105 protein-coding genes and 3 pseudogenes are annotated in these 102,102 nt (G+C 61.9%); 39 read left to right on the top strand and 69 right to left on the bottom strand.

Annotated elements, in window-relative coordinates:
- Positions 1-88: 88 nt before the first annotated feature.
- The 7 genes from BMI86_RS20490 to BMI86_RS20460 form a co-directional block, all read right to left on the bottom strand.
- Positions 89-715 (bottom strand): ABC-type transport auxiliary lipoprotein family protein, encoded by a 627-nt coding sequence (locus tag BMI86_RS20490; protein WP_078542938.1) that lies wholly within the window; start codon positions 713-715, stop codon positions 89-91.
- A gap of 15 nt (positions 716-730) precedes the next feature.
- Positions 731-2,512, bottom strand: coding sequence for an MlaD family protein (locus BMI86_RS20485; protein WP_246831782.1), 1,782 nt, complete (start codon positions 2,510-2,512; stop codon positions 731-733).
- Positions 2,457-3,254 (bottom strand): ABC transporter ATP-binding protein, encoded by a 798-nt coding sequence (locus tag BMI86_RS20480; protein WP_078542935.1) that lies wholly within the window; start codon positions 3,252-3,254, stop codon positions 2,457-2,459. The genes BMI86_RS20485 and BMI86_RS20480 overlap by 56 nt, the downstream gene beginning before the upstream one ends.
- Positions 3,251-4,453: an MlaE family lipid ABC transporter permease subunit gene (locus BMI86_RS20475; RefSeq protein WP_281480124.1), complete on the bottom strand. Its 1,203-nt coding sequence runs from the start codon at positions 4,451-4,453 to the stop codon at positions 3,251-3,253. The genes BMI86_RS20480 and BMI86_RS20475 overlap by 4 nt, the downstream gene beginning before the upstream one ends.
- Positions 4,454-4,720: 267 nt before the next feature.
- Positions 4,721-6,076 (bottom strand): IS1380-like element ISPme1 family transposase, encoded by a 1,356-nt coding sequence (locus BMI86_RS20470; protein ID WP_012112698.1) that lies wholly within the window; start codon positions 6,074-6,076, stop codon positions 4,721-4,723.
- 189 nt (positions 6,077-6,265) lie between these two features.
- Positions 6,266-8,494 (bottom strand): glycosyltransferase, encoded by a 2,229-nt coding sequence (locus BMI86_RS20465; protein WP_078542933.1) that lies wholly within the window; start codon positions 8,492-8,494, stop codon positions 6,266-6,268.
- Positions 8,491-9,555 (bottom strand): lysylphosphatidylglycerol synthase transmembrane domain-containing protein, encoded by a 1,065-nt coding sequence (locus BMI86_RS20460; protein WP_143594893.1) that lies wholly within the window; start codon positions 9,553-9,555, stop codon positions 8,491-8,493. Before BMI86_RS20460 ends, BMI86_RS20465 begins: the two co-directional genes overlap by 4 nt.
- Before the next feature lie 110 nt (positions 9,556-9,665).
- Between BMI86_RS20460 and BMI86_RS21120 the strand changes: the two genes are divergently transcribed.
- Positions 9,666-9,857: a hypothetical protein gene (locus tag BMI86_RS21120; RefSeq protein WP_143594892.1), complete on the top strand. Its 192-nt coding sequence runs from the start codon at positions 9,666-9,668 to the stop codon at positions 9,855-9,857.
- On the opposite strand, the gene BMI86_RS20455 is transcribed toward BMI86_RS21120, so the two are convergent.
- Complete coding sequence (locus BMI86_RS20455) at positions 9,854-10,438, bottom strand: exopolysaccharide biosynthesis protein (RefSeq protein ID WP_246831781.1); 585 nt, start codon at positions 10,436-10,438, stop codon at positions 9,854-9,856. The two genes, BMI86_RS21120 and BMI86_RS20455, sit on opposite strands and share 4 nt — an antisense overlap.
- Positions 10,439-10,682: 244 nt before the next feature.
- On the opposite strand from BMI86_RS20455, the gene BMI86_RS20450 reads away from it, so the two are divergent.
- Positions 10,683-11,648, top strand: a complete 966-nt coding sequence (locus BMI86_RS20450; protein WP_078542930.1) for a calcium/sodium antiporter — start codon at positions 10,683-10,685, stop codon at positions 11,646-11,648.
- A gap of 24 nt (positions 11,649-11,672) precedes the next feature.
- Here the strand turns inward: BMI86_RS20450 and BMI86_RS20445 are convergent, their stop codons facing one another.
- Positions 11,673-11,864: a hypothetical protein gene (locus BMI86_RS20445; protein WP_143594891.1), complete on the bottom strand. Its 192-nt coding sequence runs from the start codon at positions 11,862-11,864 to the stop codon at positions 11,673-11,675.
- A 303-nt stretch (positions 11,865-12,167) separates the two neighbouring features.
- Between BMI86_RS20445 and BMI86_RS20440 the strand changes: the two genes are divergently transcribed.
- Positions 12,168-13,601: an alkaline phosphatase D family protein gene (locus BMI86_RS20440; RefSeq protein WP_078542928.1), complete on the top strand. Its 1,434-nt coding sequence runs from the start codon at positions 12,168-12,170 to the stop codon at positions 13,599-13,601.
- Between the two features lie 82 nt (positions 13,602-13,683).
- On the opposite strand, the gene BMI86_RS20435 is transcribed toward BMI86_RS20440, so the two are convergent.
- Both BMI86_RS20435 and BMI86_RS20430 read right to left on the bottom strand, forming a co-directional pair.
- Complete coding sequence (locus tag BMI86_RS20435) at positions 13,684-14,526, bottom strand: hypothetical protein (protein WP_047998199.1); 843 nt, start codon at positions 14,524-14,526, stop codon at positions 13,684-13,686.
- A 236-nt stretch (positions 14,527-14,762) separates the two neighbouring features.
- Positions 14,763-15,191 (bottom strand): hypothetical protein, encoded by a 429-nt coding sequence (locus BMI86_RS20430; protein WP_078542927.1) that lies wholly within the window; start codon positions 15,189-15,191, stop codon positions 14,763-14,765.
- A 697-nt stretch (positions 15,192-15,888) separates the two neighbouring features.
- Between BMI86_RS20430 and BMI86_RS20425 the strand changes: the two genes are divergently transcribed.
- Both BMI86_RS20425 and BMI86_RS20420 read left to right on the top strand, forming a co-directional pair.
- Positions 15,889-16,131, top strand: coding sequence for a type II toxin-antitoxin system ParD family antitoxin (locus tag BMI86_RS20425; RefSeq protein WP_078542926.1), 243 nt, complete (start codon positions 15,889-15,891; stop codon positions 16,129-16,131).
- Between the two features lie 5 nt (positions 16,132-16,136).
- Complete coding sequence (locus BMI86_RS20420) at positions 16,137-16,457, top strand: type II toxin-antitoxin system RelE/ParE family toxin (RefSeq protein ID WP_078542925.1); 321 nt, start codon at positions 16,137-16,139, stop codon at positions 16,455-16,457.
- A 14-nt stretch (positions 16,458-16,471) separates the two neighbouring features.
- Here the strand turns inward: BMI86_RS20420 and BMI86_RS20415 are convergent, their stop codons facing one another.
- The gene (locus BMI86_RS20415; protein ID WP_066819060.1) at positions 16,472-16,699 is read right to left on the bottom strand and encodes a hypothetical protein; all 228 of its coding nucleotides are present in this window, start codon (positions 16,697-16,699) and stop codon (positions 16,472-16,474) included.
- 245 nt (positions 16,700-16,944) lie between these two features.
- Between BMI86_RS20415 and BMI86_RS20410 the strand changes: the two genes are divergently transcribed.
- The 14 genes from BMI86_RS20410 to BMI86_RS20345 are packed head-to-tail and all read left to right on the top strand — an operon-like array spanning position 16,945 to position 28,252.
- A complete protein-coding gene (locus BMI86_RS20410) occupies positions 16,945-17,271 on the top strand; it encodes a hypothetical protein (protein ID WP_010138156.1) in 327 nt (108 codons plus the stop codon).
- Positions 17,228-17,911 carry a lytic transglycosylase domain-containing protein gene (locus tag BMI86_RS20405; protein WP_078542924.1) on the top strand — a complete coding sequence of 228 codons (684 nt, stop codon included), beginning with the start codon at positions 17,228-17,230 and terminating at the stop codon, positions 17,909-17,911. Before BMI86_RS20410 ends, BMI86_RS20405 begins: the two co-directional genes overlap by 44 nt.
- Positions 17,908-18,222 carry a TrbC/VirB2 family protein gene (locus BMI86_RS20400; RefSeq protein ID WP_078542923.1) on the top strand — a complete coding sequence of 105 codons (315 nt, stop codon included), beginning with the start codon at positions 17,908-17,910 and terminating at the stop codon, positions 18,220-18,222. Before BMI86_RS20405 ends, BMI86_RS20400 begins: the two co-directional genes overlap by 4 nt.
- A gap of 21 nt (positions 18,223-18,243) precedes the next feature.
- The gene (locus tag BMI86_RS20395) at positions 18,244-18,522 is read left to right on the top strand and encodes a VirB3 family type IV secretion system protein (RefSeq protein ID WP_009574151.1); all 279 of its coding nucleotides are present in this window, start codon (positions 18,244-18,246) and stop codon (positions 18,520-18,522) included.
- Positions 18,512-20,896 carry a type IV secretion system protein B4 gene (locus BMI86_RS20390; RefSeq protein WP_078542922.1) on the top strand — a complete coding sequence of 795 codons (2,385 nt, stop codon included), beginning with the start codon at positions 18,512-18,514 and terminating at the stop codon, positions 20,894-20,896. Before BMI86_RS20395 ends, BMI86_RS20390 begins: the two co-directional genes overlap by 11 nt.
- Positions 20,893-21,108 (top strand): hypothetical protein, encoded by a 216-nt coding sequence (locus BMI86_RS20385; protein ID WP_078542921.1) that lies wholly within the window; start codon positions 20,893-20,895, stop codon positions 21,106-21,108. The genes BMI86_RS20390 and BMI86_RS20385 overlap by 4 nt, the downstream gene beginning before the upstream one ends.
- 4 nt (positions 21,109-21,112) lie before the next feature.
- The gene (locus BMI86_RS20380; protein ID WP_078542920.1) at positions 21,113-22,279 is read left to right on the top strand and encodes a lytic transglycosylase domain-containing protein; all 1,167 of its coding nucleotides are present in this window, start codon (positions 21,113-21,115) and stop codon (positions 22,277-22,279) included.
- On the top strand, positions 22,276-23,073 hold the full coding sequence (locus BMI86_RS20375; protein ID WP_066819054.1) for a type IV secretion system protein: 798 nt from the start codon (positions 22,276-22,278) through the stop codon (positions 23,071-23,073). Before BMI86_RS20380 ends, BMI86_RS20375 begins: the two co-directional genes overlap by 4 nt.
- Positions 23,074-23,087: 14 nt before the next feature.
- Positions 23,088-23,735 carry a type IV secretion system protein gene (locus BMI86_RS20370; protein WP_078542919.1) on the top strand — a complete coding sequence of 216 codons (648 nt, stop codon included), beginning with the start codon at positions 23,088-23,090 and terminating at the stop codon, positions 23,733-23,735.
- The gene (locus BMI86_RS20365) at positions 23,732-24,433 is read left to right on the top strand and encodes a TrbG/VirB9 family P-type conjugative transfer protein (protein ID WP_168173899.1); all 702 of its coding nucleotides are present in this window, start codon (positions 23,732-23,734) and stop codon (positions 24,431-24,433) included. Before BMI86_RS20370 ends, BMI86_RS20365 begins: the two co-directional genes overlap by 4 nt.
- The gene (locus BMI86_RS20360) at positions 24,430-25,755 is read left to right on the top strand and encodes a TrbI/VirB10 family protein (RefSeq protein WP_078542918.1); all 1,326 of its coding nucleotides are present in this window, start codon (positions 24,430-24,432) and stop codon (positions 25,753-25,755) included. The genes BMI86_RS20365 and BMI86_RS20360 overlap by 4 nt, the downstream gene beginning before the upstream one ends.
- A gap of 1 nt (position 25,756) precedes the next feature.
- On the top strand, positions 25,757-26,791 hold the full coding sequence (locus tag BMI86_RS20355; RefSeq protein WP_078542917.1) for an ATPase, T2SS/T4P/T4SS family: 1,035 nt from the start codon (positions 25,757-25,759) through the stop codon (positions 26,789-26,791).
- A gap of 16 nt (positions 26,792-26,807) precedes the next feature.
- Positions 26,808-27,227: a hypothetical protein gene (locus tag BMI86_RS20350; protein WP_078542916.1), complete on the top strand. Its 420-nt coding sequence runs from the start codon at positions 26,808-26,810 to the stop codon at positions 27,225-27,227.
- Positions 27,227-28,252 carry a type IV secretion system protein gene (locus tag BMI86_RS20345; protein ID WP_078542915.1) on the top strand — a complete coding sequence of 342 codons (1,026 nt, stop codon included), beginning with the start codon at positions 27,227-27,229 and terminating at the stop codon, positions 28,250-28,252. Before BMI86_RS20350 ends, BMI86_RS20345 begins: the two co-directional genes overlap by 1 nt.
- A gap of 35 nt (positions 28,253-28,287) precedes the next feature.
- Here BMI86_RS20345 and BMI86_RS20340 read toward each other — a convergent pair whose 3' ends face one another.
- The 8 genes and pseudogenes from BMI86_RS20340 to BMI86_RS20310 form a co-directional block, all read right to left on the bottom strand.
- Positions 28,288-28,773: a DUF411 domain-containing protein gene (locus BMI86_RS20340; protein WP_036745186.1), complete on the bottom strand. Its 486-nt coding sequence runs from the start codon at positions 28,771-28,773 to the stop codon at positions 28,288-28,290.
- 31 nt (positions 28,774-28,804) lie between these two features.
- Positions 28,805-31,137 (bottom strand): annotated as a pseudogene (locus BMI86_RS20335) (heavy metal translocating P-type ATPase).
- 49 nt (positions 31,138-31,186) lie between these two features.
- A complete protein-coding gene (locus BMI86_RS20330) occupies positions 31,187-32,539 on the bottom strand; it encodes an APC family permease (RefSeq protein ID WP_010139851.1) in 1,353 nt (450 codons plus the stop codon).
- Positions 32,539-33,210 carry a VTT domain-containing protein gene (locus tag BMI86_RS20325; RefSeq protein WP_078542914.1) on the bottom strand — a complete coding sequence of 224 codons (672 nt, stop codon included), beginning with the start codon at positions 33,208-33,210 and terminating at the stop codon, positions 32,539-32,541. The genes BMI86_RS20330 and BMI86_RS20325 overlap by 1 nt, the downstream gene beginning before the upstream one ends.
- 1 nt (position 33,211) lies before the next feature.
- The gene (locus BMI86_RS20320; RefSeq protein ID WP_018001746.1) at positions 33,212-33,598 is read right to left on the bottom strand and encodes a DUF302 domain-containing protein; all 387 of its coding nucleotides are present in this window, start codon (positions 33,596-33,598) and stop codon (positions 33,212-33,214) included.
- 16 nt (positions 33,599-33,614) lie between these two features.
- Positions 33,615-33,743, bottom strand: coding sequence for a hypothetical protein (locus BMI86_RS21585; RefSeq protein WP_018001747.1), 129 nt, complete (start codon positions 33,741-33,743; stop codon positions 33,615-33,617).
- 121 nt (positions 33,744-33,864) lie between these two features.
- Complete coding sequence (locus tag BMI86_RS20315) at positions 33,865-35,409, bottom strand: multicopper oxidase domain-containing protein (protein WP_026155642.1); 1,545 nt, start codon at positions 35,407-35,409, stop codon at positions 33,865-33,867.
- 74 nt (positions 35,410-35,483) lie between these two features.
- Entirely contained in the window at positions 35,484-35,843 is a 360-nt protein-coding gene (locus BMI86_RS20310; protein WP_018001749.1) for a hypothetical protein, read from the bottom strand.
- A gap of 190 nt (positions 35,844-36,033) precedes the next feature.
- Between BMI86_RS20310 and BMI86_RS20305 the strand changes: the two genes are divergently transcribed.
- Positions 36,034-36,408 carry a cytochrome c gene (locus BMI86_RS20305; RefSeq protein WP_232419510.1) on the top strand — a complete coding sequence of 125 codons (375 nt, stop codon included), beginning with the start codon at positions 36,034-36,036 and terminating at the stop codon, positions 36,406-36,408.
- 276 nt (positions 36,409-36,684) lie between these two features.
- Here the strand turns inward: BMI86_RS20305 and BMI86_RS20300 are convergent, their stop codons facing one another.
- The 3 genes from BMI86_RS20300 to mobC are packed head-to-tail and all read right to left on the bottom strand — an operon-like array spanning position 36,685 to position 41,555.
- Complete coding sequence (locus BMI86_RS20300) at positions 36,685-38,640, bottom strand: type IV secretory system conjugative DNA transfer family protein (RefSeq protein ID WP_078542913.1); 1,956 nt, start codon at positions 38,638-38,640, stop codon at positions 36,685-36,687.
- Positions 38,633-40,981: a relaxase/mobilization nuclease domain-containing protein gene (locus BMI86_RS20295; protein ID WP_078542912.1), complete on the bottom strand. Its 2,349-nt coding sequence runs from the start codon at positions 40,979-40,981 to the stop codon at positions 38,633-38,635. The genes BMI86_RS20300 and BMI86_RS20295 overlap by 8 nt, the downstream gene beginning before the upstream one ends.
- The gene (gene mobC / locus BMI86_RS20290; protein ID WP_078542911.1) at positions 40,968-41,555 is read right to left on the bottom strand and encodes a plasmid mobilization relaxosome protein MobC; all 588 of its coding nucleotides are present in this window, start codon (positions 41,553-41,555) and stop codon (positions 40,968-40,970) included. Before mobC ends, BMI86_RS20295 begins: the two co-directional genes overlap by 14 nt.
- Positions 41,556-42,107: 552 nt before the next feature.
- Here mobC and BMI86_RS20285 point away from each other — a divergent pair.
- The 4 genes from BMI86_RS20285 (at position 42,108) to BMI86_RS20270 (ending at position 45,103) form a co-directional block, all read left to right on the top strand.
- Entirely contained in the window at positions 42,108-42,827 is a 720-nt protein-coding gene (locus tag BMI86_RS20285) for a division plane positioning ATPase MipZ (protein WP_078542910.1), read from the top strand.
- A gap of 10 nt (positions 42,828-42,837) precedes the next feature.
- Positions 42,838-43,470 (top strand): hypothetical protein, encoded by a 633-nt coding sequence (locus tag BMI86_RS20280; RefSeq protein ID WP_076367303.1) that lies wholly within the window; start codon positions 42,838-42,840, stop codon positions 43,468-43,470.
- Between the two features lie 160 nt (positions 43,471-43,630).
- Positions 43,631-43,870 carry a hypothetical protein gene (locus tag BMI86_RS20275; RefSeq protein WP_076367301.1) on the top strand — a complete coding sequence of 80 codons (240 nt, stop codon included), beginning with the start codon at positions 43,631-43,633 and terminating at the stop codon, positions 43,868-43,870.
- Positions 43,871-43,990: 120 nt separating this feature from the next.
- Positions 43,991-45,103 carry a Fic family protein gene (locus BMI86_RS20270; protein WP_078542909.1) on the top strand — a complete coding sequence of 371 codons (1,113 nt, stop codon included), beginning with the start codon at positions 43,991-43,993 and terminating at the stop codon, positions 45,101-45,103.
- 140 nt (positions 45,104-45,243) lie between these two features.
- Here the strand turns inward: BMI86_RS20270 and BMI86_RS20265 are convergent, their stop codons facing one another.
- The 7 genes from BMI86_RS20265 to BMI86_RS20235 all read right to left on the bottom strand — a co-directional run bounded on the left by BMI86_RS20265 (position 45,244) and on the right by BMI86_RS20235 (position 54,610).
- Positions 45,244-45,792 carry an RES family NAD+ phosphorylase gene (locus tag BMI86_RS20265; RefSeq protein ID WP_038073761.1) on the bottom strand — a complete coding sequence of 183 codons (549 nt, stop codon included), beginning with the start codon at positions 45,790-45,792 and terminating at the stop codon, positions 45,244-45,246.
- A 9-nt stretch (positions 45,793-45,801) separates the two neighbouring features.
- A complete protein-coding gene (locus tag BMI86_RS20260) occupies positions 45,802-46,140 on the bottom strand; it encodes an antitoxin Xre/MbcA/ParS toxin-binding domain-containing protein (protein ID WP_038073762.1) in 339 nt (112 codons plus the stop codon).
- Between the two features lie 3 nt (positions 46,141-46,143).
- Positions 46,144-47,478, bottom strand: coding sequence for a hypothetical protein (locus BMI86_RS20255; RefSeq protein WP_038073763.1), 1,335 nt, complete (start codon positions 47,476-47,478; stop codon positions 46,144-46,146).
- A 55-nt stretch (positions 47,479-47,533) separates the two neighbouring features.
- Positions 47,534-47,818, bottom strand: coding sequence for a WGR domain-containing protein (locus BMI86_RS20250; RefSeq protein WP_038073764.1), 285 nt, complete (start codon positions 47,816-47,818; stop codon positions 47,534-47,536).
- A gap of 84 nt (positions 47,819-47,902) precedes the next feature.
- Positions 47,903-48,835: a DUF2493 domain-containing protein gene (locus BMI86_RS20245; protein WP_038073772.1), complete on the bottom strand. Its 933-nt coding sequence runs from the start codon at positions 48,833-48,835 to the stop codon at positions 47,903-47,905.
- A 363-nt stretch (positions 48,836-49,198) separates the two neighbouring features.
- Entirely contained in the window at positions 49,199-50,230 is a 1,032-nt protein-coding gene (locus tag BMI86_RS20240; RefSeq protein WP_038073782.1) for a toprim domain-containing protein, read from the bottom strand.
- 3 nt (positions 50,231-50,233) lie between these two features.
- Positions 50,234-54,610 (bottom strand): strawberry notch family protein, encoded by a 4,377-nt coding sequence (locus BMI86_RS20235; RefSeq protein WP_078542908.1) that lies wholly within the window; start codon positions 54,608-54,610, stop codon positions 50,234-50,236.
- A gap of 177 nt (positions 54,611-54,787) precedes the next feature.
- Here BMI86_RS20235 and BMI86_RS20230 point away from each other — a divergent pair, with 177 nt between their 5' ends.
- The 3 genes from BMI86_RS20230 (at position 54,788) to BMI86_RS20220 (ending at position 57,177) form a co-directional block, all read left to right on the top strand.
- Positions 54,788-55,084: a hypothetical protein gene (locus BMI86_RS20230; protein WP_078542907.1), complete on the top strand. Its 297-nt coding sequence runs from the start codon at positions 54,788-54,790 to the stop codon at positions 55,082-55,084.
- A gap of 373 nt (positions 55,085-55,457) precedes the next feature.
- The gene (locus BMI86_RS20225) at positions 55,458-56,270 is read left to right on the top strand and encodes a type IV toxin-antitoxin system AbiEi family antitoxin domain-containing protein (RefSeq protein WP_008336042.1); all 813 of its coding nucleotides are present in this window, start codon (positions 55,458-55,460) and stop codon (positions 56,268-56,270) included.
- The gene (locus BMI86_RS20220; protein WP_078542906.1) at positions 56,260-57,177 is read left to right on the top strand and encodes a nucleotidyl transferase AbiEii/AbiGii toxin family protein; all 918 of its coding nucleotides are present in this window, start codon (positions 56,260-56,262) and stop codon (positions 57,175-57,177) included. Before BMI86_RS20225 ends, BMI86_RS20220 begins: the two co-directional genes overlap by 11 nt.
- An 82-nt stretch (positions 57,178-57,259) precedes the next feature.
- Here BMI86_RS20220 and BMI86_RS21365 read toward each other — a convergent pair whose 3' ends face one another.
- From BMI86_RS21365 to BMI86_RS20170, 11 genes are all read right to left on the bottom strand, one after another.
- Positions 57,260-57,436, bottom strand: a complete 177-nt coding sequence (locus tag BMI86_RS21365) for a hypothetical protein (RefSeq protein ID WP_168173898.1) — start codon at positions 57,434-57,436, stop codon at positions 57,260-57,262.
- A 36-nt stretch (positions 57,437-57,472) separates the two neighbouring features.
- Entirely contained in the window at positions 57,473-58,174 is a 702-nt protein-coding gene (locus BMI86_RS20215; protein ID WP_078542905.1) for an RES family NAD+ phosphorylase, read from the bottom strand.
- The gene (locus BMI86_RS20210) at positions 58,171-58,572 is read right to left on the bottom strand and encodes an MbcA/ParS/Xre antitoxin family protein (RefSeq protein ID WP_028095451.1); all 402 of its coding nucleotides are present in this window, start codon (positions 58,570-58,572) and stop codon (positions 58,171-58,173) included. Before BMI86_RS20210 ends, BMI86_RS20215 begins: the two co-directional genes overlap by 4 nt.
- Positions 58,573-58,637: 65 nt before the next feature.
- The gene (locus BMI86_RS20205) at positions 58,638-59,282 is read right to left on the bottom strand and encodes a hypothetical protein (protein ID WP_043872315.1); all 645 of its coding nucleotides are present in this window, start codon (positions 59,280-59,282) and stop codon (positions 58,638-58,640) included.
- On the bottom strand, positions 59,275-59,694 hold the full coding sequence (locus BMI86_RS20200) for a hypothetical protein (RefSeq protein ID WP_074855011.1): 420 nt from the start codon (positions 59,692-59,694) through the stop codon (positions 59,275-59,277). The genes BMI86_RS20205 and BMI86_RS20200 overlap by 8 nt, the downstream gene beginning before the upstream one ends.
- A 75-nt stretch (positions 59,695-59,769) precedes the next feature.
- Complete coding sequence (locus tag BMI86_RS20195; protein WP_038070038.1) at positions 59,770-59,967, bottom strand: hypothetical protein; 198 nt, start codon at positions 59,965-59,967, stop codon at positions 59,770-59,772.
- Position 59,968: 1 nt separating this feature from the next.
- Entirely contained in the window at positions 59,969-60,346 is a 378-nt protein-coding gene (locus BMI86_RS20190) for a hypothetical protein (RefSeq protein ID WP_038070035.1), read from the bottom strand.
- Positions 60,347-60,356: 10 nt separating this feature from the next.
- A complete protein-coding gene (locus BMI86_RS20185; RefSeq protein WP_078542904.1) occupies positions 60,357-60,848 on the bottom strand; it encodes a DUF6878 family protein in 492 nt (163 codons plus the stop codon).
- 97 nt (positions 60,849-60,945) lie between these two features.
- Positions 60,946-61,464, bottom strand: a complete 519-nt coding sequence (locus tag BMI86_RS20180) for a hypothetical protein (RefSeq protein ID WP_038147455.1) — start codon at positions 61,462-61,464, stop codon at positions 60,946-60,948.
- Positions 61,465-61,560: 96 nt separating this feature from the next.
- The gene (locus BMI86_RS20175) at positions 61,561-62,061 is read right to left on the bottom strand and encodes a hypothetical protein (RefSeq protein ID WP_038147453.1); all 501 of its coding nucleotides are present in this window, start codon (positions 62,059-62,061) and stop codon (positions 61,561-61,563) included.
- Positions 62,062-62,154: 93 nt separating this feature from the next.
- Positions 62,155-63,354 carry a hypothetical protein gene (locus BMI86_RS20170; protein ID WP_038147531.1) on the bottom strand — a complete coding sequence of 400 codons (1,200 nt, stop codon included), beginning with the start codon at positions 63,352-63,354 and terminating at the stop codon, positions 62,155-62,157.
- 303 nt (positions 63,355-63,657) lie between these two features.
- Between BMI86_RS20170 and BMI86_RS20165 the strand changes: the two genes are divergently transcribed.
- Entirely contained in the window at positions 63,658-64,797 is a 1,140-nt protein-coding gene (locus tag BMI86_RS20165; RefSeq protein ID WP_246831779.1) for a hypothetical protein, read from the top strand.
- Positions 64,798-64,936: 139 nt separating this feature from the next.
- Here the strand turns inward: BMI86_RS20165 and BMI86_RS20160 are convergent, their stop codons facing one another.
- The 9 genes and pseudogenes from BMI86_RS20160 to BMI86_RS20115 form a co-directional block, all read right to left on the bottom strand.
- Positions 64,937-65,341, bottom strand: coding sequence for a single-stranded DNA-binding protein (locus BMI86_RS20160; RefSeq protein ID WP_008335991.1), 405 nt, complete (start codon positions 65,339-65,341; stop codon positions 64,937-64,939).
- A 578-nt stretch (positions 65,342-65,919) separates the two neighbouring features.
- Positions 65,920-66,621 (bottom strand): VIT family protein, encoded by a 702-nt coding sequence (locus BMI86_RS20150; RefSeq protein WP_038070015.1) that lies wholly within the window; start codon positions 66,619-66,621, stop codon positions 65,920-65,922.
- Positions 66,618-68,525, bottom strand: a complete 1,908-nt coding sequence (locus BMI86_RS20145) for a heavy metal translocating P-type ATPase (RefSeq protein WP_038147445.1) — start codon at positions 68,523-68,525, stop codon at positions 66,618-66,620. Before BMI86_RS20145 ends, BMI86_RS20150 begins: the two co-directional genes overlap by 4 nt.
- A gap of 5 nt (positions 68,526-68,530) precedes the next feature.
- Positions 68,531-69,511 (bottom strand): FAD:protein FMN transferase, encoded by a 981-nt coding sequence (locus BMI86_RS20140; RefSeq protein WP_038147442.1) that lies wholly within the window; start codon positions 69,509-69,511, stop codon positions 68,531-68,533.
- A pseudogene (locus BMI86_RS20135) lies at positions 69,492-71,698 on the bottom strand (PepSY domain-containing protein). Before BMI86_RS20135 ends, BMI86_RS20140 begins: the two are co-directional and overlap by 20 nt.
- 11 nt (positions 71,699-71,709) lie before the next feature.
- Positions 71,710-72,180, bottom strand: coding sequence for a DUF2271 domain-containing protein (locus BMI86_RS20130; protein ID WP_038147438.1), 471 nt, complete (start codon positions 72,178-72,180; stop codon positions 71,710-71,712).
- 38 nt (positions 72,181-72,218) lie between these two features.
- A complete protein-coding gene (locus BMI86_RS20125) occupies positions 72,219-72,575 on the bottom strand; it encodes a hypothetical protein (protein ID WP_038147435.1) in 357 nt (118 codons plus the stop codon).
- 183 nt (positions 72,576-72,758) lie between these two features.
- Complete coding sequence (locus BMI86_RS20120) at positions 72,759-74,144, bottom strand: ferredoxin reductase family protein (RefSeq protein WP_038147432.1); 1,386 nt, start codon at positions 74,142-74,144, stop codon at positions 72,759-72,761.
- Complete coding sequence (locus BMI86_RS20115; RefSeq protein WP_038068680.1) at positions 74,101-74,418, bottom strand: PepSY domain-containing protein; 318 nt, start codon at positions 74,416-74,418, stop codon at positions 74,101-74,103. The genes BMI86_RS20120 and BMI86_RS20115 overlap by 44 nt, the downstream gene beginning before the upstream one ends.
- A gap of 145 nt (positions 74,419-74,563) precedes the next feature.
- On the opposite strand from BMI86_RS20115, the gene BMI86_RS20110 reads away from it, so the two are divergent.
- Together BMI86_RS20110 and BMI86_RS20105 are read left to right on the top strand one after the other, a co-directional pair.
- Positions 74,564-75,223, top strand: coding sequence for a response regulator transcription factor (locus tag BMI86_RS20110; RefSeq protein ID WP_078542903.1), 660 nt, complete (start codon positions 74,564-74,566; stop codon positions 75,221-75,223).
- Entirely contained in the window at positions 75,220-76,557 is a 1,338-nt protein-coding gene (locus tag BMI86_RS20105; RefSeq protein WP_054540795.1) for an ATP-binding protein, read from the top strand. The genes BMI86_RS20110 and BMI86_RS20105 overlap by 4 nt, the downstream gene beginning before the upstream one ends.
- A 366-nt stretch (positions 76,558-76,923) precedes the next feature.
- On the opposite strand, the gene BMI86_RS21360 is transcribed toward BMI86_RS20105, so the two are convergent.
- From BMI86_RS21360 to BMI86_RS20075, 7 genes are all read right to left on the bottom strand, one after another.
- Complete coding sequence (locus BMI86_RS21360; protein ID WP_007803240.1) at positions 76,924-77,088, bottom strand: hypothetical protein; 165 nt, start codon at positions 77,086-77,088, stop codon at positions 76,924-76,926.
- Positions 77,089-77,473: 385 nt separating this feature from the next.
- Positions 77,474-77,947 carry a hypothetical protein gene (locus tag BMI86_RS20100; RefSeq protein ID WP_078542902.1) on the bottom strand — a complete coding sequence of 158 codons (474 nt, stop codon included), beginning with the start codon at positions 77,945-77,947 and terminating at the stop codon, positions 77,474-77,476.
- A 99-nt stretch (positions 77,948-78,046) separates the two neighbouring features.
- Positions 78,047-80,215 carry a ParB/RepB/Spo0J family partition protein gene (locus tag BMI86_RS20095; protein ID WP_078542901.1) on the bottom strand — a complete coding sequence of 723 codons (2,169 nt, stop codon included), beginning with the start codon at positions 80,213-80,215 and terminating at the stop codon, positions 78,047-78,049.
- A 180-nt stretch (positions 80,216-80,395) separates the two neighbouring features.
- Positions 80,396-81,607, bottom strand: coding sequence for a plasmid replication protein RepC (gene repC, locus BMI86_RS20090; RefSeq protein WP_038147420.1), 1,212 nt, complete (start codon positions 81,605-81,607; stop codon positions 80,396-80,398).
- 214 nt (positions 81,608-81,821) lie between these two features.
- On the bottom strand, positions 81,822-82,751 hold the full coding sequence (repB, locus tag BMI86_RS20085) for a plasmid partitioning protein RepB (RefSeq protein WP_078542900.1): 930 nt from the start codon (positions 82,749-82,751) through the stop codon (positions 81,822-81,824).
- Entirely contained in the window at positions 82,735-83,928 is a 1,194-nt protein-coding gene (gene repA / locus BMI86_RS20080; RefSeq protein WP_038147418.1) for a plasmid partitioning protein RepA, read from the bottom strand. Before repA ends, repB begins: the two co-directional genes overlap by 17 nt.
- Positions 83,929-84,062: 134 nt before the next feature.
- Positions 84,063-84,944 carry a recombinase family protein gene (locus tag BMI86_RS20075; RefSeq protein WP_038147529.1) on the bottom strand — a complete coding sequence of 294 codons (882 nt, stop codon included), beginning with the start codon at positions 84,942-84,944 and terminating at the stop codon, positions 84,063-84,065.
- Between the two features lie 226 nt (positions 84,945-85,170).
- Here BMI86_RS20075 and BMI86_RS20070 point away from each other — a divergent pair, with 226 nt between their 5' ends.
- Positions 85,171-86,241 (top strand): hypothetical protein, encoded by a 1,071-nt coding sequence (locus BMI86_RS20070; RefSeq protein ID WP_038068700.1) that lies wholly within the window; start codon positions 85,171-85,173, stop codon positions 86,239-86,241.
- Between the two features lie 175 nt (positions 86,242-86,416).
- Here the strand turns inward: BMI86_RS20070 and BMI86_RS21525 are convergent.
- Positions 86,417-86,524: pseudogene (locus BMI86_RS21525) on the bottom strand (IS5/IS1182 family transposase); the annotation flags it as partial.
- A gap of 248 nt (positions 86,525-86,772) precedes the next feature.
- On the opposite strand from BMI86_RS21525, the gene BMI86_RS20065 reads away from it, so the two are divergent.
- Positions 86,773-87,438 (top strand): L,D-transpeptidase, encoded by a 666-nt coding sequence (locus BMI86_RS20065; protein WP_026155629.1) that lies wholly within the window; start codon positions 86,773-86,775, stop codon positions 87,436-87,438.
- 25 nt (positions 87,439-87,463) lie between these two features.
- Here BMI86_RS20065 and BMI86_RS20060 read toward each other — a convergent pair whose 3' ends face one another.
- Complete coding sequence (locus BMI86_RS20060; protein ID WP_038068706.1) at positions 87,464-87,748, bottom strand: hypothetical protein; 285 nt, start codon at positions 87,746-87,748, stop codon at positions 87,464-87,466.
- A gap of 182 nt (positions 87,749-87,930) precedes the next feature.
- On the opposite strand from BMI86_RS20060, the gene BMI86_RS20055 reads away from it, so the two are divergent.
- Together BMI86_RS20055 and BMI86_RS20050 are read left to right on the top strand one after the other, a co-directional pair.
- On the top strand, positions 87,931-90,285 hold the full coding sequence (locus BMI86_RS20055) for a cation-translocating P-type ATPase (protein ID WP_018001712.1): 2,355 nt from the start codon (positions 87,931-87,933) through the stop codon (positions 90,283-90,285).
- 63 nt (positions 90,286-90,348) lie between these two features.
- Positions 90,349-90,861, top strand: coding sequence for a L,D-transpeptidase family protein (locus BMI86_RS20050; protein WP_018001713.1), 513 nt, complete (start codon positions 90,349-90,351; stop codon positions 90,859-90,861).
- Between the two features lie 9 nt (positions 90,862-90,870).
- On the opposite strand, the gene lnt is transcribed toward BMI86_RS20050, so the two are convergent.
- Genes lnt through BMI86_RS20000 form a run of 10 tightly spaced genes read right to left on the bottom strand, consistent with a single transcriptional unit; the run spans position 90,871 to position 98,293 of the window.
- A complete protein-coding gene (gene lnt, locus BMI86_RS20045) occupies positions 90,871-92,448 on the bottom strand; it encodes an apolipoprotein N-acyltransferase (RefSeq protein WP_018001714.1) in 1,578 nt (525 codons plus the stop codon).
- Complete coding sequence (gene lspA / locus BMI86_RS20040) at positions 92,415-92,873, bottom strand: signal peptidase II (protein ID WP_018001715.1); 459 nt, start codon at positions 92,871-92,873, stop codon at positions 92,415-92,417. Before lspA ends, lnt begins: the two co-directional genes overlap by 34 nt.
- Positions 92,874-92,901: 28 nt before the next feature.
- Positions 92,902-93,684 (bottom strand): ZIP family metal transporter, encoded by a 783-nt coding sequence (locus BMI86_RS20035; protein WP_026155630.1) that lies wholly within the window; start codon positions 93,682-93,684, stop codon positions 92,902-92,904.
- Positions 93,685-93,696: 12 nt separating this feature from the next.
- Positions 93,697-94,152 carry a DUF411 domain-containing protein gene (locus BMI86_RS20030; protein WP_018001717.1) on the bottom strand — a complete coding sequence of 152 codons (456 nt, stop codon included), beginning with the start codon at positions 94,150-94,152 and terminating at the stop codon, positions 93,697-93,699.
- Positions 94,153-94,155: 3 nt separating this feature from the next.
- On the bottom strand, positions 94,156-95,529 hold the full coding sequence (locus BMI86_RS20025; RefSeq protein ID WP_026155631.1) for a M23 family metallopeptidase: 1,374 nt from the start codon (positions 95,527-95,529) through the stop codon (positions 94,156-94,158).
- Positions 95,526-96,152 carry an SCO family protein gene (locus tag BMI86_RS20020; protein WP_026155632.1) on the bottom strand — a complete coding sequence of 209 codons (627 nt, stop codon included), beginning with the start codon at positions 96,150-96,152 and terminating at the stop codon, positions 95,526-95,528. The genes BMI86_RS20025 and BMI86_RS20020 overlap by 4 nt, the downstream gene beginning before the upstream one ends.
- Positions 96,152-96,619: a copper chaperone PCu(A)C gene (locus BMI86_RS20015; protein ID WP_018001720.1), complete on the bottom strand. Its 468-nt coding sequence runs from the start codon at positions 96,617-96,619 to the stop codon at positions 96,152-96,154. The genes BMI86_RS20020 and BMI86_RS20015 overlap by 1 nt, the downstream gene beginning before the upstream one ends.
- Before the next feature lie 23 nt (positions 96,620-96,642).
- Positions 96,643-97,302, bottom strand: a complete 660-nt coding sequence (locus BMI86_RS20010; protein WP_018001721.1) for a thioredoxin domain-containing protein — start codon at positions 97,300-97,302, stop codon at positions 96,643-96,645.
- A complete protein-coding gene (locus BMI86_RS20005; protein WP_018001722.1) occupies positions 97,299-97,721 on the bottom strand; it encodes a disulfide bond formation protein B in 423 nt (140 codons plus the stop codon). Before BMI86_RS20005 ends, BMI86_RS20010 begins: the two co-directional genes overlap by 4 nt.
- Before the next feature lie 5 nt (positions 97,722-97,726).
- The gene (locus BMI86_RS20000) at positions 97,727-98,293 is read right to left on the bottom strand and encodes an SCO family protein (protein WP_026155633.1); all 567 of its coding nucleotides are present in this window, start codon (positions 98,291-98,293) and stop codon (positions 97,727-97,729) included.
- A 207-nt stretch (positions 98,294-98,500) separates the two neighbouring features.
- Here BMI86_RS20000 and BMI86_RS19995 point away from each other — a divergent pair, with 207 nt between their 5' ends.
- The 5 genes from BMI86_RS19995 to BMI86_RS19975 all read left to right on the top strand — a co-directional run bounded on the left by BMI86_RS19995 (position 98,501) and on the right by BMI86_RS19975 (position 101,751).
- Entirely contained in the window at positions 98,501-98,929 is a 429-nt protein-coding gene (locus BMI86_RS19995) for a helix-turn-helix domain-containing protein (protein ID WP_013959865.1), read from the top strand.
- A gap of 103 nt (positions 98,930-99,032) precedes the next feature.
- Positions 99,033-99,611, top strand: a complete 579-nt coding sequence (locus tag BMI86_RS19990; RefSeq protein WP_009573601.1) for a cation transporter — start codon at positions 99,033-99,035, stop codon at positions 99,609-99,611.
- 95 nt (positions 99,612-99,706) lie between these two features.
- Positions 99,707-100,462 (top strand): transglutaminase family protein, encoded by a 756-nt coding sequence (locus tag BMI86_RS19985; protein ID WP_026155634.1) that lies wholly within the window; start codon positions 99,707-99,709, stop codon positions 100,460-100,462.
- Positions 100,452-101,417, top strand: coding sequence for a cation diffusion facilitator family transporter (locus tag BMI86_RS19980; RefSeq protein ID WP_010138164.1), 966 nt, complete (start codon positions 100,452-100,454; stop codon positions 101,415-101,417). The genes BMI86_RS19985 and BMI86_RS19980 overlap by 11 nt, the downstream gene beginning before the upstream one ends.
- A 55-nt stretch (positions 101,418-101,472) precedes the next feature.
- Positions 101,473-101,751, top strand: a complete 279-nt coding sequence (locus BMI86_RS19975) for an STAS/SEC14 domain-containing protein (RefSeq protein WP_234988885.1) — start codon at positions 101,473-101,475, stop codon at positions 101,749-101,751.
- Positions 101,752-102,102: the final 351 nt, after the last annotated feature.

Genomic DNA, 102,102 nt, shown 5'->3' with positions numbered 1-102,102 from the left:
GCCGCTCTTTTAGCGCGCTGTATGACCCCAGGCAGTCGAACGGCCCCACGCGACGGCATCCAACCTTACCGTCCTGTCTTTCGGCAGATCAACGCGCCTTGACGCCCAGAGATGCAAGAACCCAACCGGACAGGTCCTTCAGCATCACTTGCGTGGCACTGTTGAAGCCTTCAACCACATCGATCGTATCTGTCGTGTCAACCGGGAACGCAGCATTGAATGTGCGAACGGAAATCACGGATGCATCGCTTTCCTGAACAAGCCTTGCCGTCAGGCGCACACGGATAGTGGCCCCTTTGCCGTCTGGTGCAGCTTCGGCCTGAAAGTCGGTCAGTTCGGAAATCAGCGCATAGTCGCCAGAGCCACCAAGCGGCCGCCGCCCGACGTAGCGAAAGGCATTGCTGTCCTCGATCGTGCGGACGATCAGGGTCTGGATCATCAAGGGCGTTTCCGAGGCCCATTGCCCGTCGGTCAGGTATTGCGCCTGAAGGGGGCGCGGACGGATCATGATCCGATCCGTCATCAGGGTGCCGGGGGCAGATGGAACCTCGATCACAAGCTGCCGTGTCAGACTGCTGCGCGCGACTGGCGCTTCGGGCGGTGCTTGCAGGTCATAGCTCTCCAGCGGCGTCGCCGAGCTGTTCAGCGCAGAAATCGCAGAGCAGCCAGAGAGGAAGGCAGATGCAAGCAGGACGGTCAAGGTCAGGCGGGGCATGGCAGTGCTCTTTCGTTACTGGCGGAAGGCGGGCGTATTGGTTCCGCCGATAAAGAACCGGGCTGGATCGCGCCTGATCTGGTTGGTCAACTGATCGAGGTTATTGATCAGGTCACGCATTTCCCCTGCAAGACGGGTGTATTGCGGAAGTGCGCTCGTGGTGAATTCGGTGATCGGCGCGCCAGATGCTGTCGCGGTGCGGGCCACTTCGTCAAAGGCCAGCCGCGCTGCCTCGCTTGCCGCCTTGAGATCGGCCGTCACGCCGGGGATATCGGCCGAGACCTGCGCTATGGCCTGATCAAGATTGGCAATCGTCTGGCGAAGATCAGCGGTGATGGCGGCCACTTCGGTATTGATGACCTTGTCCGCACCGTCAAATGTGCGCTCGGCGGCAGAAAGTGTGCGCTCGCCCACCTCGAGTGCCGAATTGATCGAGGTCAGTGTATCATTTGCGCGCGTGAATGTATCGGTCACCGCGGTCACGGCCAGACTGGCGTCGTCCATCAGCCCATCGACCTTGCCACTGGCATCGGTCAGGCTTTGGCTGACGTCGGCAATCGTCTGGTTGGCCGTTTCCATGGCCGACCGGATATCAGCCATCAGTGCCGGAAGGTCGGCATTGGCGGCTTCGGAAATTGGCTTCAGTGCCGTCCGGGCCTCGGCTACCAGCGCGGCGCCGTCGATGGTCACCAGAGAGTCAAAATTGACTGCGGCCTTGTTGATCGTCTCCAGCGTCGCCGTAAGGTCGGCGATCATCGCATCGGTGACCTTGATGGTGGCTTCGGCTTCGGTCAGTCGCGCGGTGGCGGCTTCGCCGGTTTTGCGGAACTCGGCGACAAGACCGCGCGCTTCGGTCCCGATCTGTTCGACCTGCACCCGCAGTTCGGCGATGCCAAGACGCACCTCGTCTGTCGTTCGGAGCAGCTCATCATTCATGTAACGTTCAGCCGAAGAAAGGGTGCTCGTAGCCTGGTCCAATGCAGCGGTTCCGCTGGCAAGCGTCGTCCCCGAATCCGCGATCAGGACATCGACGTTCTTCAGAGTGCCCTCAGCTGTCTCGAACAGGCTTTCGGCACGCCCGGTGAGGCCTTCCAGCATGCCGTTGAAGGCTGAAATGTCATCCGCAAAGGCTGCAACCGACTCCGTGACAACTGAAAAATCCTCAAGTGCCTTTGAAAGGCCTGCCGAGGCCGTTTCCGCGTTGGCCAGGATGTTATTGATGCGCTGAATGTTCTCAGCGCTGGCAAGGTTTGACAGATCCTGCATCACCCGTAGCGCTTCTTCGACCAGTTGCGGCGCATCCTCGGTCAGGCTTTGCAGCACTGAACGACCGGCTTCGATCTTGGGCACGTCGTCCGGGCTGACGTCCCGCAACAGGGGATCAGAAGGCTCTCCGGGGCTGATACCAACAAACGAGACGCCGGTCACGCCCTGCGACTCGATGGTCGCCACAGAGCTTGTGCGGATTGGAACATCGGCGGCGATTTCCAGCTGGACACGCACTGTCCCATCGCCGTTCGGCGACAGGCGGACATCAACGACCTGCCCGACAGGCAAGCCTGCAAATCGCACGTCCGAGGCCTGAGCAAGCCCGGCAACCGACGTGAATTCAACGTCATAATAGCTGAACTGACGATCAAGCTGGAACTGCGCAAACCAAAGGAAAAATCCAAGGATTCCCAAAATCCCAGCAAGCGTGAAGGCACCGATCAGAATATAGTTTGCCTTGGTTTCCACTCGCTCAATTGCCCTTCCGTTCGCTTTTTTCAGCCAGTGCCGCCCGGGCGCGTGGCCCATGGAAATAATCGTGAACCCATGGGTGATCGATATTCAGCATCTCGTCCATGGTCCCGGTTACCAGGACCTTCTTTTCCGCCAGCACCGCGATCCGGTCGCAGATTGCGTGGAGTGTGTCCAGATCATGCGTCACCAGAAAGACGGTCAAACCCATCGTATCGCTAAGTTGGCGGATAAGCGTATCGAAATCAGCCGCGCCAATCGGGTCCAACCCGGCGGTAGGTTCGTCCAGAAACACGATTTCGGGGTCCAATGCCAGGGCACGCGCCAATCCGGCCCGCTTTCGCATCCCGCCTGACAGTTCCGACGGGTATTTGTCTCCGGCCAGATAGGGCAGGCCCGACATCGATATCTTGAGGTCGGCCATGGCTTGGCGCAAGGCCGGATCCAGACCTTCGACCGAGCGCATCGGCACCTCGACATTTTCTCGAACATTGAGCGACGAAAAAAGGGCTCCATCCTGAAACATCACGCCCCAGCGCCGCTCCAGCGCGGCCCGCTCGGCCTCGGTCGCCGTGCGGACATTGGTTCCCAGCACCTCGATCTCACCGGCCGCTGGCCGTTGCAATCCGGCGATGGACCGCAAGAGCACCGACTTGCCGGTTCCAGACCCACCGACAACCCCCAGGATTTCGCCTCGGTAGACATCCAGATCCAGCCCGTCATGCACCACATGACTGCCGAACTGATTGCGGATCCCACGCAGGCGGATCACCGGCTCCCGGTCCGTGGGTACAGTCATATCCCCACCTCTGCGAAAAAGATGGAAAACAACGCGTCAATCACGATGACGGAGAAGATTGCCGTCACGACTGCGGCAGAGGTCTTCTGGCCGAGAGATTCCGCGTTGTTGCCGACCTGCATGCCGGCATGGCACCCCACGATGCCGATCACGATCGCAAAGAACGGGGCCTTGATCATGCCAACCATCAGGTGAGACACGTCGGTGCCTTCGATCAGCCTCGACTGGAACATGGCGGGCGATATGCCTAGCTCCACCCAGCTCATCAACCCGCCGCCCAACAGGCCCGCTGCATTGGCAATCATGCCAAGGATCGGCAGCATCAGCAGCAGCGCCAGCACACGCGGTACGATCAGCGCAGCAGCGGGATCGATTCCCAGCGTCCGCATCGCGTCGATCTCTTCGCGCATCTTCATCGACCCGATTGCTGCGGTGAAGGCCGAAGCGGTACGGCCAGCCACGATGATCGCGGTGAGAAGGATGCCAAGTTCGCGCAAGATCGAAACAGCGATGAGATCGACGACAAAGACCTCGGCCCCGAATTGCCTGAGCTGTGTCGAGCCCTGAAACGCAAGCACCACGCCGATCAGAAATGCCATCAGGGCGACGATCGGCACGGCCTTGACGCCGACTTCCTGGCAATGATGAACAAGCGCGGTCAGGCGGAATTCGGTCGGATGGAAAAGCGACCTGCCAAGTCTTGCGAGGAATAACCCGAGAAAGCCCAGAAGCTGGGTCAGAAACGTCCAGCCTGCGGCAACAGAGCGGCCGAAATCATCCAGCCAGGCGGCCAGCGAGAACTTCCGCCTTTTCGCGGATTCTACCTTCGGCAAGGCCTTGCGGACCGTTTCGACAAGCGCAGCGGCGTGCTCGGCGGCACCGGAAATCTGCAGGGTATGCCCGGCGGACTCCGCCACCTTTCCGGTTTCGGCAATCGCCCATGCGGCAGCAGTGTCAAGCCGCTCCACGCCGGAAAGATCAACGGTAAGCGGTCCTGCCGCGGCAGCCTGCATCAACGTGCCATGCAGAGAAGTCAGATCGACGAGGGAGAAATGCCCAGCAAGACGCACAAAGACCACTCCGTCGTCGCGATCTGTCGTGACCGATGCCGATCCGCTGTTCAATTCGAAGATCCCAAACAACACTTGCCGATTGTTCTTGATACTTGTCGCGCCCGCCAGAAGCCAGACGCTGGTCACATCTGCGCCCGTATTTCCGATCAAGTATGCCGCCATCGGCCTTCCGCCGACATTCCCCAAGTGGCCTGCCGCTTGACTTCAAGATCGCCTGATTTTGCTCGCTGGGCAAGCGTTTTTCGCCCCGAGCGGTGTCTGTCGTCGCGCAAACGGCCGAAGTCGGGTGGATCAAGCCTCGAACCCGCAGCATTCTGGCCCGGCAGAGCCGCTTTTCCGCGCGGCAGACGGACCTGTCCTGCCGCTTTCGTTCAGCTTGGGCATGGATCGTGGTCATGCGCATGACGGAGGCGTTCGAAGACGGCGGATGGCGGCAAGGACGGCCCGCACCATCGGGCCGGTGACGGCGACCTCGGCCAACTGGAAGGTAATGGCGCGGGCGTGGCGGACGACGCGGGCGCCGATCTTGATCAGCTTGAGTTGCAGGCTGGTCAACGACCAGTCCGCCATGGCCTCGGGCAGTTCGATGCAGCGCAGGAAGGTTGCCAGGTTGTAGGCCAGCGCGTGCAGTTGCAGCCGCACCTCGTTGTGCCGGAACTTCCGGCATGACAGCCGCGTCCAGCGAAAGGCATATTTGCCTTCCTTGATGTGCTGCTCTGCGGTGCCGCGCTGGTTGTAGAACCTCACCACCCAGTCTGGCTCCATCGGCAGGTTGGTGACGATGAAGCCGACTTTGGGGAACAGCTCGCCCGGATGCCATTCGATCTTGGCGATGACGCGGCGCGGCTTGTCCCAGGACGCCGCCTGATACTCGAAGTCCTCGAAGAACCGTTTGACCTTGGTCAGCGAAGGCCGTCCCACGGGCCGTGTCAGCCGATGCGCGATCTTCTCGCGCAAGACGGCGTTGGCGGGCAGACGGATGGCGTAGAAGAACCTGGCTTCTTCCAGCCGCATATAGATCGCGGGGATCGCGTAGGCAGCGTCGGCCCGGAAGAAGCGTCCACCAAGGTCGCGGCCAGCATATCGGGCAATGACGGGATCAAGGACATCCCGCCAGCCATCGGCGCTGTGGACATTGCCGTTACGCAGGGCGCAGCGCTCCAGCATGCCAAACTGGTTGAACAAGAAGATGGGGTGATAGCAGGTGCAGTCGAAATGCCCGTTCCAGGCAGCACCTTCCTGATCGCCGTGGGTGGGGCTGACCGAGCTGTCCATGTCCAGCACGATGTATTTCAACCCGTTGCGGTCATGAAACCGGTCGATCCATTGGCCGTTCAGATCGGCCAGCGCCGCCCGGTTCGCGGCCAGAGCCAGCGTCTCGGTCTCGAACCGTCCCATCTGCGATGCCGAAGCAGCTTGCGCCTCGACGGCCCTGCCGCCAACGACCTGACGCATCACGGGATCGAGGGCCAAGCGGTCGGCATCGTTCACATCCTCGTATCCGGCCAGTCGTCCGAACACCGATTGCCGGAACAATCCGTCAAGCCGATGGAGCGTGTTCTTCCCGGTGCGGCTGTCTCGCAGCGCCTCCGACGCCAGATTGGACAGGCCGAGCACGTCATCAAGCTCGCGCATCACCAGCAGGCCACCGTCTGAACTGATCTGCGCACCACGGAACTCCAGACGCACACGGCGGTCGAAATCAACCCGATCTCCCCGCGCCAAGCCCGCACCCTCCAGGTGATCCATGAAACGCGCCCCTCGCAGCCGTCAACGCCATGATTTATATGCGAAATATCACGATTACGACAGCGAAATCAGCGACTTACTTGGAGAATGTGGGCTGAATGCGATTGACTCCTTCGACGCTGCATCACTTGGTCGTGCAAGTGCCCCTCATTCGTTCCGGACCAGTTTCGCATCTCGAAAGGCTACAAATCATGTTGTGCGCCGAGATTTGATTTTACTGGCGCGCTCCTTTGCGCCGATCGCCGTGGCATAAATTCTCGCGATCTCGGATGAAAACTGCTCGACTGAATGGTATTGCGCCTCTTTGAGCGCCGCCCGTGCCAATTTCTCACGTTCGGACCGGTTTACGAGCAGGGCGTGGACAGCATCGGTCCAGGCGTCCAGATCTTCTTCCGTTAGGATCCCAGTCCGATGGTTCTGAACAAAGGCATCGACGCCGCTCGCATTCACCGCCACGACTGGAAGGCCTGCGGCCATGGCTTCCAGAACGACCATTCCCTGTGTTTCGGAAACAGAGGTGAAGACGAACAGCCGTGCCAAGCTTAGGTAGTCGGGAATATCTTGGAGCGGCACGCTTCCCACCAGTCTGACCTCGGAGGTCAACCCGGCGTCGCGAATGTTGCCAGTCAGACGCGCGCGCTCGTCGCCCTCACCGAGGATCAATAGCCGAAACGGCGGGGCGTGACGGTTCTTGAGTTCTCTCATCGCCGCGATCAGAAAATCGAGGTTCTTTTCCTTCGAGAGCCGCGAGATGGTGACCAGGATCATGCGCCCGTCCGGATTGTAGCGCGCAATGAGTTCTTCAAGGAGTGCCGGGTCTCTCTGGCGGAATTTTTCGACTTCGATGCCGGTCGGTTGAACGTGAACGGGCCCGTCAACGCCGATCAGGCGGACGTAATCTCGAGTGACCGGCGTCGGAACGATGATCTCGTTGCATTGGTTGGCAAAGCGCCGCACCAACCAATGCGCGATCACGTTCCTGAAGAGCGCACCCGGCAAGGGTATGGCGTGGGCGAACTGCTCGAGTCGAGTATGATAAGTAAAGACCGCAGGCACATGCAGTCTTCGTGCGATCCGAAGCCCGAGTGAGCCAAGCCAGTAGGGGTGGTGTAGATGAATAACGTCCGGCTGAAATTCTCGAACTGCCCGCCAAGTTTGATGGCGGAAAGGATTTGCCAGCCGAAAAGTCGCGCCCAGGCTGATCAGGATGGGAATGCGAAAAACGCCCTCTTCCGGGCTCTGGTCATCGTAGCTCGGTGCGCACAACAACACCTGGTGTCCCTGGCGTTCCAGACCCATCTTCAGCCTGTTGACCGAGATTGCCACGCCATTGATGGAGGGCAGATAGGTGTTGCTGAACATGACGATGCGAAGCGGGCGACTTGGATCGACAGGCATGCGAAATTCGTAATCCGGGTAGTACCGCCGTTCCCGAAACAGCCGATTGTAGAGATACATCGCCGTCAGCACGAAGGCCGAGAAGATCGCGAGGAAATTTAGCCAGCCAACGTAGAAGAGGGAGTAGACGAAAAACCAGAGCCCCTCGATTCGCTGTGCGAGCGGTGTCGGGGCGGTGTCGATGCGGATCAGGTCGGTCTGGATGCCGTCCCGATCCGCGGTCAGATCAAGGTAGTGATAGAAACTCGTCTCGTCGTTGACGACAAAGCCGCCAGCACCTCCGGTCACAATATGTCGGATCCCGTCCACGACCTGATCCGAGTAGGTGGTGGCACCCGCCGAGATCACCATGTCCACGCCAAGGCGGCCCAAGAGCGTAAGGAGCCTGTCCTGATCTTCCGGCTCGGACCATGCTCCGCGGTCGGGCTCGAAAAGGGTTTCATGTTCGGGTGCGACAAGAGGATGTCCCGCGAAGACGATCACGGGTCTTGCTTCTTCAGTCTCCAGAATGTCGCGAAGCCACCTTTCCTGCCAGTCGGTGGGTGTGCGCCCTGTCGCGTCGAGAAAAACGAGCCGCGCTTGCGGAAGCGTGATCGAGTAGAAGTGTGGACCAAACCGCTGGTAGAACCGCGTGCTTCCGAATTCCTCGAACTCGTTTTCGCCGAAGGTCAGGAGATAGGGAATATCCAGGTGGGAAAGGATCTGAAGGATGGAGCGGTATTTATCCTCTCCGCCGCCACTGACGATATTACCCGCAGAGACGACGAAATCCACGTCTGAGGAATTGATTCTCGGGATCACCTCTCGTTCCAGCATACCGATGGAATTGTTGCCCTCTCCGACAACGGCGAACCTCAGCGGTCCGCCCTCGGCTGCGACCGCCTCGATCTTGTCGATCTGCCGCACGAGCAGCGCGCTTGCATCCGGTGCCGCGGCATAGAGATAGACGCGGTAGACGGCGATCGTCAGGACGATGGCGAGATTAGCATAGAAGAAGAGGGAGAGAAGCGCGCGATTCATCTGGGTCTGGTCCTTGGATGCAGGGCGAAGACCGACACGACCAACCCGATGGCCATGCCCAGATAAATGACCAAGAACCGCCAGGCGAAGACGACGAGCAACAGGTCGGCCGGTGCCATCTGGCTTGCCATGAACCCGGCGAAGGCCAGTTCCGCCAGTCCCGCGCCGCCCGGAGTCGGCGTGAAATACATCAGGAAGGTCACGACCGACATCGTGCCGATCACCGTCATCCAGTCGACATCGTAGTCGAGCAGCTCGAGAAGAAGGGCTGGGAAAGCGAACAACGTCACGAGGAAGACGAGCGTCGAGATCACTGCAGCGGCGGCGTCGCGCCGTGATCCCCGGACAAACCTGGAAAAGCCGCTTGCGAACTCGGCGGTCTCCCGGCGGACCGTGCTGACCCACAGGTCTTTTCGTTCTTCACCGATGAGACGCAGGCGACAGGCAAGGCCGAGCAGGGTTCCAATCAGCGTCGCCATCCAGAACGGGCGGCGCAGGACCAGAATGAAACCGATGAGATAGAGCGCGCTGATACCCGATAGGGACTGCATCGTGATACGCGCAAACTCGCCGGTGGAGGCATCGGGATGAAGGAACTGAAACGCTGGCGCGGCGATGAAGATCATCAGCATCGCCAGAATGGTGCGGATCGACGTTGCGGCAGCCGAGGCACCGACCGACACGCCGTGCCTTTGCAAATACCAGACCTGTGCAAAACCGCCGCCGGTGGCCAGAGGTGTGATGTTCGAAAACAGGAAATTGATGAAGACAAGGGGGAAAATCTCGTGAATTTTCACCCTCGATCCAATTGTCCGGAGAACGAAATAGAGCCGAAGTCCGTCCGAGGCGAAATAGGCAACCAAGAAAAGCAAGATAAATGCCAGCGCCTGCGGCTGGACCAGTCTCGCGTCGAAGCGCGGCGGAGGCCCATCGAAAACCATGGAGAGAGCGGCAAATCCGGCGGCGGTCAGTCCCAGGAACAGCAGCGCATACAGAAGCCAGGCTCCCGGCGCACCGTGCATGCGCCTTGATCCGGCGGTCTGCCTGAACTCGTCTTGCACTGTATGAACCCTCGCTAAGTCGCTTGGGAGTTATTCCCTTCGCCGGCCGAAAACAATGCGGATCACCTGCGATGCCCTGATCCCACGTCATATTCAGGCAAGAGGGCGAATTGCGCGAAGCGTTCTTTGAAGACCGGAAATATGGCATAATCGCCGCTTCAGCCAATAACGCAGCAAAGCCGGGCGAACATGATGGCACGACTGCACCTGCGACACCAATCTTCTGGATCAACCTTTACACGTCCGACCGGGGCAAAGAGATAGATACTGGCGGTGCGCCGGATTCTCCCGAGCCCAGTTAACCAATCATGGCCTCTGCCCCGGCTGCTAAAGACATCAGGATCGATGCTGTCAGAATGACGGAGGCTCCGCCCAAGGCTAGACCCGCCGAAGCGATTAGCCCGTCTTGCTCGACCAGCCCGACGCCGAAGACGAAAAGTGAGATCGCCGGAAACCAGCCACTTAGGGGCACTGGCAGAAACAGCGCGAAGGCAATCATGAACAAGGCGAGGCCAAGTACGCGCTCGCTCCGGCGGGCAAAAACAAATCTGTAGCGCGGCCGTAGCACACGCTCCAATCTGCGAGTGACCGGTCTCAGGCGAAGAACAGTGTGCCGCAGCTTTGTTTGATCAAGCCGCAGTCGTTCAAGCGGTCCGGGCAACTTCACGTGCGGGTAACCAAGCATCATCTGACCGGTCGTCACAAGAAGTGGCAAGGCGGTTATCAGGGTTGATCCTGGCGGTAGCGGCAACAAGGTGAGCAACGAAAACACAACGATCGCCCAACCGAACGATGTCTCGCCGAGTGCCGTCAACAGGTTGCCGAGGGTCAGAGTGCCCGCCCTATGCTGGTTTCGGGATGTACGCAGGATGGGCAACGACAACGAAGGTCTTCGTCTCTGTCCCTCCCCTCGTTGCATCCGTTCCCCTTTCGCACTGTGTGCTGGTCGCACTGTGTGCTGGATATCGGATCGAAGGCTGAACTTTGCAATCGCAAGTCCAAGAAATCGGTTAAATCTTCTAAATTGCATTAAGTTCAGGGCCGGCTGTTCCTTTTCCGTCTGCATCACACTAGATCGTGAGAAACGCGCGAGCGTTCACTGCGGAAACTTTCGGACAAGAATTAAGATGCTTCATGATCTCTTACTCGTGGCCGCCGGCCTGGTTCTTCTTTTTGTTGGTGGTGAAGGACTCGTGCGCGGCTCGGTTGCGCTCGCAGAGCGTCTGGGGATCTCGAAGCTTCTCATCGGACTGGTCATCGTCGGGTTCGGCACGTCGACGCCGGAGCTGCTCGTCTCGGTCAATGCGGCGATCGGCGGTACGCCGGAGATTGCGCTCGGCAATGTCGTCGGATCCAACATCGCCAATGTCCTGTTGATCGTTGGTGTGGCGGCCGTCATCGCACCGATCTTCGGGTGGGAACGAACGGCGGTGCGCGAGGCGCTGGTGGCGACCCTCGTCTCGCTGGCGGCCTTTGCGCTTGTTCAGGGTGAGGTCATCACCCGCATCGAGGGCATCGCGATGCTCGTGGTCCTCGCCGGATACCTCTTCTCCAGCTACTGGCTGGAAAAGCGGGATCGCCAAGCGAAGACGTTTGAGCACGAGGCGGAGGAGTTCGAAGATATTCCCCTGCCTCGGCCGTGGCTTGCCCCGGTAATGGCCATTGGCGGCATCATTGCCCTCGTGTTCGGCGCTGACATGCTGGTCGAGGGTGCTGTGAACATCGCGCGCGATTTTGGTGTGCCGGACGCCGTAATCGGCCTGTCGCTTGTGGCCATCGGGACCTCGCTGCCCGAGCTTGCCACCGCCATCGTCGCTGCGGTCCGGCGGCATTCGGACGTGGTTCTGGGCAACATAATCGGCTCGAACATCTTCAACATCCTCGCGATCCTCGGCGTGACAGTGGTGATCCAGCCCATCGAGGTCAGCGCCCGGTTCCGCGAAATCGATACGCCCGTTATGCTCGGCGCGGCGCTGCTGCTGCTCGCACTACTCTTCGCTTCGAAGAGGATCGGGCGCGCCTGGGGCGCACTGATGCTCATCGCCTACGCTGCCTACATGGTGTTCCTGTTCTGGAACGGGATGGCCGCGTAACACACCCGTGGACCGAGCAGGTCCCTATGTCGACAGGCCGACGACCACCATACCGCCGATAAGGAGTGCAAGGCCGCCAAAATAAATAACGGCTGCCTGATTGAGTGTCAGGCCGCCAGATGCCTTGTCTTCCTCCGGGGCACTGCCATCCTCGTTCTGTCTCAAGCTCATGTTTTCGTCGGCTCGTTGGTTTCTTGCCAAGCGCTTCAACATCATTCTCTGTAGTGGCGCGACTGCGCGGCGCCTGTCATTTCTTCTCTTTGTCCTCTTCCCGTGCCTGCTTTCAGGACGAGATGCCTGTGTCGCATTGACCTAATAAGCTTCGGACCAACTTCCAAGGGTGTGTCCGGATCAACCACTGTGCTCCAAGGACCATGCTTCAGAAAGACAGACTTCGGGTTCGGTGTGGTGGTCACGAATGCGGTCATGGAAAGCTTATTTCTCCGGGCCAACGGAACTTCGGCACAAAGTTTCTCATTCCGAATTGCGCAACCAGACGTGCTGCAATAGCTGATCGCCATGCATGTAAAGTTGTACTCCACCATCGGTCCGATCCTGATCCTCGATGACGTCGAGGATGGTCAGATGCGCCTGTCCGCGCTCTTCATCGCCGCGAAGGAGGCGACTGTTCCGCCGCTTGAACTGCCACATGGCAAGGTCTTGCCGATCCCGCTCGCGGAGTATGACCACGCGACCGTCTGGCGGGCGCGCTTCACGCTACCGGCCGACCGCGCGTCCGAATACAGCTGGAATGGCACGTCCTGCACAGTCGCCGGTGACCTGATCGGCGATCTGCGACTGGCCTACGTGTCCTGCAACGGTGAGGAAGTGGGGGACATGGACCGCGAAGGGTCCGAGCGGAACGCCATGTGGGAAAGGCTCAGGAGCGAACACCAACGCCAGCCCTTCGCACTGATGCTGCACGGGGGCGACCAGGTCTACGCCGACGAGGTGACCGAGGGGCACGAGCTCAGCCAGGACTGGCCGGAACGGATCCCGCGCGACCCTTCGCGCGTGGCGCTCGACGATCTCCGGCATCATCTGCGCGAGCGGTTCCTAGAACGCTACGCAGCACTCTACGCCGCGCCGCAGTTCGCCTGGCTTGCCGCGCGGGTGCCGTCGCTCATGCAATGGGACGATCACGACATCTGCGACGGCTGGGGCTCTTTGCGGCGGTCGCGCACCTATTCCCCGGTGGGCCAAACTCTGTTCGCAGTCGCACGCGAAAACTTCCTCGTCTTTCAGCAGGCGACAATCGATGGCGACCTACCTGCCCGCTTCGCCGACTCCTCAGGACAGCACCTAGGTTGGGCCATTCACGGCTCCGACTTGCGCATCCTCGCCCCCGACCTGCGGTCTGAACGGACACGGCGGCAAATCATGGGTCAGGGTGGTTGGGCCATGATGGAGGCTGAGGCACAACGGGAGGTGCAGGGCCACACCCTTCTGATGTCGAGCGTCCCCTTGCTCGGACCCCGGCTGTCGCTCCTGGAAGCCCTCATGGTGCTGATCCCGCGCATGCAGAAATACGAGGACGACCTGCGCGACCAATGGCAAAGCCGCGCGCATCGCGACGAATGGCGCCGGATGCTGCGGCTAGTGCGCGATCTGGCGAAGCGCGACGGACACGACATCACCGCAGTTTCGGGCGAAATCCACCTGGCTACTCGTGCCGTCATGGACCTCGGGGGCGGGTTGCACCTAAACCAGCTGGTCGCATCCGGCATTGCCCACAGGGCACCGCCCAAAGCCTGGGCGCGATTTCTGGGGATCCTGTCATGGCTGGGTGAGGATCCTCTGCCGGAACATCCGATTCGCATTGCTCGCTTGCCGGGGCAGCGGAACCGATACGTCGCCGAGCGGAACTATTTGATCCTTGATCGCAAATTGGGGAATTGGACAGCCCGTTGGGATCTGGAAACGAGTGGAATGACAGAGTCTTTTGGGCTGTGACTTCTTCGATCGTGTGTCGATGTCGACTTTCAGGTTGTCGAACTAGGCTCTCTTGCCAGCTCTGAGCAGAAGCTTGCTGCATTCACCTAGAAATTTCCCCTGCCAACACCGCTCGTCCGTGCACCGCCAAAGTTGCTGAAAACCTCTGGCACCCAAACCTGCGGATTACATCGAGTACCCGCGCCTCGTAGGCAGCGTGTCCGATCAAGCGACACAAGTCGGACGCGTGGAACTGGCGGTTCGCAGTAGGTGCGGCTTGCATCTGTCTCAGCAATTCGCGCTCTTTGGGGTCCGTTATTGGTCTCGCGGGCGGCTTGACCGCGGGACGAGATTGAGTTCCCGACGAATTTCGCCACCGGCGCATGAAGCCAAGCAGGAAGCCGGCCGGCACCCTGCCGTTGCCTCGGGATCGGTTGAAGGCGAGGAAGCGATCCCAGATGACCTGGGTGTCGATGTTCCAGCAGGGCAACGTGGCCTTCGCCGCTTTGATGAGCTCTGCCCAACTGGTCTGGAAAACGTTCGAACTCGCGGTGATATCGATCAGCCCTGAGAAGATAGTTTTGTTATTAATATTTCTAGATAGTGATGTGTCGCCTTCACCTGACACGAGATCATGGGTTTCACTCTCTTCGTCGAAGGCGGAAAACCGAAAGATCCAGGGCGCGAACTTGCCATTCGGCTTCGCCCGCTCAAGCTGCAACTCCGACGTCTCAAGTTCGCTCAAAAGAACCGAAAGATATTGTCTTGAGACACCCATCTTCTCCGCTAGGGCAGAGAGGGTGAAGGCTGCCGTTCCGCGCGACAAACCGTTGTAGCCATCCTTCCAGGCGATGGCATCGAGGATGAGGGTGGCAAGCTTGTGCGCAGCAACAGAGAGATTTGTCTGCGTGATCCGTCTCAGGATCAGGCCGGTCGTAGGTTCCATGGTCGAGGTCTCCTTGGAGATCCGACGCCACGTCGTGAGACAACAACATTCTTGCCAGCAAAACAACTTTGCTGGTTGCAGGTGTTTTAGCGGTGCGCTAGGAAACTCTTGTTCACGGAGTTTTCTAGCACGGCGTCAGGCTTCACGGTCTGGCGTCGTCTCCTTTTCAGGGGTTTTGCACAGCCTCCCGTGCGGGGTTGTGAGGACGCGCGCGGCAAAACCGCGCGCAGATTTTGTCAGTAGCGAACTTCTTCAGAACCATAGTTCCCGGCGTGATCACACCAGTCGACGAAGACGGAGCGGTAGAAGTAGCTGCCGCATCCATTCGGGATGCTCAGGCCGGATGCGGTCGGCACTTGGCTCACGTCGGATCTTGTCCATCGGTAATCGCCTTGCACGCCGTAGGACCCCAATCGCGTGGAATCACTGCGATTGCAGTCACCATCTCGGTTTTCATGCTGGCGGTACTGGATGTGATAAACGCGAATGCTGCGCACGAAATCAAAGGCGTCGCCTGAGATGTCGATGTCGGCTTGTTCATCCGCTTGGACGCGGACAAGCGGTATCGGAGTCAATTCCTGCGGTTCGGGCGGATCGCGGAACGTGATCTCATAAAGGCGTTCCATGGGCGACATCGGGTTGGGATCGTTGAACGACACACCCATCGGACACCGCCAAATTTGCAAGGGCGGCTCGATTGGCCATGGTGTGATCCGCCGAATGAAGACCGCTCTAGCATGCGCGCAGGGCGCGGAGGCAGGCCAGCCCCCCGCAAGGCAGAGGAGGATTGCACAGTCCACCTGATAGGCCTGAGCCGGACCGGACGAGGCCATTAGTCCGGATATGCTTATTGCCGTGGCTGTTGCCACGCCGTGGATCACGTGCTTCATGATGCCGACTCCATCTATAATGGTGTAGCGATCCGAAACAACATTAATGATAGCAAGGAGATTTGATTGATGGTGACATGCGATTGTTCGCTTTTGTCGCTTACCGGCTTCCAAGATCTGACGCCGGTTTGGGCTCTTGTGGTGTCTTGAAAGCGGCCAAAATTGCGGCCTCCTTTCACGTCCATTGCCAAACAAACACTTGTTACTAAATGCAAATGAAGCGTTCCAATGCGGCCATGTAAGCGGTCACGGAAGAACAAACCGGATGAGCCCGTCAAACGGCGTGTCGCAGCGCCCATGGTCCCGGGAAGGGCAGTGTCGGAAAACTGTCGAGCCCGGTTCTCCGGCTGGACTCCGGGGCAGAAGGACGGAAGGGGGCAGCGAGCCTATTTTGGGGCCTAAGTGGGATCGAGCATGAGGTTGAATATTTATGTCAGTATCTGCTACGATTGAGCATGGATAGGAGAGTCTGATGCCAAACGTCCACCTGACTGAACCGATGCAGAAATATGTGCAGGCGCAGATCGAGTCTGGCGCCTACGCCAATCTGAGCGAAGTCGTGCGCGCCGGCGTAAGGATGCTGATGGAGAAGGATGGCGCGCGGCAGTTCTATGCCCTCAAGGCCGATCTCGAGATGGCAGCCACCTTGGCCGAAGATGGGGACTTCGCCGAGTTCGATGCCCGTGCCTTCGAACCGGATGCGTTTGATCGCTGACCCGCATGACGATTCGGCTTTCCGGACAGGCCAAGTCCGACCTCGAAGAGATACGCACCTACACCGTCGAGACCTGGGGCAGGGACCAATGGCTCGTCTATTACCGCCAGTTGGTCACCGCCTTCGAGCGGATCACTGGGGATCCCGACGCGGGCCGGGACAGGAGTCTCTTTGTCCCGGGGATGCGGTCCGTCAATTGCCAGCGTCACGTGATCTTCTACAAGCGGCTCGATGCGGCGGATGGCGCGGCAGTCATCCTGCGCATCGTGCATCAGCGCCGCAACATGCCCGCGCTCGTCTACTACGAGGAGCTCGACGGCGGTTAAGCCCATGCGTTTGCTCAGTCCAATAGCTCGACCAGTCTTCCATAGTCTTCACTGACCTCGCGCGCCTCCTGAAACGCGCGTTGGCGCTCGGCATCAAGACAGCGGAAGTATTCCTGAATGTCGGCAATGTAGCCCTCGAAATCAGAACGCAGCAGATCGGCATAGGCACGAATGTCTTCTCGCGACTGAGGCAAGAACGGTCGTTCGGGAGGCACGCAATCCGCAGCCGCGGCTACCGGCATGCTTCCAAGCAGGAGCGCGAACAGCAACGGTGCGTTGCGCGCAATAAACAAGCGCAGGGCAAAACTCCTTTGCCGCCTTTAAGATTATCCTTCTGTCGGCTATCACCGTTATCGGAGCAAGGCGAACTTCGTCAACACGTTATTATTGTCTTGCTATCATTAATGTTGTTTTGTATCGCTCACGGTGTTGCGACCCCGTGGGCCCGATACTGCACCCAGGCAGAACAAGGACCCAAGGGAAGGCCATGATAGAAGAAGCCCCGAATGTGGTTACAGAAGACGGACTGCGCGGCTTGCTCGCCGAGGGCTACCTCATTGAGGTGGTCTGCAAGGAGCGAGCGGAGAAGCGCCATAACAGCTGGTACGGCTCGTGGGTCATCCGCGCCGTCGCCACTGATGGGCGTGACGATAAGATGCTCGTCACCAGCCGAAGCGTCCTCAAGCTCCGCGACTTCAAAACCATCGTTGGCCTTGTCAGTTTCCTGGCCGACATGGGCTGTACGACCGCTAGCATCCCACTTGAAGAAGGTGGCCGCGAGCGCCACGCCGCGCCTCCGGTCAAAGGCAGCTGACCGCGCGACTGCGCTCGTCGTTGCTTTGGGTACAGGCGTTTGTTCAGCGCCCCCGGCCCTGGCCGACGGTTTCATCTTTTCGGTTGGCCCCGACGGCCAATTGATTTCCTCTTCTCAAGAGGCAAACAGGCGCCTTTTTCTCTTCGCAGAACCTCGCGTTCCCGACGCAACGAGCGAGACAGCGATCCCGGCCCGATCCGCCGCCCGCGCCACCCCAGAAATCCTCCATGCAATCGAGACCACGGCTCTGCGGTATGCCGGGCATGGTGCGCTGCGTCGCGCAGGGCTTTCAGTCACTGATTGGGCGCTCCTTTACCGGGCCAATATCGAAGTCGAGAGCGCATACAATCCGGCTGCACGTAGCCCTGTCGGTGCCATAGGCCTTGGCCAGCTTATGCCGGATACCGCCCGCGACCTCGGCGTGGACCCACATGACATTGCGCAGAACCTCGACGGATCAGCCCGCTACTTGCTGATGATGCTCGACCAGTTCGGCGAAGGCTCTCTGGCCCTTGCGGCCTACAACGCTGGCCCTGAGGCGGTCACACGCCACGGCGGCATCCCCCCTTTTCGAGAAACCCAAGGGCATGTGGCCCGTGTGACCGCCGTGTTTGAGCGGCTCAGAGGAGATCTTTTATGACATCGAGGAAACGTCCAAGCGTGCTCCGCACGCGGGCGATCGCCGCGTTCGGCGCGATGGCCCTTATCGTGCTGGCGGGTCCAGCGCTTGCACAGAGCATCGACCTCTCGCCGGTACAGACCCTGCTTCAAGGAATTGTCGATGCGATCACCGGCCCCTTGGGAATCGTGATCGGAACGCTTGCGCTGATCGGGGTGTTCCTTTCCTGGCTCTTTGGCATCCTCGACTTTCGTCAGGCTCTCTGGGTCGTGGTTGCAATCGCCGGCATCGCCGCAGCACCCACCATCGTCGCCGCCATCTGGACCACCTGAGCAATCCCGGAGTTCTTGGCCATGGCTGACCAGTCCCGCGTGTTCATCGGCCTTCTCAGGCCACCCAAGCTGATGGGCTTGCCGATCATGTACGCCATGGTCTGGCTCTTCGGCTCGACGCTTCTGTTCCTCTGGGTGCAGAGCTGGGTGGTGGCTGTGTTCGCGGGGCTGGCCTGGCCGGCGCTCTGGAAGGCCGCAGACTGGGATCCGAACTTCCTCGATGTCCTGGTGATCACCCTGCAGGAAACCCCGCCCACGACGAACCGCAAGCTGCACGGAGGCGACAGCTATGCCCCGTGATGGAATTGCCGATGAGGTTGAGAACGCCATCGATCCGCTGACCGCGCTACCCGCATGGGTCAAGGGCGAGAAGCGGCTCTCAATGATGCTGCCTTATGTGAGCCTCGTGAACGACCGAACGATCCGGACACGCGGCAACGAACTGATGCAGTGCATCCGCCTCGAAGGGGTGAACAGCACCACGAGCGAGGACGGGCATCTCGACCGGATCGGAGGGTTGCTGGCTGGCATCGTCGCGCAGGTCGGGACCGAGTTCTCATTCTACCTGCACAAGGTCTCGAAAGCGGTCGACGTGACCCTGCCGCCCATTCCGGGCGAGGGGTTTTCTGCCGCCATCGACAAACGATGGCACGCGCATCTCGGCCGCGCGGGCTTGCGCGACAAGACGCTGACCCTGACGGTGTTGAAGCGCCCGGAGACCGGCAGCCGCTTGCCCTTCGGTCTGGGCGCGTCCCGCGCCCGACATGCGGCGGACACAACCCGGCGCTTGCGAAAACTCGACGAGGTCGTGGGGTTTCTGCTGTCCTCCTTCGACGAGTTGAAGCCCCGCCTGCTGGCCGCCAGCAGCGGCGAGCTTCTGGGCTTCCTCGGTTCACTCAACACAGGCGAGGAGCACCCGCTCTTCCCCCGGTCGCGCCTCGGTGTGATCGCCGAGGACGTCGCAAATACCCGCGTCACCTTCCGCGGCACGACCATCGCACTCTCGGACGGTGCCGTCGGCGACAAGCTCGGGGCGATCTTTGCGGTGAAGAACTACCCCGCCAAGACCGATAGCCTGATGCTCGACGAGTTGAATCTGCCCGTCGACATGGTGGTCACGCACTCTTTTGTGCCGATCAACGCCAACATCATGGCGGGCCGGATCAAGCGGCAGCTGCGGCTAATGCAGGCCGCCAATGACGGAGCCGTCAGTCTCGCCCAGGAACTGGAACTCGCGCAGGACGATCTGGAATCCAAACGCCTGATCTTCGGCGAGCACCACATGACCGTGGCCGTCTATGCCCGCACCCAGACGGCGCTTGACGACATCGCGGCCGAGATCCGCAACATCTCCGCCACCTCCGGCATCAACCTGATCTCGGAAGCCTTCGGGGCACGGGCGCATTTCATGGCGCAGCATCCCGGGAACACAGGGGCGCGCAGCCGCAAGGCCGCAATCACGAACCACAACTTCGCCGATCTCGCTACCTTCCACCGCACCCCGCTCGGAAAGACAGGGCGGGAAGTCCCCTGGGGCGTGCCGATCACGCTCTTTCCGACACCCGAGCGCAGCGGTTTTCGCTTCAACTTCCACGAACAGGGCGCGCCAGATCGCGAGCCCACAGGTGGGCACACGCTGATCCTCGGCCGTCCCGGCTCCGGCAAATCCGTCCTGGCGGCTTTCCTGATGACCATGGCACGGCGGGCAGGTGCGCGGGTCTTCGTATTCGACTATCGCGCGGGGATGGAGATGGCCGTCCGCGCGCTCGGCGGCAGCTATTCGACCGTGCGGGCGGGGCGCCCCACCGGCCTCAATCCGCTCCAGACCGAGATCGACGTGCGGGGCCAGGCCTGGCTTGCCGACTGGCTTGCAAGCCTCCTCGAGCGCCGCGATCGGCCTCTGACCCCGGTGCAGACCAACCGACTGCAGGAGGTCGTACGCCAGAACGCGAGCGCAGGACATGCGGGCCTACGGAACTGGTCGGATTTCGCCTCGCTGCTGGTCTCGACCGATGACGAGGGCGATCTCTTCGAGCGTATGCAGGAATGGACGGCCGAGGGTCGCTACGGCTGGATCTTCGGGGCCAATGCCGAGGACAGTTTCAGCATCGATGGAGACGTCGCGGGCTTTGACCTCACCGGCATCCTCGATTCCGAGAGCGAGCGGGAACGCATGGCGGTCCTGTCCTACCTCTTCCGCCGGGTCGAGCGGGTGATCGAGGACCGCAAGCCCACCATCATCGTCATCGACGAGGCATGGAAAGCCCTCGACAACGCCTACTTTGCGGAGCGACTCAGCAACTGGCTGGTGACCGCCCGCAAGCAGAACGCCGTCGTCGTGATGATGACGCAATATGCCAGCCAGCTCGAGCGCACGCGCACCGGCAAGACCATCGTGGAAGCGGTGCCGACGCAGGTGCTCTTGCCCAATATTCGTGCTTCCGCCGCTGACTACGCGATGCTCGGCCTGACCGAGAAAGAGCTCGACGTGTTTCTGGGCGTCGGCTCGGCCTCGCGGCTCGCGCTTGTACGCGACGACCGTGGTTCCGTCGTGATCGATGCCGATCTCAGCGCGCTCGGCCCGCTCGTGACCATCCTTGGCGGAATGGAGAAGGGCGAAGCACTTGTCGGCGCTGATTATCGCGAACGTCCTGATTTCTGGAGAGTGACATGACCCGTTTCATCATTCGCAGCGTCGTGCTGCTCGGGCTCGGCCTGACCCTGACAGCCTGTGCACAGCATAACCCCCCGCAAGCCAACTGCTTCAATTTTCGCGAGGCTCCTGCGCATGCAGGAACCGCCACCGCCACGATCTCGACCATGGGGGCGGAGGTCACGCGCCGCGACACGGCCTGCGATTTCGTCCTCTTGGGGGCGAGCGGCTAAGCCCATGCGGAGCTGGCTTCCTCTCTCGATGATCGGTTTTGCGCTGGCAGGTCCCACGGCGGGGCCAGCGATCGCCCAGGGCGTGCCGACCTTCGACCTGCGCCTCTTCGCGGAGCGGCAGGCCATCCTTGAGCAGACCGATCGTGACCTGGCACTGCAGCAGGACCGGCTAAGCCGCGAGGAGGAACTGACCGAGATCGAGCGTCAGCAACTCGCCTCCCTCGAAGGGTTGATGGATGCCACGTCCCTCGGCTCCGGCGATGTGGCAAGCACCGTGGCCGGGCTCGAGGCGGGGCAGGGGGCGGTTGACGACGTCGAAAGCGCGGCCGCCAGTCTTTATGCGCCCGAGGACACCAATCCATCGGCCGCGCGAATGTTCGGCGATGCCCGGGAGGGGATCGAGGAGCTGATCATCCGCGCAGCACGCGACACCCATAGTCTGTCCGGGGTCGGCCGCGCAGGTCTTTCGCTCGTGCAATGGCGCTGTCTCTTGCAGGCGCTGATCTGGCAGGAAAGCCGTTTCCAGATCGGGGCACGCTCACCCGTGGGGGCCTTCGGACTTACCCAGATCATGCCCGGTACCGCGGGTGATCTCGGGATCTACCCGGCCTATTACGACGATCCCTATCTGCAGGTCACCGGCGGTGCGCGATACCTCGCACAAATGCTGAACATGTTCGATGGCAACATTATCCATGCGCTCGCCGCCTATAACGCCGGGCCGGGCAATGTGCAGGATTATGGCGGTGTGCCACCCTTCGCGGAAACCCAGCATTATGTCGTGGTGATCCCGCAGCAGTACAACAGCTACCTCGCGGCCGTAGGCGGCATCGACGCGCTCGGCACCATCGACCCTGTGCTCCTCGCCAACGCGAGTTTCAGCCTCTCGGCCCACGGCGCAGGCGTCTATGGCGACTATTCGCTGGTCTCGGTCCGTGCCGCCGCCCTGCGGGTTCAGGACATCATCACCCGCATTGGTGAGACCGAGGATCTGCACGAGGCCATCGCGCTCAACACCTATGCCCGGGCCGAACTGGCCCGGCTGGTCGCAATCCGGACCCGGATCAAGGCCGCCCGAACCGAGCCACTCAGCGCCGAGCAAATCGCCTTGGCGGCAGCGCAAGCTGCCGAGCGACAATTCATGGATTTCAGTCAGGAGGATTTGCGTTGAACCTGCGCCTGCCCCGTTCCCTTTTCGCCGGTAGCATCGCTCTCGCGCTTGCCCTCAATGTCACCGGACCTGTCGCGGCACAGGGTGTGCCCACGGTGGACACTCAGAACATTGCCCAGGAAATCCGTCAGCTTCAGCAGATGCTGCAGGATTTCGGGATCCAGACGGATCTTCTGGACAATGCGCTGGCGCAACTCGAGACGTTGCAAGGCCAGCTCGATCAGCTGAACGAGATGTATGCCTCGCTTACCGGGCCGCGCAGCATCCTCGGGCTTGCCATGGGCGGCGACCTCGACGACCTCCTGCAGGCCAATTTCGAAGACATCCCCGGCCTGATCCGAGGCATCCAGGCGGGCGATTGGAGCGCTCTCATCGGGCCCAATGCGGGGCCCATGCGCACGCAGATGGAACAGGCGCTGGCAAGCGCCGGGTTCGACGAGGATTCACTCCGCGAGATCGCCACCAGCGGCAATCCGGGCGCCGAAGGCGTGGCCACGCGGGCAACCACAGGTGCTGTGATGTCGGCGGCGGCGCAGAACAGCCACGCAGAGGCGGAACAGTCTCTCGAGCGGGTGGAACGTCTGGTAGAGATGATCCCGGACATGGAAGATCTCAAAGCCTCGATGGATCATAACACACGCGTCACGGCGGAACTTGCCATCGCCATGACCCGGATGTGGGAGCTGGAAGCGATCCAAACCCTAGGCGCAGGCAATGCAGGCGTGGTTGACGCTGCCACCGTCGCCGAAGAGCGCCGTTACATGGACTTCACCTTGCCGGACCTTGAGCCATGAGTAGGGCAGGGGTGATGACTGCGCGCGAACTCGTGGAAGAGGAACTTGTCTACGGTGCCCTGCGCCGGGAACAGCTTTGGCGGATGATCGGCATTTCTGGAGCAGGCTTTGGTGTATTCGGCTGTTTGACAGCTGCGGCTGTCGCGCTGATGGTCGAGACGCCGCCTCCCGTGGTTGTGCCCTACGATCCCGCGACCGGGATGGCGCTCCCCAATGCCACGGTTGAAACCGTGTCGCTCGCCGAACGCCCTGCCGTGATCGAAGCGCAAATCTACCGCTACATTCTCGACCGCGAAACCTACAACCAGCTCGACAACGATCTTCGTGTCCGCCGTGTCCTGGCACAGTCTTCCGGGTCGGCCGAGGCCAGCATGCGCGCGATATGGACATCGGGTCAGGAGAACTATCCGCCGACGCGATACGGGGCTGCGGCCGAGATGGCCGTTGAGATCGCATCGATCACCCTTATTGGCGAGAACCGCGCCCAGGTGCGGCTCAGAAAGCGCCTGACAAGCCCGCAAGGGGTACAGGATGGATCGTTCACTGCCACGTTGATGTTCGAATTCCGGCCCGAGCGGACCCGCGCGATCGACGATGTCTGGCAAAACCCTTTCGGTTTCACCGTCACCCAATATGCCATCCGATCGGACCGTTCCGAATGACTAGCACTCCAATCTTTACCTTGTTGGCCGCCAGTTTTCTCACGTTCGCGGGATCGACTGCCTTGGCCGAGACCACGCCCCGCCCAGGTTCTCATGACAACCGCGTGCGCGTCGCGACCTGGACTGAAGGCCAGGTTTACCGTGTCGTCACGACTCTGACCCGCGTCACCACAGTCGAATTCGGTGAGGGTGAAACCATCCGTTCGATCATCGCCGGCGATACGGTCGGATTTCAATTCGACGGTGTCCCGGGTGGCCGTGCCTTCGCCATCAAGCCAACAGCATCTGGCGTCGCCACCAACATCACCGTCTACACCAACCGCCGCTCCTACTACTTCCACGTCGTCGAAGCCCGGGAGACGCCGCATTATGTCGTGCAGTTCCGCTATCCTGAAAACCGCGTGCAACCCACCAGGGCGGTTGCGGCCGATGCGCCGAACGCGAACTATGCGGTCAGTGCCCGAGAAGAGTTCACGCCGACGGCCATCTGGGATGATGGTACCTTTACGTATTTCCGGTTTTCACGGAACGCGCCGGTGCCCGCCATCTTCCGATATTCGAACGGCAGGGAACGCGCGGTCAACAGCCAGGCCTTGAGTGACGGCGTCATTCGCGTGTCCGGCGTCAACCGACAATGGGTCCTTCGCCTTGGCGAAGAGGTGGTTTGCGTCCAGGACGCAGGACAGGCCACATCATGACCGAAGGTACGGAAGACCTCGCCGCGCGCCTCGCGGCTCTCGAAGGCTCGACTGGCAAAGCGAAGGCCAACAAGCGGCCTGCGCCGCTTGCCGCGATCCTTGGGGTCGTCGGCATCGCGGCAGCAGGTGGTCTGGCGTGGGCTGCGCTACAGCCGTCGGCAGAAGCACCAATGGCGACCGCCGCGCCGGAAGAGTTTCAGAGCAACGGCCCCGGATTCGGAGATCTGGCGCCGATTTCTACCCCGGAGCCCAGCCAAGCCCCCCCTGCGGACACAGGTCCGAGCGAGTCTGAACTCGCGCTGATGGAAAGTCTTGCGACATTGAGAGCGGAACTCGAGGAACTGCGCGCAAGACCGGCCGAGGCCGCAGATAGCGGGGCGGAGCAGGCTATTGCGGACCTGACGGCGCAAATTGCCACCTTACAGGAAGCATCCGCCGAGGCTCAGCGTGCCCTCGAGCGGCAGCTGACCGAGCGGGACCGCGAATTGGATCAGCTCCGCATGGACTTGGAACTTGCACGGCTTGCACCACCAGAGCCGACCTCATTGGGACCAAGTGAAGAAGAATTGCGGCTGGCCGAACTCGAAAGGCGGCGCGCTGCTGAAGCTGAGGCCCGCGCAGAGCGTATCGCGTCTCCTATGATCGCGTTCTCCGGGATGGGCGCGGGTGCGGATAGGGAGAACACGCTGGAAGCCGCACGTTTGAATGCAGATGAAGCCTTTGTTCGTTCGGGCGCACAACCTGCGCAGGTGACACGTGCCGAAGTGATCGCGAACCCATCGAACATGGTTGTTCAGGGCACCATGATTCAGGCTGTGACAGAGACGGCTCTCGACAGCACACTGCCCGGCGCGATCCGCGCCATCGTCTCGGAAGACGTCCATTCTTTCGATGGAACCCGTATCCTGATCCCGCGCGGCGCGCGGCTGATCGGGCGCTACCGCTCCGATGTCGCACTCGCCCAATCGCGCGTCATGGTGGCATGGGACCGGATCATCTTACCCGACAATCAGACCGTGCAGATCAGCGCCTTCGGTGGAGACGAACTCGGCCGTACTGGCACCACCGGGCTTGTCGACACCCGTTTCGCGCAACGCTTCGGCTCCGCCGCGCTGATCTCCTTGATCGGCGCCCTGCCTGCGGCTGCAGCGGGTCAAATCGACAGCGAGGCGGCGGCCGATGTTGCGAGTGATGTCGGCACCGACCTGCGCGATAGCGCGCAAAGCGTGATGCAGGACTATCTGGCGATCCGGCCAGTGATACATGTCGATCAGGGTACACGGATCACGGTCATGGTCGATCGTGACCTCGAGATTTTCTGACATGGCTGCAAGTTATCTGGAAGCGTCGCTCGACCGTTTCGGCCCCGGGGTCCTGCGCGACGACACGATCGAGATCTGCATCAATCCCGACGGACAAGTCTGGGGCGAATTCCAGGGCGATCACTTCATGCGAGGTCTCGGCAGCCCGCTGAGCCAGACCGAGATCAAGGACCTCGGCAACCAGATCGCCTCGGCCGCCTCGACCACGCTCAGCACCAAGAAGCCTATCGTCTCGGTCTCGATCCTATATCGAGATCGCCCGATCCGCGCGCAGGTGATCCAGCCGCCGGCAGTCGAGGGCGGGTTTTCCATATCGCTGCGGTTCTTCTCCTCCCTGCCGCTTGAGAAGATCAAACTCGGTTTCCTTTTCGGCAAGGAACGCAGCCTTGAGGGTCTGCGCCGGGAACGGAACGCAGCGCTGCGCGATGTGGTGAGGTCCGGCGACATCGACGCCGCGCTGCGGTTTTGCGTCGAGAACAAGCTCAACATGATCGTCTCGGGCGGTACATCGACCGGCAAGACGGTCGCGGCGCGCAAGATCCTTTCGCTGATCCCGCCCGAAGAGCGGATCATCACCATCGAGGAGGCGGCCGAGCTGCGCCCCGAGCAGCCCAATGTCGTGACGTTGATCGCGGCCCGGGACACGGATGCCCGCAGTGCCGATGTGCTCTTGGCCTCAACGCTTCGCATGCGACCTGACCGGATCGTCCTAGGCGAAGTCCGCGGGCGCGAGGCGATGACGTTTCTCGAGGCAATCAACACCGGCCACGGTGGATCGCTGACCACGCTGCATGCCGAGACCCCACAACTTGCTGTTCGCCGCCTCGCCATCGCCGCCCTGAAAACGGATGTGCCGATGAACTACGCCGACATGATCGATTACATCGAAGGCTCGATCGACGTGATCATTCAGGCAGGCCGCCATGAAGGCGCGCGCGGAATCACCGAGTTCTTCCTCCCGGGTCAAACCACAGATTTGAACCTCGACACGGTCGACGGCAGAGGCAACAAGAGCCCCTCCGTTGCCGCTGAGTAAAAAAGGAACCCCCCAGATGCGAAAACTAATTCTCGCACTCATGCTTGCCGCCTTGGCGGGCCCTCTTGTGGCGCAGACTTCGCCGCAGGTCTCAAACGATCTCACAGTCAATATGTCGCCGCAACAATACCGGATCTGCAACGAACGCCCGGCGCGACCGACTTGGATGGACGAAATCAACCCGCGGGAAGCTTACAAAGCGCTGACGCTGATGGACCTTTATGAACTTCGGGCATGGGAACAGATTGTCAAGACAGGCAACTGTGGTTGCGATGTCCGCTTCCCGTCCTGGGAAGATGCCTCTGAGGAATTCGATGAAGAGCACCTTCTGGACTCGGCTGCGGAACACACAACCGCGCAGCGGGACATCAGAAGGCAGCGGAACGATCTACGGTTGGCAGTTCAGGAAATCTGCGAAGCTCAGGGCAACTGGTAATGGGCGTCGTCAGCTGGATGGTCGGAACCGCTGACGGTTTCCTTGTCGATGCTGCCGAGTCTCAGTTCGGGGCTGTGGCCAGCAATACCGGCACGATCGTCCTGCTGATGGTCACGCTTTCGCTGATCGGCGTCTGCATCAACATGGCATTCCAGTTCCGCAGCATGGATGGGGCCAGCTTCTTCTGGTATCTCATCAAGCTGACACTGATAGGCCTCTTCGCCTTCAACTGGGCCAACTTTAATGCGGTTGCGAATGCCGTCATTGGTGGGCTTGACTATGTAGCGGGCGCGCTGGTGTCGTCCGTTGGCGGGGGTGGCGCAGGCGCAACCCATTTCGCGGGAGAGTTCGACAACCTGATCGAGCGATTCGCGACATATCTGAACGCGATCGGCAGCAATCTGAACTGGATGACAGGCGCGATCCTGGGTGGGATCGGCCTGGTGCTCCTCAGCCTCCTTGGCTTCATGACCGGGATCGTCCTCATCTTCGCCAAGATGATGCTGACCCTGATGCTGGGCCTCGCACCTATCATGATCGCGCTGTCGCTCTTCGACGCAACCAAGGATTTCTTCCACAGATGGGTCTCGACGACGATTAGCTACGCCTTCTACCCCATCGTCATCGCCGCCATGTTCTCGACCGTGGTCGGTATGGCGAATTCGCTGTTAGCGCAGCTCGGTGACCCAAACTCCGCAACCAATATCGGCTCGCTGGTGCCGTTCTTCGTGATGGTGTTCCTGGCGAAGGGCTTCGTCGCGGCCACGCCCCTGATCGTGCGGGGGATCTCGGGGAACCTGATGGTGGCCGCGGCACCCGCTGTGGTCGCGGGATCGACCGGGATCCTGCGGGGGATCTTCAATACCGACGGCGTGAAGGGCAGGGCGCGGATCGGTGCGCTCACGACGGGTGAGGCGATCGGGCGGGGGACTGTCCAGGCCCCCGCTGCTGTGCGGAGTGCAGCGGCGACGGCGAGCGCGCAGGTGGTCAGGATGGCCGAGAGGGCGAAAAGGCTGGGGCGGTGAAGCACAGCGCGACTGAGCAACGGCTGATGATCCAGCTAGAGACCTGCTGCCTCGTAGCGCGTGTACACCTCGGTGCTGCCGTCATGAAGGATGAGGAACACGTCGTAAGCCTCGCGTTCGCTCTCCGGCCCCATGCCGGGGGAACCGTAGGGCATGCCCGGAACGGCCAGACCCACGGCGCTGGGACGCTCGGCCAGCAGCCGCCGGATATCAGCGGCCGGCACATGGCCCTCGATCATGTAGCCCTCGACTTGGCCGGTGTGACAGGAGACCATCTCTTGCGGGATGCCATTGTCGGACTTGTAGCGCATCAGCATCGTGCCCATGCTCGCCTCGGTCGTGACGGTGAAGCCATCACCCTCCAGGATCTCGATCCAGGCCGAGCAGCAGCCGCAATTCGGGTCCTTCAGGACGTGTATCGACGGTCCTCCGGATTGCGCCAGCGACAGTTGGGGGAGCCCTGCAAGAAGGGCCGCGCTGCCGATCAGCAGGCCGCGTCGGGTGAGGGTGTCTTGTGTCATGTCGTTCTCCATGGGTTGAAGTCAGGTGCGCTCAGAGGTCGATCCGCCTGAGCCGCAGCGCATTGGTGATGACCGAGACCGACGAGAGGCTCATCGCCGCCGCCGCGATCATCGGCGAGAGCAGGAGGCCGGTCAGGGGATAGAGCACCCCCGCGGCGACGGGCACGCCTGCGGCGTTGTAGACGAAGGCGAAGAACAGGTTCTGCTTGATGTTCCTGAGCGTCGCGACGGCCAGTTTCCGCGCGCGGACAAGCCCCACGAGATCGCCGCGCATGAGCGTGATCCCGGCACTTTCCACGGCCACGTCGGCGCCGGTGCTCATGGCGATGCCGACGTCCGCGGCCGCGAGCGCAGGAGCGTCGTTCACGCCATCACCGGCCATGGCGACCGACTTGCCCTTGGCGCGCAGTTCCTCGACCAGCTTCTGCTTGTCCTCCGGCAGGACGCCGGCGCGGACCTCGTCGATGCCGAGCTTTGAGGCCACCGCCTCGGCCGTTCGCCGGTTGTCGCCGGTGGCCATGATGACGGTGAGACCCAGCGCGTGCAGATCGCGGATCGCCGCTTCGGTCGTCTCCTTGATCGGGTCCGCCACGGCGACGATCCCGGCGAGCGTGCCATCCACGGCGACGAACATCGCTGTCTTGCCGTCCGCGCGCAGCGTGTCGGCCTCTGCCTCGGCCTCGTCCGTCGACAGCCCGAGATCGGTCATCATCGCCGCATTGCCGAGCGCGACCCTGCGTCCCCCGACAGTGCCGTGGACCCCTTTGCCGGTGACCGCCTCGAAGTCCTCCGCAGTCTCGAGCGACAGGCTGCGGTCCTTCGCCCCGGCCACGATCGCTTCGGCGAGCGGATGCTCCGACCCGCGCTCGAGCGCAGCGGCAAGGCCGAGTACCTCCGCCTCGTCGCCATGAAGCGCCACCACATCGGTCAGTCGCGGCTTGCCCTCGGTCAACGTGCCGGTCTTGTCGACGATCACCGTATCGACCCGCGCCATGCGTTCCAGCGCCTCGGCATCCTTGATCAAGACGCCCGCCTGCGCGCCCCGGCCGGCGGCCGTGGTGATGGAGATCGGCGTGGCGAGCCCCAGTGCGCAGGGGCAGGCGATGATCAGGACCGAAACGGCCGAGGCGATCGCGAAGGCCAGCGCCGGTTCGGGCCCGGCCCAGAGCCAGACGCCGAAGGCGATGATGGCTATCACAACGACGGTCGGCACGAAAACCGAGGAGACCTTGTCCGCGAGTCCCTGGATCGGCGCCCGCGACCGCCGCGCCCCGGCGACCATCTCTACGATCTGCGACAGCACCGTGTCAGCGCCCACCTGCGTCGCGCGCACCGCCAGCGTGCCGTTCTTGTTGATCGTGCCGCCGGTGACGCGGTCGCCCTCGACTTTCTCCACCGGGACCGGTTCGCCCGTGATCATGCTCTCGTCGACCGACGACCGGCCCTCGACCACCTCGCCGTCCACCGGCACGCTGTCTCCGGGCCGGACCCTCAGAAGGTCGCCCTCGACGATGTTCTCGAGCGGTGCGTCGTATTCCGACCCGTCTGCCAAAATGCGCCGCGCGGTCTTGGGCGCGAGGTCCAGAAGCGCGCGGATCGCGTCGCCCGTCCGCTCCCGCGCGCGTAGCTCCAGCACCTGACCGACGAAGATAAGCGCCACGATGACAACGGCCGCCTCGTAGTACGTACCGACGCCGTGGCCCATCCGGTATTCGACCGGGAACACGCCCGGCGCGAAGGTCGCGACCAGCGAGTAGAGATAGGCCGCGCCGACGCCGAGCGAGATCAGCGTCCACATGTTCGGCGAGACATTGCGGATCGAGTCGATCCCGCGCCGGAAGAACGGCAGCGCGGCCCAGAGGATCACCGGGGTCGCCAGCACGAACTCAGCATAGACCGAGAGGCGGTGCCCCATCCACCCACGCACGTCTAGCCCGACGAGTTCGCCCATGGTGATGATGATGAGCGGCACCGCCGCCGCCGCCGAGATCCACATGCGTCGCGTGAAATCGACGAGCTCGTGACTCGGTTCGTCCGAAGGCACCATGGGTTCCAGCGCCATGCCGCAGATCGGGCAGCTCCCGGCTCGTCACGCACGATCTCGGGGTGCATCGGGCAGGTGTATTGCGTGCCGGGCTGGGCCTTCTGTCCGGCCTTCTTCGCGTTGCCGGAGGCGTAGAAGTACGGATCGGCGTCGAACTTCTCCTGGCACCCGGCGGAGCAGAAGTGGAACGTCTCGCCGCCGTAGTCGCGCGTCCGCGCGCCCTCCTTGATCTCGACCTGCATCCCGCAGACTGGGTCGGTCGCGGTCTTTGCGCCGGTTTTGGTGTCGGAGGTAGCGTGATGGTGATGATGGTTGGCCATGGATTGATGTCCTTTCTGTCCCGGTGTGCGGCCTCCAGTCGTTGGAAGGTCAAGAGGTGGGCTCGTGTCTTTCTTCTTGTGCGGAATGGTGGCTGCCATGCGCCGGTTCGTGCGATGGCGGGTTGAGCGCGAGGAAGATGCGCTCGAACAGGAAAACGGCGGTCATGCCGGCGATCGCGATGACGACGATCAGCGGGTCGCTCTGCCATTTGAGCGCGGCGAAGGCCGCAAGGACCACCGCGTCCAGTCCGATCGCCGTCAGCAGGACCCATCCATGCGCGCCGATCTCCTCCCGCAGAGTCCGCCAGACACCCCAGTGGATCAGGATGTCCATCACGAGGTAGAAAAAGGCGCCAAGCGAGGCGATCCGGCTGAGGTCGAAGAAGATCGTCAGCGCGCTGGCGATCACCACCGTATAGACGAGCGTATGGTCGCGGATCGTGCCCGGCATACCGAAATGGCTGTGCGGGATCAGCTTCATGTCGGTCAGCATGGCCAGCATCCGCGACACAGCGAAGATGCTGGCGATCACGCCCGAGGCGGTCGCGACCAGTGCGAGCGCGACTGTCAGGTAGAAGCCGATCCGCCCGAGGGCGGGCTCGGCCGCTTCGGCGAGCGCGTAGTCCTTTGCCGCCACGATCCGATCGAGCGGCAGGCTGGCGCCGACGGCAAAGGCGACGAGAAGGTAGACGACGACACAGATCGCGATGGATATGATGATCGCTCGCCCGACGTTGCGGTGCGGGTCGGTGACCTCGGCGCCGCTGTTGGTGATCGTCGTGAAGCCCTTGAAGGCCAGGATCGCGAGCGCCACCGAGGCAAGGAAGCCCGCAACCGCACCGCCATCCGCGCCTTCCGCCGCCTCGAAAGAGAAGCCGCCGGCCCAGAGCGCGGCAATGCCGAAGGCCGCGATGCCGCCCACCTTGAGGACCGCCATGAGCTGCGACAGAAGACCCACGGAGCGGTTGCCTGCCGCATTCACGAGGTAGGCGAAGACGATGAGGCCCACGCCGATGGCAGGGACCAGCCAGCCCTCGGGCTTCAGATCGAGCCCCCGCAGGAGGTAGGTCGCAAATGTCCGCGCCACGAGGCTTTCGTTGATGACCATCGACAGCGCCATCAGCAGCGCGGCACCGGCCGCGACCGTCGTCGGACCGTAGGCCTTGGTCAGGATCATCCCGATCCCGCCCGCAGACGGCCAGGCGTTGGACATCTTGACGTAGGTATAGGCGCTGAATCCCGTCACCACGGCGCCAGCGACGAAGGCAAGGGGGAACAAGGGACCCGCAAGTTCTGCAATCTGCCCGGTCAGTGCGAGAATGCCCGCTCCGATCATCACGCCGGTTCCCATTGCCACTGTGTCGAAGAGCGACAGGCTGTTCTTCTGATACTGCTGGGCCATCACTTCTTCCTTTCTGCCTTCCCTCGCGTCGCGGCCCAGATCAGCGGCAGCCCGGTCACGAGGCCGAGACCGAGGACCGCCCATGTGGCCCGGCCAAGGTCACCGCTCACCGCCTCGCCGCCGAAATGCGCCAGCAGGAAGCTCGCCGGGATGATGCCGGCCAGTGTCGCCAGTGCGAAGCGCCAGGCATGCAGGCGGCTGAGCCCGGCGGCGTAGCTGATCATGTCGAAGGACACGAAGGGCATGAGACGGCTGGCGAACACCGTCGCCGTCAGGGCGGTCTGGGACCCCAGAAGCCCGGCATCGATCCTGTCCCCGAAGACGCGGCGGACCACGTCGTGCCCCAGAACCCGCGCAAGGCCGAAGGCGATCAACGCGCCAAGCTCGGCGCCGATCACGACCTGAACCGTGCCCCAGACATGTCCGTAGGCCGCACCCGCCGCCAGCGCGATCGGTGCGCTCGGGATCGGGCTGGCCACGACCGCGATTGTCATGAGCGTGACGACCAGCATCGGCCCCCAGAGACCCGCGCGCGCGACCAGCGCCTCCAGTCGCTCGGGCTCGAACCAGTCCCGGACCTTGGCAAGGGCCGAAGGCGCGATGAACCACACCCCGAGCAGGACGATCCCGAGGATCGCCAGACCAGTGAGAATGCCGGCGCGTAGGCTCATCTCAAACCGCCGCGACGGCCTTCGCCAGCAGGTCGCGGACCTGGCCTGCAACAGCGTGCAGCTCGGCGTTCTCGATGGCCTGCATGGACGCGACCGGGTCGATGGCGCCGACCTCCACGCCGCCCTCGACCTCCCGCAGGATGACGTTGCAGGGCAGCATTGCGCCCACCCGCGGCTCGATCCCGATGGCCTGCCAGGCCATCTTCGGGTTACAGGCGCCGAGGATGCGATAGGCCGGCATGTCGACGTCGAGCTTCTTTTTCATAGTCGCCTTGACGTCGATCTCGGTCAGAACGCCAAAACCGTGATCCGCCAGCGCCTTTCGTGCCCGAGCGTCGACGTCGTCGATACTTGCGTCGGGGATCATGCGATTGATCGTGTAGGTCATCGCGAAATCCTTTCTCCTATTTCCGAAGATACTTGATCAGCGCTGCTATGGCCAAAACCAGCAGCACAAGGATCAGCAGGCCGAACAGCCAGCCAAACCCCATACCCCAACCCATACCGGTGCCCATGTCGTTCCAGTTCATCATGTCGTCCTCCTGTTTTCCGGGCTGCGAGAGGCCCGTCTCTGCGGATCTCGCGAGAAGGTGGTGGAGCGAAACCGCAGCGATCGGGACGTCGGGGCGCTCGAAGCGAACGCCCCGCCTGCGGTCAGACCGAAGCCGATACCGCGAACTCGGTCATCATGCCGGTCGCCAGGTGCGGCATGTGATGGCAATGGAGCATCCAGCGCGCGGCTTCGCCCGCGTCCAGCGCCAAGTCCACCATCGACATCGGCGGCACGTAGACCGTGTCGCGCAAGGCGCCTGCCACGCGGCGTCCGTTCAACCCGACGACCTGGAACACGTGGCCGTGCAGATGCATCGGGTGCCCCATCATCGACATGTTGTGAAAGGAGAGCACAACCCGCTCGCCTCTGCGCGCCGTGACCGGCTGGTGCTGGCCCCAGACGGCGCCGTTGATCGTCCAGACATAGGGCTGCATCGAGCCGCCCAGCATCAGCATCTGGCTGCGATCCACGGGGCGCTCCGGCAGGGCGTCCACCGCGATCAGCCGTGCTTCCTGCGCAAGATCGGTGTCGAACGCGGGCGCTTCAGCCTCCGCCACGGCATCGACGCGCCGCACCTCGGCACCGGGCGTGGCGAGGATCAGACCGGTGCGCTCCCTCGCCCCCTCGCGCAGCGCGAGGATCGGCCAGGCTCCGTTTTCGTTCGGCAGGTCGATCTCGAGATCGAGCCTCTGTCCCATGGCGAGCCCGAAACGGTTGCCGGAAAGCGGCTGCACCGCGTGACCGTCCGCCGCGACGAGGCGCGCCCCGGCCGCCCCGGTATCGATCCAGAACACCGTGGCCGCCGCGGCGTTGATGACGCGGAGCCGGATGCGACCGCCGCGCTCGACCTGCACCACGTCGGGGTCAGATAGCGTGCGATCGTTGGCGAGATAGGCGTCCCAGTCGTAGTCGTTCAGGTCCATGGCCATGCCGCCCATCTGGCCGCCCATGCCCATCATCCCGCCCATACCCGGCATCTGGTCCATTGGCATGCCGCCCATTGCGCCGTGATCCATGCCCGGCATGGCGCCCATGCCGCCCATGGGCGTCCCCTGCATGGGTTGAGCACCGCCGTGATGCGCGTGTGCGCCGTGGCCGCCGCCCGCGTGACCGCCGCTTATCTCGGCCAGAACCTCTTCCGGGGACTTGAACGAGAAGTCGTGCAGGAACATCACGACCTCCTGCCGGTCGGCGGCGACATCCTCGGCCGAGCGCACGATCAGCGGCGCGGCGAGCAGCTGCATCTCCTGGGTTGGCACATGGCTGTGCATCCAGTGCGTGCCGGGCCGCGCCTCGAAGTCGTAGGATCGGGTCTCGCCCGGCGCGAGCAGGGGCATCGGCATGTCGGGCACGCCGTCCTGCGCGTTGGGCGGGATCTGCCCATGCCAGTGTATGATCGTGCCGATGTCGAGATCGTTGGTCAGATCGACCCGGAACCGCTGTCCGGGATCGAGCACCAGTCCCTGGCCGCCGGAACCGGCAAGGCCGAAGACCGAAGCCGCGCGTCCGTCGATGTCGAGCGTGCGCGTGGCCGCGGCTAGGCGAAGTGAGTCAGGGGTTTGCGCAAGGGCAAACCGGGGCATGTGCGCAACTGCAACGGCGGCCGCGCTTGCGGCAAGAAAACCGCGTCGTGAAAGGGTGTTCATGGTCGTCTCCTCGGGACATTCCGTCCCGTACAAAAATGCCTATGGGGACGCCGCGGGCGTCGGCCCGGGCGCTATCAGAGGAGACGGAGCTTGGGAGGTCGTTCGTTCAGTCCTGGCATATGGCTGACGTGGACGGCCCCGGCGGGAGAGTCGTGGTCCGCGGGCTCGAAGGCGTGTCCGGTCTCCACCCCCGGCATCGCCAGGAAAACCGACAGACCTGTACAAACAAACTCGCAAATGGAGGCGTCGGTCGCTCCACAATGCTGGTTGCCGTCACAGGATGGATGAGCGTCGCCGGACGCGTGCATCATCGCACCAAGATGATCCGTATGGTCCAGCTGCATACCGCCCATTCGCGTAGCATGGGCTGCGCCGATCGTCGTAACCACGGCGATCGAGATTATGGCAAGCATGGAGAGGACTCGGGCGAACATGCCAGAAAGATAGACATTGCTCGCAAAAATGTCCAGTGCCGCCGGCGATACGTCTCTGGCTGATTCGGCCTCAGCGTGAAGGCGATAAATTACTAAAGCGATCGGGACCGAACACTTGAGAAGAGGCGTCCGAATAGCGGTGGCAGGTGTGACCGCTGGCGGCATTGTGATTGCGGGCTGGCACTATCGCATTGCTTCAACCAGCGGTATCGCCTCGGTAGAGGTCGTCTCGCAAGGACGGCAGATCTATTCCGATCAATGCGCCGCATGCCACGGAACGGATCTCGAAGGCCAACCTGATTGGCGCTCGCCGCTTCCCTCGGGCCGGTTGCCGCCGCCTCCCCATGACGCCAGCGGTCACACCTGGCACCATCCCGACGATGTGTTGTTCCGCATCGTAAAGGAAGGCACGGCCGCGATCGTCGGCGGCGGCTACAAGAGCGACATGCCGGGGTTCGGAGGCGTTCTGAGCGACGCGGAAATCCGCGCGGTGCTAGCCTACATCAAGAGCACATGGCCAGAGCGCGAGCGGAACTATCAAGAAAGCATGTCACAGGGAAACTAGATGCTCCAAGTAGAGCTGATGCGGGGCATGGTCACAACGTCAGTGGTGGGCGGAGCGTTTTGGGAAGCGATTCAGAAACAATAGCTTAACGTGGAGTTGGTTGGATATCGGGTCCATCCCGTCCTGCGGTCGCCAAGCAAATCGTTGTTGCAGGGAAACCTCGGATTTTTCTGGCAGATTGGACCGACTTCGCAACGCCCTGTGACGGCGATGTGCGATCCGTGTGCACGTCTCTGGGAGCCAGCATAATACCGCCAGAGAGGCGGCGGCCATTAGTCATCCATGCGCTTCAATGATCGCCCGCGTCGTTTGCACTGCCGCTGCCAGTTCTGATCTGCCTGCATGGTTGAGACCCATTCCTGCGAGATCGAGCGACAGCTGTCCCTGGCCACCTCCGCTTGCAGCAGCACGAGCCGCGCGGCCGCGAACCTTCGCTGCGCTGACAGGGTCAGTTTTCGCCGCGTTAGGCGCATTCGGGTCGACTTCCCGCGGTCCCGCAGCCGCCCGAACCTCCTGCAATTCCTGCTTCAGCTTCTCCACCGTTTCCCGGGTCTCAGACATCTGCCGATCCCGCCGCAGCCCGTCCTCGTCCGGATACGGGAAACTCCCCGATTGACAGGCGTGCAGAACCTTCAACGCCGGGTCCTCGAAATACTTCACCCTTCTTGCCCGGATCGGCATCTGCGCGTCGATCACGAGGATGACCTCGTCGAGGTCCATGCGTCGGGCCTCATCCTCGGTCAGGAGCGGGGTATCTTCTGTCCTCTCCGAGACGCTGCGCCCTTCGAATGGATTGCGTCCAACCGCGCGGGAGCGGGTCACCACACGCTTGGTGGTCTTGCCCACAGCCTGGCTCAATTCCTCGATGGTCTTCTGCTCGGACGGGGTGAGGTAGAGCTTTACCCCGGCGCCGCCCTGCAGCGACCTGCGGGTGTTTTCACCATAGATCTCGTCCAGCGCGGGGATGGTCTGGGTCACGATGGCGAGGTTACCGCCGAAGGAGCGCAGCGTCTTGATGCTCTCGGCTACGATTGGCATTTTCCCGAGCCGGTCAAACTCGTCGAGCATGATCATCACCGGCCAGGGCTCATCATCGCCGGGTTCCTGTGCTTGCAGCGAGGCAATCAGGTCCGAAAAGAAGAGGCGGATCAGCGGAGCCAGCGGGCGGATCATCTCGGATTCGACCACAAGATAGATCGCATGTGGGCGGCGGCGGATATCCCGGAATGAGAAGTCAGAGGTCGCGGTGGCCGCGTCAATCGCGCGGTTGTCCCAAGTGTCGAGGCCCGATGTCATCAGGAGGGAGAGGTAGGACGTGAGGGTGTCGTTGTTGGTCGATGCCATACGCTCGAAGATCAGTTTGGCCGACTTGTTCTTCACCTCCTGTGAACGCTTCAGGTATTCCTTCTGCTTGTCGCCCCCCGAGGCTGTGATGCGGTAAATCTCGCCGATGGTCGGAACGCCGCGCTCGAAGGCCAGAAGACCGGCCGCTACGAAGAGGTCGATACCCCCGGCTAAAAGCCCGCTCAGCTTTTCATTGTCGGTCTGCAGAAAGAGCTTCGCGGTGAGTTTAAGCTCCATCTGCTGCCGGTCGGGGTTGGTCATGGCCGCGATGCGCGCCAGCGGATTGTAGCGGTGGGTTGGGCGGTCCCAGTCGGTCGGCGCGAAGCGGAATACCTTGTCGCCCATGCTGGCGCGGAAGCGCGAGGTCTCGCGGAAGTTCTCGCCCTTCACGTCGAGCACCACAGCCGAGCCCTTGTAGGTCAGAAGGTTCGGGATCACGAACCCTACGCCCTTGCCCCGACCTGTAGGCGCCACGATCAGCGCGTGGGGGAAGGTTCTTGAGACAAGGAACGGGCGCCTGGATTTCGGGGAGCCAAGCTTGCCCAGAAGGAAGCCGCCGCCGGGCTTGGAAAAGAAACCGTTCCTCTTCATCTCGCTGCGGGTCTGCCAATGCGTCGTCCCGAAGCGGGTCAATGCATCCCCCAGAAGCGTGACGCTCAGCATCAGCGATGCCAGGCCGAAGCCGCCAAGGATGAGGTTCACCCAGAGGAAGTCTTTTGGTGCAGACTGAGACAGACCCCGATATTCGCGGGCAAGCAGGGTGACGTCGAAACGCGAGGGAGAAAGCCCATAGCGGAACATGACAAAGCCGGTCGCCACGACATAGCCCATGGCGAGACCGACCAGCACGAGGCTCAAAACTCCTAGGGCAATCTTGCCTTTATCCATGGGTGATCCCCTTCTCACCATGTGCCGCGGCGTGGCGCGCGCGCTGCGCCTCGATCTGCTCTTCGGCCAGAGCATCGAGAACGCGCTCCATGGCCGGGCCATGCGCGGTGACCTCGCTGCTTTGAAGATAGGTCTTGGCAAGTTCCAGCTGGCGCAGCGGATCCTCGGTGAATTTGTCCAGGACGTCCGCGTTACCGGCCCGCAGCGCGTCGATTGCGTCAGGGCTTAGTCGCTCGTTTATCTGCCGGACGATGCCCTGCTGCTCTGACTCGGAGAGCGGGCCCTCGACGTCGGCGTTTCGCACAAAGGCCATGACGGTTGGCGCTGTCTCTTCCAGATACCGGCGCTCGGCGTAGTCTTGTCGCGCCTGGTCCTCGATCTCGAAACTGCGCTCGCTGATATAGGCCCGCGACGCGCCGAGCGAACGAAGGTGGTTGATTTCGCCCCTAACGGCCTGCCCGAATTCATCATCCGGCATCTCCGTGCGATAGCGGGCGAGGGTGCGGACTTCTTCGGTGATCGGACCGAGATGATCCGAGGGATCCCGCAAGGCGAGGTCCATGTCGCCAGCATGCAACGTGCGGTCCTGCTCAGATACCGCATATTGCTGCGGCATTCGACTGTCAGTCGCCTGGTCCCAGGCCATCGAGGCCAGTTCAGAATGCTGCGGCGATTTCTGCGCGTAGGCGTCGAACGCGGCGCGGGCCTCTTCAACCTCCACAGCGCCCGCCCGCCGGACGGACGGGTCGTCGGAGAACGGATGATCGAAATCCGTCCGGCGGAACTGCGCCACCAGCGCTCTGAACGCCTGCCGCTCCGATGGGGCAAAGATGTCGGACCCATCTTGCGCGAGATCGCTCCCAGGTGTCGTCAACCGCTCACCAAGCGCTGCCTCAGCGTCATCCACCTCGTCGACCTCGGTTGGCGCGCGCAGGACGCGTACGTCGGTCAAAACATCGCCCAGCCGAACATGAACGGCTTCCAGCCGGTCGAGCGCTTCTTCCCGGTCCACAGATTTCTCCAGATCGAGGTCGCTTGCTTTGGCAATCCCTTGCAGATCCTGTGCCAGCCACTGGCGCTCCAATGCGGCATTGCCTGCCCCCTCCCGCAGGCGCGCGGCCACAGCCTCGGCATCGATGCCCGTGCCTTGCAACGCCTCGGCCAGCTTTGGTGCCACCTCTCCATCGTCAAGACACGCGAGGTGTTCTTCACTTAAGTTCGGCCTTGCATAGATGCCGTCCCGGGATGGGGCATCGACCAGGGCGGCGGAGCGATCCCCGAGCGGGTTCAAATGCGCGACCGAGGCCAGAACGTCGGTCAGCTTGCGCTCGATCACCGGCCTCTCGGCCGCCGGCGCCCTGTCGATCGCCGCCTCGATCTGGCGAATATTCTGAGAAAACTCGGTGATCAGTGTGTCGAACGCTGCTTCGTCTTGGGACATATAGATGGCTCCGTCAGATTGAATCTGACCGCCACTGGCAAGGATGGTGCTGGCCCTCTCGAGCGCCTCGGCCACGTCTTCGAAATTCGAACGGGACGCCTCCGCCGCGAGCCCGCGGTAGATCAAAGCATTGTTTCGGACAGTCTCGAGAGCAGCCGCCAGGTCAGCGCCGGTTCTTTGGCGCTCGACAGGGGGACGGCCTTCGTCGCGAGCCTTGTAGATTTCATCGATCTCGGCGCGGTAGGTCGTGACGCCGCGATCCAGACGACGCGTCGCCTCGAGGCGGATCCCATGAACCCGGGCCGCCTCGACCATCGCCTCGCGAAAGGCGTCGTAGTTGAAGTGATGATCCTTCCCGAGAAAGAACATTTCGCCATCCTTGCTGCGGCGGTTCAGAACGATATGCGCATGTGGATGCGCGCGATCTTGGTGTATTGCAGCAATATAGTCGAATTGCGAGCCCTCACCTTGAAAGAACTTCTCGCAGACTGCCTGGGTGATATCGCGCACCTCTTCACCACTGGTCCCAACCGGGAATGCCATCAGCAGATGCGACGTATGGCCAAGCTTGGGGCTGTAGCGCTCGTTCCACTGTTTCTCGAACCGCCGCGCCACTCGGTTGATCTCGGCTTCCGAGAGCTGCTTCTTCCCGTCATGGGTGCCGCGACTGTCGAGGATATGGGTCGACTTTGTCGTGAGATATGTGAGCTGCGCCCGTAGCTGCGCCCCGGTGTGACAGCCCCCTTTCGAGATAGCCTTGAAGATCGCTGGCGAATAGCCGCGCGCGGCCCGAACCATCTGCGCGCCCCTGGAAAGCCCCTGCCAGGATCCCGAAACCCGGCTCCAGCCGCGGTCGAAGAGCGCCGGGTCGATGCCCCGGACCCGGTCACTCCGCACCATTCGCATCCCTCGCGGCGAGGCCCGCCAGGGCGGAGCTGATCTCAAGGTCCAGCACGCTGCGCCGCGCACGCGACATCTCCTGGACCTGGTCGGACAGATCGAAGACCAGACCCGCAAGGGCGCGGACGTCACGGTGACTTGAGGCCGGGTAGGACAGTGTCTCGCCCCGCACCTTGGCCTCGTTCAGACGTCGCGCGATCTGGTTCACGTTGTTGCCGACCCGGTTGAGCGCGGCGCCGAGGCTGCGCAACTCGTCACACATCTCGTCGTCGGGCAGGAAGACACCTTCGGCCGCCAGCATCAGGCGGCGCATTGCATCCGAGCGGTGCGCAATCCCGCGCCGCGACAGCGCCTCGTCGAACCGGCGCAGGTCGTCGTCCGAGACCCGGATCCCCACAACCCGCGATCGGCTGCCGTTCGCTGTCTGACGCTCACCCCAGTGGTTCACCACGTTGTAGATCGTCTTCAGGCTGACATCGTAGCGCGCGGCCAATGACGCCGCGGAAACGCCGTTCCGGCGGTCCTGGGCGATGGTCGATCGTTCGATCTCTGACAGTCTACGACGGCGGGGCATTTTGAAGTTAACGTTCCTATTTCTTGCCAACTTCGTACAAGCCCGCCGACTCCCAACGCAAGTGGAGTCGGCCATAAGGGCTTGTACTCAATGTAGAAAATCGCCCTGCTGGGGCGATTTCCCGTCCTTTGTCAAATGGATCGCGCGTCGCGCTCATGGCACCACGCGATGCGGTCTCCGCATCGCGCATCGCGTCTTTTGCGCCCCGTCTCTTGCACCCCGCAAGACGGGCTTCGCTGCGTGCTGACCGTCTCGCGTCACCTGCAGAACGCCATACGCGAGGCTGCCTCCCGTCGTCTGGAGCGCGCTAACCGTCACCTGCATTCTGTCCGAAGCGCATCGCCAAGCGTATCCCGACATTTGGCGGGTGTGTGATGCCCCGCGACGAATGCTGACGGCGCCACGGCAGACGTTGCACGGTCATCGCACAACGCCGCCCGCTGCATGCCAAACGCGGGTCGCATCCCGACTTCTGCTTGACCCCTCCGCCTCATGCGATTAGCGACACTTTAGCATTATCGTTGCGATTCACTATTTTTGCGGAGGATCAGAATGCCGAACGAAAATCTTGTGGTGGTCGCAGCGATGGCCCGGAAAGGGGGCAGTGGAAAAACGACGCTTTCGCGCGCCTTGATCAGTGCCGCGATCGCCGCCGGACGCAGAGTGATGTTGATCGACACGGACAGCACGAGGGTACTCGGGGCCTGGCATACTCGGGCGCAAGCCGGTGGGCTGAGTTCGCCGCTTCTCTGCTCGGCCACCGTCGAAAGCGTGGCGGGTGTCGAGGATCAGATCGATCAGGTCTACATGGCAGGCACGGCAGACTTCATCTTTATCGATACCGCAGGGGTCGGTGCCGAATGGTCAGACGGCATCGCGGTGCTTGCGGACCACATCGTGACGCCCGTCATGCTGTCGACGTCTGATTTCGATGTCGGCGCACAGACTGCCGATTGGTATGAGAAGCTGAAATCCCGCGTTGACGACCCCTCCAGCCTTCCGCGCCACCACGTCGTCCTCAACATGGTTGACCCGAAAACGACCCGTGCTGACGCCGCCCTGATTGAAGAAGCGCTCACCCGTTTTCCGGTGATTGAGACCGTCATGATGCGACGAAACACTTACAAGGAGATGGATCAGAAGGGGCTTCTCCACGCCTTGGCGCTGGAAAAGCAATCTGATCCAAACCCTCTGATGCGTCCACATGTACGTCATGTCGTCGAGGCGCTCGAGGAGGCGACGGACATCCTCAACAATATTCTTGCTGCGTGAGGACAGTCGATTGCGCAAGAAGATCCCGACCATCACCAGGCCCGACCCAGCCTACGCCGCCACCCTGCAACAGGGTGACCGCGAGGTTCCCGGGAAGGAAGATGAGGCACAGGTCACAGCAACAAAGACTGGGACCCCAGCCGCTGACGTTGACGCTGATCGGCACGAGTCAGAGCGTGTGCCAGAAGGTGCCGTGGCGCCGCACCAAGTCACCGCGGAAAGCTCTGACCCGCATACCAGCCTGAGAGCTCCCGTATCGGCGCGCGCATTGAGCCCGACCCGGAAGATCGACATCAGGGTCAACGCACTCGAACGACAGGAAGCAGCGCTGCAGACTTGTGGTGTTGAGCCAGCACATGTGGTGCGTGCCGCCCTGCGCCGTGCAGTCAAAGGCTGGCAACTGTCGCCGGTCTTCGCCCCAGTCGCGGAGGAGCGACGCACTCGAAACACGCAGTGGCAGGCCCGGACATCTCTGGCAGTCGATGCGGCCAGCCTGAGTATGCTCCTTCGGGACCACGACCCCCTCGACGTCTTGAGTAAATGGGCCCTGATCCGCGGCCAGGTGGAACCACGCATATGGGGCGAGATCGACAGAATTTTGGAAGAAATTGCTGTTCGTGCTGCATCGCAGCATGAACCGTAAGGCACCTATCTAAAAAGACAACTTGCATTTCGCCGGTGGATTTATGCCCACAGGGAACAGTTCATCTTGCAGTTGCAGAAACCTAGTCCTAACACCAGCTAACAGGAATTTCAGACCTCAGTAGTGACGAGTTGCGAGGTCCATTTAGGAGGAACGCATTATGAATACGAAGCCCCGCCTGACTGGCGAACCGATCATGCGCATCCTCTGCAAGACATCTGAAAATCTGGTTGGCTACCTGTACCAATGGAACAATGGCGACGTGCAGCCTGCCTGGTTCGACCGCGCCATGGCGAACGTTCGCTATGAACCATTCATTCAAGCGCCGGAACAGAACCCCGCCGATCCGAAGACCCCCAGACCGCGTCAGCAAGATCTGACGCACCTTGAAAAGGCATAGCTCAAGGCCTCGCGTCGTTTTGTGGGTCACCCCATCCCGCAGGTCCTTTGAGCGATAGAGTTGACTTCTATGCCTCAGAAGTGATCTAAATATGAGTTATAGAAAGGATGTCTATAACTCATGGCTTGGAACTGGACGCTGCCCGATTGGCCGGATTTCCGGTATGACGCCTCCGCTCTGGAGCCGTTCGAGCAGACGTTTCTGCTGTCGTCCGGAGAAATCCTCGGCGCGGTCCATCATGTCAGCCAGCCGGAGCGCGAGCAACTCCGCATCGAACTGCTCAGCGAGGAAGCGATGCAGACGAGCGCCATCGAGGGTGAAATCCTCGATCGGCTCAGTGTGCAATCTTCGTTGCGCCGCCATCTGGGCCTCGATCCGGACAGCTACCCTGCCAAGCCGCGCGAACAGGGCGTCGCGGAAATGATGGTCGATGTCTATTCCAGTTTTGCAGAGCCGCTGACCCATGAGACACTGTACCGCTGGCATCGGATGCTCCTGTCCCATGACCGTCGGTTGGAAACCATTGGGGCCTACCGACAACACGCCGAGGCGATGCAAATCGTTTCCGGCCGCCTTGACCGGCCGACGATCCACTTCGAAGCGCCGGCTTCAGAGCGGGTGATGCCTGAGATGGAGCGATACGCGAATTGGTTCAACAAGACCGGGCCCGGGGGAGCAGAGCCGCTTCCAGCGCTGACGCGCGCAGGGCTAAGCCACCTCTATTTCGAGAGCATCCACCCATTCGAAGACGGCAACGGCCGCTTGGGTCGCGCCCTCGCTGAAAAGTCGCTGGCGCAGAACATTGGCCAGCCGACCCTCATCTCGCTCGCCTTCACCATCGAGAAGGAGCGCAAGGGATACTACGATCAGCTCGAGCAGCATCAAAAAACGCTCGACGTGACCGATTGGCTCGTCTGGTTCGCAGAAGTTGTCTTGAAGGCCCAACAGGCAACACTCGACCGCGTCGGCTTCTTCATCAGCAAGGCACACTTCTACGATCGTTACAGAGACCAGTTGAACGAACGTCAGGCCAAGGCCATCGCTCGAATGTTTCGGGAAGGCCCTGGCGGTTTCAAAGGCGGCCTCAGCGCCGACAACTATCTCAAGATCACCGGAACTTCACGCGCGACCGCGACCCGCGATCTGCAGGATCTGGTCGAGAAGGGCGTGCTCGCTCGAACCGGCGAGCGGCGGCATACGCGATACTGGTTGAAACTCGACTGGATTGAATAAAAATTGCACGAAAACAACAACTTATCAAAAATCCGATAATTCGTTTTATGTAACATCTATCTTTGCAAGCAGGGATAGCTAATCGAAACCCTCATACCCAATTTGTCAGCCAAGAAGGTTAAGCTCTTTATCGAGTTGGATCATTTTTCCCAGTCCACGAGGCCGTGATCCCTGAGAGTGGACTCGGGCAGCGATCTTACCTTGTCGCAGAACACAACAGCGTTGTTTGTGTCGGATCGAGCTGATGGGACAATCAGGCCATCGAAATCTAGGAAGTGTGCGACTTCACCAATCTCCTGAGTACGAGGATATTCGTCGTTCTTTTGCTCATAGGAAAGACGACCGAACGTCTCCGTGTTCAACCCAACGTCGGAAAGCGCGTCAAGATCCAAAAATCGCAGCGCCCGTTCAAGTAGAAGTTCGATCTCGAACATGCGGTACTTAACTTTACTCGGCATAATCGGTTGGCCGCGCATCAAATGAAAGCGCATCTCTTCCAGAGCGCCCGACCGAGACGTTGAGGTATAGAGCACATCGAAGGTTCCGTCGTCCCACCGACCTCCCGACGCGCTGCACAACAGCGGGTCTCGTCCGTCACGAACCAAGCGCCAAACATTGCCCTCAAAAACGACTGGCTCGATTGCCTCAATCGCGTCGATCAGCCGGTTGTCGCGTCGAGCTTTAACCATTCATCGAACCTACACATAAACATCATTGTCCAGCCGGTCGATAACGGCCAGAACCTCGAGCGAGCGATCATTATGAATAAGATCCATGGCGCGCTCGCCGCCAAGTTGCGGGTGCCGCGCGTACAACCAGGCGCGAACCTCGTCCGGCGTGTAGTATTCATTGAGACGGCCGACGACGTAATAGAGGTCGGACAGAATCAGTTCGTTCTTTGGTTGCGGTTTGATATCACCAGCCTTCCAACGCGACACCGTAGCTTTGGAGACATCCGTAATATTTGCGATATCGGTTCCTTTAAGGCCCCCGATGTCGGCGAGTTCGCCTATGTAGCGTGACACTGCACTTTGCATTTCTTACCTCTGATCGCCACGACGCAGGGCAATATCGACATTGAAGTCGCAAGCCCGAACTCGCGGTGACTCTGTTCCGCGCTCCTCATGGAGCTTTTCAAGCGCGTCTGCAACCTTGCCCATCGTCTCTGCGTGTCCTCTGGTCCGCTTGAGCAGACTTGGCAAGTCGACACCCGCCGCCTGGGCTTGAGCTTCAGTGGGCTTGAGGAAGCTGACATCTTTTGCCCTGCGCTCGGCATCCGCCATCGTCTTTGACAAAAAATGCCCTGCTCGGTTGAGGTCCGGTACAGACTGAAGCGCTTCTTGTGAGCGCACCAAGTGAAGTGCCTGTACCTGCTTTCGAGTTCTTACCATTTCCTCGACACTGGAAACGGAAACGAACTCGCTTTGAAGAAGCAGCTTCCGGCCACCGCGAGACTTGGCTAGCAATTCAAACTCGTGTGCATAAAAGCCCCGACCAAGACCCGGTACCTGAACAATGCTACGCCGACCGAACTGCGCATCGGGATCGGGCTCTTCTGGGGGTTTGTGCCAATCACGTGCGTTGAACTGGTCCAACTCGAGAATTCCGCTCGCGGAGCCAGAAGCCACACCGAATGCTTCGGTAGCCTCCGCGTTCAAACCAGAACAGTAGTCCAAAATGACAGGCTTCCCCATATTGTGGAAACCGCTGAGCATCCGTATCAAAGACCGAACCTTTTGCGGACCTGGCTCCTTCCCGAGACCGGAAAGGCGCATCCAAATCGCATCGACGGGAAGGATCGAAAGGGTCTCGGCAAGCGCCTTCCGCGACGCGGGATCCACCAATCCTTGAACGCTTTGTATAACCGGGTAGTCGATCCGGACCTGGCCTCCCCCCAAACGATCAAGCGCCAATCGTAGGGCCGAACACGCAGCCGCATCGACCTTGAGCCATCCGTCAAATTTCGGATCGCCCAAGAAGTGACTCGGAGCCAGCACGCGATCCGCACCGACCGCAACCACCATTTCCGCGATGCGCTCGATGACCTCTGTAGTAAATGCGTCCGGCCCCAAGGGAGACATCGGAGCCTCGACCAACCATGGGGAGTTACGCACAAACGTCCTATGTCGCGCCAAGCTCGACAGTTCGGCCGCTCCGGTGTCGATCGTGATCTCAACACCTTCAACTTTTAACTCTTTCGCTAGAGCAGTCTGTCGGTTGAGGCGTGCGGCGTCAAAGACAACTCGAGAAGCAGGCAGCCCCCCGGACGCGTACATCTCGGCAAACTTGTTGTGAGAGTCTCCGACACGGAAGAACTGCGCTAACGGCGAACGCAGTCGCTGGCCTTTCGGAAATGGGACGACAACCTTGGTCATGGCGCTTGTTCCATATCAGTTTCACAAATTTAAATAGTGAAACTGATATGGAATGTCAATCCTTGGCATTCACTCTATCAAGCAACCGATAACCTCGCCGCTTCTTCGTCGCCGCGAGCTTCATGAGTGCCGTGACAGCCCTTCCCTCGTCATCATGCCGTTCTATCAGCATCTGCCCTCGAAACCCGATACGGCCCCATTCCCGCACAAGGCATGCGCCGCCAAACAGGTCCGGCTGAACGCTCATTCGATAGAAGCGGCGCATGTTCAGAGACGGGTCGATCCGCTTGAGATCGACCGTCGTCGGGAACACTTCCATTTGCTGCGATGTGTCGAACATGTTGTTGGCGCCTCTCTCCAGACCACAATATCAAGCGCTCTTCGACGTTTCCACAATGTTCTGTCCCGGATTGAAGTCGGGGGCTCACGCCCCCTTCTCGAACTTCATGACCGGGATGCCAAGCTTCTTGGCCTTGTCGGCGAGGTTTTCCTGGATACCGGTTCCGGGGAAGACAAGGACCCCGACCGGGAGCACATCCAGCATCGCGTCGTTGCGCTTGAAGGGCGCGGCCTTGGCGTGCTTGGTCCAGTCGGGCTTGAAGGCCACCTGCGTCACGCCCCGGGCTTCGGCCCATTTGGCGGCGATGAGCTCTGCGCCCTTCGGGCTACCACCGTGCAGGAGGACCATGTCGGGATACTTGGTCCGGACCTGGTCGAGCTTGCCCCAGATCAGGCGGTGATCGTTGAAATCGGTCCCGCCGGTGAGGGCGACCTTGGGGCCTGCGGGCAACATCACCTCGGTTTCGGCGCGGCGCTTCGCGGCGAGGAAATCGCGGCTGTCGATCAGGGCGGCGGTCATGTGCTGGCGGTTCACCATCGAGCCGGTGCGGGGGCGCCAGGTCGATCCCGTGTGATGGACGAACTCGGTGGCGGCGTGATCGCGCATCATGTCCATGCAGTTGCGCCGTTCAACGAGAGTCAGGCCTTCGGCCGTTAGGCGCTCGAGTTCGACGGACTTCACTTCGGAGCCGTCCTGCTCGCGTTGGAGGCGGCGCTGCGCCTGCTCGTTCTCATCGAGCGTCCGCTCGATCCGGGCCGTGGCGCGGTGGAAGAGGTTGACCTGGCCCCAGAGCACTTCTTCGAGGTCGGGTTCCATGCGGGTGTCTTCGAGGGTCGCAACGAGGGCGTCGAAGATGTCGGCGACGGCGACGGCGAGGCGCTGCCCATCTGGCATCGGGCGCGGATCGGGCTCGTCAAAGGGGCGGTAGCCATAGAGCTGCAGCTCGTCGAGCGCATGGGCGGTCTGGGATGCGGTGTGGGCGGGTTCATACGCGTCGTCGTGGGTGTGGATCGTCATCGGTTTCTTGCCTCCGGGCCTGTCTCGTCCGCGCGTCATCCCGCGCGGCCTTCATGGGCTGCGGAAGCCGTCACGGGGGACGCCCCTTCACCCCGCCTTCGGGGACGGAACGCATGTGGAGGAGGACGGGGGGCGGCTGATTTGTCTCGCGATGCAAAGGCGGCTCTGCCGCCGGCGGAAATCAGTTGCCCCCCGTCCTTGAATGGGCGTCACCTTTGACGGCCGCCTGCCCATCTCTTGAAGGCCGTGTGGGTGACGGGTGGATGAGATTGCCCGGGAAGAGGCAAGGCGACGGTCCAGAACCGCGACTGAGATCCGTGACCCCTGCCCCGCTATCCCCGACCGCCCCCTACGCGATGCTGCTCAGCCGGACAGGCGATACCGATCCTCGGGCCCGATCTGCCCTGCCAGATGCTGGCGCAGCGCGTCCTTGCCGTTCGCCCGAAGATCATCGTTGAAATCCCCGAGCCGCGGTTCCAGCACCCGCACACGCACCCCGACCTCGGAGGCTCTGGCGCTCAACTTCTCTGCCGCGCGCTGCCCGGCCGGATCGCGATCGATCGCGACGTAAAGGCGCTTGAGCCCCTTCGGCAATAGGACCGCCCCGAGGTGACCCGAAGAGAGCGCCGCCCAGACGGGCAGACCTGGGATTGCCTCGGACAGGGACAACATGGTCTCGATGCCCTCGCCGACGACGAGGATGTCATCCTGCGGGGTGAGCCTGACAGCATTGCCGAGGAGGTGACCCATAGCCCGACGCTCTGGATTCACTGCCGCCTTCCCCTGTCCGTCAGGCGCCAGCCAGGTGCGATGCACGCCCTGCACGCCCCCTGCCCCATCGGTAACTGCCGCGATCATCGCCGGTCTGGGGATGCTCCGGGTCTGCCCCTCTTCCCGATGCCAGCACTTCGGGTGGAAGCGTAAGGCGCCGTTCGCCCCGAATTGGGTGATGCCTCGGGAATGGAGGTAGGTCTCAGCAAGCGTGCCTGTGATCGGGTTCGAGGCAGCAAACAAGCGCGCCGCCGCCGCAGGAGTGCCACCGGACGCCTTGGCCTTCCTCGGCTCTTGCCTATCCGGTTCGACCGGCTGCGGACGGCCAAGATGCGCTCGGGCCTCGGCAAGAAGGTCGGGGAAGCGCGTGATCCCCGTCCGGGCGCGGATGATGTCGAGGAGATCGCCATGCGCGCCGACGGCAGGGTCCTGCCACTTGCCCGCTGCCCCTGGTCCCGACGCAGGGCCCGTCAACCGCACGAAGAGCGACCGGCCGGGGTTATTCTGCAGATCGCCGACGATCCAGTAGGATCCTTCCCGCCGTCCGGCGGGAAGGTAGGCACGACAGACGCCTTCGGCATTTTCTGCCAGATCGCGTATGAGGTCTTCGGTCTCGGAATACATGGGTCAACAACCTCCGCGATCATGTAGACTTGCGACAGGACAACGTGCAAGCAGACGATCCAATATCGCGACGCCATCGGCGCCAGTTGAGCAGAACAGCCGCAGCTTCCAGCTGATGATTTCCGAAAAGAAGCCATCGGCCTTGAGCCGGTCCTTCGCCGCATCCAAGAAGCCCGAGAGCTCGATCCGGTTGACGCCCATGACGCGCGAGCGGTGCAACTCCATCCCTTCGGCCAGCCGCACCACAGTCTTTCCCTCCAGAATGAGGGCATGGACCTGCGTCGCCGAGAGCTTGGGCGCGTCTTTGGCCAGCGTGGTCGCGACCCAAGCCGGCGAGACACGGCGCCCGATGATGCGCTGCCCGTCATCGGTCTGCAGGCGATAGACGCGGGTTTCATCCTGGGGAAGCTGCTTCCAGATCGGCAGCAGCAGACCTGCCACGATGTGCAACGTGGTTTCCGAGAACTCCGGCACCTCGGCCAGTTCCGCAGCCCAAGCGGCGGAGAAGGCTGCGCGGTCGGCCTCGAGCCAGTGGGTGTCCTCCATGATCCTCGCCGGGACTGTGCTGACATCAAGCGGGCGGATCAGGCGCAGGCGCGGCTCGATGGTGCCATCGTCCAGCATCAGGCTGGTGGCGGGCACCTGCACGGCAGCCCGGCCCGAGCGGCTGTTCACCAGAAGCCGCGCCTGCGGGTCATCCAGCCAGTCGAGCGCATCCGCGAGGGAAGTCGGCGTGTTGCGGCGCTTTTCCGCGATGGTCAGAAGCTGGGTTTCTGCGCCGGAACCGGGATGGGTGTAGATATCGCGTGCGTCGGTCACCCGGAAGCTCTCCGCACGGAGTGTCTCGAGTCCGAGGTCGTAGACCCCGGCGGCGATGGCGCCCTCAATTCGCTGATCGAGCAGCTCCTCGAAACCCGCGAACAGCACGGCCTGCATGTCGATCGTCAGCGCCAGCAGGCGATTGAGGAAGGTCGTGATCGGCGGCAGGTCATCCTTCAGCCCGTTGTCATCGGTCAGGCTGAGCCCGGTCGCATCCTCGAAAGCCCCGAGCGAACATCCGGCCAGATCGCCGCGATAGATGCGGCGGTAAAGCTGGCGCAGGGCGTCGCGGGCGTAGGGCGACTCGAGGTTGTCTTCGGGCCGGAACAGCCCTTGCCCGCCGGTCTGGCGCTGGCCGCGCGTTATAGCGCCAAGCGTGTCGAGACGTCGCGCAATGGTCGACAGGAACCGCTTCTCCGCTTTGACATCGGTGGCCACCGGCCGGAACAGCGGCGGCTGCGCCTGGTTGGTGCGGTTGGTGCGTCCGAGGCCCTGAATCGCCGCGTCTGCCTTCCAGCCGGGTTCCAAGAGGTAGTGGACCCGCAGGCGCTGGTTCTTGGCCCCGAGATCGGCGTGATAGCTGCGCCCGGTGCCGCCGGCATCCGAGAAGATCAGGATACGCTTTTCGTCATCCATGAATGCTTGGGTTTCCGCGAGGTTCGCGGCTCCAGCCCGGTGCTCCACCACGAGCCGTGCCGAATGCCCTTCGCCCTTCCGCACAATGCGCCGCGAGCGCCCCGTGACCTCGGCCACGAGATCGGTGCCGAAGCGCTGGACGATCTGGTCGAGCGCACCCGGCACTGGCGGAAGCGAAGCCAGTTTCTCGATCAGCGCGTCTCGACGGCGGACGGCCTCGCGGCATTCGACCGGCTGGCCATCGCGCACCACGGGACGGGAGGAAAGATTGCCCTCGCTGTCGGTGAAAGGCTCGTAGAGCTGCACCGGGAAGGAATGGGCGAGGTAATCGAGGACGTATTCCCTGGGCGTGATATCACAGCGGATATCGTTCCACTCCTCGGTCGGGATCTCCGACAGGCGGCGTTCCATCAGTGCCTCGCCCGTCGAGACGATCTGGATGACCGCCGCATGACCCGCAGCCAGATCTGCATCGATGGATGTGATCAGCGTGGGGGTCTTCATCGAGGTGAGCAAATGGCCGAAGAAGCGCTGCTTGGCGCTCTCGAAGGCTGACCGCGCAGCGGATTTCGCCTGGCGGTTCAGCGTGCCGCTCTCACCGGAAATGTTCGCGGCCTCCAGTGCCGCGGTCAGGTTGTTGTGAATGATGGCGAAGGCCCCGGCATAGGCATCGTAAACGCCGCGCTGCTCGAGGCTGAGCGCGTGTTCCAGCATCTCGTATTCGACACCGTCATAGGACAGCGACCGCGCCGTGTAGAGGCCGAGCGCCCGAAGGTCGCGGGCCAGAACCTCCATCGCCGCGACCCCGCCAGCCTCAATGGCTTCCACGAATTCCGACCGGGTCTGAAAGGGGAAATCCTCCCCGCCCCAGAGCCCGAGACGCTGAGCATAGGCAAGGTTGTGGACCGTCGTCGCGCCCGTGGCCGAGACATAGACCACGCGGGCGTTGGGCAGTTTGTGCTGCAGGCGCAGACCCGCCCTGCCCTGCTGCGATGCCATGGTATCGCCCCGCTCGCCTTTGCCCCCGGCGGCATTCGCCATAGCATGGCTTTCGTCGAAGAGAATCACCCCGTCGAAATCCGCGCCGAGCCAGTCGACGATCTGATCGACGCGGGATTTCTTGGCTCCGCGCTCTTCGGAGCGCAGCGTGGCATAGGTGGTGAAGAGGATGCCCTCGGTCAGCGGGATGTCGCGCCCTTGCGCGAAACGCGACAGCGGCGTCACCAGCAGGCGCTCCTGCCCGAGCGCCGACCAGTCGCGCTGCGCGTCCTCGAGGAGCTTGTCGCTTTTTGAGATCCAGAGCGCCTTGCGTCTTCCTCGGGCCCAGTTGTCGAGCAGAATCCCGGCCGACTGGCGGCCCTTGCCCGCTCCAGTGCCATCGCCGAGGAAGAAGCCGCGGCGGAAGCGGACGGCGTCAGCGGCGTTCTCCGGTGCGGCCGAGACCATGTCTCCGGTCTCATCCACGGTCCACGACCCGGCGAGATGCGCGCCATGCGCTTCGCCCGCGTAGATGACGGTCTCGAGCTGCGCGTCTGACAGCAGGCCGTCGCGCAGGACGGCCGAGGGCAGCTTGGGGCGATAGCTCGGTTTCGGCGGAGCGACCGAGGCCATGGCCGCTGATTGCACCAGTTTGGTGGGATGCGAGGCGGCGCCGGGGATGTCGATGGCCTGCAGGCGGAAGGTCTCGTAGATCGCGTCGGACAGCCGTGCGGCGTCTTCGTCCTCGGCGGCGTCGCAAGTTGCGTAGTTTAGTTCCTCGGCCTCGATCTGTATGTCTGATTTCGCCGGTTGAACTGAGGAGGTCGCGCGGGATCGGCTGACGGGTTTGCGGGTGGTGAGGTGAGAATTTCCCGGGAAGCGAGAAGAGTGGCCCTGCGCCGCAGCAGGAGCTGGATCCAACTTGAGGCGCGGCGGAACCTCTGCAGTGACCCGCGACATCAGATGCGCCACGTCCGGAGACAGGGGCTGGCGCAGGTCGGCGGTTATGCCGCCCGGCTCGCCGCCGCGGCATTTATCGAAGACAGAAATCCGCGTCTCGAAGCTGGTCCCGTGTTTGGCGAAAGCGGCGCCCGACACCGCGCCGGTGAAGATGAGATGGGCCGTCTCGGTCAGACGGCCGAAGGTCTCGGCCCAGGCGGGCGCATCCGGTGCGAAACCGGCTCCGGTGATGGCGACGAGCCGCCCGCCGGGAACCAAGCGCGCAAGGGCCGAGCGCAGATGTCGGGCCGTCGCCTCGGTCGACCGACCATCGACATTGGCTTGGGCCGAAAACGGCGGGTTCATCAGAATGACGCTTGGGCGGACATCTTCGCCGAGGTAATCGTCGATCTGCGCGGCATCGAACCGGGTGGCCGGGCGGCCCGGGAACAGCAGGCCAAGAAGATCGGCGCGGGTGTCGGCCAACTCATTCAGAACGAGGCTGCCGCCCGCGATCTCGGCAAGGACCGCCAAAAGGCCGGTGCCAGCCGAAGGCTCGAGGACCAGGTCGTGGGGCGTGATCTGCGCTGCCGACAGTGCCGCGAGTCCCATGGGCAAGGGCGTGCTGAATTGCTGGAAGCGCTCCATCTCTTCCGACCGCCGGGTGTGCGTGGGCAAGAGGCCTGCCACCTTGGCGAGGATCGGCAAGAGCGCCGCAGGCGAGCCGGCACGCGTAAGCAGCGCCCGACCGAATTTCCGCAAGAACAGAACCAGCGCCACCTCGCCCGCCTCATAGGCGAGCTTCCAGTCCCAAGCACCGGTCGCATCGGAACCGCCAAAAGCATGTTCCATCTCGCGGCGCAGGCGCAGCGCGTCGATCTGAAGCCCTTGCGCCAGATCGGGCTGCAGCGCTTCGGCAACAGCAGCGATCGCAGGGGCAGGATTTGCGGCCAACGGGACAATGGGCGCAGGCAAGGACGCCTGCGCAACAGGGGCAAGATGGGTCATCGGGAAACTCCGGAATGAAGGACAGGATCAGGCCCGGACACCCTCTCTCGGGCACCTTCAGGCCTGATCTTTCCCGGCCCCTCTCTCCCTCTCGCACCAAGGCGTTCCCGATGCTTTGCTTGATTTTGTTCCTGTTATGTTCTATGTTCAGAACCAAGCCAGAAAGGGAGTTTCCCAATGGAAAGCATCACGCACGCACTGCCCGCGACCCCCAAACAGATCGCCTATGCGCGATCGCTCGCGCAGCGCAACCGGACGCTCCTGCCCTGGGAAGTTCAGCAGGACCGCCGTTCGTTGAGCGCCTGGATCGAGGCTCAGGCACGGCTGAAGCCGGTGTCGGACATGGACCAGCTGCCCACGTCCAGGCAGGTGGCCTTCGCTGAGAAGCTCGCCCGGATCAAACGGCGTGCCGTTCCGGACGAATGCTTCCGCGACAAGGGGCTCATGTCGAAGTGGATCGACGGGAATAAGTGAGCACCGCACCGGCTAGTGACGCTCTGTGCGGTCGTCCAGCTTTTTGCCACATCATAGTTTGGCAAACCGAGCGCAGCTGCCAACCTGTAGGTTGGCAGACTGGCCCTTCGGGACATCAGCCTCGGTCAAGCTCCTGTCCGAAGGACCAAGGTCTGGTTCCGGCGGCACGCCGGGATGTGCACCGCTGCGACCTTCGGTAACCACCGCAAGTCGTAGCCGTCTCTCAACCCAGCGTCTTCAGATCTCCCTCCCCTTGGGGCTAGTCCCTCAGTTCTTTGGAAATGGTGAGATAGGAGCGTCCATAACGCGGGAAAAGCATTTTCATCAAAGAAAACTGTAGATGTCTCTTTGAAAATCTGTCACTTTAGGTATCATGGACACCGCAAGGTCACAGAATCTGAAGAAAGTGCTCGATGCCGTACCCGCCGGGTATCTGGTCGATGCGGCATGGCTCGTCTCGCAAGGCATCGCCTATGAGAGCTTCCGTGACTATGTGAAACGCGGCTGGCTGGAGCGCATCGCACGCGGTGTCTTCCGCCGACCAGTCCCGAATATGCAGGCGTCCAACAGCATCGACTGGAAGACCTGCATCCTTTCGATGCAACATATCATGGGTCATGATTTGCATGTCGGGAGCACAACGGCACTCGGTGAACAAGGACATGCCCATTACCTCCGCCTGGGGGAAAACGCTCCAGTCTGGGTCTATGGGGACAAGGTCCCGAACTGGCTGATCAAACTGCCGACGGATGCCCCTTTCAGTATCCGCCCCCGCTCCTTGTTCACCGATCCGAAGCTGGGCGTGATCGAGGGCAAGAATTCTGGCCTGCCATGGGACTGGGGTCTGACGATGTCGACGCCGGAGCGCGCAATCCTGGAAGCCATGGACGAGTTGCCCCACCATGAGAGTTTCCACACGCTCGACATGGTCTTCGAGAGCCTGACAACCCTGCGCCCAAGGCTGATTTCCGACCTCCTGCAAGCGTGCCAGAAGATCAAGGTCAAGCGCCTGTTCTTCGTCTTTGCTGACCGCCACGATCATCCGTGGCGCAAACGGATCGACCCGCAGGCATTCAACCTTGGCAGCGGCGACCGAGCCTTGATCCAGGGCGGCAAGATCCACCCGCGCTATCGGATCATGGTGCCAGAAGAATTCGTGAAGCCGGAGGCCGAAAGTGGGGCGTGAGATCTATGAAGCCCAAGTTGCGCTCCTGGTGCGCGTACTGCCCCATGTCGCGGGCGAAGGCGTCTTCGCGCTCAAGGGTGGAACGGCCATCAACCTCTTCTACCGCGACCTGCCGCGGTTGTCGGTCGATATCGACCTGACCTACCTGCCAATCAAGGAACGCGCCGAGAGCCTGGACGAGATCAACGCCGCGATGGATCGCATCGCGGCTTCCATCGAGACCGGAATCCGCGGCGCGAAATCGCAGCGCATCCAAGGGGGCGGCGGCGGAGCCACCCGGCTCCTGGCGCGCCTGGACAATGCCGAGATCAAGATCGAAACCTCGCCAGTGACCCGGGGCGTGGTCCACGACCCGGAAGTCCGGACCGTCTCTGCCGCCGTGGAGGATGCCTATGGCTATGCCGAAATGCAGATCGTCTCGTTCGAGGATCTGTTCGCTGGCAAGCTGCACGCCGCCCTGGACAGGCAGCATCCCCGGGATCTCTACGACGTCACGCTCCTTTACGAAAACGAGGGACTGACGCAGGACCTCTTCCACACCTTCCTGATCTATGTCGCCAGTTCGCCACGACCGGCGCGTGAGCTTCTCGATCCGAACCCGATCGATGTCGAGCAACCCTACGCGCGGGAATTCGAGGGCATGACCAGAACACCCGTCCCTCTCGATACACTTTTGGCGACGCGCCTGAAGTTGGTCGCCGATCTGCAATCGAGGCTCGATGACAAGGCGAGGCAGTTCCTCCTGACGCTTCAGGACGGCGAGCCTGACTTCGCGGCGATCGACCGTTCGCAGGCCGCTGACCTACCGGCCGTGAAGTGGAAACTTCTCAACCTGAACAAACTGAAGCGCGACAACCCCGAAAAGCACGCAGCGCAGCGCGACGCCTTGTTGAAGCTCCTGGGTTGAGCCACGGCCATCACCGTCGTGAGGGGCGCTTTGCGTTGGCCGTCCTCATCGCGTCGATGGGAGGCGCCGAAGACGGGTGAACTCAGTCGGCGCTTCCAAGCCCTGTGTTTCGCTGAAATGACCGCGTTTTCGCCCGACGAAAGGCAGAGCGCAGTGCTTCGGTCAGCAAAGGAGGCGAGTCCATCGCTTCAAAGAAGTGCGCATGGTCAATCTGCTTGAGATCGGTGCGGTCAGGGCTTTCAATATCAGGCGTTGCCATCCTTATAGGCCTCCGGGGCAATTACGGTTTTGCGGATTAGCTGACAGCCGCAATCGAGTAGTGCGGTGTCCCATCCCAAACAAGATCCCAGGACGCGCCCGGCCGGACGTTCTGAATTGCGTGGGGCTCGAAGCAGACCAGGCAATTCCCGCCCGGTGCAGGAGCCCGGACCGAAGGGTAAATCAGGCCCTTGGATCCGCCCCGACGCAGATGCTGTGCCAGGCTTTGGCCCTCGGGATACCCGACAGCCGGATCCGGATGCAGCGCCGGATGACCTGCCTCATCGGTCATGTCGTTGAAGACGCCGATGAAGTCGGCCAGCAATTCCACATAGCGGGCGCTGTCGTGGAAGCTGCCGGTAAAGCCGAGTTCGCGTGTGCGGTGCCAGGCCACTTCGCTGACAGAAACCATCACATCCCATGCGCAGTACCAAGCGCCGCGCTCCTCGGCGTTGAAGCGGTTTCCGCCGGCGCGGGTGTAAGTGAAGGCTGCGTTGACGTGACTGTCCCCATAGATGCGCAGATCGCGGCTGCGGCGTTGCCAAGCGAGTTCGCGCGGGTCCAGATGCGGGTTGCGCCCGCGTTCGGCCTGTAGACGTCCACTGGTCAGGCCCTCGATCTCTGCCAAGATCTCCATCTCGTCATCGGTATCGACGAGACCGCGCAGCGATGGTGGCTTGTGGTAGGTGGCGGGCAGGAGACGAACGAGACCGCGATCGGAAATCTCGGTCTGCTTCATGCCCCACCACGCAACGCATCAAGATAGGTCCGAACCGCGAGGATCTGCGGCAAACCCCCGTCGATGGCGGTGTCGACTGGTCGGCTTCCACCAAAGAGCGGCCCCTTGTTCGGTCGGGTGAACCAGCTTTTTGCCAGAGGCTCCGAAAAGTAGAGTTCAAGCGACTTGAAGATGCCAATTACAGCGCTGAGCCGCAGCAGTTGGTCCTTGGTGAGCTCCCCAGCGAAATCCGGCTTCTTGGCGCGCTTCCACGTGCTCTCTGACATGTCGGCAAGGCCAGCCGCTTCCTTGAGACTGAGACCCCAAGCATCGGCCACGCGTGCATAAGCTTTCAACGCGACGGCGTTGATCTGTGCGGGTTCCCGGATTTTCTCTGCAACGTACATGGCGTCCTCCATTGGCTTCAATATAGTCCATATGGACTTACTGTAAAGATCAAATGAACCTTGCGCGTTGATCACTGTTACCCGAACCGCCGCCCTCCTTCCGTGAACGTATACTCGTTGACGATGATCCCCTCCTCGATGGCCTCGTCCGAGGTAAGGTGGTCGTATTCGGCTTCAAGCTGGCGGTAGAGCCAGCGGGCCAGATCGCGCAGCGCCTCGGTCACGAGCTCCTCGGCGTCCTCGGTCGGCGGCTGCCACCTCGGGCTGTCCCGCGTGACGTCGATCGACATGGTGTATTCATGGTAGTAGCGGCCACGGTGGCTGGCCTCGGCGGCGAGTTGGTAGAAGTTTCGCCGCTGGATGGCCTGCAGACGGTCGGCGATGCCATGCAGCGTCGCGTCGGTCGGGGCGTAGTCCCGGATGCGCGTGGCCGCGCCCTTGGCGTGGGACCAGTAGCCCTCGAAGCAGGCGCCGTCGCCCTGGCTCCAGAAACCGGAAAACCAGATGCAAGGCTTGGCCCGCGCCCCGCCACCCATCAGGCGGACGGCGGTGGTCTTCAGGCAGATGCCGAGGATTTCGCAGACCCGCTCGAAATCCTCATAGACCGCATCCCACCAGTCGTCGTGGGGTCCAAGGTCGCGATACCAGTTGCGGGCCTTCTCCTTGGCGGCATCCGAGAGTTCGGGGAACTGGTAGACGGTGGTGCAGATCACCTCAGGCATCGATGTCCTCCCCGTTCAATGCGGCGGCCAGCCATTCTTGCGTGCTGGACCAGCCGATGGATTTGCGCGCACCGAGATCGATGACATGCGCGCCGCCACCAAAGGCGTCGAGTCGTGGCCGAGAGCAGGTCAGAGAATACTGGAACCCCCAAGGGCCGGTGAGGTCGAGCTCTTCAGCAAGACGCAGGACGAAGCGGATGACGGCTTCGACATCGCCGTTCCCGTCATCATGGATCCAGAGGCTGCTGCCCTCGGGCGCGTCCTGGCGCATGAGATCGAAGCCCGCGACATCCGGGTCGTCGGCGTCCTGATCCGCAGCGCGCAGTTCCTGGAACAGCGCGAGTGCACGGGCAGCCTTGTCGGGGCTGCCGACGTCGAGCAGGCACGAGAAATGGGTGAAGTAATCTGCCATGGGAACCTCCTTAATGGGGAAGACCCGGCCAAGAGGCCGGGTACTGAATCGGGATGAAGGGTCGGCCGGGAGCGATCAGCCGATCGACGTGTCGTCTGCCGCCTTTCGTGCGGCATGCGCGCAGAGCATTTGCCGGTAGAAACGCTTGCGCGCGGTCCGGAGGCCGCAAACAGCGCGTGTGTCGGGGTGCAGCGCCCGGGCCGCCGCGCGCAGGACGGCAAAGGACGAAGCGGTCGCTGGCAGCCCGAGGCGCTGATAGGCTGGGTCGGTCATGTCAGGTAACCTCGACCACGGGCGAGGCGAGATGCGGATCGACTTGTGCCTCGATCCGTTCGGCCCGGCCCATCCAGGGTTCGGGCCGGATCGCCTTTACCCAGTCGGCGAAGCTCGGGATGAAGCCGAGGTCTTCCTTCACATGCTGTTCCCCGACCCAGCGGGTCGGGATGATGCGCCCGGTCGAGAGCGTGAGGGTCTGCCCGAAAATCGTCTCGGCCATGAAGATGCCCTCGGCATGGTGGCGTAAAGCCCGGTGCCGGAAGTCCGCAGTAATCTCCTTGCTCTGGTCGAACCAGGCATGCACCGCCATGAAATCGTCGACCGTGCCGCCCCATTTTTTCACCGAGGACAGGGCGTGGTGATAGGGATGTGCCATCGCCGCCCCCTCAGAAATCGTGTGTGTAGAGTTCAGACGAGGTGAAGCGCTCGTTGAACTCAAGGTGGATGCAGCGGGCGGCCGCGTCGAAGCAGAACTCGCCCCAGGCACCGTCGTTGTTCTCCCAGCCACCATGGGTGTCGGAGAGGAAGTCGTAGGCCAGTTGCTCGACGACATCTTCGAGCGAGAGCTGCCGCATCTCGACCTCGGGGTCGTCCGAGGTCAGCGCGGCGTAGTCGATCTCGGTCGCGGGGAAATCGACGGCGGTCTCCCCGGACCACGCGCCGATGCTTTCGATCTGGCCGCTGTCCCCGGCCCCATCGAAGGTCACGGTCACATGGGTGATGCCCGCGGCAGTCAGAGCATCGAAGAGGCGCTCCTTGTTGGCCGGACGCAAAGCTGCGATCCGCGCGTCTCGCTCGGCCTGCCGGGCCAGCACGGCGGTGAAATCGATCCTGGACGGCGCCATCGGCGCGGCCAGGGTGGGTTCGATCTTGGACATTGGAAACTCCGAAATGAGGGAAAGGATCTGAACCCCGAGGCTCTCTCTCGTCCTCCTAGGCTCACATCCTCCCCTGCCCTTCTCTGACTCTCGGGCGTCACGCCGCGATCTGCAGGGCGCGAGACGCGAAGACACGCCAGAGCGGATCGACAAGACGGGCATCGAGAACGTCGGCGTGGTGCCGCAGCCGTCGCGCGAGGCTATGTTCATGCCACTCGGCCGCCCGCATGGCCTGCGCGCGGGTCTGGCTGGCCTCGGACACGACGGCGCGGGCTTCGGCGGCATCCGAGACCGGGTGGCACCATGCGACCCCGCCATCACAGGTAGCTCCGGCCAGAACGAGACGGCCCTCCCGATCGAGGATTGCCAGGATGCGCGGAGCGTCTTCAGGTGTGATATCTTCGGCGTGAACGATTGCCCCCTGCATGGCCTCGGCCAGCGTGGCAAACCGCTCCAGTACCTTGGGGTGTGCCTGCCCGGACATGAGAGCTGCGGGCGCATGGCAAGCCGTCGTGAGTGCGAACGGCAAGTCTTGATCTGCAAAAACGGTCAGGAGGCTCGGCGGCAAACCTGTTTTCTGCGTTTCCGGCTGAGTTTGGAGAGGAAGGTCGAACATGGGCATATCTCCGACGGTGCGGAGAGCCTCTCTCCCCGCTTCAAACCGTCAAAGACCAAACCACCCCCTCGGACTCTCTGTCGCTGAACGGGTCGATCATTTCGGCGTTGGTAAATCGCTCCATCGAACCCGCAAGTAGCGCCCTTCGCGCTTTGGGAGATCTTTTCGGTCGATCATCCGACCCGAGACCTGAAAATCCTCGTTGATCTTTACAACCAAGAGCTTGTTGAAATGCCCATTTGTATCGACCACAACCACATCCTTTGTCTTGAATGGCGTAATGGTTTTGACCTCGACATGATCATTGCCAAGTCTTCCGTCAGCACCCTGGGCATAGGTCTTGTTCAGCTTGATACCATACGTGATAGCACCAAACAGCTCACCGATATCGCCGTAGACAGAGAGGTGAAGGCCGGTCTCGAGGTGGTAGCTTTCCGCGAGGGACAGGAGATCCTCAAAATATGGGATCATAGACCTAATCGCGTTCGGGTATTTTGCGCCCCACTCCTTGTAGCGAAGCTGCTCGTCGATTTCCGACCAGGTAACCCATTCGCCGTCATCATAAAATGCACGATCTGACCAATCGATTTCTTCCATGCGCGTACTTCCAACACCTAAACATTTCGGGCACGGTAGCAGATCGATGAAACAGGAACGAGACCGGAGGCGATATCGCCTCCGGTCGCCACATTAGCCAACGCGGTCGAGGAGCTTCTTGGCGCGCCCTTCCATGTCGAGGCGTGCATCCTGCTGAGTCTTGTCGCGAGCGAGCCGCGTGATGCCCTGCACGAAATCGAAGATGCTCTCGGGCGGGCGGCCTTCCTCCATCAGCACCTTCTCGATGATCTTGCCGGATTCGGCCTTCGAGAAACCGCGCTTGCGCAGGAAATCCGCGCGGTCCGCGTCGCTGCGCGCCACGATCTGCTGGCGCGCCGCCTTGATGCCGTTCACGAACCCCTGCGGCGAGGAATTGGCAAACCGCGTCAACGCGGGCGCGGCCTCATGTGCGAAGCGCGAAGCGGCGTATTTCGAGTGACGGATCTTGATCTCCTGGAAATCCTCGACGCCCCAGAGGTTGCGGTTCTGGCACACCGCCCGCAGATAGAAGCTCGCCATGCCGAGGGTCTTCGCGCCCACCTCGGAATTCCAGCAATAGAAGCCCCGGAAATAGAGATCGGGGGAGCCGTCCGCCAGCTTGCCCGCCTCGATCGGGTTGCGATCATCGACCAGGAACAGGAAGACATCGCGGTCCGAGGCGTAGAGCGTGGTCGTGTCGCGGCTGATTTCGACATCGGGGTTGTAGACCCCGGTCGACCAATCCAGCACACCCGGTACCTTCCAGCGCGTATCGCCCGTGCCATTGCCCGCGATGCGCTGAACCGCCTCGACAAGCTCGAAGTCATGGATGCGGCCGTAGTCGGGACCGGTCACGGCGCGCAGTTCCGTGCGGCCATCCTCGGTCTCGAAGGTCTTCACCTGCTCGGCGCGGTGGTTGGTCAAACCGTATTGCAGGTTGATCCCCGCCAGAGGCGCGGGAAGCTGCCGCAGGTAGGATGCCGGGGCACCGACGATGCTGGCAAGCTGGCCGAAGGCCCAGTGCGTGGGTGCGATCGGCTCATGCGCTTTCGGCAGGACCAAGTGCAGCCGCTCTGCACTGTCGCGCGCTGCCTCGACACGGATGTCGGCGGTTTGCACCACCCGGCTGCGGCTGCGCTCAGAGCGACCCTTCACATTGGCCCAGAGATCGTCGAGCGACAGGTACCGCTCGTCATCCGGCCTGTTGAACCATTCGGACGACACCCGCCCATTCCGGTCACCCCGGCTCACATCCACTTTCCAGCCACCAGCCCGCGTCGGCTGTACCGCATCCAGAACTTCCACAACGCCCATCGGCATTCCTCCGCGACAGGCGCCGGGAGCCACTCTCCCAGCCCTCAACCCGTCACCGGGAAACCGGCCAACCTCAAACTCTCTCGGGCAAACGGCGCTAAGTCGGAGGCGCCGCACGCCCGCAACTCGCTGGTGTTGACCTGCGTTCAAAAATGGCAGAGGTTAAACAAGGCCTTTCTCGCAGGCCGGTGTGCCCGCCACGCGAAGCTTTGCAGCGATCTTAATTTCGAACAGCAGACCTCATGCCATCGGCGGGTCTGATTAGCAGCGGGCACCTAGTCAGATCCGGCTTGGACATGGATCATGACAGAGAACACTAAGCTCAAGACTTTGAAACTACTGGCGAAGCGTTACGCTAGGGCGACGGGTCAACCACAGCACGTAGCGCTCGACTTTGTTGCCAGTCGAATGGGCTTTGCTCATTGGAATGCGTTGACAGGCAGCGCCAAAGGAGAGTGGGTTCCCTCCGAAGCACAAGTTGCCACGATCAAGGCCTTCGTGGAACGGATCACTTCCTACGAGGGTGCGACCTTCGACCATATCTTCGGAAGCCCCGATGCCGTCACTCGAGGAGAAGTACGGGGGCATCCATACGAACTGAAAACAATGCTTGGTGACGTCCGCATGGATGGTGAGGGTTGGCAGATCGTGCTGCCAGAAAACCCTTTGGCCGCCCCTCGTGTCGAGATCGACATCAAGCATGCCCAGACCAGCCCGATGAACGATCGCGTGCTACGTGAAGAAGCCATCGGGATTGCGAGGGAATTGATGCAGAGCGTCAAGGCGCAGCGATTTGCCGATTGGCCACGGCGCGCCACAAAGCCGGATGCGGAAGGAAATGTGCGGCACCCGTTCTTGGAGATGGAGGAATCGAACCTCTGGTACTGCCTTCACTGCAACTCAGAGATCACCGGCCCACAGATCGCTGGAAACCAATGGCACTGTCCCAGCTGCGGCGCATCACCAATCAACATTCTTCCAGAAGCCTTCTGGCTGGGACCGAACGATGAAAAACCAGTGCCAGTCCAATCCCGCGCCGAAAGGCAAGAGATTGAACCCATCGTGTCAGTTATAGATCCGCGGCCAAGGCTTGACCTCAACAATGACCAGGTGACCCATTTGATCCGGGCTGCCCTGTTCGAGGATGCGACCAATGCCAGCGAACGCATGGGAGCAAGTCTGGCCGAAATCTGGGTTGATGACGATCTCGACGTGGTTGTTTCCTTCGAGGATCACTACTGGCCCGAGGACAAGGAGCCGACCGCTGCGATCAAAGTGGCCGCACTGCTTGGGATCGAGATTGAGTTGGAAGTTACTTGGTCGGATCCGTTGTTCGCATGGCCCGGTTTGGGCACCGTGACCCAGAGCACGGCCGAATATACGCGGTTGATGCTCGACGCGTATCGCAGTCACGGCGCGACCAGAACCAAAGACGAAATCTAGCTCGTGCGCATGTTGAACAATTAGGCGCATTCAAGGCGCTCAGCACCGGAAGGCAAGCGTGGGTGCCTTTTCCAGTGGCCCGAAGAGACTTTTAGCCCGGCGGTTTAACCCGCCGGGCCCGAGGGGGAGACCCCGTTCCTCAGAACGGGATCTCGTCGTCGCGGTCGACCAGCTCGGGGTTTTCGTTCTCGGCCGACTTCGGACGGCTCAGGAAGTCGACCTTCTCGGCGATGATCTCGCAGCCGTAGCGGTCGTTCCCCATGCTGTCGATCCACTTGGTGTAGTGAATGCGACCGTGGACGAGGACCTTCATGCCCTTTTCGCAATGCTCCGCGACCGTCTTGCCGAGACCGTTGAAGCAGGTGATGCGGTGCCATTCGGTGTCCATGACACGGTAGCCGTTCTCGTCGCGCATCACACGGCCTTCCGAGAGGCGGGGGCGCGAGGTGGCGAGGCTGAAGTTGGTGATCTTGGTGCCGCTCTGGGTGGTGCGGACTTCGGGGGTCTGACCGATGTTGCCGGCGAGGATGACGATGTTCTGCATGATAAGCTCCTGTGTTTCCTGTCTTCGGGACCGTCCCTTCGACAAGACCCTGAAAAAGCCCGTCGGGTGACGCGTGCACGGTGGACAGCATGGACACCGGACACCCCCAGAGGACCGGGGTGGAGCGGGCAGGACGCCAAAGGCGGCCAACACGGCCCGGACTGACGCGGGGTTGCGCGCAGGAGATCGAACGGGATTAGGGGATTGTCAGTCGAAGGGATGGCCCAGGAGACAGAGAGATACGGGGAGCCCATGCCAGACCATGTCCCCTTGCCCATCGGGACTGTTTGACCCAAAGCCCAGCACGCCGCTAGCGGCCCAAGTGGCTATCACCGGCTCTCGCCCCCCTGCCCTTCCGTGCTGCGGAATGCAGGGCCTTGCCGCGACGGGCTATCGATACCGGAATATTCAGGACACGGACCGCACCAACGGCTGCTTTCGATCTCGACGTACTGTCGCTCAGCGAGCTGAAGAAAATGCAGAATGACGTCGCCAAAGCGATTGCCACATTCGAAGATCGGCACAAGGTGGAAGCCCGCGCCAACGTGGAAGCTTCCGCCCGAGACCTCGGCTACTCCCTAGCCTACGGCGACCCCGAACAGCGCACCGACTCCAGCGGTCGCCGCCATGGCGAGTGCACCCCAGAGCGTGACCCTTGCAGCACCTCGAATAACACCAGCACCGCCAGCAGAAGCGCCTAATCCACCAAGAACCGCGAGGCCGAGGATCGTCGACACGGCGACCAAGAAAACGATCCGTGCATCCGGGACGACCAGTACGACGATCAAGGGCAGCACCGCACCCACGGCGAAGGTCAGCGCCGACACCAAGGCGGCCTGGATCGGGCGGGCTGTCACGGTCTCGGAGATGCCAAGCTCGTCGCGGGCATGCGATCCGAGCGCGTCACGTTCGGTCAGTTGCACGGCCACCTTTTCGGCAAGGTCTCGGTCCAGCCCTCGCTCGACATAGATTTGGGTAAGTTCTTCGAGTTCGGCCTCGGGTGTTTCCGCCAGTTCGCGGGTCTCGCGCGCAAGGTCAGCGTTTTCCGCGTCAGTCTGAGAACTGACTGAGACGTACTCGCCTGCCGCCATGGACATCGCGCCGGCCACGAGGCCAGCCAGCCCCGCTATAAGGACCTCCGGCTTTCCCGATCCTGCTGCGGCGACGCCGACCACGAGGCTTGCCGTCGACACCAGCCCGTCGTTCGCGCCGAGAACGGCGGCCCGCAGCCAGCCGATGCGATGCACCATGTGGATTTCGGAATGCGAGAGGCGGCTCATGGCGTGGCTCCTTGCGCGATGTCATCCTGCCCGGAGGAGACAGCCTTTGGTTTCGGAATAGTGGGTTCATGGGGCGCGATGCGCAGCGCGCGGAGGGCGTTCAGGATCACTGCAACGTCGATGACCTCCTGCAGGAGCGCCCCCTGCACCGGAGTGAGATAGCCGAAAGCCGCCGCGATCATGCCCATGACCGAAAGGCCGATCCCGGCGACAACGCTTTCGACAGCGATGCGGCGCGCGCCGCGCGCGATCTCGATCCCTGGCCCGAGGCGGTCGATACGGTCGACAAGCAGCACGACATCCGCCGCCTCCGCCGAGGCCGCCGCGCCCCGTGCGCCCATGGCGACGCCCACGTCTGCCGCTGCGAGCGCGGGCGCGTCGTTGACCCCGTCGCCCACCATCATCACCGGGCCGTTCTTGCGCTCGGTGAGAACGAGCAACACTTTCTGGTCCGGTGTCAGCCCGGCCCGCAGACCGTCGAGCCCAAGCCCTTCGGTGACACGCTCGGCCACGTCAGCGCGGTCTCCGGTCGCGAGCAGGATACGCGCGATCCCCTCGCGCCGCAGCCCGTCCAGCATCTGGCCCGCGCCGTCGCGCAGGGGATCGGACATGACGAGATGCCCTACCATGTGCCCGTCGACCGCGACAGCAACGAGGACCGAACCAGCGGCGATGGCGGAATGATCGCCGGGCCGCCGTCCGACGCGGGATGCGACGAAGGCATCCCCGCCGACGATGATCTTCCGGCCTTCGACATAGCCGACGACGCCTTCGCCCGGAATCTCCGCCACGTCTGACGGAACGGGTAGAGAGAAGCCCCGCTCCTTCGCGGCGGCGACGACGGCCTGTGCCACTGGGTGCTTGGAGGCCTGATCGAGGGATGCCGCAAAGAGCAGGATGTCGTCCTCGTCCATGCCATCCGCACTATTTATCGACACGATCTTCGGGCGGCCATCCGTCAGCGTTCCGGTTTTGTCGAGGATGAGCGTGCGGATCCGCGCCATCGTTTCGAGTGGCCCCGCGCCCTTGATCAGCACGCCGAAATGCGCGGCTCGCGACAGGCCCGCGACCAGCGCCACAGGAACGGCGAGGATCAGCGGACAGGGCGTCGCCACGACCAGAACGGCGACGGCCCGGATGGGGTCGCCGGTGAACCACCAGGCAGCGAAGGCTATGGTCACGGTGACGGCCAGGAATCCCAGAGACCATCGGTCGGCCAGCCGTGACATCGGTGCCTTGGACGCCTGCGCCTCCTCGACCAGTCTGACGATTCCGGCATAGGTGCTGTCCTTGGCCTCGCGGGTCGCCGTGACGTCGAAAGCCTCGCCTGCATTGGTAGAGCCGCTCATGGCCTCGGCCCCGCGTGCAAGCCGCACCGGTAGCGACTCGCCGGTCAGCGCCGAAGTATCGACAAAGGCCGCGTCAGAGGCCACCGTGCCGTCCACCGGCACCACGTCGCCCTGACGGATCAGCAGCCGATCGCCGGGAGCGATTTCCTCAAGCGGTATATCTTCGAGGCCGCCATTGCGATGCCGTGTCGCTGTCCGCGGAACTCGGGACAACAGGTCGTGCATCTCGTGCCGGGCGCGGCCTTCTGCGAAGCTTTCGAGGAAGGTGCCACCGGAATACATCACCGCGACGACCGCCGCGGCGAGAGTCTCACCGAAGACGAGCGCGGCAGTCATCGACAGCGCTGCGACGATATCGAGGCCCACCTCGCCGCGTCCAATGCTGCGCAGGATCTCGACTGTGAGCGCGGCAAGGGCTGGAACAACCCCGGCGAACCAGACGATGTTCGCGATGTCGCGCCTGCCAGCGAAATAGAATGCAAGACCCGCGATCAGACCAATCACGGCCAGAAGCAGAATTGCGGTCTTGAAGCGATCGGTGCGGGTCTGGTCCATTCGGCTTATCTCCCCTCTGCTGGGGTCATCGCCGCTGGCTCTTCGGAAAAAAGTCGTCCGACTCCTACGCCCCTCGCGCTCCCTGCATCGTCGCGCAGGAGGAACAGGGCGTCAAGCCCTTGTTTTCTTGCGAGTTTCGCTCCTTTGTCGAGACCGAGCACCATAAGCACCGTTGCCCAGGCATCGGCCTCGGCACAGCTGCGGGCAACGACGGTGACGGAGGCAGGCGACGCGATCAGCGGCGCGCCGCGTCTCGGATCCATTGTGTGCGAGAGACGGCGACCCTGCACCTCGACCCAGTGGCGGTAGTCGCCCGAGGTCGCGACGGCCGCGTCCTGCAGCGCGAGGATTGAATGCGGCCTTCGGCGCTCGGAGTCCGGCGCCTCGACCGCGATGGTCCAGGCCTCGCCGTCTGGCCGCACACCCATCGCCCGCATCTCGCCGTCAATCCCTATGAGTCCGGCGGAAATCCCATGATCGCGCAGGGTCTCGGCCAGGCGGTCGACGCCATAACCCTTGGCGATACCGTTGAGGTCGAGCGCGACGGGCGCGGTCTTGCGAACGTGGTCGCCGTCGAACTCCAGGACTTCATGCGCCGGGCAACGAGGGTTTTTCATCGCTGCGCGGATGCCATCCGGCGTGACGTCTCCTGGCCCGAAGCCCCAAGCTTTAACCGCGTCGCCCATGCCGATATCGAAGGCCCCGCCGGAGGCGCGCCCGATCTCCAGGCCGAGGCGTATCACCTCGCGCAATCGCGCGGGAACAGCGATCCATTCGCCGACCGGCGCCGCATTGAGCCGCATCAGGTGGCTATCGGGTTTCCAGGTGGACATCTGTGCGTCCACCTCATCGACAGCCGCCTGAAGCGCCACGCGGACCGTGGCCGGGTCGAAGTCCGGTTCCGCGAAGAACAGCGTGGACCAGCGTGTGCCCATGGTCGGTCCGTTCAGCGCGACCTTCACCAGCTCAGTAGACATCTTCGACATACCGCCCCTCCGCCTTCAGGACTGCCGGCGTGAGCCCGGCCGGCGCGAGGATCTCGGCCAGCGTATCGGCCACGCCCGCCGCCATTTCACGACCGCCGCAGACCATCACGCGCGCCCCGTCACGGATCAGTCTGGTGACCTGGGCCGCGTCGTCCCGCAACGCGTCCTGCACGTAGTGCGGATGCTCCACCCGCGAGACCGCCATGACCAGACGCACCAGGCGTTCCTCATCCTGCCAGGCGGGCAGTTCCTCGCCGTAGAAGAAATCGCTTTTGGGATGCCGCATCCCGAAGAAGAGGTGGATGGGCCTGCGGCGCGTGTTGCCGCGCACAAAACCCGCGAGCGGCCCGATGCCGGTCCCCGCGCCGATCAGGATCAGCGGTGCCCGGCTCGGCCCCGGACGGAAGCCAGGGTTGCGGCGGAGGAAGGCGGTGACCGTATCGCCCGGCTCCAGGGCCGTGAGCTGACCCGAGCAGAGACCGCCGGGGTGCTTTTTCACGACGATCTCGATGAAGCCGTCGCAGCGCGCGGAGGCGAGCGAATAGAGCCGCGGGACGGCGCTTCCTTCCGGCAGGACGCCGATCAGGTCACCGGCCTCGAACCGCGCGAAGCCCGCCCCGACCAGCCGCTGCCAGAGCGTGACGCGCGGAAGCGCGAAGCGGAGGATCGCGGTCGGGGCCTGCACCTCGGCGCCGTAGTCGCGGCGCGAGACGAGGGTCAACGTTTCAGTTTTCGGCAAGACGGGCTGGTGCGACAGCTCGAGGTCGATCCTGAGAGCGTCGCCCAGTGCGCGGCCCCAGCGGGCGAAATCCTGCGGCGACTGGCGGTCGATTGTGTCGAAAGCCAGCAGTTCGGGCCAGCCCTTCGCCTCTGCCGCAGTTGCGACGGACTCCGCGTAGGCGCAATAGGCCGGAAAGCTTCTATCGCCGAAGCCGAGCACCGCAAGAGGGATGTCCGCCGCCCGGTCGCACGCGTTCAGCCGGTCGAGAAAGCCCTTCGCCGAGGCGGGCGCCGCGCCGTCGCCATAGGTTGCGGCGAGCAGGATGATCCGCTGGGCCATAGCGTAGCGTTCTGGCGCGAAGGCCGACATCGGTGTTGTGTGTACCTTCTGCCCGGCTTGCGTCAGTGCGGTGTGGAGCGTGCCGCAAATCCCCAGGTGCTGCCGCCCTCGCTGCCGACGAGCAGGATCGTCTCGGCACGTCCCGCGGGCTGATTGCCTCGGATGCGCGGCCGCCCCCTCCGTCCCGCGAGCCAGACGACAACGCCAGTCACGCCCATGGCCGGGACGCCGAGCGCCATCAGGCCCAAAACGAGGCCAAGCGTCGCCGCGCCCTGTCCGGTGTGCAGCATGTAGATGGTTTCCGAAACGCGTTCCCACCCGGTCAGGTCAGTCCAGGCCAGCAGCGCCCCGGTGCCCTGATCGAGATACCCGGTCCCACGGTCGGTCTTCAGCGTGAAGACGTCCGTAGCGTCGCCGGGATAGGGAAAGCTCAGTTCGCGCAACTCGGCGACGGGCGTCTGCTGCAGCGTGGCCATCCGGTCCAGCGCAAACCCCGTCGCTCCACTGACCTCGGTCGGCATGGCCGGGATGGCGCCGCCATCCGGCAGGAGATCGAAGGTCGACGCCGTCATCCAGAGGGCGGTCGTGGAAGACAGAACGAAGCCGACGACGGCGATCCGGGCGATCTCGACGTGCAGCCGCCCGGCAAGCGGTCCGCGCAAGCGCGCGAACCAGTGTCGCCAGCCTCCCGCCCGCCGCGCGACCAGCGCCGCGCCGGAGAGCGAGAGGATCAGCATCGCGGCCGCCCCTGCGGCCATGGCGATGCGGCCGCCGTCCCCGAGGAACAGCGAGCGGTGCAGGTTGGTGAGCCAGCGTTCGGCCTGGTTCGGGTCGGCCGAGGCCACGCCCTCACCCGTCGCCGGGTCGATCACGGCGGCCCCCGGCGCGCCCTGATCGAACCAGTAGGCAGTGATCCGGCCCGAGGGCGACCGGCGGATCTGCTCCACGCCCGGATGGACCGCCCGAATGCGGTCCGCGAGGGCGGCGACCGTGAGCCCGGTCTCCGGCTGCAGGGCGGCAAGCCGTTCGGCCGCAGGGAAGACCGACAGTGCCGCGCCACTCAGCGCGAGAATCGTGACGAGCGCGAGGGCCAGAAGACCCGGCCAGCGATGGAGTGCACGGATCATGGCCCCGATCCTCACATGTCGTAGGCGAAGCTGGCGACGTACCGGCGCCCGCGCACCGGCGTGCCCGCGCCGTCGGTCGTGAGCGGCACCGCCACCTCGTTCGGACTGTCGCGCATGTCCTCGACGGCCGCGTCGATGTGGAGCGTGTAGCCCGCATCGAACAGCGCATCAGCCAGATCAAGCGTGATCTCAAGACTGCGGCCCGCGCCGACGCTGGCCCCGGTAATGCCGTTGACCTGCGCAGTATCGCCGCCCGTGGCACGGTACCAGTCGCTCAGATGCTCGTAGTATTTGGACTTGCCACCAGCCATCCAGAGACTGCCGACATAGGCTCCAGAGGTATCTGTGACGTAGAGCGCAAGATAGGCGCCGTCGCCGCCGTAATTATTGAGCGTTGCGGTCAGTGTCACCGGCCGCGCCATGGCGAGGCTGGGGAGCGTTAGCGCGGTGGTGAGAGCGAGCGTTGCGAGAAGCGATTTCATCGGATGTATCCTTATTCGGAGAGGGGCTTCGGAGCTGTTCAGTTCACCTGAACCTGCGGAGGGGCGCCATTTCCGAAGAGGCCGTTCTGAGGAGGAGCGACCGTTCCAGCGGGCGCGGGATTGCGGGCGCCGCCCCGACAATCGTCGTCGTCATCATCGTCGTCACAGTCATCATCATCATCGTCATTGTCGTGTCCGCGACGCGAACCGTCCCGCCAGCGGTCGTCATCGTCGCTTGCGAGAATGAGAGGCATGTCTTGTGAGGCGTCGTCAAAGAGCGCGGCCACGGGCCGAAGCATGCTGTCGGCCGGGGCCTGCATCGCGCTCCAGGCAGGAACGCCGATGGCGGCGGTCAGCGCCGTTGTCGCTGCGAGAAGGGTCAGGGTCTTTTTCATGGCAAGGTCTCCTTTCGTCTGATGAGACAAATCTGGCGCGTCGACCTGAGGGCTTCCTGACGCCCCAGCGATTCCTCCTTCAGCTTGCCGTCAGGAAAAAAATGGCCCCGCCGATGATGGCGGGGCCAAAAAGATGCGAGCGCAGGCTACAGGGCTGGCATGGCTATGCGCCCTGCCCCGCGTTCAGGCGAATTCGAACTGCTCGAAGCGGACACGGCGAGGCGTTTGGCCTTGTGCTTTCAAGCCCTTGAGAATCCCGTCCTTCAGACCGGTTGGGCCGCAGAACCACAAATCGGCTTGCCGGATCGCGAAAGGGACCGCGCCGATCAGGCGCTCGGCCGTGAGCCTGCCATCGCGCGCCGTGACGACCACCTCGAAACTGAAACTCGGATTGCGGGCGGCCGCAGCGCGCAGCGTCTCCAACCCGATCGCCTCGTCTTGCGTTCGAACACAGTGGACGAGGTGAATGTCGCGCCTTTCCGCCTCCGTCAGGCTTTCCGCCCAGGCGAGGAACGGCGTGATACCTATACCGCCGGCCAGCCAGATCTGGCGCGCACCGCCCTTGCGAAAATCGAACCGCCCATAGGGGCCTTCGACCTGCACGCGCGTTCCGGTCCGCAACGTCGCCGGAAGGCTCCGTGTCCACCCACCCAGAGCCCGGATGGAAAACGTCAGGGAGCCATCAGGGCGCGGGGCACTGGCGATCGTGAAAGGGTGCGGCTCGGACAGTCCAGCTTCCGGCGCTCGAACGAAAGCGAATTGCCCGGGCCGCCACCGCATGGCACGGCCTTTGGGAGTGAGCATCAAGGTGGTCGTGTCACCGGTCTGGCTGATCTGGCTGACAGTGAAGTCTCTACGCCGTAGATGCGGAGCGAGCAACTCGGTGAAGATCCAGGCGACAACTCCGGCGATTCCGAAAGCATTCAGCACCAACATGAATGTCGGGTCCACCCCAGCAGGCATGTCGACAAAAAACTGGTGAAACACCACGATTGCAAAAAGGGCTCCCATGAAACGATGGCTGAACCGCCAGAGCTGATAGGGAATCTCGAGCCCGATGAAGGGCAATCTCCGGAACCAGCTGACAGCGACTAGGGCGAGAAGTGCGTTGAAGGCAAGTTCGCCCGCCTCTTCACCTAGGTCCCCAAGGGAGGTTTCACGCACCAAACGCTCGAAATCCGGCTCTATCTGCTGGTGCAGTATCATCAGGACCATCGCGGAAATGCCGAGCCATTTGTGGACCCGGTACATTCGATCGAGACCGCCGAACAATGGTTCCACCAGTGGCGGCCGTGCGGCGAGGATCAAGGTCTGTGCCATCGCGACAACTGCCGCGGCCCCGACGGCAATACCAAATGCTGCATCCGCACCATAAGGCGCATAGGTGTTCATCCCGAACAGAGCCGCCAGCAGGCATGGCAGCGCCACCAGCACCGGGCCCGTCAGGGCCAGAGGAGAGTTGAGGGAAAGCCGAGGGAGTGTGGGAAGGCCCGGCGCAGAGACATTACCATCACGATGCGCCGTATCAGTCATCGTCGCGTCTCTCGTGATCGCGGTCGCGACGATCATCATCGTCGTCCTCAAACTCGAACTCGATTACTTCCAACGTCGCCGGGTGGACCGTCACCTCGATCGCACGCCCTTGGGCATCCCGGCCGTCAATTTCGTAGCAGCCATCGTCGATCTTGATGCGGCGCACCGCCCAGCCATTTTCCTCGGCAAGACGGGCAACCGCGTCGCGCGGCTGCCAATCAGCCATCGGAACGAAGCAGTCGTCGTCAGCCAGCGCCGCGCCGGCCGGGAAGACCGCGAGAAAGCCGATAATTGTCAATGTCTTCTTCATGGGGCACACTCCTAGTGGCTCGCCTCTTGATGCACTTCATGCGCTGCGAAACTGACGACAGCCTGAACGGGCGCGACCCACAGGCTTCAGCTTCGTGTCAGCCAGACGGATCATGCAGGGACATTAGACAAGAACGGGTACGACCATGCGCATATTGCTGATCGAAGACGACACGACCCTCGGCGCTGCCGTGCGCGACCAGATCGCAGCCGATGGCCAGTCAGTGGATTGGGTTACGCGGTTGGATGCGGCAAGCGATGCCATGGCTGCTACGTCCTACGACTTAATCCTGCTCGACCTGATGCTGCCGGACGGGCGTGGCATCAGGTTCCTCAAGGTTTTGCGCACGCGGGGCGACGTGACGCCGGTCATCATTCTTACCGCACTCGACCAAGTGTCGGACCGCATCGAAGGCCTCAACGCGGGCGCAGACGACTACCTTGTGAAGCCTTTCGACCTGTCGGAACTGTCGGCGCGGATCGGATCGGTCGCGCGGCGCTACAGCGGCAACCCCAACCCGATCCTGACCCACGGACCGCTCGACATCGACCTTGCTGCGCGCAGCGTCCATCGGGATGGCAGACATGTGCCGCTGACGGCGCGGGAATGGGCGCTCTTCGAAGCCTTCCTCGCGCGCCCCGGGCAGCTCCTGTCCAAGGCGCAGTTGGAGGAGAAGCTCTACGCCTTCGACGCCGAGGTCGAGAGCAACACCATCGAGGTCCATGTCAGCCGCCTGCGGAAGAAACTGGGGAGCGCAATCATCGAAACCGAGCGCGGCATGGGCTACCGCCTGGGCAGGCCATGAGGTGGCCCGCAAGCCTTCAGGCGCGGCTCGGCCTATCCGTGGGGCTGGTGCTGACGGTGCTGTGGCTGCTGGCTGCGACGGTGACGGCCGTGATCGTCCGGGCCGAAATGGACGAGGTCTTCGACAGCGCGCTCCGTGAGACAGCGGAGCGGATCCTGCCGCTGGCAGTAACCGACATCGTCGGGCGGGAAGATCAGGGTGTGACCCAGCGGCTCGCCCCGATCCGTGCGCACGACGAGTTCTTCACCTATCTCGTGCGCGATGCCGAAGGCCGCATCCTGCTGCAATCGCATGCGGCGGACCCCACCGTGTTCCCCTCCTATGACGGGCCCGGGTTTCGCCAGACCGCGACGCACCGTCTCTACAGCGACGCGGCGCTTCAGGACACGATCCGCATCACAGTGGCCGAGCCGCTGGCCCACCGCATGTCGGTGGCTCGCGAAATCCAGATGGGTCTCGGCCTGCCCTTGCTGATCGTGCTTCCAGTGGCCTTGATCGCGATCATCCTGGCAGTTCGCTTCAGCCTTGATCCTCTGCGCCGGTTCCGCGCGCGGCTGGAAGCACGTGGCGCTCGCGACCTTTCGCAGGTTCCTCACGAGGGGCTTCCAACTGAAATCGGCCCGTTGGCTGATACGCTGAACAGCCTGCTGGCCAGATTACGTGAGGCGTTCGAGGCCGAGCGAAGCTTCGCCGCGAACGCCGCTCACGAGTTGCGCACACCACTCGCGGGAGCGATCGCGCAGGCGCAGAGGCTCAGGTCGGAAACCAAGGACCGAGCGGCTGCACAACGTGCGACCGACATCGAGGAGACGCTGAAAAGGCTGACGCGACGCACAGAACGCATGATGCAACTCGCGCGGGCAGAAGGCGGGCGATTGAGGATGGACAAAAGCTCGGATCTGAGGGGCGTTGCGAGAATTGTGGTGGACGATATTGGCCGCACGGGCACGCCAGATCGTATCAGGCTAAATCTTCCCGACATGGCTGTCATGTCAGATCTTGATCCCGACGCCTTCGCCATTCTGTGCCGGAACCTCGTGGAAAACGCTCTTCGTCATGGGGGACAGACTACCCCGGTCGACGTCACGCTGACCGCATCTGGCCAGTTCACCGTGGCAAATGACGGCCCTGTCGTGCCAGGCGAAACGCTCGACCGGCTGACAGCGCGTTTCGAGCGGGCCTCTGCCACCTCCGACGGCAGCGGCCTGGGTCTTGCCATCGTCGCCGCAATCGCAGAGCGGATCAGCAGCCGCCTTGTCCTTCAATCGCCGCGGCCGGGCCGGACCACAGGTTTTCAAGTATCGCTCAGGTTGCCGATAGACGACAGCGAGTGACAGCGACATCCACTTTGGTTCCCAAAGGGTCAAATGCAGCCTTGGGATCAAGATCATCAGGGCCTGGCCTGGCGCGTCGGTTACCGTGCTATGCAGCGTCACGCTCGGAAAGGCAGCGCACAGCGCCAGCAGCCTGTTCGGAATGGACCCCGCGCTGATGAACGTCATGTAACCAGCGCTCACCATGAGGGTGACCGCTGTTTCCAGCATATAGGGATGGTCGACGAAAAGGCTTCCCGAACATGGTAGAAGCAGACTGTCGGAAGCGATTGTTAGCCGACTGACTATCCCCGGTCACGGGGGCATTACTAGGCCCAGGTGCACACCTGTGCCACGCCTGGGCCCTCGGGAAGTGAGGCCGAAGCTTCACCCGAACGGGTCGTATTCCGAGACGATCACGACCTCGTCTCCGTCGATTTCGTCGGCGGGGACGGCGCCGAAGGTTCCATCTCCTGCCTGGAAAACGACGATCGAGACCATGAGCGTGGCGGCGAGGGAAGCGGCGAAGGCGTGAGCATCTTTGCGGGACATATGTTTGGCTCCTGTCTTGGAGGCGGAGGACCATCCCCCGCGCGACAGGACCCCGCAGGCCCGAAGACTGGCTGACATCACCGGGTGCGTTCGGCTCGTCCGAATCCACCCGGCGGCACGGGCTCGCCCGTAGTCCGACCCCTCGCGGGTTGATCTCGAAGACGGGATTCGGGGCAAGGAAGGGAATGGCGAGCGGGGGATGGTCCTCCGCTGACTGGAGCCTGGTGTTCCGCTGATGCTATCGCTGCCAGCCTCCCGGGCAGGCTCTTGGGTGAAGATCTCTTCCCGTGATGGATTGGATCCTATGGTGCCCCGCGATCTCGCGGGAGAGAGTCGTGATGGGTGAGAGGCCCGCGCTTTGGCGGGCCCCTTGGGTTTTACAGGCTCAGGCGGCGAGTTCTGCGTTCCCTGCCCTATCGCCGTCCTCGCTGCCGACGATCTCGAGTCGCGCGTTGCGATAGCCTTCTCTTGCGATCCAGAGTTCGGCAGCCGTGACAGACTCGGCCAGGTGGAGCAGCTCCGTGCAACCGCCGAAATCCAACAGGACACGCACCTGCCCGGGCTGTGGTTCCTCAGCGACCTCGAAGGTCAACGCACTGTCAGCCGAATGCGTTCGCATGATGGTGACGAGAATGACCCCGTCCGAGGAGAAGTTCCCCTCGTGCAGCGTGAACGACGCTGGCGCCGTCCAGGTTGGATAGGGTCGCTGCGGCTCCTTCTTGACGAGACGGCCGACGCCGTTCGAGCGCTCCCAGGCCGCGAGCTTCTTCGTGAACCGCGCGGGCGGTTTGGGACTGCCGTCCGTATAGCGAATGAGCGCCCCCAGGGGCGCAGTGTCGAAAATGGTGGTTGCAGACATGATTCCTCATCCTGAATGCGTGATTTTGCATCCATCATATTGATATTGCTGTATTTTATATGATTGAGGGCGGGTTTGCCCGCCCTCGGATGGCGCAGATCACTCCGCGGCCATTATCGATGCCTCATCGCTTGGCAGTTCAGAGGTGAGGAAGGCAGGCAGGTCGACATCTTCGGCCTGCTCGGCGTCAAGAACGGACGCAGACGCCCCCTGCCCTTCCGCACCGTCGAGTGCTGCCAGGTCGTGACGGCGAAGAACCTCCGGCAACCAACCGCTGCCTTTCAGCAGACGCTCGGCTTCGGTCGCCATCTCGCCCTTCTTCAGGTGATCGAGGAGTTGCGCCGTCCCCTCCCCTTTCGCCTCGAGCACGGCCTCGAGGATCCGTGCCTTGGGCACGCGGTTCAGGTAAGTGTCGGCCGTCGGCTCCCAACCCGCCTCGACCATGTCGAGTTCGACCGCCTGTGCGACCAAGTCGGACTGGGTCATCCGCTTGGTCAAACCGCTGGCGGAGATACCGGCACCATAAGGATTCACCTTCTCATGGAGCGCGTTGATACCGAAGCTGAGGCAATGCGCGAGTAGGGACAGCCGGCTCGCCTGATCGAGGGAAGCCAGGTAGTCCCAAAGAACGGCATCGTCGCCGAGCGGCAAGTCGGCCTCCCACTCGGCGTGGCGATCATCCACCAGCTTGGCCACCACGCTATCCTTCAGATCGCTCGCCTGCGCGGACATGTAGACGTGACGCACCGAGGCCTCGAGGCAGCTGCCGGCCGAACTGGACGTCCGGAAGGTGTCATTGACGAGCTTCAGGAGCAGCAGCGTCAGGGCGACGTCAGGAGAACGCCCGACAGCTTCCCGCAATGCCAATGTCCGGTGCGCCGTCAACTCCATGATCAGCCGCTCGGGCAAGGGCTTCAACGCACCATCGTCCTCGTCGTCGGGCATGTTCGCGCCAAGCATTTGACCAGCAGAGGTGATCACCGTGCCATGGCCGATACCATCCACGTTGCTCGTCGCCGAAAGCTCAGCGCCCTGCCTGTCTGCCGCCGGTTCACCGCTGTGGACGTCGGCCTCTGTCCGAGGTTCATCCTCCGGCCGCACAAAGCCCCGATAGACGGAAAGCTCGCCAGAGCGATCAAGCGTCACAAAGGCCCCTGCCCGCGCGATCTCCTCCGCGTCGAAGATCAGCGGCCGCGTCTCGAGCTTCTCCATCGCGACTTCCAACGCGCCAAGGCGCGCGTCGATCTCTTCGGGGAATTCATCCTGGCCCTCGCATTCCTCCTCGAGCGCCCGGTACTCGGCAAGCAGCTTGGCATGGGCCGCGCCTTCGTCATCCGTCATCGGCGCTGGATCTCCGCTCAGTCGCCGCAAACCGTGGCTGTAGCCATAGGGCAGGTCGAGCGAGACCTCGATCCATTTCCAGCCCTCGGGCGCGATGGCTTCGGCTTCAGCCTGAAGCTTCTCGCTGACCAGGCGATCAAGCAAGGCAGGGTCTTCCAGCCAACCGCCGTCGTCACCCTGGAAAAGGTCGTGCAACATGGTGCCGCCCGCCGCCTCGTAGGCCTCGACGCCGACAAAGACGGCGCGCCGGTCAGAGGCCCGCACGGAGGTTTCCGTCAGCATGCGTCGGATCTGATAGGGTTCCTTGTTCCACGACGACCGGATCGCCTCCCAGACCTGAACCTGACGCTCGTGATCCGGATTGACGGTGAAGGCCATCAGCTGCTCCAGCGTCATTTCATCCTCGACATAGAGCTCAAGCAGGGCAGGGGCCACGGCGGCGAGTTTCAGGCGCTGTTTGACCACCTGCGGCGTGACGAAGAAAGCGGCCGCGATCTCTTCATCGCCCTGACCATTCTCCCGAAGCGCCACGAAGGCGCGGAACTGATCGAGCGGATGCAAGGCAGCGCGCTGCATGTTCTCAGCGAGCGAGTCGTCTTCGGCGAGGATCGTGGACTTGGCATCCCGCACGATGCAGGGAATGGGCGTCGTCTTGGCCAAGCGTTTCTGCTTCACTAGTAGTGAAAGGGCTTGGAAGCGCCGACCGCCAGCGGGGATTTCGAACTTACCGGTCTCGGACCCGTCATCCGCCAGAACGGGCCGAACGCTCAGGCTCTGCAGCAACCCGCGGCGGGCGATGTCTTCGGCCAGTTCCTCGACCGAAATGCCAGCCTTGATGCGCCGGACGTTGGACTGGCTCAGCACGAGCTTGTCGAAGGGAATGTCCCGGGACGGGGACAGGGTGACTTTCTGGGCAGATTTCGCCATCAGATCTTCTCCACGACGGGCGCCGGAAGCCACTCTCCCGATCTCACTTCCCGTCACCCCTCAAACCAACAAACCTTTCCCTCTCTTATTCTGACGCTCCCGAGACAGGACCTTAACAGCTGTTAAGTCGTCAGTTCCGATGTCGCGGAACAGTACGCAGTCTCTCAACCTTAACAGCTGTTAAGCTGCAGATCGTCGCCCAATCAATGCCATGACCATCGGCCCACAGGAAAACTCACCGGCCGCAGCTTTGGCAGTTAGAGCTCGCAAGTATCCACCAGGCGATCTGATGTCCTCAAAGCGTTCCAGCATGGCAGCAACGACGATCGACGCTTGCTCCGGACCCATGAACCGCTGAGCTTCTTCCCATGCAGACGCACTGATCCCCATAGCTGGCCGCACATGGCATGCCGCGTCAAAAAGCTGATGCCAATGTCGGATTTCGCCTTGGTAGAAGGTATTGAGCGAGGGACATGCCGCGATCACCAGGTGCAGCGGGATCTTTGGCAGGTGTCTTGTGTCCTGTTCATCGACGTCAGCCACGGGCTCATCCCTGTCCACATCTGGCACGCCGGCCGCCGCCCCGCTTTTTTCTAAAGCAGGTTCAAGATCTATAGATTCTATATTTGAACTCTGATGGTGGCGCTCAGATCGGGCATCATTGGTGTTCATTCCTTCTGTTTCAGAGCCATCAATGATGTTGCGTGCCTGGTCGAGGAGAGCTTCAAGATCGGCTCGATAGGCCACGAGGTCCTCAATTGAAAGCTTGCGGCGAAGCGCGCGCGCTGTGAGGATAGCCTTGTCACGAAGCTGGTCCCAGATGCCGAGGCCTGGCTGCATCTCGCCTCCGAACTCCGCGAGAGCCGCGAGATCACGCCGCATGAGGCTTACAACCTCTCTCAGACGCCTGACGCGCTCCTCAGCCTCACGTACGGCCTCTGCGGCCCGTGCTATCTCCTCGGACTGGCAGTAGAGCGGGGAAAGATCGAAGCCAAAGGCGACGCGCTCTTCGCCGTGCTTGCGGACGTAGCGCTTTCCATTGGGGCTATCACGCCGCTGGAGCAAACCAGCATCGACAAGACGCGCGAGGTGACGACGCATCGTGGAGCAGGGCATACCATTCAGGCGCTCACAGATCGCCTTGTTCGAGGGGAAGACTACCATCTCGGCGTTCCCGCCAAGTGCATCGTCTGGAAAGAAGCTGAGGAGCCCCTGCAAAACAGTCAAATCACGTTCTGACACGCCAAAGGCCGCTTGCGCCTTGGAGAGCTCGCGCAGGAGTTCCCACTTGTTGACGGGTCTGCCCGGAACAGATGCCTCGGGGCGCTCGATCACGCGCAGATGGGCGTGCGAGATCGGCCGCATAAACGGCGAAATCGGTGTGTACTCCATGAAAACATTCACGAAGGCAAAATTTCTGCGGCCCGCGAATCGCTTTGCGCTTGCGGGGTAGGGGCCAGAACGCTACATTCAGAAGTGCGAAAACTGAGATTTTGTAGCGGGCTGATCCCGGTGCGAAACCTTACAAAGGTCTCGTGAAGCTAGCTTCTCGGGGCCTTTTTCTTTTTTGCCTGTATCGTGCCTCCTTCTTGTTGGTTGCTCTTCCTCAGTCTTCTGAACGCTTCCAGCGCTCATGAAGCTCGGTAATCAGCTTTGAGGCATTGCCCTCCAACCAGCTGACAAATTCAGGTTCATCCGTAGTCAGATCGAGTTTTAGCTGCTTGCCTTGGCGACCGGTCCTGACTGTCGCAGCTCCGACACCGGGGATCGCCAAAGCAGGCGCGCCCTTGCGAGACGGACTTGCTTTCCTCTCCGCGCTCTTCGCAGCTTCCAGAACTGCGAGAAACGCACGATCAGAAACCTCATCGACCGAGCCGGAACTTTCGGACTTAGCTGTATGAGCTGCGGCTTGCAGTTGGTCTCGATCACCGTCGTAGGCACCCAAGGCCTTTTTGAGTTCTTCCCATCTTGGGCGACCAATCCCAGGAGCTGCACCAATTGCCTGGATGAGTTCCTCGCCGACTGTCCGAACGACACTCAAGAGTTGTGAAACCCCAGCTTCGTGGAGGTTAAGGACTTCGGCGACACCTCGATTGGTGCGCTCAGCCCCTTCCAAATGGTCACCGTCCAGAAGCGCCGTTGCAACAAGCGCGCGTTCAATAAAGCTCAGATCACGACGCTCTTGGTTCTCGAGAAGCTGATCTCGAAGCGCTTGATCACCCTCAACTTCCGTGACGATGGCTCGAACTTTGATACCGAGTTCGCGACATGCTTCTAGGCGCCTGCGGCCATAGATCAGGTTGTAGCGATCGCCTTCCAGTGGGCGGACCAAGACAGGCACACGCTGACCGTTCTTGGAGATAGAGTTCTTCAGGCCCTCAACTTCAATCTGAAGCCTGTCATCCAACCGTCCTTCGGTAACAATCTGCGCCGGATCGATCTCAAATACACCGCCACGCAGTCGGCGTCCTTCAAGAGCGTCAGGAGCGTTGCGAAGGGTCTGCAGCGGCAGGCCAAGTTTAGGCTTTCTTGCCATTCCGCCCCCATGTGTTCTGGATGATTTCAGCGATCTCATCGTTCACTGCGTTCATGGATTCGATCGCACGATCAAACGTCTGACGCGTGAAGTCCTTCTTGTCAGCTTCGTAGAGCGTTTGCTTGGTCAAGCCGGCATCAGAAATTGCGGTCGATTCAACCATGTGATTGGTCAGGACCGACCTCCCGAACAGCCCGCGAATGAAAGCGATGACTTCGGTTTGTGGCGCGTCGCCGACTTTGTATCGCGTTGGCAAAAAGCGCAGCCAATCGAAGCGCAGATTTGCGCCTGCATCCCTGATCACTCCCAGGAGATCCGCAGTCATTCGCAGGAATTGGGACATCGACATGAGGTCAAGCATCTGCGGGTGAACCGTCACGAGTACACCCGAGGACGCGGAAAGTGCTGACATCGTCAAGAAACCAAGCTGCGGCGGGCAGTCGATCACAACAACGTCGTAGTTTGCTTCAACACTATCGAGAGCATCATGAACTCTCGCAAAGAACGCCTTCGCTCCTCCTCGCTGGATAGCAGCAGGCGTCTCGTGCTCGAACTCCATGAGTTCAAGGTTGCCCGGGATGAGATCAAGGCCGCGGATGTAGGTCTTGCGGATCACTTCGCCGATCGGAACCGGATCGTCATAGCGAACTGCATCATAGAGGGTTCCGCCCTCCATAAGGTCGAGTTCCGGCTGGATTCCATGAAGAGCTGAAAGGGATGCTTGAGGGTCGAGATCGATCGCAAGAACCCTGTACCCCTTAAGCGCCAAGCGTTGAGCGAGGTGAGCAGACGTCGTCGTTTTGCCGGACCCGCCCTTGAAGTTCACCACTGAAACGACTTGAAGCTCGTCACCGTCGCGACGCCCAGGCACGTAAGTTCCAGACTTTTTTGCGTTTCCTTCAAGCGTCTGCCGGATTTCCCAGATATCGTCGAGCGTATAGCGACGATGACTTCCAGCCGTCGTCTCAACGTCAACGATCTTTCCTTCTCGATGAAGCTTCCGAAGATAGGTATGGTCGACGCCAAGGAGCTCAGCAGCTTCGCCGCTAGTCAAAGTGCGCATCACCTTCTTTGCATCCGGAGGGAAGTGTGCGGCGCGCTGAGCATGCAGGTTCGACGCGAGAAGTTCCGCGTAGTGCCCGATGGCGATGTCTAGATCCTGCTCTACTTCGCTCATGTCTACCCCGATCCGTGGGCGCGTTTTTTATGTGACCGCGCGTTATTTTTCGAGACTATTGCCCGACCAACCAGATTCGTGCAAGCACTTTCTAGATTTAGTGGAAATCGGTTAGGCCAACACAAGTGTGATCCTCAGAGGAGCCCCAGCTTTTCAGCACGCTCCAGCAGCATTCTGACTGAGGAAGGCTGCCAGCTGGTGCGACCGCGAGGGGTGCGCTCACGCATGGATTCCAGTCGGTCGCAGATTGCCTGCAAGGTGATCTCGGGGTCAGCACCTTTGATTGCGGCGACAATCGCAGGCAGGCGATCGTCGGTTTCGCGACGTCCAGCGCGTCCAAGCACTTCAGCAGGCAGGAATCCGTCCGCCACGTATGCCTTCACGGCGCGAAGCAAGCGGCTTTGCGTCCAGCGCCGATCATGGGGCAGGGGGCCATTGATGATCCGCAGGACGTCTTCCCAAGCCAGATCGGGGCGCAAACGGCGCACATGGGGCACCCAATCCTGCGCAGTTTCGTTCAAGCGCTCCATGTAGCCGTCCTGTCGCGCCAGCCGCACCTTGCGCAGCGCTTCAGGGTCCTTGGCGCGAAGACCTGGGTTGCCGCCGACGCGGCCCTTTGAGCGTGCCGAGGCAAGTCCGGCTTTGGTACGCTCGCGGATCAGAGCGCGTTCGAACTCAGCCGCAGCGCCCAGAACCTGCAACGTGAACTTGCCCTGGGGCGAGGCAGTGTCGATCGGGTCCTGGAGCGAGCGGAAGAACGCCCCCTTGCCCTCCAGTTTTTCGATCACCTCAAGTAGGTGCGACAAAGACCGCGCAAGCCGGTCGATCCGCACGACGACCAGCGTGTCGCCCTTGCCAATCCGCTCCAGCACACGTGCAAGCACGGGCCGCGCGCGATTGCCGCCCGAGGCGTGCTCTTCAAAGATCTCGGTGCATCCCGCAGACTGCAGTGCTTCAGACTGGGGCAGGGGGGTCTGATCCTCGGTGGAGACGCGCGCATAGCCAATCAGGGGCATGAAACTGGGCCGTTTGCAATTTAATATATCGCCAATAAACGACCGTTTGTAAACGAATGCAAGTAGGTGCTCTCTCGTCGCGTTCATCCTAAGACCCTTGGTTCCCTAGCGCTGAGCGCGATCTGAGAGGTTCCGCCGGCAGTCGCGCGAGCGTGCTATATAAAGGGCGTAGGCAACCGCCACAAAATCACTTGGGTAATGTGCAAAAAATAAGTATTTTGCACATATGAATACGAGAGCCTCTATTTTGACTGATGGTTACGACGACCCCCTCATCACTACCGAGGAGGATGCAGAGGCTCACGAAAAGGATCTCTGGTTTCTGCCGGGACCATTCGAAGAAGAACCAGATGATTTGCCTCCCGGGCCGCGTGCAGAACCGCCGGACACTGCCGTCATCGAAGACTGGGCAAAGGCAGAAGGCGTTCACGCTGCGCGGCTAGCAAAGGTGGCTGGACGCCTGGGAGCTCTGGATGACCGGCTGCTGCGCGGCCCGGAAGGCTGGCGGCATCGCCTCGCTCTTGTCGAGGCAGCGGCCCTCAGCTGGGTCGCAGGAGATCGGGTGAGTACTGATCGTCTGGCGCTCTGGGTATCCATGCGGCTGTCAGGTGCACAGGATGACCCAAATGCCTTGGCACGCGTTGGATGGGCTGTTCGGCGCTTGACAGGCGGTCCCGGACCGATGGCTGACCTGGCCGCTTTTCTGGATCGCCGCGACCCCGAGAACATTGAAGACAGCGCTGAGCGTTTCGAGGATCGCGCGGGTGGGTGGCTGGACGTCATGGCAGCCGCAAAGGGTCTCCACCCGATCACGCGGGCGTGCATGGGGTATCACCTGTGGAGCTTGGCGGGCCTCGGACGCCACGGCGACCAGATCGAAGCTGCCGTCACCGCGTCTAGGATCGCGACCAGCGATGGAAGCGGTGCCATCTTCGCGCCGCTCGCTATGGCCGGGGCCGGGGGGCTGCGCGTTTCGGGCTTGCCACCCGAGCGTTTGGCCCGCTGGTTGGATGGGATGAACAGCGCAATTCTAACGGCGATGCGAACACTTGATGATATTGAAGTGTGGATCGGGCGGGCAGAAAACGTCATGGCGCAATTATCTGGCCGCACGCCGGTTGCCTTGCGAAAGGTTTTCACGGAATGGCCCTTGGTCTCCGCCCCGATGGCTGAGGCCATGACCGGAGCCAGCCGCGCCGCCGTTCAGCGCAATCTCGCATGGATGGAGGCAAGCGGTTTGATCCGCGAGGTGACGGGGAACGGGAGGTATCGCATGTGGAAAGCTGACCTAATATAGGTCATTTGTCGAGGCTGACACCGGCTTGACCTGGCACGCTTTAGTGCCGCCCCAGATGATCGTTTAAGCCACTTTCCGTTCGAATGCGACAAGGCTTTTCCAGCCCAAAGCGTTCGTTAGCCATTCGTCTCACGTTTTTGTGACAATTGATCGCTTGAAGCTCCAGTGGGTGAAGGTTGTAACGGGGCGAAATAACGGAATGAGAGCCGGAGCCAGAGATGGCATCGTAGCATTTGCGAGTGGCGCAAGTTCCCTGTGCCGTGACGTTCCCGATCTCATGGTCGCGATATCGAAGCCGCTGTGCCTAAATTTCCAGACAATCTGCGACTTAACGAATTGTCGCTGCGCAACTTCGGACCAGGTATTGTGCGAGCAGTTTTCTCCTCCCTAGCAAACTGGAAACTGCAAGGATCGCATGTCTACTTACGAAAATTTGCCCTTGAACCTCTAGCCACTAGAAGTCCTATCTGTTCAAGGAGAACACATACCGTTCTTGCCATCAATCGCCGGTGAGAACCGAAAGGGTACGAAATGCTGACAAGACGACACTTCATTCAGACAACAACGGCGCTTTTTTCGGTGACCGGTCCCGGTATGGCTTTTGCCGACACTTGGCCCACCGAGGCTCAGAAGGCTGAATGGGACGCACAGGTGACGCCTCAGGGTTATGTTGCCGAGACTTCCAACCCATGGGGATTGCACCCGCGGTTCCTACCGCAACGTGTGGTCGCGAAGGCCGGTCTCGTGCCGGGAGATATCCATGTCGACGCGGTCGCACGATATCTTTACCACATTGAAGAGGGTGGAACCGCGATGCGCTACGGCGTGGCCATCGCGCGGGGGAACCTCTACGAGCCGGGTGTCTATACCATCAAGCGCAAGGTCAGGTGGCCGCACTGGCAACCGACACAGAGCATGATCAATCGCGACCCCGAACTTTATGCTGACATTGCCGATGGCATGGAACCGGGACCGGAAAACGCGCTTGGATCGAGGGCGCTGTATCTCTACGTCGGGGATCGCGATACCCTTTTGCGCATCCATGGCACTCCGAGCCCACGGAGTATCGGTGGCCGCGCAAGTTCGGGCTGCGTACGGATGGTCATGGCTCATATCAATGATCTTTACCCGAACGTCGAGACCGGCTCTACCGCCTATCTTTACTCGGCGGAGGACAGCGTGACTGCCCGCAGCTAAGCCAAGCAGCGGACGGCAAACGCAATTAAGTTTCGCGAGGGGTGCAGATACGATTGCCGTTCGCCGTGCGCAGCGGCAGCAAGGTTGTTTCTACGGGGCCGCTGTGTTTGTACCAGTAGCACCCGTCCTCGGGCACCAAGCGCGCGGTTGCAACATCCTGATCCGGGGCAGCCATTGCAATCACGGCTTCGGGAACTTTGCCCCGCCGGTCTGCCGAGTCGCCCGGTCCAGTCGGCTGGATTGCGCACCCGGCCGTAAGAGACAGCGCCACTGCAACAATTATTTTTTGCTTCAGCATCAAAACCCGCATCAAGCTTCCTTTCGTGTCTGTTTTTCTTTGCATCGGCTTTTCATGCCTCAAGGCGTGATGGAGCCGGTCGCCGCATCCTCTAGCAATAAAACAAACTGAAATACCACCGTATTTTGCTCTTGAAGCTCTAGCTACTGTAGGGGCTATGTCATGGTAAAGCACCCGAATCCAGAGGTCCATTCATGCCGCCCGACACCCATCGTCACGACCACGATCACGCCGAAGATGCCCAGACAAGCGGCGGCAGCTGCTGCGGGAGCGCCGGAACGTGCGGCGACATCGTTCCGGCGACCCCCGCGCCAGCGGGCGGGCGCAGTTTTCAGGTGTCCGGCCTCGATTGCGCCGAGGAGGTAGCAATCCTGAACAAGGTGGTCGGCCCGAAGATCGGCGGGGCCGAGCATCTCGCGTTCGACGTGATCAATGGGCGGATGACTATTCTCGACAGCGCCAAGAGTTTATCGGACGGCGAAATTGCAGAACTGGTCGCAAGCACCGGCATGACCGCCAAGCCTTGGGATGCCGAGAACGCGTCGGTCGACCAGGCGGCCCATCTTGCAAGACAGCGGCTGTTTACGGCGCTCAGTGGAGGCTTCTGGGCCGCGGGATTTCTGTGGCACATCATCGAGACCGGCATGGGCGGGGCGCTCGGCCTCTTCGCGGGTCACGGCGAAGCGCCGATGCCACTGGTCGAGGCAGGGCTGTTCGCGGTTGCGATCCTGTTCGGTGTCTGGCTCGTGGCACCCAAGGCATGGTCGTCCGCTCGGCGGCTGTCGCCCGACATGAACCTGCTCATGGTGGTCGCCGTGGCCGGTGCCATCGGGCTTGGCGAATTTTTCGAGGCGGCGACAGTCGCGTTCTTCTTTTCGCTCTCGCTCTACCTCGAAAGCTGGAGCGTCGGGCGTGCGAGGAATGCGGTTTCAGCTCTGCTCGACCTCGCGCCGCCGACGGCAAGAGTTCTTCATGATGACGGCTCGGAAGCGGACGTTCCGGCTTCTGCGGTTGCTATCAACGCACGTTTCATCGTGCGCGGCGGAGACCGCATCCCATTGGATGGTGAGGTTGTCGATGGGGCAGGGGCCGTCGATCAGGCGCCGATCACCGGAGAGAGTGCGCTGGTCCCAAAGGAACGGGGCGACGAAGTCTATGCCGGTACGATCAACGGCGAAGGCACACTGACGGTGCGCGCCACGAAGGCCGCCTCGGACACCGTGTTGGCCAAGATTATCCGCATGGTCGGCGACGCCCATGCCCGCCGCGCGCCGGTGGAGCAGTGGGTGGCGAAATTCGCCCGCATCTATACGCCTATCGTCATGGCTCTCGCCATTGCAATTGCCCTGCTGCCGCCGCTCATTTTCGGGGGGGCCTGGGATTATTGGTTCTACAATGCACTCGTGCTGCTGGTGATCGCTTGCCCATGCGCTCTGGTCATCTCGACACCGGTCTCCATCGTCGCTGCACTCACCGCCTCAGCGCGGGCCGGGGTGCTGATCAAGGGCGGTGCATATGTTGAGGCACCGGGCAAGACCACTGCACTGGCCATGGACAAGACCGGCACGATCACCATGGGCGAGCCCGAGGTGGCGGCGGTGCATCCGCTGGGCAAAGCATCGGCGCAAGATCTGATGACCCTCGCCGCTGGGCTGGAGGCACGTTCCTCGCATCCCTTGGCGCGCGCCATTCTTGCGCGGGCAGAAGCCGACGGCATCAAGGTATCCGCCGCGGAAGATACCCGAACCGTTCCGGGCAGGGGACTTGAAGGACGCACAGACGGCCGGTCGATCTGGCTGGGGTCGGACCGGTTTGCCGAGGAGAAGGGTTTCGGCGACGCCATTCCGAAGGATTTGCGCGACCGCATCGAAGGGGCTGGCAGCACCCTTGTTGCCGTGGGCGACGACACCGGTGTCACCGGCATCTTGGAATTGCGCGACCGTATCCGCCCGGATGCCAAAGGCATCGTGGCGCAGCTTCACGCGCAGGGTGTGAAGACCATCGTCATGCTGACCGGTGATAACGAGCGGACAGCGCGCGCTGTTGCAGCCGAGGTCGGCATCGACGAGGTCCGTGCCGAGCTTCTGCCCGAAGACAAGGTGACTGCCATCGAAGAACTGGTCGAAACGCATGACATGGTGGCCATGATCGGCGACGGGGTCAACGACGCCCCGGCCATGGCGCGCGCGCATTACGCCATCGCAATGGGTGCCGTTGGTTCGGACGCGGCAATCGAGACGGCGGATATAGCCCTGATGACCGACGATCTCGGCAAGGTGCCTTGGCTGATCGGTCATTCGCGCCGGACAATGTCGATCATTCATCAGAACATCGGTATTTCCTTGGCGACCAAGGGCGTTTTCGTTGTCGCTACCGCGTTCGGACTGGCATCGATGTGGGGCGCGATTGCAGCCGACGTAGGAGTGTCATTGCTGGTGGTGGCCAATGCCCTGCGCCTGCTGAACAGCCAAGAGGCCAAGGCGCCGCCGTCCGGCGGTGAGCAGGTTGGCCCACAGATGGCAAAGGCCGCGCTTGCCCACGGACATTGATCACGCAGCATTTGCAAGGTAACGTAATGTCCATAACAGACCTCACGAAAGAGGCATCGAGCAGTGAAAACCATCCGATTTCCCCGCCGCGCCGTCCTGTTGGGCGGGCTGGTAGCGTTTCTGTCCGGGTGTGCCAGCAAGTTCCGCAGCTATGACGGACCCGAAGTCACCCGTGTTCGGCTTTACAAGGGACAGCGCTTGCTTGTTCTCGACGGAGCCGATCGCGTCTTGCAAACCTATCCGGTCGGGCTGGGTTTCGCTCCTGAGGGTCACAAACAATTCGAGGGGGATGGCCGGACTCCGGAAGGAGTTTACACAATCGACAGGCGAAACCCCAACAGCACCTACCATCTTTCGATTGGCATCTCTTATCCGAACGAGGCCGACATCGCCTTTGCCGAAGCGCAGGGCCTTTCCCCCGGCGGCGACATCTTCATCCATGGTGGCCCACGCCCCGGCATCGACCCGACAAATGTCCGCGACTGGACAGCTGGCTGCATCGCGGTCACGGATCGGGAGATCGAGGACATCTATGCAATGGTGAAGGACGGGACACCTATCCACATCTTTGCATGACGGTCTTTCTCATGCGGCGGTAGTGAGCCGTCGCATTGGCGCCATTGCCCAGCTCCACGAAGCCAAGATGAGCGCCAACAGCATCCAGTCCCCGAAGCTCGCGTAGAGTGTCGGCGGTCGCGCGGAGGGCAGGCTAGCGTCGATGATGCCCGTTTCGCCGGTATCGAGCCGCGCAACGATCTCTCCGCTCGCGTCGATGACCGCAGAGATGCCCGTATTCGCGGCTCGGATGACTGGAAGGCCTTCCTCTACGGCGCGCATACGTGCGGAAGCCAGATGCTGCTCGGGTCCGATGCTGGTGCCAAACCAGGCATCGTTTGTCGCGTTGAAAATCCAGTCCGGCCGGAACAGGTCGTCGACCACATGCCCTGGGAAGATGATCTCATAGCAGATCGCCACGGCGACCAGCGGCACACCCGGAAGCGCAAGCGTTCTCGGGCCCGGTCCGGGCGTAAAATCGCCCAGACCCGCCGTGAGCCGCTCGATGGGCAACCAGCCGCGGAATGGCACATATTCGCCGAAGGGCACGAGATGGTGTTTCGCGTATCCGGTCAGGATCTCGCCGGTCTCGTCAAATGCCTGGACCGTGTTGAAATATCGGGTGCCATCCTCGCTCGGTACACGGTCCGGCACACCGGTAAGCAGCACTCTGCCGTCTGGTAGCGCTGCGGCAATGCGGGCCCGTGCCTCCGTATCCTCATCGAGGAAACCCGGAAAGGCGGTTTCCGGCCAGAGAAGCACGTCGAAATCGCCGGGCCGGGTTGAAAGCTCAAGATAGCGCGCGAAGGTCGCCTCGCGGTTCTCGGGAGCCCATTTCTCCTCTTGTGGAATGTTGCCCTGGACGATGCGCAGGTCGACACCGGGTGGCTGTTGTGCATCCGACTGGAGGCGCAGCGTGCCGACAGCCCACATCGTCGCGATTCCGGCCAGCGCCATGAGCGAGATGGTCAATCGTTGCCGCCCGGACGCCATAGCAGCCGCGCCAGGGAGTACCGCGACGAACACGGTGAGAAAGCTTAGCCCATAGCTTCCGACCCAGGCGGCGGTCTGGCGAAGGGCGGCGTAGTCTACAAGTGCGTAACCGGCCAGGTTCCAGGGAAACCCTGTCAGAACGTGACCACGCAACCACTCGGCCACGGTCCAGGAGGTCGCGAACAGGAGGCAGGCCAAGAGACTGCCCATGGCTCCGCGCCGCGCGATTTCGGCAAAAAGCGCAGCGGCAATGGCTGGGAAAATCGCGAGACCTGCGGACAATCCCGCGACCGCCGGAATCGCCATCGTCCCAAACCGCTCGGCCTCGACGTAGAAACTTTCCGCGATCCACCAAATCCCGAAACCGAACTGGCCGAGACCAAACGCCCAGCCGACGAGGAAAGCGCGCCCGAAGGAGAGATCGCGAAGCCCGACAAACAACGCGGAATAGGCAACGGGAACGAGCAGGAGAATCGAAAGAGGCGGGAAAGTCAGAACGGTCATCGCCCCGGCGGCGAAACCAAGCGTCATCCGCGAAAGCAAACGGTGGCGCAGAGCGATGCGGTTCAGAATTTCCGGCTTCACGACTTGATCGAACGCCGCGCGCTGATCCATGGCGCGGCGAGCAAGAGCCCCACGCCACTGACGACAAATACATCGGCCAAGTTGAAGGCAGGCCAATGTGTTGTGCCAATGTAGAAATCGAGAAAGTCTGTTACAGCCCGATACCGCACACGATCGATGACATTGCCCAGGGCTCCGCCAATGATCGCACCGTAGGCAAGCGTTTCCACCGCATTGTCGGCGCGAAACAGCATAACCCCCAGCCAAACACAGATGGCAAGAGCGAAAGCGATGAGGCTCCACCACGGCGCGCCGCCCAACATCCCGAAAGTCACGCCGTCATTACGATAAAAGACGAGGTTGAATCCCGGAAACACGGGAATTCCGGCGCTTAAAGTGACGGCATTCGCAACGACAATGGCTTTGGTGATCTGATCGATCGCGAACGCAGCAAGTGCTGCGAAGACGCCGATCATCGGAGATACCTTGTTTAGTGACATTGCCTCATCCCAACCAGACATCAAGGAACAGCATCAGAACGAGCCCGACTGCGAGACCGAGCGTCGCCCTGTTCTGATGGCCGCTGCGATGGGTTTCGGGGATGATTTCGTGGCTAATGACGTAGAGCATTGCGCCCGCGGCAAAGGCCAGACCCCATGGAAGCAGCGGTTCCGACAGTGTGATGATGCCGGCCCCGAGCAAACCGCCAATCGGCTCGATCATGCCCGTCAGCGCCGCGATGCCCCAGGCGCGCAGCTTCGGATATCCCTCGCCCAGCAGAGATACAGCGACGGCCAATCCTTCGGGCGCATTCTGAAGCCCGATGCCGATGGCGAGCGGCAGACCGCCCTCCATACCTCCGGATCCGAAGCCGACCCCAACCGCAAGGCCTTCGGGGAAGTTGTGGATCGTGATTGCGATGATGAACAGCCAGACCCGCCGCAAAGACGCCGCTTCGGGCCCTTCGCGTCCCGTCTTGAAGTGCTCGTGCGGCAGCTTTTCGTTCATCAGGGCGACAGCCCCCATGCCCAGAAGAATCGAAACGCATACGATGGCCGCAGGCATCGCGCCGTTTTCGAACATCGGCTCCGCCGCATCCAATGCCGGGATGATCAGCGAAAAGAAAGAAGCGGCGAGCATCACACCGGCAGCGAAGCCGAGCGACAGATCGCGTGTGGCCCGAGACGGGATGCGCCCGAACAGCACGGGAACTGCTCCGACTGCTGTGAGCGATCCGGCGGCAAGACTTCCGAGAAAGCCGAGCATTATCGGAGACAGATTTTCCATGGGCGGGCCAGATTATCCTTCGGCGTAGCTCGAAAAGACTTCCGTCGACCCGTCCTTGCGGATGAGGAAGACATCATAGGCCTCGCGGTCGTCTTCTGGCCCCATGCCGGGCGAGCCATAGGGCATCCCCGGAACAGCGAGGCCGACGGCGTCCGGGCGCTCCTCGAGAAGGCGGCGGATGTCAGCGGCCGGTACATGGCCCTCGATCACGTAGCCGTCAATGAGCGCGGTGTGGCAGGAGACCATGCGCTGCGGCACGCCGTTGTCTAGCTTGAAGCGCACGAGAAGCCCGCCGAACATGTCCTGGCCGGTCGGCACAAACCCGTTCTCTTCGAGATGTTTCATCCACGAGAGGCAGCAGCCGCATCCGTTGGTCTTGCGGACGTCGATCGCCGTTGCCTCTGCGAGGGCCTGGGCCGCTGGGAACAGGGCGAGCGTGATGGCAAGAACTTGTGTCATGCGTTTCATGGGTCAGAGCCTTTCGGTTGTCGTTTTGGCAATCTCGCTGCCGAGGTTTTCATTCAGAAGCGCCCGCGCCTCGGCCAGACGCGAGAGCGCGGCGGTATCATCCGCATCGCTCTCGGCCGCTTCGGCGAGCCGGTCGTCAGAGAGGGGGTCAGTCGGGCGCCCATCCACGAGCACCTCATAGTGCAGGTTCGGACCTGTCGCCGTGCCAGTCGCGCCGACGCGGCCGATCACGTCTCCCGCCGCAACGCGTTGGCCTTGTGCCAAGTCTTCCGGCACGGCGCTCAGATGCGCGTAGCGCGTCATGGTGTCGGAGCCGTGCAAGATTTCGACCACGCGACCATATCCGCCGCGCCAGCCGATGAAATTGACCCGCCCCGGTGCCGTCGCTTGAACCGGTGTCCCACGTGCCGCTGCAAAATCGACGCCGGTGTGCATCCGGACGTTGCCAAAGACCGGATGCGTGCGGCGTCCGAACACCGAGCTGAGGCGCGCACCCTCTACCGGCTGTGCGAAGACGCGCAGCACCTCGCCATCGACGTAGATCGTCGCCTGACCGCTGCCGTCGTCCGGCCATACGATCTCGTAAAGCGAACCGCCGATCTCCAGTGCGGCGAAGGCGAGTTCGGGCTGTCCGATCCTGTCCTCTCCGACCCGCGCCTCACGCCAGAGAAGCCTTAGTGTTTCGCCACCGGCCATCTCGCGGCGGAAATCCACGGTCCCACCCAGCATCTGCGCAAGGTCCACGGAAAAACGGGCGGGTATGCCGGCTTCGTCGAGTGCCGCGAAGATCGAGCTGTCGATCATGGCTTCGCCGGCAAGGGTTACGATTTCCGGATCCGGAGCCACGACCTGCGTGGACATCTGCTCGCCGAAAACCACCTCGATCCGAACCCCGTCCTCGACGGCGAGTGAGACGGTGCGGGGGCTGCCGTCCACGGTCGAAGCGACAGTGACCGAGTGCCCCGGCCGCAGCCGTCGCAGATCGTATTCCGCACCAAGCGCGAGGGCAACTTCGGCTCTGTCAGGTGCCGCAAGACCGGCCTCTGACAGCAAGAAATCGAGCGTTTCGCCCGGAGCAATGTCGCGCGACCACGTCGACAGGGGTGGCTCGATCGCTTGCACCGGCCTGTCGGCAAACGCGGCCTGCAGAAGGGGCAGCGGGCTGAGGTCGGGTGCATCGTCTGCCCATGCCGCCGCGGGCAGCGTCACGGGGATGTCAACGTTCTGGGGGGCTTCAGGACCTTGGGGCATCCAGCTACCTGCCTGGGCAAGTTCCGGCGGCACGGGTTCTTTCGACATGGAATCAGAGATGGCGATAGCCGCTCCCGAAACCGTCCCCGCAATTGCGACACAAGCCGCCAAAGTTCTGAGCCTCATGTCGCCCCCTCCATTTCTTCTTCCAGCGCGCGGCGGATCTTCGGCACCGCGAATTCTTTGGGCTCGTGATAGTCGATCATGGTGACGAATCGCCCAGAGGCTGCGAACAGGAAGACGCTCGCGGTGTGGTTCATCGTGTAATCGCCGCTCTCCGCCGGTACTCGCTCGTAGGTGGCGCGGAAGCCGTCCGCGACGCGCGCTATCTGCTCTTCCGGTCCCGTCCAGCCGCGGATCGCCGGATGGAAGTAGCCGACATATTCGGCCATCGTTTCGACAGTGTCGCGCTCGGGATCGACCGTGATGAAAACCACGTTCATCTCGTCGGCCTCGTCTCCCAGATCGTCGAGCCATCCCGAAATGTCAGAAAGCGTGGTCGGGCAGACATCGGGACAGTAGGTGAAGCCGAAGAACGCCATCGTCGGGCGACCGATCAGGGTTTCCGGCCCGACCGCGTTGCCCTCATGATCCGTCAGACGGAAATCCATCTCGGTCAGGGCCACAGGCCGCTGCCCGACAGGTTCGGGTCCACCGGGTCCATCGACCTGCCACCAACCGACGAAGAGCATCAGGGCGACCGCCCCGACACCAGCCGCGCCGTACCCCAGGACCGCCCGTCGCCGCATCAGTCCTCTGGCCCCCGCGCGGCGATTCCGAGGATCGGCACCTTGACCGTCACTTCGCCTCCGTCGTCGAAAAGCAGGGTCAGCGGAAAGGTGTCCCCTTCCGTCATCGGTTCTTGTAGCCGCATCAGCATTGCGTGCAGGCCCCCCGGTTCGAGCGCGACGCTCTCGCCCGGGGCGATCGCGATCTCCCCCGCCGGGCTCATGGAGCTCACACCTTCGGCATTGGTCTTCGTCTCGTGGATTTCGGGCATCATCGCGAGCGGTGTTGTAAGGCCGATCAGCGTCACCGGCTCGTCGCCAGTGTTGCGGATCGTCATGTAAGCGGCCCCGGGACGGTTCATCCCGATGGAGGCGCGGGACCACGCGTTCTCGACGACAACATCCTCGGGTCCGGCCAGCGCGGGCACCGAGAGCCCTCCAAGGGTCAAAAGCGCGGCCAGTGTGCCAGTCAAAATATACTTTTTCATCGTTCTGATCCTGCCCTTTCCATTCAGCTTTGCGCGGCAGCGACTTCGGCGGCCACCAGACGACGCAACTCTGCCTCCCCGAATGGATCGAGCGGCTTGCCGTTCACAAAGAATGTGGGCGTCTGGCGAATTCCCACGGCCTCGACGTCAGCACGATCCTGGTTAAGGATCGCCACGACACCGGGTGCCAGCATTTGCGTGCGCGCGGCTTCGGCATCGAGTCCGGCCGTGGCGGCGATCTGAAGGATCAGGCCAGGCGCCGGGGCACCGTGCGACGCCCATCTCGGCTGTTCCCGCAGAACGGCCTCGAGCACCGGCACGTAAACGTCCTGCATGCGCGCCGCTTCGAGCACGCGGATGGCTTCCTCGGATGCCGCGCCGTGGAAGGGCGTGTAGCGGATCACGACGCGGACAGCTTCCCCATGCTCGGCCATGATGTCCTTCACGATGGGATGAAAGGCGCGACAGGCCTCGCAGGCCGGATCGAAGAATTCGACGATCGTGACGGGCGCATCCGCAGGCCCGAGGATGGGCGAGTAGGGGCGGATCATCGCCTCCGCAAGTTCCGGAGCAACGGGCTCCGCTTCGGCCACTGGGCCGGGGCGGATTGCAAACCAGGTGGCTCCGCCGAAACCGGCGGCGCCGAGGGCAAGAACGGACAGGATCAGGCCGCGTCGATTCATGTTCGTGTGTCCTTCAATGAAAGGGCCGACAGCGCCCCGATCAGCGCGAAGGCGGCGAGCGCCATCAGCGGGATAGGGATGCCGAAGACCAGTTGGTTGTCATCGGTGCAAGAGGGGCCGGTGGCCGTGCAGGGCTGGACGCGTTCGGGAACAAGACCGACGTACAGCCCCATGTGCCAGAGGGCGATTGCGCCGCCGCCAAGCGCCAATGCGATGCCGTAGCGCCCCACGCGGCCGTCCCGCCACCAAAGGCCGAGCCCGAGGACAATGGCCAAGGGGAACATGAAGGCGCGCTGGAACCAGCACAGCACACAGGGCGTCTGCCCCAGCACCTCGCCGACAAAAAGCACGGCAAGCGAGGCGACGAGCGCGATGATCCACGCCAGCCCGAGGGCTGTTTCTCCGGACATACGGTTCATGTCGGTCAGAACCTCTCTTCCAGATCGGCGAGTATCTCTTCGGCGGAGGTGCCGTAGGGCCACGAGTCGGCGAAGCCCGCGTCGGGATCGAAGAGGAACAAATGCGACGTGTGGCCCATCGTGTAACCATCCGGCGCCGCAGCCTCTTCGACGCGTTCAAAGAAGATCGGAAACGTCTCGGATGTGGCGGCGATCTGTTCCGGCGTGCCGGTCAGACCGATGATGCCCGCATCGAACAGCGGGACGTATTCGGCGAGTGCGGCGGGCGTGTCCCGTTCGGGGTCGATGGTGATGAAAATCGGCTGGACCTTGGCGGCATCGTCGCCCAGACCGTCCATCACCGCCGCGACCTCAGATAGGGTCGTCGGGCAGACGTCGGGGCAGTTGGTAAAGCCGAAAAAAACCAGCATCCAGCGCCCCGCAAAGTCCTCCTCGGTTTGAACCATACCCTGGTGGTCCGTCAGTTCGAACTCAGCGAAAAAAGGCGGCTCGGCGTCAGTTCGGGCGCTATCGGCACGATAATCGGACCATAGCAAGAGCCATACGAAGGCAAGCGCTGCCACGCCTGCCAAAACCCAAAGAAACTTCTGTGCCGATGTAAGGGACAATCCTGTTCGCCTGTTTTTGATTCTTATTGCAAGTGCGGATACATCCTCTAGCCGCTAGAGGTTCAAGCACGAAATCATGGTATAGCTTGAACTCACGCGTCTGTGAAACCGACACTTGTTTATTCCGACGGCAAAACCTACACAAACTGTATCTTTTTCATGGAGGCGAAAATGCTCACGATCGGTACTCTGTCAAAGAAGACTGGCACGAAGGTGCAGACCATCCGGTACTACGAACAGATTGGGCTCATGCCCGAACCTGGCAGGACCGAAGGCGGGCAGAGGCGCTACGACAATGCACAGCTCGACCGGCTGTCCTTCATCCGCCATTCGCGACAACTCGGTTTCTCGCTCGATGCGATCCGCGAGCTGCTCGACCTCAGCGACCATCCCAACCGGCCCTGTGATGAGGCTGATGCCATCGCGCGTCGCCAGCTCAAACAGGTGGAGCAGCGCATGGCCCGCCTGAAGGCGCTGCGCACGGAACTGAAACGCATGGTTCACGAATGCAGCGGCGGGCGGACGGGAGATTGCAAGGTGCTTGAGGTGTTGCGGGACCATTCGGAATGCTTGACCGAACACGAGGAAATCGGGGCCTGAAGGAATTCAGCCAACATTCCGGCTGGAACGCAGATCTGCCGCAGAAGTTAATGTGTCGTACAACACAAGCTGGAACCACAAAATGGCCGCTAGACAAGATTCAATGGAGAGACGGACGCTTTGGATCGTTCTGGCGCTCAATATCGGTTTGGCCGTGGCTTTTTTCGCAACAGGCGCCTTCGGCGACTCAAGTGCCCTGATCGCCAACGGGCTCGATAACCTCTCCGACAGCTTCGTCTACGCGATCAGCCTTTTCGCTTTGTCCCGATCCGCCAAATGGAAACGCGGGGCGGCGAACGTTTCCGGCGGGCTGCTGATCCTGTTCGCTGCAGGCATCCTCTACGATGCGTGGCGCCGCTACATCGGTGGGTCAGATCCGCTCGGGACGATCATGATTGCAATGGCCCTGATCGCGGCGGCTATCAACGCAGTCTGCGTTTGGCTGCTCGCTAAGCTCAAAAATCCAAACGTCAATATCCGCGCGGCCAACACCTTCAGTTACAACGATTTCGCCGCGAACCTCGGGATCGTCGTGGCCGGTGGCCTCGTCGCTTGGCTAGGAACCAACTGGCCGGACCTTGTCGTCGGTGTGATCGTCGCCGGGATCGCGGCCTGGGGCGGTATCGACATCCTGCGCGACGCACACGGCGAACACCACAAAGCGGTTCACACGGACAAATAGTTGCGGGAGATTCTTTCTGAAAGAAAGGATTGAAGCTATAGTGACTATAGCAATTAGTCTTGTTCCAAGACGATTCGAGGAGCGACCCGTTGCAGATGATCGACCCCCTACTTGTACCCACCAAACTACTGGATTTTGATGCCGCGCCTCTTGCGCGTCTAATTGAGAACCGCAGCTGGCGCGGCTTATCCGAATACGATCGGATCGGAGCTGCCTATGATTTCGTTCGGAATGAAATCGCGTTCGGATACAATCGAGCTGACGACATCCCCGCATCCGAAGTGCTTTCCGACGGCTATGGGCAGTGCAATACCAAAAGCACGCTCTTGATGGCGCTGCTGCGTGGTGTCGGCATTCGTTGCCGGTTGCATGGGTTTACGATCCACAAAGGCTTGCAGCGCGGTGTTGTCCCTGAGCTGGTGTATCCGCTTGCTCCGCAGGAAATTCTCCACTCATGGGTCGAGATCGAATTTCAAGGTGCCTGGATCAACCTTGAAGGCTTCATCCTGGATGACGCTTTCCTCGATGTCCTGCAAACGTCATTCTCGGACACAGAAAGTCTCTGCGGTTATGGCGCGGGCACGGATTGCCTTGGCGCGCCTCCCGTCGCCTGGAACGGAGAAGATACCTACATTCAGAAAACCGGCATCGTGCAGGATTTCGGCGTGTTTGATACGCCGGACGCCTTCTATTTTTCCCATGAGCAATCCTTTGGATGGCTGCGTGGTGCCCTTTACCGTCATATCATACGCCACTGGATGAATGCGCGCGTTCGTGGTTTCCGCAGCGACCGCCTCAAGACTGACCGACGCGCGACACACGCGCATGAGGAGCCTGCCAATGCCACATGACCACGGGCACGCGCATATCGATCCGGATTCTGGCGATCGGCGGGTTGCCATCGCGATCTGGGCGAACGGGCTTCTTACCGTTGCGCAAATCGTCGGGGGCATATTGTCGGGCAGCCTGGCACTGATCGCCGATGCGCTGCACAACTTTTCCGATATGGCCTCGCTTGTCATTGCCTTTGCCGCACGCAAGATCGCGCGCCGCCCGGCCGATGAGCGCATGACCTTCGGCTATGGCCGGGTCGAAATCGTCGCGGCCCTGATCAACTACACCACCCTCATCGTGATCGGCTTCTATCTGATCTACGAAGGTGGCATGCGCATGATTGATCCACCCGAAGTCATGGGGTGGACCGTCGTCATTCTCGGTGGAATCGCGCTTGTGGTCGACACGCTGACCGCAATGCTGACCTATTCGATGCAGAAGGGGAGCGTGAACATCCGTGCGCTTTTTCTCCACAACCTTTCGGATGCGCTTGCTTCGGTCGCGGTTATCGTCGCTGGGTCGCTGATCATCCTTTACGACATGCGTTGGGTCGATCCTGCCATCACCATCGGCATCGCGACCTACATCCTGTATCTGTCTTTCACTGAAATAGGCGGCCCAATCCGAACCCTGATGCTCGGGAGCCCGCCGGACATCGACAACGAGGCCGTCGTCGAAGCGATGCGGAAAGTCGAAGGCGTCGCCGACGTCCACCACGTCCATCTCTGGCAAATGCAAGAGCACGAGGCTGCGCTCGACTGTCATGTCGTCGTGGCAGCCGAGGGATGGTCGAAGATCGAAGAGATCAAGAGCGCGATCAAGGAGCGGCTGAAGGAAGAATTCGGCATCAGCCATTCCAGCCTCGAATTCGAGCACGAGGATCGCGCTCATCAGAACGCCGATCTCTACGGTCACGGCAACGCAAGTGAAAAGGAGAAGACCAATGTTCAAGGAAACGCTGACCGAGCGTGATGATGTCATCGGGCTCGTCTGCGAAGGCAAGTTGACGGAGACAGAATTCAAGTAAATGCACGCGCTGCTTCATGAGCGTCTTGGAACAACCGATAATCCGGGTCTGGTTCTCGACCTTACAAGTTTCGAGGGCTACGAAGAGCCTTCGGCGATGCTAGAAGATCTGAAGGTCGACACCGCCCACGCGAACGATTTCGGTCGCATAGCGGTTGTCGGAGAACGCAGATGGATGGAATGGGGCGCACGGGTGGTCAACCTATTGACGGGCTCCGAGATGCAGTGGTTCGAATCCAGCGATACCGAGTCCGCAATTGCGTGGGCGCGTGACGGGTAGCCAGCGATTCTGCAAGAAAAGGACTCTGGCCTGGAAATTGACATCACATCAGATGCTTCACGATTAATGGAGGAACGGAACGATCTAAATGTAGTCAGCAACATTTGTCTGCTCGGATGAAACAATCCGATGCAGTTTGATGTCGACTTTAGGCTGCATAATAAGTCCCTACGCGCTGAATTCTTCGAAATTTAACATAAACTTCATTATGCGTCTTTATACTTGGTGTTGCGATAGTATAATATCGTATGTATGCTGGACTCCTGTCGCGTAGCCCTTAATTGTGAGATGGGAAATCCAACGAAATCAACGGCTGAGCTTTGCCCTTAAATATGAGATTTTGCCTTTAAT

This window comes from Thioclava sp. DLFJ5-1, from assembly GCF_002020115.1.
GTDB lineage: Bacteria > Pseudomonadota > Alphaproteobacteria > Rhodobacterales > Rhodobacteraceae > Thioclava > Thioclava sediminum.
Note: the sequence above shows the minus strand (reverse complement) of the source record. Positions and strands in the feature narration are given on the sequence as shown.

Coding starts and splice junctions, on each gene's coding strand:
- BMI86_RS20490 (WP_078542938.1), bottom strand. CDS start 715: ATGCCCCGCCTGACCTTGACCGTCCTGCTTGCATCTGCCTTCCTCTCT.
- BMI86_RS20485 (WP_246831782.1), bottom strand. CDS start 2,512: ATGGGCCACGCGCCCGGGCGGCACTGGCTGAAAAAAGCGAACGGAAGG.
- BMI86_RS20480 (WP_078542935.1), bottom strand. CDS start 3,254: ATGACTGTACCCACGGACCGGGAGCCGGTGATCCGCCTGCGTGGGATC.
- BMI86_RS20470 (WP_012112698.1), bottom strand. CDS start 6,076: ATGGATCACCTGGAGGGTGCGGGCTTGGCGCGGGGAGATCGGGTTGAT.
- BMI86_RS20465 (WP_078542933.1), bottom strand. CDS start 8,494: ATGAATCGCGCGCTTCTCTCCCTCTTCTTCTATGCTAATCTCGCCATC.
- BMI86_RS20450 (WP_078542930.1), top strand. CDS start 10,683: ATGCTTCATGATCTCTTACTCGTGGCCGCCGGCCTGGTTCTTCTTTTT.
- BMI86_RS20445 (WP_143594891.1), bottom strand. CDS start 11,864: ATGATGTTGAAGCGCTTGGCAAGAAACCAACGAGCCGACGAAAACATG.
- BMI86_RS20440 (WP_078542928.1), top strand. CDS start 12,168: ATGCATGTAAAGTTGTACTCCACCATCGGTCCGATCCTGATCCTCGAT.
- BMI86_RS20435 (WP_047998199.1), bottom strand. CDS start 14,526: ATGGAACCTACGACCGGCCTGATCCTGAGACGGATCACGCAGACAAAT.
- BMI86_RS20430 (WP_078542927.1), bottom strand. CDS start 15,191: ATGGGTGTGTCGTTCAACGATCCCAACCCGATGTCGCCCATGGAACGC.
- BMI86_RS20425 (WP_078542926.1), top strand. CDS start 15,889: ATGCCAAACGTCCACCTGACTGAACCGATGCAGAAATATGTGCAGGCG.
- BMI86_RS20420 (WP_078542925.1), top strand. CDS start 16,137: ATGACGATTCGGCTTTCCGGACAGGCCAAGTCCGACCTCGAAGAGATA.
- BMI86_RS20415 (WP_066819060.1), bottom strand. CDS start 16,699: ATGCCGGTAGCCGCGGCTGCGGATTGCGTGCCTCCCGAACGACCGTTC.
- BMI86_RS20410 (WP_010138156.1), top strand. CDS start 16,945: ATGATAGAAGAAGCCCCGAATGTGGTTACAGAAGACGGACTGCGCGGC.
- BMI86_RS20400 (WP_078542923.1), top strand. CDS start 17,908: ATGACATCGAGGAAACGTCCAAGCGTGCTCCGCACGCGGGCGATCGCC.
- BMI86_RS20395 (WP_009574151.1), top strand. CDS start 18,244: ATGGCTGACCAGTCCCGCGTGTTCATCGGCCTTCTCAGGCCACCCAAG.
- BMI86_RS20390 (WP_078542922.1), top strand. CDS start 18,512: ATGCCCCGTGATGGAATTGCCGATGAGGTTGAGAACGCCATCGATCCG.
- BMI86_RS20385 (WP_078542921.1), top strand. CDS start 20,893: ATGACCCGTTTCATCATTCGCAGCGTCGTGCTGCTCGGGCTCGGCCTG.
- BMI86_RS20380 (WP_078542920.1), top strand. CDS start 21,113: ATGCGGAGCTGGCTTCCTCTCTCGATGATCGGTTTTGCGCTGGCAGGT.
- BMI86_RS20370 (WP_078542919.1), top strand. CDS start 23,088: ATGACTGCGCGCGAACTCGTGGAAGAGGAACTTGTCTACGGTGCCCTG.
- BMI86_RS20365 (WP_168173899.1), top strand. CDS start 23,732: ATGACTAGCACTCCAATCTTTACCTTGTTGGCCGCCAGTTTTCTCACG.
- BMI86_RS20360 (WP_078542918.1), top strand. CDS start 24,430: ATGACCGAAGGTACGGAAGACCTCGCCGCGCGCCTCGCGGCTCTCGAA.
- BMI86_RS20355 (WP_078542917.1), top strand. CDS start 25,757: ATGGCTGCAAGTTATCTGGAAGCGTCGCTCGACCGTTTCGGCCCCGGG.
- BMI86_RS20350 (WP_078542916.1), top strand. CDS start 26,808: ATGCGAAAACTAATTCTCGCACTCATGCTTGCCGCCTTGGCGGGCCCT.
- BMI86_RS20345 (WP_078542915.1), top strand. CDS start 27,227: ATGGGCGTCGTCAGCTGGATGGTCGGAACCGCTGACGGTTTCCTTGTC.
- BMI86_RS20340 (WP_036745186.1), bottom strand. CDS start 28,773: ATGACACAAGACACCCTCACCCGACGCGGCCTGCTGATCGGCAGCGCG.
- BMI86_RS20330 (WP_010139851.1), bottom strand. CDS start 32,539: ATGGCCCAGCAGTATCAGAAGAACAGCCTGTCGCTCTTCGACACAGTG.
- BMI86_RS20325 (WP_078542914.1), bottom strand. CDS start 33,210: ATGAGCCTACGCGCCGGCATTCTCACTGGTCTGGCGATCCTCGGGATC.
- BMI86_RS20320 (WP_018001746.1), bottom strand. CDS start 33,598: ATGACCTACACGATCAATCGCATGATCCCCGACGCAAGTATCGACGAC.
- BMI86_RS21585 (WP_018001747.1), bottom strand. CDS start 33,743: ATGATGAACTGGAACGACATGGGCACCGGTATGGGTTGGGGTATGGGG.
- BMI86_RS20315 (WP_026155642.1), bottom strand. CDS start 35,409: ATGAACACCCTTTCACGACGCGGTTTTCTTGCCGCAAGCGCGGCCGCC.
- BMI86_RS20310 (WP_018001749.1), bottom strand. CDS start 35,843: ATGTTCGCCCGAGTCCTCTCCATGCTTGCCATAATCTCGATCGCCGTG.
- BMI86_RS20300 (WP_078542913.1), bottom strand. CDS start 38,640: ATGGATAAAGGCAAGATTGCCCTAGGAGTTTTGAGCCTCGTGCTGGTC.
- BMI86_RS20295 (WP_078542912.1), bottom strand. CDS start 40,981: ATGGTGCGGAGTGACCGGGTCCGGGGCATCGACCCGGCGCTCTTCGAC.
- mobC (WP_078542911.1), bottom strand. CDS start 41,555: ATGCCCCGCCGTCGTAGACTGTCAGAGATCGAACGATCGACCATCGCC.
- BMI86_RS20285 (WP_078542910.1), top strand. CDS start 42,108: ATGCCGAACGAAAATCTTGTGGTGGTCGCAGCGATGGCCCGGAAAGGG.
- BMI86_RS20275 (WP_076367301.1), top strand. CDS start 43,631: ATGAATACGAAGCCCCGCCTGACTGGCGAACCGATCATGCGCATCCTC.
- BMI86_RS20270 (WP_078542909.1), top strand. CDS start 43,991: ATGGCTTGGAACTGGACGCTGCCCGATTGGCCGGATTTCCGGTATGAC.
- BMI86_RS20265 (WP_038073761.1), bottom strand. CDS start 45,792: ATGGTTAAAGCTCGACGCGACAACCGGCTGATCGACGCGATTGAGGCA.
- BMI86_RS20260 (WP_038073762.1), bottom strand. CDS start 46,140: ATGCAAAGTGCAGTGTCACGCTACATAGGCGAACTCGCCGACATCGGG.
- BMI86_RS20255 (WP_038073763.1), bottom strand. CDS start 47,478: ATGACCAAGGTTGTCGTCCCATTTCCGAAAGGCCAGCGACTGCGTTCG.
- BMI86_RS20250 (WP_038073764.1), bottom strand. CDS start 47,818: ATGTTCGACACATCGCAGCAAATGGAAGTGTTCCCGACGACGGTCGAT.
- BMI86_RS20245 (WP_038073772.1), bottom strand. CDS start 48,835: ATGACGATCCACACCCACGACGACGCGTATGAACCCGCCCACACCGCA.
- BMI86_RS20240 (WP_038073782.1), bottom strand. CDS start 50,230: ATGTATTCCGAGACCGAAGACCTCATACGCGATCTGGCAGAAAATGCC.
- BMI86_RS20235 (WP_078542908.1), bottom strand. CDS start 54,610: ATGACCCATCTTGCCCCTGTTGCGCAGGCGTCCTTGCCTGCGCCCATT.
- BMI86_RS20230 (WP_078542907.1), top strand. CDS start 54,788: ATGGAAAGCATCACGCACGCACTGCCCGCGACCCCCAAACAGATCGCC.
- BMI86_RS20225 (WP_008336042.1), top strand. CDS start 55,458: ATGGACACCGCAAGGTCACAGAATCTGAAGAAAGTGCTCGATGCCGTA.
- BMI86_RS21365 (WP_168173898.1), bottom strand. CDS start 57,436: ATGGCAACGCCTGATATTGAAAGCCCTGACCGCACCGATCTCAAGCAG.
- BMI86_RS20215 (WP_078542905.1), bottom strand. CDS start 58,174: ATGAAGCAGACCGAGATTTCCGATCGCGGTCTCGTTCGTCTCCTGCCC.
- BMI86_RS20210 (WP_028095451.1), bottom strand. CDS start 58,572: ATGGAGGACGCCATGTACGTTGCAGAGAAAATCCGGGAACCCGCACAG.
- BMI86_RS20205 (WP_043872315.1), bottom strand. CDS start 59,282: ATGCCTGAGGTGATCTGCACCACCGTCTACCAGTTCCCCGAACTCTCG.
- BMI86_RS20200 (WP_074855011.1), bottom strand. CDS start 59,694: ATGGCAGATTACTTCACCCATTTCTCGTGCCTGCTCGACGTCGGCAGC.
- BMI86_RS20195 (WP_038070038.1), bottom strand. CDS start 59,967: ATGACCGACCCAGCCTATCAGCGCCTCGGGCTGCCAGCGACCGCTTCG.
- BMI86_RS20190 (WP_038070035.1), bottom strand. CDS start 60,346: ATGGCACATCCCTATCACCACGCCCTGTCCTCGGTGAAAAAATGGGGC.
- BMI86_RS20185 (WP_078542904.1), bottom strand. CDS start 60,848: ATGTCCAAGATCGAACCCACCCTGGCCGCGCCGATGGCGCCGTCCAGG.
- BMI86_RS20180 (WP_038147455.1), bottom strand. CDS start 61,464: ATGTTCGACCTTCCTCTCCAAACTCAGCCGGAAACGCAGAAAACAGGT.
- BMI86_RS20175 (WP_038147453.1), bottom strand. CDS start 62,061: ATGGAAGAAATCGATTGGTCAGATCGTGCATTTTATGATGACGGCGAA.
- BMI86_RS20170 (WP_038147531.1), bottom strand. CDS start 63,354: ATGGGCGTTGTGGAAGTTCTGGATGCGGTACAGCCGACGCGGGCTGGT.
- BMI86_RS20165 (WP_246831779.1), top strand. CDS start 63,658: ATGACAGAGAACACTAAGCTCAAGACTTTGAAACTACTGGCGAAGCGT.
- BMI86_RS20160 (WP_008335991.1), bottom strand. CDS start 65,341: ATGCAGAACATCGTCATCCTCGCCGGCAACATCGGTCAGACCCCCGAA.
- BMI86_RS20150 (WP_038070015.1), bottom strand. CDS start 66,621: ATGAGCCGCCTCTCGCATTCCGAAATCCACATGGTGCATCGCATCGGC.
- BMI86_RS20145 (WP_038147445.1), bottom strand. CDS start 68,525: ATGGACCAGACCCGCACCGATCGCTTCAAGACCGCAATTCTGCTTCTG.
- BMI86_RS20140 (WP_038147442.1), bottom strand. CDS start 69,511: ATGTCGAAGATGTCTACTGAGCTGGTGAAGGTCGCGCTGAACGGACCG.
- BMI86_RS20130 (WP_038147438.1), bottom strand. CDS start 72,180: ATGAAATCGCTTCTCGCAACGCTCGCTCTCACCACCGCGCTAACGCTC.
- BMI86_RS20125 (WP_038147435.1), bottom strand. CDS start 72,575: ATGAAAAAGACCCTGACCCTTCTCGCAGCGACAACGGCGCTGACCGCC.
- BMI86_RS20120 (WP_038147432.1), bottom strand. CDS start 74,144: ATGATCGTCGCGACCGCGATCACGAGAGACGCGACGATGACTGATACG.
- BMI86_RS20115 (WP_038068680.1), bottom strand. CDS start 74,418: ATGAAGAAGACATTGACAATTATCGGCTTTCTCGCGGTCTTCCCGGCC.
- BMI86_RS20110 (WP_078542903.1), top strand. CDS start 74,564: ATGCGCATATTGCTGATCGAAGACGACACGACCCTCGGCGCTGCCGTG.
- BMI86_RS20105 (WP_054540795.1), top strand. CDS start 75,220: ATGAGGTGGCCCGCAAGCCTTCAGGCGCGGCTCGGCCTATCCGTGGGG.
- BMI86_RS21360 (WP_007803240.1), bottom strand. CDS start 77,088: ATGTCCCGCAAAGATGCTCACGCCTTCGCCGCTTCCCTCGCCGCCACG.
- BMI86_RS20100 (WP_078542902.1), bottom strand. CDS start 77,947: ATGTCTGCAACCACCATTTTCGACACTGCGCCCCTGGGGGCGCTCATT.
- BMI86_RS20095 (WP_078542901.1), bottom strand. CDS start 80,215: ATGGCGAAATCTGCCCAGAAAGTCACCCTGTCCCCGTCCCGGGACATT.
- repC (WP_038147420.1), bottom strand. CDS start 81,607: ATGGAGTACACACCGATTTCGCCGTTTATGCGGCCGATCTCGCACGCC.
- repB (WP_078542900.1), bottom strand. CDS start 82,751: ATGGCAAGAAAGCCTAAACTTGGCCTGCCGCTGCAGACCCTTCGCAAC.
- repA (WP_038147418.1), bottom strand. CDS start 83,928: ATGAGCGAAGTAGAGCAGGATCTAGACATCGCCATCGGGCACTACGCG.
- BMI86_RS20075 (WP_038147529.1), bottom strand. CDS start 84,944: ATGCCCCTGATTGGCTATGCGCGCGTCTCCACCGAGGATCAGACCCCC.
- BMI86_RS20070 (WP_038068700.1), top strand. CDS start 85,171: ATGAATACGAGAGCCTCTATTTTGACTGATGGTTACGACGACCCCCTC.
- BMI86_RS20065 (WP_026155629.1), top strand. CDS start 86,773: ATGCTGACAAGACGACACTTCATTCAGACAACAACGGCGCTTTTTTCG.
- BMI86_RS20060 (WP_038068706.1), bottom strand. CDS start 87,748: ATGCGGGTTTTGATGCTGAAGCAAAAAATAATTGTTGCAGTGGCGCTG.
- BMI86_RS20055 (WP_018001712.1), top strand. CDS start 87,931: ATGCCGCCCGACACCCATCGTCACGACCACGATCACGCCGAAGATGCC.
- lnt (WP_018001714.1), bottom strand. CDS start 92,448: ATGGATCAGCGCGCGGCGTTCGATCAAGTCGTGAAGCCGGAAATTCTG.
- lspA (WP_018001715.1), bottom strand. CDS start 92,873: ATGATCGGCGTCTTCGCAGCACTTGCTGCGTTCGCGATCGATCAGATC.
- BMI86_RS20035 (WP_026155630.1), bottom strand. CDS start 93,684: ATGGAAAATCTGTCTCCGATAATGCTCGGCTTTCTCGGAAGTCTTGCC.
- BMI86_RS20030 (WP_018001717.1), bottom strand. CDS start 94,152: ATGAAACGCATGACACAAGTTCTTGCCATCACGCTCGCCCTGTTCCCA.
- BMI86_RS20025 (WP_026155631.1), bottom strand. CDS start 95,529: ATGAGGCTCAGAACTTTGGCGGCTTGTGTCGCAATTGCGGGGACGGTT.
- BMI86_RS20020 (WP_026155632.1), bottom strand. CDS start 96,152: ATGCGGCGACGGGCGGTCCTGGGGTACGGCGCGGCTGGTGTCGGGGCG.
- BMI86_RS20015 (WP_018001720.1), bottom strand. CDS start 96,619: ATGAAAAAGTATATTTTGACTGGCACACTGGCCGCGCTTTTGACCCTT.
- BMI86_RS20010 (WP_018001721.1), bottom strand. CDS start 97,302: ATGAATCGACGCGGCCTGATCCTGTCCGTTCTTGCCCTCGGCGCCGCC.
- BMI86_RS20005 (WP_018001722.1), bottom strand. CDS start 97,721: ATGAACCGTATGTCCGGAGAAACAGCCCTCGGGCTGGCGTGGATCATC.
- BMI86_RS19995 (WP_013959865.1), top strand. CDS start 98,501: ATGCTCACGATCGGTACTCTGTCAAAGAAGACTGGCACGAAGGTGCAG.
- BMI86_RS19990 (WP_009573601.1), top strand. CDS start 99,033: ATGGAGAGACGGACGCTTTGGATCGTTCTGGCGCTCAATATCGGTTTG.
- BMI86_RS19985 (WP_026155634.1), top strand. CDS start 99,707: ATGATCGACCCCCTACTTGTACCCACCAAACTACTGGATTTTGATGCC.
- BMI86_RS19980 (WP_010138164.1), top strand. CDS start 100,452: ATGCCACATGACCACGGGCACGCGCATATCGATCCGGATTCTGGCGAT.
- BMI86_RS19975 (WP_234988885.1), top strand. CDS start 101,473: ATGCACGCGCTGCTTCATGAGCGTCTTGGAACAACCGATAATCCGGGT.